Origin of the sequence: Caballeronia sp. S22 (assembly GCF_964261745.1) — a bacterium.
Classification (GTDB): Bacteria; Pseudomonadota; Gammaproteobacteria; order Burkholderiales; family Burkholderiaceae; genus Caballeronia; species Caballeronia jiangsuensis.
This window is the reverse complement of the sequence record NZ_OZ180035.1, coordinates 3,022,419-3,133,324: the sequence shown is the minus strand read 5'-3', so window position 1 is coordinate 3,133,324 and position 110,906 is coordinate 3,022,419. Positions and strand designations below refer to the sequence as shown.

The window sequence follows — 110,906 nt, the reverse complement described above, 5'->3', positions numbered from 1 at the left end:
TCCGCCTTGCGCGAGATCAGGAAGAAGCGCACGGCGTCGCGGCCGCGGCGGATGGTGTCTTCGTCGATCTGGTCGGGCGCGGTCTCATGGCCCGGCGTGAGGCCGCCCGACCATTCGATCAGATCGCGCACGGTCACGTAGCTGCCCGCGCGCTTGGAAATCTTCACTTCCTGGCCGTCGCGCATGACGGTCACCATCTTGTGCAGCACGTAGTCCGGATAGCCCTTCGGAATGCCGACGCCGAGTCCTTGCAGGCCGGCGCGCACGCGCGCGATCGTGCCGTGATGGTCCGAGCCCTGGATGTTGATGACCTTCGTGTAGCCGCGCTCCCACTTGGTCACGTGATACGCGACGTCCGGCACGAAGTACGTGTACGTGCCGTCGGACTTCTTCATGACGCGGTCCTTGTCGTCGCCGTCGTCGGTGGTGCGCAGCCACAGCGCGCCGTCTTGCTCGTAGGTCTTGCCTGCATCGACGAGCGCCGCCACCGTCTTCTCGACGCGGCCTTCCTTGTACAGCGACGACTCCAGATAGAACTGGTCGAACTTCACGCCGAACGCGGTCAGATCCATGTCCTGTTCGTGACGCAGATACGCGACCGCGAAATGACGGATGGCTTCGATATCCTCGACGTCGCCCTTGCCCTTGACCGGCTCGCCGTCTTTCGCGGCGACCGTTTCGCCCGCCATGTAGTCGCGCGCGATGTCGGCGATGTACTCGCCGTTGTACGCGGCTTCCGGCCACTCGGCATCGCCCGGCTTGAGGCCGCGCGCGCGCAACTGAGTCGAGGCCGCGAGGTTGGCGATCTGCACGCCCGCGTCGTTGTAGTAGAACTCGCGATGCACGTCGTAGCCCTGCGTTTCGAGCAGGTTCGAGAGCGCATCGCCGAGCGCGGCCTGACGGCCGTGGCCGACGTGCAGCGGACCCGTCGGATTCGCCGACACGAACTCGACGAGCACGTGCCTGCCCGCGTCGCGCGTCGAGCGGCCGAAGCTTGCGCCGTCGCCCAGCACGGCCGGGATCACCGCTTGCTTCGCGGTGGCTGCAAGACGCAGATTGATGAAGCCGGGACCCGCCACTTCGGCGCTCTCGACGAGACCTTTCGCGGCCGGAAGGCCGAGCACCGCATCGACGATCTGCTGCGCGAGCTGGCGCGGATTCGCGCGTAGCGGCTTGGCGAGTTGCATCGCGACATTCGATGCCACGTCGCCGTGCGCCGCGACCTTCGGTCGTTCGAGGACGATCGTGGGCGTGACGAAGGCCGCTTCGCTGGCGCCTTGAGTGGCTTGCGCGACCTGCTGGACCGCGTCGGTGAGGAGCGTTTCGAGAGTGTGTTTGTGTGCGGGCAGCATGCTGAATGTGATCCAGTGGAGCGGGAGCCGACGCGGCGCTTACCGGCGTCTGCATCGACTCGGACGGGCGACTTTGCGGCGCGTCGGCCCCGGTATGTGATGTTCGCAGCCGAACAGAATCGGCTACCACATAAAGTGGGGATTTTAGCAGGTGCTAATATGTCGAATCAGGGTGTCGTCATGTTGTCAGGGAGACCGGCTCGTCTGCGCGTTTCGTTTGCAAACCGCCAATGACCCAACATAAACAAAAGGACCATGCCATGCTCATCACATTCAAAACCTCGGCCGCACCGGATGTCATGATGCTCGAAGACCTCGCGGAGTACTTGCTCGGCATCATCGGCAAGCAGCTCAACGAGCGCGGCGTCATCACCCACGAAGAACTGCCTTCGGCCATCCAGAAACTCGAATCCGCCATCGTCACCGACAAGAAGGTGCGGGCCGAGCACGACGGCCATTTCCACGAAGGCGAGGAAGGGCACGAGCCGCACGAGATTCCCATCGGGCTCGCGCAGCGCGCCTATCCGTTCCTGGACATGCTGCGCCTCGCGCAAAAGCACAACACGAACATTCTCTGGGGCGTCTGATTCGCGCTATTCGCAGTGCTCGCAAACAAAAAACCCGCATCGTCGCCGATGCGGGTTTTTTTCTTCCGATGAAACGTCTGACGGCTTCGGTCGCGGTGCTGCGAATTACTGCGACTGACCGCTTTCCGCGCCGGCGGGTTTCGCAGGCGTATGCGGCTTTTTCGGCTTCTTCGGCTTCTTCTTGTGCTCCGACTGCGGCGGCGAGTAGGAAGACGCCTGAGTGCTGCTCGCTTGCGCGAAAGCAGCGGAGCTCGATGCTGCGAGCAAAGCCGCGGCGATCGCTACGGTTACGGCGGACGTCATCTTCTTCATGCGACTTTCTCCGTTGACGAAAGGATTGCGTGGGCCGTCGTGGCGACGGCCTTTCGCGCTGACAAGTCTACGGAAACCAAAATTTTCCCGCCGGTTCCGTGCATATTTCCGCCATCACGCGCGGCATATGTTGTCTCGCCTTCAGCGCTGCGGCGCGAGCGCGCGTTCGGCATCCGCGATCGACAGTGCCATGCGTTCGGCATAGCTCGCGAGCTGATCGTCGCCGATCTTGCCCACCGAGAAGTACGTGCTGTCGGGATGCGCGATGTAGAAGCCCGACACGCTCGCGGCCGGCAGCATTGCGAGCGATTCGGTCACGCTCATGCCGATTTCTTCCGCCTGAAGCACTTCGAACATATCGCGTTTCACGAGGTGGTCCGGGCAGGCCGGATAGCCCGGCGCAGGACGAATGCCGACGTACTTCTCCGCGATCATCGCGTCGTTGTCGAGTGTCTCGTTCGACGCATAGCCCCACAGTTCGCGGCGCACGCGCGCGTGCAGCGCTTCGGCGAACGCTTCCGCGAAACGGTCGGCCAGCGCCTTGAGCATGATCGCGCTGTAGTCGTCGTGATCGGCTTCGAACTGTTGTTCCTTTTTGTCGACGCCCAGGCCCGCCGTCACCGCGAAGAGGCCGATGTAATCCTTCACGCCCGAGTCCTTAGGTGCGATGAAATCGGCGAGCGAGCGGTTCGGGCGCATCACGCCATCGACGACCGGACGCACGCTCTGCTGACGCAGATTGCGCCAGGTCATCGCGACCTGCGAGCGCGATTCGTCCGTGTAGATCTCGATGTCGTCGTCGTTCACGGTGTTCGCGGGCATCAGCATGATTACGCCGTTCGCCGTGAGCCAGCGGCCCTGAATCAGGCGCGAGAGCATCGACTTGCCGTCGGAGAACACGCGCCGCGCCGATTCGCCGACGATCTCGTCGTTGAGAATCGCAGGATAGGGGCCCGCGAGATCCCACGTCTGGAAGAACGGACCCCAGTCGATGTAGTTCGCCAGTTCCGCGAGGTCATAGTTCTTGAATATGCGCCGGCCGATGAAGGTCGGCTTCTTCGGCGTGTACGCGCTCCAGTCGATCTTCGTCTTGTTGGCGCGCGCCGCGTCGTACGTGACCATCGGCTGCGCTTTCCGGTTGGCGTGCTGCGTGCGGATGCGATCGTAGTCGCTCTTCAGGTCATCGAGATACTTCGCCGCGCCTTCGTCCGACAACAGGCTCGACGCAACCGACACCGAACGCGACGCGTCCGGCACGTACACGACCGGCCCCTCGTAATGCGGCGCGATCTTCACGGCGGTATGCACGCGCGAAGTCGTCGCGCCGCCGATGAGCAATGGCGTCTGCTTGCCGCGGAAATAGTCGTCGCGCTGCATTTCCGATGCGACGTAAGCCATCTCTTCGAGACTCGGCGTGATGAGGCCGGAAAGCCCGATGATGTCCGCGCCTTCTTCCTTCGCCTTCTGCAAAATGGTCGCGCAGGGCACCATCACGCCCATGTTGACCACTTCGAAGTTATTGCACTGGAGCACGACCGACACGATGTTCTTGCCGATATCGTGCACATCGCCCTTCACGGTCGCGATGACGATCTTGCCCTTCGGCCGCACGTCCGCGCCGGCATCGGCGAGACGCTTCTTCTCTTCTTCGATGAACGGAATCAGATGCGCGACCGCCTGCTTCATCACGCGCGCCGATTTCACGACTTGCGGCAGGAACATCTTGCCCGCGCCGAACAGGTCGCCGACGATGTTCATCCCGTCCATCAGCGGCCCTTCGATCACGTTGATCGGACGTCCGCCGGCGGCGTCGATCTTCTGACGCACTTCCTCCGTATCCTCGACGATGAAATTCGTGATGCCGTGCACGAGCGCGTGCGACAGACGCGCCTCGACCGGCTGATTGCGCCATTCGAGGTTCTCTTCCTTCTTCGCGGCGCCGGTCTTGAACTTGTCGGCGACTTCGAGCAGACGGTCCGTGCCGTCATCGCGGCGATTCAGCACGACGTCTTCGACTTTTTCGCGCAACTCGGCGTCGAGATCGGCATACACGCCGAGCTGGCCCGCGTTCACGATGCCCATGTCCATGCCGGCTTGGATCGCGTGATACAGGAACACGGTGTGAATGGCCTCGCGCACGGGATCGTTGCCGCGGAACGAGAACGACACGTTCGACACGCCGCCGCTTACCTTCGCGTGCGGCAGGTTCTGCTTGATCCAGCGCGTCGCGTTGATGAAATCGACGGCGTAGTTGTTGTGCTCTTCGATGCCCGTCGCGATCGCGAAGATGTTCGGATCGAAGATGATGTCCTCGGGCTCGAAGCCCACTTCGTTCACGAGGATGTCGTAGGAGCGCTTGCAGATTTCGGTCTTGCGCTGGAACGTGTCCGCCTGGCCTTTCTCGTCGAACGCCATCACGACCGATGCCGCGCCGTATCGGCGGATCAGCTTCGCGTGATGCCTGAACGCGTCCTCGCCTTCTTTCAGCGAGATCGAGTTGACGATCGCCTTGCCTTGCACGCACTTCAGGCCCGCTTCGATCACTTCCCATTTCGACGAGTCGATCATGATCGGCACGCGCGCGATGTCGGGCTCCGACGCGATCAGATTCAGAAAGCGCACCATCGCGGCTTTCGAATCGAGCATGGCTTCGTCCATGTTGATGTCGATGACCTGCGCGCCGTTCTCGACCTGCTGCCGCGCGACGGCGAGCGCTTCGTCGAACTGGCCGTTCAGGATCATGCGCGCGAACGCCTTCGAGCCGGTCACGTTCGTGCGCTCGCCGACGTTGATGAAAAGCGAGCCGTCGTTGACGTTGAACGGCTCGAGGCCGGAGAGACGCATCGTGTGATCGGTCATGGTTCTTGTTTCAGTGGTAGTCGACATGCAGGTTTCGATCAAAGGGGCGGCAATGCAAGCAGTCGGTCGTACCACTGGCCGAAGTGGGGACATTGCTCGCAGATGGTCGCAAGCCCGATTCGAAGCGCGATGTCAGGGCCGTGTTGCGTTTTCCGGTAACGCGGACTCAATCTGTCAAGCCGCTTCGATGGCGCCGTGTATGGTGAATCGTTGATCCATTCCGGGCCGCCGGCCTGAGCACACGCAACTGCAAACTCTTCGTGATGGGCGAGCCACTCGGGTTCGCTCGAACAAAGCTGATCGATATCTGAGAATAGCAGAGCCTCGAATTCATGCGGCTGGATATGAGGAACGAAGCGTTCAGCCCTGCACGCCGCGAGGCCGACGATATGCTCGTGCAATTCCCGTTCGACTTGTGTCGCGCGTTTAGAAGGCTCTTGCCCTCGAGACTGCAGGACGCCACCGAAAGACGCATCCAGGCCATACAAATCAAAGAATGTCGAAACGTACGTATCTGCTCGTTGCATCAAGGTATCCCGAATGAAACGAGAGACGCGGTCGAGATTCAACGCGCCACCACGCTGTGACGAAGAGGTATTGATCAGGCGCGCACTGACGAATACCCCGGCTAGGGCCAGAGGTTCTTGTAAGACCGCACGTACGAACGTTTCTTCGGTCTGACCTTCGCAGACGATTGTGACCTCGACCATCACGCAGGTCTTCCGCCGAGCACGTTCATATTCCACAATTGGCCGAGGGAGTAGTCATCCAGCCAGTGTTCAAGCGAAGCAGAGTCAAGGCGCTGAAATGTAGACGCGTTGTCACGTCTGTCGACGACGACTATGTCCTCCGGCGCCATAAGGTTGATCAACTCTACGGACTGCGTCGAAACGACGAGTTGTTTGCGCTCTGCTGCACGTTTGATCAAATCGGCCAAAAGGGCAATCGCATAAGGGTGGAGTCCAAGCTCCGGCTCGTCGATGAGTATCGTCTCCGGCATCAGATTCCAAGGTTGGAGCAAGAGCGTGCACAAACAGATGAAGCGCAAAGTTCCATCCGAGAGCGCGTGCGCATTGAAGGGCGTATCAGGGTCACCCTTTTCGAGCCATTCGAGTTGAACGCGCGTTGACGCGTGCGGCCGGTCGACGAAGTCGTCGAAGAACGGAGCCGCCAACCGAATGGTGCGGACGATTGTTTCGTACTGAGCGGGGTGGCCCACGCGGAGCATTTGTAAGTACGCCGCAAGATTCGATCCGTCGTTCTTCAGTCGAAGCGTATCATCGCGCGAGTGCAGTTGCTTTACCTTCGCCGTGGCACTCGTGTCATGAAAATGATAGACGCGGGTGCTCGCAAAAGCGGCGTCCACCAGCGATTTGAGCGTGCCGTTCAGGCGTGCCGCCTGGGATTCATCGCTGGTTCGCGTGTAGTGAAGGCGGGCGGGCGTCGCGTGATTTTGAGATCCCAGAAACTCTTCGTCGAATACGAGACGATTGTCTTTGGTGGGCGCCAGATTGACGCAGTACATATCTACATCGCCGAAATAGAACTCGGCAACGATTCGATCCGTGACTTGACGCGAGTAATGCAGCAGGGCGTCCGGGCCGCCTTCACGCTGGACGAAGGACTGGAAGCGGCCTCCGAGCAGCTCCGCCAGCATGCGAAATACTCCGATGAAGTTAGACTTTCCGGCGCCATTCGCTCCGATCAACACGTTGAGATTACGCAATTCGAAGTCACGCAACTCGCGTATGGATTTGTAGCCAGTAATGGTTAGCTTCTGAACGGCGGGCATTGTGGCAGTCCTTGGCAGCGGTCACGCGTTGAGAAGCAGATCAGACTGCTTGAGCGTCGGCCTCACGGTAGTTTTTCCAGGCGCGCGGCTTCACTTCCGCGAGCGCCTTCGCGATTTCCGCGATGTGCTCCGGCGTCGTGCCGCAGCAGCCGCCCGCGATGTTCACGAGGCCCGCCGTCGCGAATTCCTTCAGCAATCCCGACGTGACGTCCGGTGTTTCGTCGAAGCCGGTGTCGCTCATCGGATTTGGCAGGCCCGCGTTCGGGTAGCAGGACACGTAGGTGTCGCAGAGTTTCGACAGTTCGGCGATGTACGGGCGCATCAGCGCCGCGCCGAGCGCGCAGTTCAGGCCAAACGTGAGCGGCTTCGCGTGACGCAGCGAGTTCCAGAACGCTTCCACCGTTTGCCCGGACAGAATGCGGCCCGATGCATCGGTGACGGTGCCCGAGATCATGATGGGCAGGAGCTCGCCGGTATCGTCGAAGAGTTGATCGAGCGCGAATAGGGCGGCCTTCGCGTTCAGCGTGTCGAAGATCGTTTCGACGAGAAACAGGTCGCAGCCTGCGTCGAGCAGCGCCTTCGCCTGTTCGTAGTACGCCTCGCGCAGTTCGTCGAACGTGACGTTGCGCGCGCCCGGATCGTTCACGTCGGGCGAAATGCTCGCGGTCTTCGGCGTGGGTCCAATCGCGCCCGCGACGAAGCGCGGCTTGTCCGGTGTCGAATATTTGTCGCAGGCTTCGCGCGCGAGCTTTACCGACTCGATGTTCATTTCCGCGGCGAGGTCTTCCATCCCGTAATCGGCCTGCGCGACGCGCGTGGCGCCGAACGTGTTCGTTTCGAGAATGTCGGCGCCCGCCGCCAGATACTGCTCGTGAATCTCGCGGATGACCTGCGGCTGCGTGATCGACAGCAACTCGTTGTTGCCCTTGATGTCGCGGCCGTAGTCCTTGAAGCGCTCGCCGCGATACGCGGCTTCGTCCAGCTTGTAGCGCTGGATCATCGTGCCCATCGCGCCATCGAGGATCAGGATGCGTTTCTGCAGCAGCGCGGGCAGCGCGGCGCCGCGCGTGTAGGCGCGCGCGAGGGATTTCGGAAGGGCGTTCTGGGTCATGACGGACGAGGCCTGCACCAAAGGTGAAATAGCCTGACATTGTAGCCGCAGCGCGGGGCGCTCGCCTTTGGCGGGCGGGCGCGCATGGCGTTCGATGCCGGCAAAAAAGAACCCCGCCATTGCGGGGCGGGGTCTTTGGGAAACGGCGAGTGTCGCCTGGGCCGCGGGTCCGCGCGGCGGAGGGCGCGGACGGCGACGAGCCGCCCGCGCGCGTGCATGCATCAGTGGAGCACGACGGGTTGATTCATCAAGATATCGAACTGTCCGAGGAACTCATCGACATCCTCTAGCGACGGCTCTTCCGAGATTAGCTGCTGCACGTGCTCGCGAAACTTCGCGGCAAGCGCGCCGTCGATGAAAATCTCCCGCTGCGTGTTCTTGTCGACGATCTCGTAACCGCCCGCCTTCATGGCGAGATGGTTGTCTTGCGGTGGAAATTCGACGACGCAATAGTTGGGGCTGTTGTAGATCATTTGCATGGCGACACTCCTTATTCCTCGTTTGCTCCGTGGCAATCCTGACGCTTAGTTGGAGCGACTGGGTTGGAATTCAAGGGGTGGCCTCGATGTGATGCCGGTTGTATCGAGGCTTTCTTCTGCAACAAAAACAGGAGAATCAGGGGGAATCGCGTAAAAAGGCCGCTAGTAATGCGGAAAAGCGTTGCGATTCCTCCACCGGTGAAAGGTGCGCCGCGTTGAGTAATTCGAATTGCGCGCCCGGCACCGTGTCTGCAACCACCCGAGAAGCAGCACGCGGCGTGCCAACATCGTGCTCGCCCGCGACAACCAGCGTGCGCTTCTTCACAGAGGCCAGTTTGTCTCGCGCATCGAAACGGCTGACCGCCTCCGCTGCGCGCGCGAACCCCTCGGCGGGTGTGCGCGCGATCGTATCCCCGATTTGCTCGACCACTTCGGGATGCGCCTTGCGGAATTCGGGCGTGAGCCAGCGTTCGAGCGTCGCTTCCACGATACTCGCTGTCCCGTGTTCGCGCACGGACGCTGCCCGTTGCGCGAATGTCGGACGCGCGTCCTCGGGAATAAAGGCCGGCGCGCCCACAACGGTCAGCGATTCCACTTTGTCCGCATGGTTGATCGCGAGCTTCTGCGCGACCATTCCGCCGATCGACAGTCCGACCACATGCGCCGACGGCGCGCCCAGCTTGTCGAGCAACTGCGCGAGATCGTCGGCGAGATCGTCGATCGTGAACGAATCCGTCGACACCGCCGTTTCACCGTGGCCGCGCAAGTCGTAGCGCAGGACGGTGAACTCATGGCGGAAGTAGCCGGCCATCTGATCCCAGACAGAAAGATCGCCGGCAAGCTGATGGACGAAGACGAGCCAGGGGCCGCCGCCTTCGTTGTCGAGAACATAGCGTGTATCGATGCGATTGATCGTCAACTGCATATCGGCTCCGGAAAGACTGCGGTTTGCGATTGACTGCGCCTTCGTCGTGCCCGGTGTCACGGAGTGTGACGGCCGCGTTACGGTCTGTCCGACTCGGGCGTTTCGGCCGATTCGGGCGCAGCGGGCGCGGAATCCTCAGACGCATCTTGCGTGCCCGGCGTGACAGCTTGTCCTGTCGCCTGCGATGGCGGCGTGAGATTGCCGGCCCAGAGCAGTTCGATTTGCATGCCGTTCGGTTCGGTTTGCAGAATCCGCACGGGCAGCCAGCCGATCGACGGCGCGAGCCAGATGTCGAGCTTGCGGCGGTCGCCTTCCTTGCGCGGCAGGCGCGTGAAATGGCGCGCGGTCGTGAAGCCGCCGCGCGCCTGCACGGTTTCATCGCCGACGGTTTCGATCGGCCAGACCTCGTTGCTGTCGTTGTCCGCGACGTTGAATTGCCGCGTGACGCCCGGCTTGTACTTGTCCGGCGCGCCGCGCACGAGGCTCGCCAGCTGCATGACGACGCTGAAGCGGTCCTGCGCGCCGTCCGCGAGCGGCTGACTCTGCGGCGTCTTCGTATAGACGATCTGCTTCGTCTCGCGATTGAAGATGGCGATGTCGGCGGCGCGGCGGCCGCGCTGTTCAGAATACTGTTCGGGCGCTATGCCGAAGCCGTCGATATGCCCCTTGCTCGAATACACATACGGACCGACGAAAGGCAACGGGATCGAAACGACCATTTCGTAATGCTGGCTGTCGTTGATCCAGTGGATCGTGCCGGTCTGGTTCATCACGCCGTTCACGAGCGTGTCGTAACGTAACTCGCCCGAGGGCGGAACACTGAACTTGTCGCCCGATGCGGCAGCGGATTGCGCCGCGGGCGCTGGCGCTTGTGTTTGCGGTTGCGTTTGTGCTGGCGCGGATGCCGCCACGCCCGACGCGGCGGCGGGCGCTTCCGGCTGCGGTGTCGCCGCGGTCAATACCGGAGCGGGCGCGGGCGTTGCTTTCGTTGCGGGGGCGGGCGCGGCGGCCTTCGGCGGCGCCGGCACGGGAGCGGCCGGTTTGGGCGGCGTCGGCGCGGGCGGTGCGATCGGCTTGGGCGTCAGCAATTCCACTTGCACGGGCGGAGCCTCCGGCGGCGCGTTCGTCGGCTGCCGATTGTGTTCGATCCACCGCATCGCGCTCCAGTGCAGGCCCGCGACGATCAGCACGGCAAGCACCCAGCGCGGCCAGCGTCGCGGCGTGGCGGATTCGGGAGCGGGATCGGGCGACTCGCCCGACGCAGGACGAGGACGGCGGAACTGAAACAGTGGCATCGTGCGGGGGTGAAGAGCGTGAGTTGCGGGTCAGGCGAAACGCATAAGACACGCGCGATGGAAGCGATGTTCCTCGCCCGTATCGACGAGCGCCGTCAACGCTCTCCGGCCTTGTACCCCAGTTCGTACGACAACCCGCGCGCGCATTCGCGCAGAGCCGAATCGATTTCACCGTCCCAGCGCGTATCGAACGTACCTTCGTGACCGAGCGCGATGAGCCCCAGCGCCAGTTCGCCCGTCGAGTCGAAAACGGGCGTGCAGAACGCGTGGATCGTCGGCAGCAGCATGCCTTCGACGCGCGCCGCGCCATGCTCGCGCACTTCGGCGAGCAGCGGCTCGACATCGGCCATTGTCTGCTTCATAGCGGCGAGTTCGCGGTCGAGCATCGCCTGCGTCTTGCTGCGCGGGAGATACGCGGCGAAGAGCAGCCCTGTCGCGGACGAGAGGAGCGGCATCACGTCGCCCAGCTTGAGCGATGCCTTCGCCGGATGACTCGATTCCATCCAGTGCACGACGGTCGGCCCCTGATTGCCCCACACGGCGATGCCGACCGTCTGATCGAGCCGGTCGCGCATTTCTGCGAGCGCGATACGCGCGAGCCTCACGCCATCGACGCGCGCGAGCCGCGCCAGCCCCATCTGCAACGCGAAGCCGCCGAGCTCGTAGCGCCCCGACACCGGATCCTGCGACGCGACGCCGAGCCGCAAAAAACTCACGAGATAGCGATGCGCCTTCGCCGGGCTCATGCCGGCGCGCTGCGCGAGATCGCGCAGCATCATCGCGCGCGGCTCGTTGGTGAGCACGTCGAGCAGCCGGAAGCCGACTTCGATCGACTGAATGCCGGAGCGCGTTTTTTCCTCGGCGGCGTCGCTGGCGTCGAGGTTGTCTTCGTCGTCGGGAAGAGCGGATTGGGTCGATTGCATGAAACGCGAAAGCACAGCCAGGGGATTCACCATCGTAAAATAGATTTCCCTTAACGTCATCCCACGTCACCCACAACCGCTCTATGAAACTTGCCACGCTGAAGGACGGCACGCGCGACGGCCAACTGATCGTCGTTTCGCGCGATCTGCGCACAGCGGCCATCGCCGATGGAATCGTATCGACGCTGCAACGCGCGCTCGACGACTGGACCTTCTACGCGCCGCAACTCATGGACGTCTACGAAGCGCTGAACCTCGGCCGCGCGCGCAACACGTTCCAGTTCGATTCGAAGGCCTGCATGGCGCCGCTGCCGCGCGCGTTCCAGTGGGCGGACGGCTCGTCGTATGTGAATCACGTCGAACTCGTGCGTAAGGCGCGCAAGGCGGACATGCCGCCCGAATTCTGGACCGATCCGCTCATGTATCAGGGCGGCAGCGACGACTTCATCGGCCCGACCGACGACATCGTGTGCGCGACGGAATCGTATGGCATCGACTTCGAGGCGGAAGTCGCCGTCATCACGTCCGATGTCCACATGGCCGCGATGCCCGACGAAGCGCTGCGCAGCGTGCGTTTGCTGATGCTCGTGAACGACGTGTCGCTGCGCAATCTCATTCCCGCCGAACTCGCGAAGGGCTTCGGCTTCTTCCAGAGCAAACCCGCGACCGCGTTCTCGCCCGTCGCCGTCACGCCCGATGAACTCGACGACGCGTGGCGCGAAGGCCGCGTGCATCGGCCGATGATCGTGCACTGGAACGGCAAGAAGGTCGGCCAGCCGGATTGCGGCACGGACATGGTGTTCCACTTCGGCCAACTGATCGCGCATGCCGCGAAGACGCGCAACCTGCGCGCGGGTTCGATCGTCGGCTCGGGCACGATCTCGAACAAGGACACGAAGCGCGGCTACTGCTGCATCGCCGAGAAGCGGTGTCTGGAGACCATCGAGCACGGCGCGCCGCAGACGGAGTTCATGAAATTCGGCGACAGCGTGAAGATCGAGATGTTCGACGAAGAGGGCAAGTCGATCTTCGGCGCGATCGATCAGGCGGTCGTCCAGCCGGAGCACTGAACGGGTTTCGCCCGATGCGGCATGCGCAAGGCTCGCCTTACACTTTGCCGGGCTGCTTCGCGCAGCAATAAAACGATCAAAAGAAAAGGAGACATCGATGGCGGCAGGCAAGTGGACATTTCTGGCGGGCGCGGTGCTCACGCTCGCCGCGACGACAGCGGCTTTCGCGCAGACGGCGCAGCACGTGAAGATCGGGCTCGTGCTGTCGCTCACGGGACCGGCCGCGTCGCTCGGCATTCCCGCACGTGACACCGTGGCGCTGCTGCCGAAGGAGATGGGTGGCAAGCCCGTCGATTACATCGTGCTCGACGATGCATCCGACACCACGCAAGCCGTTCAGTCGACGAAGAAGCTCATCAGCGAGGATCAGGTCGATGCGATCATCGGCTCGTCGATCACGCCGAACTCGCTCGCGATGATCGATGTCGTCGCTCAAGGGCAGACGCCGATGATCTCGCTCGCGTCGTCGTCGAAGATCATCGAACCGGTCGACGACAAGCGCCGCTGGGTCTTCAAGACACCGCAAACCGATGCGATGATGGCCTCCGCGATCGCCGAGCACGCGAGCAATCACGGCGTGAAGACGCTCGCGTATATCGGCCAGGCGGACGCGCTCGGCGAGACCTTCTATGCCGAAGTCGCGAAGTTCGCGCAGCTGCACAAGATCGAAGTCGTCGCGAACGAACGCTTCAACCGTACCGATCCGAGCGTGACCGGGCAGATCCTCAAGATTCTCGCGGCGAAGCCGGATGCGGTGGTCGTCGGCGCGGCCGGCACGCCCGCCGCGTTGCCGCCGAAGACGCTCGCGCAACGTGGCTACAAGGGCAAGGTCTATCACAACCACGGCGTGGGCAACCGCGACTTCCTGCGCGTGTGCGGCGCTGACTGCAACGGCACGTTCCTGCCAGCGAGCCCGGTGCTCGTCGCCGCGCAGTTGCCCGACGATCATCCGGCCAAGCGCCTCGCGCTCGAATACATCAAACTGTACGAAGCGAAGCAGGGCGCGGGCACTGTATCCGCGTTCGGCTCGTATGCGTGGGACGCGGGCATGCTGCTCAATCGCGCGGTGCCGATCGCGATGAAGGCGGGCGCGCCCGGCACGCCGGCATTTCGCGCCGCGCTGCGCGATGCGCTCGAAGGCACGAAGAATTTTTCCGACACCAACGGGCAGGTCAACATGACGCCCAACGATCACATTGGCCTCGACCAGCGCGCGCGCGTGATGGTCGAGATCCGCGACGGCAAGTGGCTCTATCAGCCGCGCTAACTCTCGATTGAACCGGATCATGAGCGATCTCTCCCTCTACGCGAGCTACAAGTCGCTGGAGTTGCGGCGCCATCCGCACGGCGTGCTCGAAGTGGTGATGCCCGGCGCGGGCGCGAACAAGAGCAACCTCTCCACCGCCGACGCCAACATGCATCGCGAACTGGCGGATATCTGGCGCGACATCGACCGCGATCCCGATACGCGCGTCGCGCTGATTCGCGGCGAAGGCAAGGGCTTTTCGGCGGGCGGCGATCTCGGGCTCGTCGAGGAGATGGCGAACGACTTCGATGTGCGCTCGCGCGTATGGCGCGAGGCGCGCGATCTCGTCTATAACGTGATCAACTGCGGCAAGCCGATCGTCTCCGCGATGCACGGCCCCGCGGTCGGCGCGGGACTGGTCGCGGGTTTGCTCGCGGATATATCGATCGCGACGAAGTCGGCGCGCATCATCGACGGGCACACGCGGCTCGGCGTCGCGGCGGGCGATCACGCGGCGATCGTGTGGCCGCTGCTGTGCGGCATGGCGAAGGCCAAGTACTATCTGCTGCTGTGCGAGCCGGTCAGCGGCGAGGAGGCGGAGCGCATCGGCCTGGTGTCGCTCGCCGTCGACGAGAACGAACTCATGCCGAAGGCGATCGAAGTGGCGAATCGTCTCGCGCAAGGCTCGCAAACCGCGATCCGCTGGACCAAGTACGCGCTGAACAACTGGCTGCGCTCGGCGGGGCCGACTTTCGATACCTCGCTCGCGCTCGAATTCATGGGTTTCGCCGGGCCGGACGTGCACGAAGGCATGCGCTCGCTGCGCGAGCGGCGCGCGCCGGACTTTCCGGGCGGCGCGCCGTTCTGAGCCACGCGAATCTCACACGCAAGAAAACAAGGAGAGTCGAATGACCGATAACGCCGGCGGCACGCCGCCCTACACGATTCCCGGTTTTCCCGGATTCGGCCAGGCCGACATGATGGGCAAGATGTGGGAGCTGATGCGCCTGAATCCATTCGCCGCCGCGATGCCGGGCGGCGGGCAGGGCATGGGTCCCTCTCTCTCGATGATGTCCGACATGCTCGCTCCGCTCACCAACATCGAAGAACTCGACAAGCGCGTGACGGACATGCGCGCCGTCGAGCACTGGCTGAAGCTCAATCTCAACATGCTGCAATCGGCGATTCAGGCGCTCGAAGTGCAACGCGCGACGCTCGCGACGCTGCGGGCGTTCGGCGCGTATGCGCAATCGTCGGTCGAGAGTGCGCAGGGCGCGGCGGCGGAAAACAAGAAGACCGTTGCCGCCGGCTGGCCGATGGGCGGCGCGGCGAAAGCGGACGCGCCGAAGCAGGAGCCCGCGCGTGAAGCGCCGGCGAGCGCGACATCGGCTGAAGGCGAGGGCGCGGCAGGCGACGCCGCAACGCCGCCCGGCTTCGATCCGACCGGCTGGTGGAACGTGCTGCAATCGCAGTTCAATCAACTCGCGCATCTCGCCATGCTCCAGCCCGGCATGACCGGCCCGCTCAACACGATGGGCGGGGAAGGCGAGCAACCCGCCGCCGATGAAACCGACGCCGGGCAGGCGGCGAACGACGCCACGGACAAGTCCGAGGCTGCCGCGAAGAAAGCGCCCGCGCGCAAGGCCGCGCCGCGCAAGAAACCCGTCTGATTTTTATGCCCGGCGGCGTGCAACGCGCCGTCGGGCACGCCCTTCGTTTCCTTCGATGCGTAAATTTGCATCGGACCGCGTCTCGCGTCATCCGCATCCACAGTGGTGCGGAAATGTATCTCAGCACCGACGTCCGTTTCGAATTTGTCTATGATGAAACATCGACGGCGTATAAATTTGTCCACCATGCGGGTCGGGCACGTAACCTGCATCGAGTGAAGCGCGTGTCTTCAAATCGATCTGTCTATGACAAATACATCAGAACAGGACTTCGACTCTGACTCGGCTTCCGATGGCGCCGAACTGCCGGAACCCGTCCCGCCGCGCGCTGCGCCGTCAGGCACCACGGGAATCGGCATTGGCGCGATCGCTCAGGAGATTGGTCTGACGAAGGACACACTGCGTGTCTGGGAGCGCCGATACGGCTTCCCGCAGCCGATGCGTTCGCCCGGCGGCGAGCGGCTCTATCCGCAGGAGCAGGTCACAAAGCTGCGGCTCGTGAAGCGCCTGCTCGACGCGGGCCACCGGCCGAGCAAGGTGCTTGGACAATCGATCGAGTTGTTGCAGCAACTGGCTGAGAGTTCGGGCGTCGGTCAGGACGCGCCGGATGCGGAGTTCGATCATCTGATCTCGTTGTTGCGCGCGAGCGCCTACGACGAGTTCCGCTTCGGACTGCTCAAGCGCGCGACGCGCGACGGGCTCGAGCGCTTCGTGCTGGACGTGGCGGCGCCGCTGTCGGCGCGGGTCGGCAATGCGTGGGCGGCGGGCACGCTGCAGGTCTATCACGAACATTTGTTCAGCGAGGCGATCCAGTCCGCGATGCGCACGCTGATGCGCCCGCTTTCCGACGCCGTTCGTGGGCGCGGCGGCCGTCCGCGCGTGCTGCTCACGACGCTCTCGGGCGAAGGCCACGGCCTCGGCATCCTGATGGCCGAGGCGATGTTCACGCTCTCCGACTGCGATTGCGTCCAGCTCGGCCTGCAGACGCCGCTGCACGATATCGTCGATGCCGTGGCGGCGCATAAGGTCGATATCGTCGCGCTGTCGTTCACGGCGGTGCTGCCGGCGCAGTCCATCGCGAACGGCCTGACCGATCTGCGCAACCTGCTGCCCCCGCACGTGCGCATCTGGGTCGGTGGAAGCAGCCCCGCGCTGCGCCGCAAGTTCAACGACGGCGTGCATTACGTCGCAGGGTTGACCCCGATCGATGAAACTGTCGCGGATTGGCGCCAATCGGCCATGCTATGATGAAAAACGCTCGCTGCGGCGAGCATTGGCGCGGAATTCGCGTGGCATGCGCATCGCTGTCATGTGAGTCCGTCATACTGCACGGCCGGCGCAGTTCCGGCGGCAGGATCGGCGCCACTCGACCATACCTCAGGCACAGGTTTCGCTCCTCACCCACGGTAGAACAAGACGCACAACAGCAACATTTGCACAAGGAAGTGCAGTGTTTTCGCGGCGCGACGCGTCGCCGCAGCGCCGAATTTGAGCGCTCGTTGTCGCTTTTAGTCTTAGGCCGACCGAATCCCGCGTAAAATTGAAAGCTTGGCTGCTTGCGTGCAGGTTTTCCGCGCGTCTCGGCCGAAGTCATTAGATATAACGTCGCATACGTGGCATCAGGGGTGGACAATGAACACCATGCTTTATCCGGAACTTTATAAATCGCTGGAATCCGTCCGCTGGGATATGGAGAAGGACATTCCCTGGGACAAATTCGATGCGTCCCTGCTCACCGACGAGCAGGCCAGGACGATCAAGATGAACGCGATCACCGAATGGTCCGCTCTTCCCGCAACCGAAATGTTCCTGCGTGACAACCACCATGACAGCGACTTCTCCGCTTTCATGAGCGTGTGGTTCTTCGAAGAACAGAAGCATTCGTTGGTGCTGATGGAATATCTGCGGCGCTTCAAGCCGGACATGGTCCCGAGCGAAGAAGAGCTGCACGCGGTGCGCTTCGAATTCGATCCGGCGCCGCCGCTCGAAACGCTGATGCTGCATTTCTGCGGCGAAATCCGTCTGAATCACTGGTATCGACGCGCGGCCGAGTGGCACACGGAACCAGTCATCAAGCACATCTACGAAACCATCTCGCGCGACGAAGCCCGCCACGGCGGCGCTTATCTGCGCTACATGAAGAAGGCGCTCGCGAATGCGGGCGACACCGCGCGCGCGGCGTTCGCGAAGATCGGCGTGCTGATGGCGTCGGCGCGTCGCACGGAAAAGCCGCTGCATCCGACCAACCTGCATGTGAATCAGGCGCTCTTCCCGCGCGACACCGTGCAGTCCCGCCTGCCCGATCCGGAATGGCTCGAACGCTGGCTGGACGACCAGATCCGCTTCGACGACAGCTGGGAGAAGAAGGTCGTCGAGCGCATTCTGCACAACCTGTCCATTTTGTTCGAGCGTTCGTTCGTGACCGCGCAGGAATTGAATCGCTATCGCAAGGAAGTGACGCTGCGTCTGCAAGCCGCGCCGGGCGGCGGGGCCGAGCAACCGGCCTGAGCGTTCAGTCCTTCACGCCTTGACGATGAAACGGCCCGCCGGGTAGAACCGGCGGGCCGTTTGCATTTCTGCCCGCATCGATTAGATTCGATTCGCGGCGAAAGCGCCGTGGCACAATGCGCGCTTTCAGCACATCGCAACGAGCGCCGACATGTCCGCCATTTTCGAACGCAAGATCATCACGCGCGAAGCGCTCGCCGCGCGCCGTCCGGCCCTTGCCGGTCCCATCGTGTTTACCAACGGCGTCTTCGACATTCTTCATCGCGGTCACGTGAGCTATCTCGCCGATGCGAAAGCGCTCGGCGCGACGCTCATCGTCGGCGTGAACAGCGATGCGTCCGTGCGCACGCTCGGCAAGGGCGACGATCGCCCGATCAATCGCGAAGACGATCGCATGGCGCTGCTCGCGGCGCTGGAAAGCGTCGACTGGGTCGTGAAGTTCGAGGAACCGACGCCGCTCGAGCTGATCGATGCGTTGCGCCCCGACGTGCTCGTGAAGGGCGGCGACTACGACATGGACAAGCTGGCCGAATCGGCGCTGGTGCGCGGCTGGGGCGGCAAGGCGCTCGCCATCGCGTTCGAGCACGATCGATCGACGACCGCGCTGCTCAAAAAGGTCCGCGCGCAGTCCTGATTCGCGTTCGCGGGATCACTGCCCGAGCGGCGCGGACTGCACGTTGGCGGCAGGCGCCGGTCCGCCGACGCGCGGCTGATCGAACGCTTCTTCGGGGCTCAGCGGTCGCGTAGCGAGCGCTTCGGGATGAACCTGCTGCAACAGATGATGCGGCTCGCGCGCGCCCGCGGCGGGAAGCGGGCCGAACATGCCGCGCATGACCGCGAACATCAGCAGGTTGCCGAGAATCAGAAGGGCGATCAGCCAGCGCAGCATTCTTTTGCTCCGTCCATCAATCGAATCGGTCAGTCAGACGACTGGCGCGCTGTCGCGTCCCGCGCGATGAGCGCGAGGCCGGACAGCACGAGGGAATCATGTCGCGTGTACGGCACGTCGAGTGCCCCCGCGATTTCATTTGCCGCGCCGCCGCCGAGCACGAGCCGGACGTCGGCGTGCCAGTCTTCTTTCAGGTCACGCCACGCGCGTTCGATCAGCGCCGCCTGCGAGAGCAGGCATCCGGACGAGAGCGCGGCGGCGGTGTCGGTGGCGAAGAGACTGCGTGTCTGATTCAGCGCCTCGCGCGCCGATGCGGCGTCGAGCGTCGGCAATTGCGCGGTATGGCTGCCGAGCGATTCCATCATCAGCGACCAGCCGGGCGCGATCAGGCCGCCCGTGAAGACGCCGTCGGCGCGCAATGCTTCGAGCGTCGTCGCCGTGCCGAAAGTCGCGACCAGCAGATGCTCGCCCGGATAGGCCGCCCGCGCGGCGATCATGCCGGCCCAGCGATCGCTGCCGAGGCGCGTCGGGTCCGCGTAAGTGTTGATCACGCCGCACTGCCCGGCGCGCGCACGCACGACGGTGCGCGGGAGCGTCGGCCAGCGCGCGTCGATCAGACGCTGGATGCGGTTCTGCACCGGCATGCCCGCGACGTTCGAAATCCATGCGCTCGAAGGCGTGGGCAACCCGGACCAGGCATCGAGCGCGGCGTCATCGGCGGCGGTCGAATGATGCGCATGCTCGAACGCGCCGTTCGACAGCGACGCGCCGGTGTCATCGACGAGCGCCCACTTGATGCGGCTGTTGCCCGCATCGATGAGCAGATACGGCGCTTCGCTCACGGACGCTCCCGCGCGAGCCGCAGCGTGAGTTCGCCGGTCGTGACCGTGCGCGGGCCCTCGGGCGCGTCGATCAGCAACTGGCCGCTTTCGTCGACACCCGATGCGATCCCGCGCGTCACTTCCATGCCTTGATCCATCAGCACGACTTCGCGTCCGGCCCAAGCGTGCGCGTCGAGCCAGCGCTGGCGGAACGGCCGGAAGCCTTCAGTCTCGAAACGCGGCAGCGCAGCGTCGAGTGCGTTGAGGAGCGCGGCGAGGGTGTCGGTGAGATTGGCGTCGGGCCATGCGCGCGCGAGCGCCGCGGGCGTGGTGCCGGGCGCGGACGGCGTGGCCTGGCGGTTGGCATCGTCGACCTGAGCGGCTAACTGCTCCGCGCCATGCAGATTCACGCCGATGCCGATGACAACCGCCGTCGCGCCCGGCGTATTCCACGCGGTTTCGATCAGGATGCCGGCGAGCTTCCCGTCGTCGAGCAGGACGTCGTTCGGCCATTTCAGCGCGGGTCGCGCGGATGGCGAGAGCGGCAGATGCGCAAGCGCGTCGAGCACGGCGGTGCCGACAGCGAGACTCAGACCCGACAGCCCTTCGATCGGCCGCTTCAGCACGCAGCCGACCGACATCAACAGCGCATTGCCCGGTTCGGCGAGCCACGCGCGGCCGCGCCGTCCGCGCCCCGCGGTCTGCGAATACGCGACGCGGGCGAGCGGCGCGGGCGTGGTGCCGCGACGCGAGGCGCGCAACTGCTCCATCACGTCGGCGTTCGTCGAGCCCGTTTCGTCGACGATATCGATGGTCCAGTCGCGGGCGGGCCGCTCGGCGAGCGTCGCGAGCCGGGTTCGGTCGATGCGCCAGGGCGCGTCGGGGGCGAAGGGAGTTGAGTTCATGGCGGATATTGTAGCGGCGCAATGCCGGTTTTTCGCTTGCTGAAACCTCGCCTTGTAAGGTGTGGCGCCGATTTCGGACTTTCGCGGCGTGAGATCATCCCCTCGCCCCCGCGACACACTTCGCTACAATGTCCTCTCCCGTTTAACCGCGTCTCACCGCGCCATCGATCCTTGGACTTCGACACGCCGCCGCGCCTACGAGTGGAAGCCGGTCAGCAGGGCAAGGTGGTCCGGCTCTCGGGCCAGTGGACCGCGCTCGCGCTCGCCCGCGACCGCGCGAAGAGCGGCGTCACGCGGCGGCTGCGCGCCATCGGGCGCGAGGCGATCGGCCAGTGGGATCTGTTGTCGATCGAGCGGCTCGATCACGTCGGCGGTCAGGCACTGTGGCGCGTGTGGGGCCGCAAGATGCCGGCGACCATCGCGCTGTCCGATACCCAGCGCGAAATCTTCGAGCGCGTCGCGCTGCTCGATGCCGAGCGCGAGGAACCCGAGCCCGTCGATCGCGTCGATCCCGTCACACGCCTCGGCCAGCTCATCTTCGATTTCTTCGATCACCTCTACGGCGGTCTCGCGATGTTCGGCGCCTTCGTGCTCGATCTCGTCGGGCTCGTGCGCCGTCCGCAGCGCATTCCGTGGACGGAAATCTCCGCCAATATCTACAGCGCCGGCGCGCAGGCTCTCGCGATCACCGCGCTCGTCGCGTTTCTGATCGGCATCGTGCTGAGCTATCTGTCCGCGCAGCAGTTGCAGGCGTTCGGCGCGAACCAGTACATCGTCAACATTCTCGGGCTTTCGGTGATCCGCGAGCTCGGACCGGTGCTCTCCGCGATTCTCGTCGCCGGGCGTTCGGGTTCAGCGATCACCGCGCAGATCGGCGTGATGCGCGTCACGGAAGAACTGGACGCGATGCAGGTCATGGGCATCCCGCACGGCCTGCGGCTCGTGCTGCCGCGCGTGATCGCGCTCGGTATCGCGATGCCGCTGCTCGTCATGTGGACCAACATCATCGCGTTGACGGGCGGCGCGCTGGCGGCGAAGCTCGTGCTGTCGATCGACATGAACTTCTTCATCCGCTCGCTGCCGTCGGTCGTGCCGATCGCGAATCTGTGGATCGGGCTCGGCAAGGGCGTCGTGTTCGGCATGCTGATCGCGCTCGCCGCGTGTCACTTCGGTTTCCGCATCAAGGCGAATTCGCAGAGTCTCGGCGAAGGCACGACGACATCCGTCGTGACATCGATCACCATCGTGATTCTCGCGGACGCCGTGTTCGCGATCCTGTTTCAGAACGTCGGACTCTGACCGCCATGTCGACCACGCTCGCCACAGCCGTTCGCCATCAGCCGCCGCCCGTCATCGCGGAACCGGTGATCGAGGTGCGCGATCTCACCAAGCGCTACGGGCGCACGGTGATCCACGAGCATCTGAATCTTGATGTGCGGCGCGGCGAGATCGTCGCGCTGCTCGGCGGATCGGGCTCGGGCAAGACCACGCTCGTGCGGCAGATGCTCGGGCTGGAATCGCCGACATCGGGCACCATTCGCGTGCTCGGCGAGGAATGGGCGCAGATGGACGAGGAAACGGCGAAAATGCTGCGCACGCGCTCGGGCATGATGTTCCAGCAAGGCGCGCTGTTCTCGTCGCTGACCGTGTACGACAACATCGCGCAGCCGTTTCGCGAGCTCGGCAAGATTCCCGAGGACCTGATCCGCGAATTCGTGATGTTGAAGCTTGAGATGGTCGGGCTGTCGTGCAAGCACGCGAGCAAGATGCCGTCGGCGCTGTCGGGCGGGATGGTGAAGCGCGTGGGCATCGCGCGGGCGATCGCGCTCGAGCCCGAACTGCTCTTTCTCGACGAACCGACCGCCGGCCTCGATCCGAAGGCGTCGGACGAGTTCGTCGATCTGATCGCTACGCTGCATCGCGCGCTCGGGCTGACCGTCGTTCTCGTCACGCACGATCTCGATACGATGGTCGCGCTCTCGACGCGCGTCGCCGTGCTCGCGGAACGGCGCGTGCTCGTCGCGGCGCCGGTGGAGGAAGCGTGCGCGGTGGATCATCCGTTCATCCGCGAGTATTTTCTCGGACGGCGCGGGCGTCGCGCGCTGCAGGCGCTGCCGCTCGAGCGCCGCGCGAAACTGCCGCCGGCCGCGCTCGAGGACGCGCCGATCGCCGTCAACAAATAGCCGAACGACGCCTCACCGACGCCGCCGCGAAGTCAAAGGAACCTGCCGATGGAAAACAAATCACACGCGTTCTGGACCGGGCTCTTCACGATCGTCCTCGTGCTGGCCATCGCGTTCGCCGTGTTCTTCTTCAACGTGGATCGCACCGTGCGCGTGCCTTACGACCTGATCGCGCGGACCAACGTGACCGGCCTCTTCACGGACGCGGCCGTGCGTTATCGCGGCCTGGGCGTCGGCAAGGTGCAATCGATCCGATTCGACAAGGAGCATCCCGGCCAGATCCGTATCCGCATTCTCGTCGACAAGAACGCGCCGATGACCCACTCCACCTTCGCGACGCTCGGCTTTCAGGGCGTGACGGGCATCGCGTTCGTGCAGCTCGACGACACGGGCAAGGACACCTCGCCGCTCGATTCGTCGCCGCAAAATGTTGCCGAAGTGCCGATGCGCGCGGGCCTCTTCGAACAGTTGCAGCAGCGCGGAGACGTGATCCTGAAGAAGTTCGAGCGCCTGTCCGAGGACGCCGACAAATTCCTTTCCGACGACGTGCGCGATCAGCTCATGGCCACGACGAAAAGCCTGCAGGGCGCGGCGGACAGCATCACGGCGCTCGCGGGTCAGGTCCAGCCCGCCGTGGCCCAGTTGCCGCAGACGCTCAAGCAGCTCAACACCACGCTCGCCTCGACCAACCAGTTCGTGCAGAACCTGAATCGTCCGGATGGCCCGTTCGTCGCCAATCTGAACAAGGCGGGCAAGGCTGCCGAGGAAGCGGGCGCGGCGCTCGCGGACATGAACGAGTCGCTGCGCTTCGTGACGGCGCGCGTCGGCTTCGAGGCGTTGCCGCGCTTCTATTCGTTCGGCGACGACGTGAGCGCGGCGGCGCGTTCGGTCGATCGCGCCGCCGACGCCTTCAGCACCAATCCGCGCAGCGTGCTCTTCGGCGCGCCGCAAAAGGAGCCGGGACCGGGCGAGCCGGGCTTCACGTGGCCCGCGAAAGCAGCGCATTGATCGAGAAAACGACATGGCAGACATCGACATGAAAGGAGCAGTCGCGGCGTTCGCGCTCGCTTGCGTCACGCTGCTCGCGGCTTGCGGATCGACGCCGACCGCGATGCCGAACGCGCATTACGACCTCGGCGCGGCGCCGGCCTTCGACGCGACGGCCAACAGCCTGCCGATGCCGCCGGTGAAGGTGCTCGCGGTGGGCGCGCCGCGCAGTCTGGAAACCGACTCTTTCGCGTATCGGCTGAGCTACGTCGATGCGCAGCGCACCGGCAACTATTCGGACAGCCACTGGACGATGCCGCCCGGGCAGCTTCTCACGCAGCGGCTGCGCGATGCGCTCGCGGCGCGCGGCCCGATCCTGTCGGGCGCCGATCCGGTGCGCGCCGTGCCGCTGCTCGAAGTCGAGCTGACGAGCTTCGAGCAGGTCTTCGACGCGCCCGAACAAAGCCACGGCCTCGTGTCCGTGCGCGCGACGCTCACGCAGCAAGGCCGCGTGATCGGCCAGCGCAGTTTCGCCGCGAGCGCGCCCGCGCCGAGCGCCGACGCATCCGGCGGCGCGCGGGCGCTCGCGGCCGCATCGGACGATGTGATCGCGCAACTTTCCGCGTGGCTTGCCGCGCAACCCCTTTCCGCTTCGCGATGACCTTCGGTCGTTCCACCATCCGCCCAGCACGGAGGCGTCCGGGCGGCTCATGACGATCAAGCAATGGCAGCGCCGCCCGTCGGCGTTTTCCCGGCAGGCGCTCGCCGCGTACGCGGTGCTGGTGGTCTACGGTTCGCTCTATCCTTTTTCCGGCTGGCGCTCGCTGGGCCTGAGCCCGCTCGCGTATCTCGCCGATCCGCTGCCGCGGTATCTGACCGTCTTCGATGTCGTCACGAACGTGCTCGGCTACATGCCGCTCGGTTCGCTGATCGTGCTCGCGCTGTATCCGCGTGTGCGCGGCACGCTTGCGGTGGGCGCGGCGCTCGTCGGCGGCGCGTTGCTGTCCGGCACGATGGAAGCCATCCAGACGTATCTGCCGACGCGCGTCGCCTCGAATCTCGATCTCGCCGCCAACGCGTTCGGTGCGCTGGTCGGCGGCGTGCTGATCGCGCCCGCGACGAGCGCGCTGCTCGACCGCGGCCTCCTGCGACGCATCCGCTTCACGTGGTTCGAGCGCGACGCGGCGTATGTCATCGGACTGTCGGCGCTGTGGCCGTTCGCGGCGATGTTCCCCGCGCCGTATCTCTTCGGCGGCGGCGATCTGCCGCGCGTGCTATGGGACGAGCTCGACCCGGCGATGCAGGACGCGATCCTCGCGTGGACGCCCGCCGCATGGGACGTCGAAAGCTGGCCGGACCGGATCGGCGCACTGCTGCCCGACGACGCGTGGGAAGCGCTGATCACATCGACGAGCCTGTTCGCGGCGCTCGTGCTCGTGACGCTTCTCACACGCCATCGCGCGCCGCGTATCCGGCTGATGCTCGGCCTCGTCGCGATCACGCTCTTTGCGAAAGCGGGCGCGACGTTCCTGCAATCGCGCGCGGGCCTGACCTTCGACTGGGCGACGGACGGCGCACTCGAAGGCATCGGCATCGCGATCACGGCGGGCGTGCTGTCGGTATCGCTGCCGCGCGGACTGCGGGCGGCGCTCGCGGGCGCGGCGCTCGTCGTTTCGCTCGCGATCGTCAATCTGCTGCCGGTGAATCCGTATTTCGACATCGTGCTCGCCGACTGGCGGCAGGGACGCTATCTGCATTTCAACGGACTCGCGCACTGGCTCGCGTGGGTATGGCCGTATGCGGCGCTCGGCTGGCTCGCGTCCGCGGCGGAGCGCGCGTGGCTCGCGCGGCGTCGCGCGCGCAAGGCAAACCGCCCGGTGTGACGCGGCGGGCACGAACATCGCTGGCTATAATCGACCGACACTCTTATCGCCCACGCTCATGGATTCCTTCTATAAGTACCACGTGTTCTTTTGCCTGAACCAGCGCGATGCCGATGCGCCGCGCCCGAGCTGCGCGAACTGCAACGCGCAGGCCATGCAGGAGCACGCGAAAAAGCGCGTGAAGCAACTCGGCCTCGCGGGCGAAGGCAAGGTGCGCATCAACAAGGCCGGGTGTCTGGACCGCTGCGAACTCGGTCCGGTCGTGGTCGTGTATCCGGAAGGCACGTGGTACACGTACGTCGATGAAACCGACATCGACGAAATCGTGGAGTCGCATCTGGCCAACGGCAAGATCGTCGAACGTCTTCTCATCGATCAACCCGCATAACGGCAGCCATGAACGCGCAAACCGAAAAATTCCTGATCGACGGGCCGGTCGGCAAGATCGAATGTGCGCTCGATCGCACCGATGCCAATAGCCAGCCCGCGCGCGGCATCGCGCTCGTCGCGCATCCGCATCCGCTCTTCGGCGGCACGATGGACAACAAGGTTGCGCAGACGCTCGCGCGCACCATGGTCCAGCTCGGCTACGTGACGTATCGCTCGAATTTTCGCGGCGTCGGCGCGACGGCCGGCGAGCATGACAACGGCATCGGCGAGCAGGACGATCTGCTCGCGCTGATCGACCACATGCGCGCGCAACCCGGCCAGGCCGACGTGCCGATCGTGCTCGCAGGCTTTTCATTCGGCACGTTCGTGCTGTCGCATGTCGCGAGGCGCATGCTCGAAGCGGGGAAGGAAATCGAGCGCATGGTGTTCGTCGGCACGGCGGCGAGCCGCTGGGAAGTCGCGCCCGTGCCCGACACCACGCTCGTGATTCACGGCGAAGTCGATGAAACCGTGCCGATTCAATCCGTCTACGACTGGGCGCGGCCGCAGGAATTGCCCGTCGTCGTGATTCCGGGCGGCGAGCACTTCTTTCACCGGAAGCTGCATATCCTCAAGCGCGTGATCGTCGACGCGTGGCGCTGAGGATTCTCTCCTCGAACGAGTGTCGCAAGGTGCCTGAAGGGCATTGGGCGCGCATCGTTTCGTGACCGGCAAAAGCGGCTAGGCGCAGCCTGAAAAACGTTAAAACCCGCAGCAACAGCGCAGATTCGAAGGAAAACGGAAGCGGGCCGCGCGTATAATGGCGCAGAATTTTTTCGCTGTTTCCGGCCGTGCGATGCCGCCGAATTTCTCGCAGTCATCGAAACGCCGGCTTCCGAGAACCGTTTTCGCGTCCGTCTGTCGAACGAGCGCTTTTCGCCGCGGCGCCGCGCGTGCCGCTGTCCTGGCGATAAGCCCGATCAACAGCGACGGTCAGCCTGTTCAACCCGTGCTTCGCCGATCATCCGATCCCCGATCGTCCTCGTCGCAGCCTGCTTTTTCCGCCGATCGATCCTATGCGCTTTGTCCCTGCCGGCCTGTCTTTTCCTTCTGTTTCCATCGTTCATCATCGAACCATCAAAGCCGCACTCGTGCTGCCCGCCGTGCTGGCCGCCGCAAGCGCCTTCGCGCAAGTCGCGCCGCCCGAGGTGACCGCGCGCTCGTGGGTGCTCGTCGATGCCACCAGCAATCAGGTGCTCGCATCGGGCAATCCCGATGAGCGCGTCGAGCCTGCATCGCTCACGAAGCTGATGACCGCGTATCTCGTTTTCGATGCGCTGAAGGCGAAGAAGATCAACATGGATCAGACCGTCATGCCGAGCGAGGCCGTGCGCCGCGTGCGCACGGACGAGTCGCGCATGTTCATCGAAGCGAACAAGCCGGTCACCGTGCACGATCTCGTCTACGGCATGATCGTGCAGTCGGGCAACGACGCGGCCATCGCGCTCGCGGAACTCGTCGGCGGCAGCGAAACCAACTTCGTGCAGCTGATGAACGCGGCGGCGAAGCGCATCGGCATGAAGAACACGAATTTCGCCGATGTGAACGGCATGCCCGATCCGCAGCACTACACGACCGCCGGCGATCTCGCCGTGCTGTCCACGCGCCTCGTGCGCGACTTCCCCGAGTACTACAGCATCTTCTCGGTGAAGGAATTCACGTACAACAAGATCAAGCAGCCGAACCGCAACCGCCTGCTGTGGCTCGATCCGACCGTCGATGGCCTCAAGACCGGCCACACGAAGGCCGCGGGCTACTGCCTGATCGCGACCGCGAAGCGCTCGCTCGTCGGCGTGCCCGATGCGAGCCGCCGCCTCGTCGCCGTGATGATGGGCGAGCCGAAAGAGCACAACCGCGTGCAGGACAGCCTGAAGATGCTGAACTACGGCTACACCGCGTACGACGCGCTGCGCCTGTACAAGGCGAATCAGGTGATCGACTCGCCGCGCGTGTACAAGGGCGCCGCCGACAGCGTGCAGGCTGGCGTCATGACGGACCAGTACATCACCGTGCCGAAGGGTCTGGGCGAGAAGGTCAAGCCGACCGTCACGCACAACGACCTGCTCGTCGCGCCGATCAAGAAGGGCCAGCAAATCGGCTCCGTCAAGATGATGGCCGACGGCAAGGAAGTCGCGCAGTTCCCGCTCGTCGCGTTGCAGGACGTGCCGGAAGCGGGCATCTTCGGCCGCCTGTGGGATTCGGCGCTGCTCTGGTGGCAAAAGCGGAAGTAATCGACGTAAGCGAAGTTGAACGACAGGTTGAGAAAGGAGCGGTCCCGATGAGCCAAGCCGAAGTCTTCGATCCCACGGTTTATCTGAACGGCGAGTGGGGGCCGCTCTCCGAAGCGCGGATTCCCGTGCTCGATCGCGGGTTCATTTTCGGCGACGGCGTGTATGAAGTCGTGCCGCTCTACGCGCAAGCCGATGGCGCGCGCCTGCCGTTCCGGCTCAAACAGCATCTCGCGCGACTGAATCGCAGTCTCGGCAAGATTCGCATCGACAATCCTTTCGACGACGCCGGCTGGCGCGCGTTGATCGATCGCGCCATTAGCGAAAACGCCGGCACCGGCGACGCGCTCGTCTACATTCAGGTCACGCGCGGTGTCGCGAAGCGGCGCGGGCACGCATTTCCGGCGGGCATCACGCCGACCGTGTTCGTCATGCTCGGCCAGCTCGTGTTTCCGAGCATGGCGGATCGTGCGCGCGGCGCGGTGGCCGTGACCGCCGAAGACAAGCGCTGGCTGCATTGCGACATCAAATCGGTATCGCTGCTCGGCAACGTGCTGATGGCGCAACACGCCGCCGAAAACGACGCGCTCGAAACCATCCAGTTGCGCGACGGCTTGCTTACCGAAGGTTCGTCCTCAAATGTGTGGATTGTGAAGGGCGGCACCTTGCTGGGCGCGCCGCGCGGACCGCGTATTCTCGAAGGCATCCGCTACGGGCTCATCGAGGAACTGGCGCGCGAGGCGGGCATTCCGTTCGAGGAGCGCGACATCACCGAAGCCGAGTTGCGTTCGGCCGACGAAGTCATGATCAGCTCCGCGACCAAGGAAGTCATGCCGATCACCACGCTCGACGGAAAAAGCGTCGGCGACGGCCGGCCCGGTCCGATCTATGCTGCACTCTACGACGCCTACCAGCGGGCCAAGGCGCGCGAGTTCGCGGAAGAGGCCGCGCGGGCCAAATGAAGCGCGAAGTGAAGGAGAAAGCCATGTCCGACAAGCAACAATCCACCGATCCGACCGATTCCGCCGCGCACAGCGCCGACGAGTTGTTCGACTTTCCCTGCGATTTCCCGATCAAGGTGATGGGCAAGACGCATCCGGAATTCCACGACACGATCGTCAGCCTGCTCAAGGAGTTCGACAAGGACTTCGACGCATCGCGTGTCGAGGCGCGTCCGTCTTCCGGCGGCAACTACACGGGGCTCACCTGCACCGTGCGCGCGCAGAATCGCCCGCATCTCGACGACATCTATCGCGCGCTCACCGGCCATCCGATGGTCAAGGTAGTGCTTTGATCTTGCCCGCCGGCGCGTCGCACACCGCCGGCGTGCGCTCGTAGAGCAGCCTGAACTGCTCGGCCTCCTCGAAAACCCATTCCCTGAATGCCTGCACGCGCTTCGTCTGAAGCAGCGCCGTCGGGCACACGAAGTAGTACTTCCACGGGCTCGGGCCGTCGATATTGAACAGCCGCACGAGCCGTCCCGCACCGATTTCCTGCATCGAGAGCGAGCGGCGCACGAGCGCGATGCCCTGACCGTCGATGGCCGCCTGCAGAAGATTCGACGAATCCTCATATAGAACGCCGCGCCTGGGTTCCTCGATGTCGTTGAGCCCGGCCGCGTCGAACCACGGACGCCAACGCTCATCTTCCGAGCGCAATAGCGGCAGGTTCGCGAGATCGCGCGGTGTCCGCGGCAACTCGCCGCCGCGAAAATTCGGCGCACAGGCGGGGAAGAACACCTCGTCGAGCAGTTCCTCCGAGTGCAGGCCCGCGTACTTGCCAAAACCGAAGCGGATGGCGACATCCACGTCGTCGCGGTTGAAGTCGGTGAGCGCGTTCGTCGACAGCAATTCGAGGTCGATTTCCGGATGCTTTTCAATGAACCGGCCCACGCGCGTCGTCAACCACCGCGCTGAAAACGACGACAGCATCGAGACGATCAGCCGGCGGTCGCGATCGCCCGAACGGATGCGCCTCGTCGATTCAGCCAGTGCGACGAGCGCCGCACGTACCTCCGCCGCGTATTGCCTGCCGCGGTCGGTGAGACGCACGCGTTTGCCGTCGCGCGCGAAGAGCGACACGCCGAGTTCGGCCTCCAGCGCGCGGATCTGATGACTGACCGCGCCGTGCGTGACGAAAAGCTCGTCGGCGGCGCGGGAAAAGCTCTCGTGTCGGGCGGCGGCTTCGAAGGCGCGCAGCGCGTTCAGGGCGGGAAGCTGTCGGAGGTCCATGTGGATTGTCGGCGTTGTCGTTGTCAATACAGCTCACATAGCAGTGAAAATTGATCGTTTTGCCTGATGCCTTGCCACGCCTAGGATTGTAGTCATCGAAACGTTCCCTTGGCGGAGTCGATCATGCGAGAAATATCAACAAGCGTCACCTTCGAAATCAAGCCCGGCGAAACCGTGCCGATGCGCATTGCGCGCGGTACGCGTCTCACAGTCCACGGCAGCGCCGTCTGGGCGACGCGCAGCAACGACATCGAAGATTACTGGCTCGTCCCCGGCGATAACCTCAAGCTGCGCGAACGCGAGCGGCTCTGGCTTTCCGTCGAAGGCGACCGTCCGGCTTATGTCGTTTTCACGATCCTGCCGCGCTGCGACGAACGTGCGATGCATTGGGTTTCGACCAGCGTCGAGCGCCTCGCGCAACGGTTCCGCGCCGGATGGCGCACCGTCTGAGCCAACTATTCGCATTTGCCATCGAAGGCATGCGAATTCACCATCGGCGGGCATGGGGCTATTTCGGTAAACTACCGGCACCATGTCCGCCACACCGCTCGCAGTCCCACAAGAATTCGACGACGCGCCCGACACCGTGCTCAGTTCCGGTGAGTTTCCGGTCGCGTTGCGCTGGCGCGGCCTCGAGCCGTACGGCCAGAGCTTCGACGCGATGCGCGCCTTCACCGACGCCCGCACGCCCGAAACGCAGGACGAAATCTGGCTCGTCGAGCATCCGCCGGTCTTCACGCTCGGTCTCGCGGGCGATCCCGCACATCTTCTGCTCGCTCAAAGCGGCATTCCGCTCGTCAAGGTGGATCGCGGCGGACAAATCACGTATCACGGGCCGGGGCAGATCGTCGCTTATCTGCTGATCGATCTGCGTCGCCGAAAACTGATGGTGCGCGAGCTGGTGCGGCGCATCGAAGAGGCCGTGATCGAAACACTCGCGACGTATAATCTCGCGACCGACCGCAAGGCCGGCGCGCCGGGCATTTATGTGGCGCGGCCATCGGCGCGGCAGGCCGAACGAGGCGCGAACGTTCGTTCGCACGAGCTCCATGAAGGCGCGAAGATCGCCGCGCTCGGACTCAAGATTCGCAACGGCTGCAGCTATCACGGCGTGAGCCTCAATGTGAGCATGGACTTGCAGCCGTTCCTCGCAATCAACCCGTGCGGCTACGCGGGACTCGAAACGGTCGACATGGCGACGCTCGGCGTCGCGGCCGACTGGCGCGACGTAGCTCTCGTGCTCGCCGAACGGCTGGCACTTCAAATCGGCGGCCTCCCCGCAACTTCCGCCGCAACAACCGGATCGACCGAATGACTGACGCAACCGCAAACCTGGCCGGCGATAGCGCCGCTTCTGCTTCGTCGCCCACCGCCTACGACGCCACTGCGAAGCAGAAGGCACAAGCGAAGACGTCGCGCATTCCGATCAAGGTCATCCCGATCGAGAAGCTGAAGAAGCCGGACTGGATCCGCGTGCGCACGGCAACGGGCAACTCGCGCTTCAACGAAATCAAGCACATCCTGCGTGAGCACAACCTGCATACGGTGTGCGAGGAAGCGAGCTGCCCGAACATCGGCGAATGCTTCGGCAAAGGCACCGCGACGTTCATGATCATGGGCGACAAGTGCACGCGCCGCTGCCCGTTCTGCGACGTCGGCCACGGACGCCCCGATCCGCTCGACGCGGACGAGCCGCTGAATCTCGCGCGCACCATCGGCGCGCTGAAGCTGAAGTACGTGGTGATCACGTCCGTCGATCGCGATGATCTGCGCGATGGCGGCGCGGGGCACTTCGTCGAGTGCATCAGGCAGGTTCGCGAGCATTCGCCGGAAACGCGCATCGAAATTCTGACGCCTGACTTCCGCGGCCGTCTGGATCGTGCGATCGGCATTCTGACCGCCGCGCCGCCCGACGTGATGAATCACAATCTCGAAACGGTGCCGCGTCTCTACAAGGAAGCGCGTCCGGGCTCGGACTATCACCATTCGCTGAAGCTTCTGAAGGACTTCAAGGCGCTGCATCCGGAAGTCGCGACGAAATCGGGCCTGATGGTCGGTCTGGGTGAAACGGAAGAAGAAATCCTTCAAGTGATGCGCGATCTGCGCGCGCACGATGTGGATATGCTGACGATCGGTCAATATCTGCAACCGTCGGAGCACCATCTGCCGGTGCGGGCTTATGTACATCCGGATACGTTCAAGATGTACGAGGAAGAGGCGTACAAGATGGGCTTCACGCACGCGGCCGTCGGCGCGATGGTGCGTTCGAGCTATCACGCGGATCTGCAGGCGCATGGCGCGGGCGTGGTTTGAGCGCTTTTGGCTCTGCCTGAAAAGAAAAACCCACGGACCTCCGTGGGTTTTTTTATGATTGAACGAACGTTGCAGCCGTCCAGATCATCGGACACCCGTATTCCGGATTTCCAGAATCCCGGATTACGCATGCTCATGCGTTAAGAAATACCCTATAAAATCAACGGCTTAAAAAGAGTAAAGCCTGGCATCGCCCTTGCAATATAAACGGCACGGCCCATGAGCCGCCCATAAAAGTCAAGGAGACAAGCAGATGAACCCTCTCGCATCCAAACGTCCCTGAGTCCGTCGACGAAGCGGCTTTTCGCTTACGCGGCGCGATTCGGCGTGCGCATCCCACAGATTCATCCGCGCACCCAGAAAGCTTCTCCACGTCCAAGCTCGCCGCTGGCTATCCCTCCGCCAATCGCTTGTTATTGCCTGGAACCATCGTGAAAAAACCTATCCATAAAGTCCTGTACGTGCAGGTGATCGTGGCCATCATCATCGGCATCGCGCTCGGGCACTTCTATCCCGCTCTCGCCACCGACATGAAGCCGCTCGGCGACGCCTTCATCAAGCTCATCAAGATGGTGATCGGGCCGATCATCTTCTGTACCGTCGTCACTGGCATCGCGGGCATGGAAGACATGAAGAAGGTCGGGCGCGTCGGCGGCAAGGCGCTTCTGTACTTCGAAATCGTGTCGACGTTCGCGCTGATCCTCGGCCTCGCCGCGACGCACATCCTGAAGCCCGGCGTCGGCTTCAACGTCGATCCGGCCACGCTCGACCACAAGGCCGTCGACTCCTTCGCGACGAAGGCGCACGGCCAGAGCACGGTCGACTTCTTCATGCACATCATCCCGGACACGCTGGTGTCGGCGTTCGCGCAGGGCGAAATCCTCCAGATCCTGCTGATCGCGCTCCTGTTCGGCTCGGTGCTCGCGCACATCGGCGAGCGCGGCAAGGTCGTGACGAATTTCATCGAAGGGCTGTCGAGCATCCTGTTCGGCATGGTCGGCATCATCACGAAGCTCGCGCCGATCGGTGCGTTCGGCGCGATGGCGTTCACCATCGGCAAGTACGGCATCGGCTCGCTGCTGCCGATGCTCAAGCTCGTCGGCACGTTCTATCTGACGTCGATCATCTTCGTCGTCTTCGTGCTCGGCGCGATCGCGCGCATGGTCGGCTTCAGCATCCTGAAGTTCGTCGCGTACATCAAGGAAGAGATGCTGATCGTGCTGGGCACGTCGTCGTCGGAAGCGGCGCTCCCGCAACTGATGCTCAAGCTCGAAAAGCTCGGCTGCTCGCGCTCGGTCGTGGGTCTCGTCGTGCCGACCGGTTATTCGTTCAACCTCGACGGCACCAACATCTACATGACGATGGCCGTGCTGTTCATCGCCCAGGCGACCAACACCGATCTCACGTGGGGCCAGCAACTGACGCTGCTCGCGGTGACGATGCTCACGTCGAAGGGCGCGAGCGGCGTGACCGGCGCGGGCTTCATCACGCTGGCGGCGACGCTCGCTGTCGTGCCGACCATTCCGCTCGCGGGCATGGTGCTGATTCTCGGCATCGACCGCTTCATGTCGGAATGCCGCGCGCTGACGAACATCGTCGGTAACGGCGTGGCGACGGTCGTCGTGTCGGCGTGGGAGAAGGAACTCGACCGCAGCAAGCTGAAGGCGGCGCTGTCACGCGAAGTCGACGTGACCGACCGCAACGAAGCCGAAACGGTCTGAGCGCGAGCTCATCATGAACGCGGCGAAGCCTCGATCCACGAGCGCTTCGCCGCGTTCGCTTGCCGGCTCGTTCTCGAAGCCTTATCCAGAAGGCGCGTATGCCACAATGACAGATCCTCATTCGCGGGATTCTGCTCACGTGACGCGTCGCATCCTCGTGTTTTTCGCGCTGTGCGCCGCGCTCGTGGCGTGCTGCGCGCTCACGTGGCATCTCGCGTGGCAGAGCGGCATCGATGAACTGAGGCTCAATGCCGCCGCGCGCGTCGATCGCACGACGAACACGCTCAAGAGCACGCTCGACCGCTACGAATATCTGCCGTATCTGCTGTCGCGGCATCCTGTCGTCCAGAACGCACTCGATCATCCCGATAAAGCCAACGTCGAGCGCGCGAACCGCTATCTCGAAGATCTCAACGCACGCGCGCATGCCACGGTCACGTATCTGATCCGCTCGAACGGCATCAGCGTCGCCGCGAGCAACTGGAACGCGGCGGACAGCTTTGTCGGCGTGGACTATAACTTCCGGCCGTATTTCATCGATGCGATGAAAGGCGGCGTCGGCCGGTTCTTCGGCATCGGGACGATCTCGATCGAACCGGGCTATTACATCTCGCAGCCGGTCTATCGCGAAGGCACGCGCGAGATCATCGGCGTCGCGGTGGTCAAGCTCAATCTCGAATGGCTGCAAGGCGCCGATGCGTCCGAGCCGCTCATCGTCACGGACGATCACGGCGTGATCTTTCTCTCGTCGGTGCCGGCGTGGAAATATCACACGGTGCGGCCGCTGCCGCAGAACATCGAGGCTTCGGTCTATGCGACGCGCCAGTACGCGCAGCAAGCCATCACGCCGCTGCCGATGACCGTTGTGAAGACGCTCGAAGGCGGCGCGCAGATCGTGCGTGTCGGCGGCGGGCGCAAGGCGCCGGCGTATCTCGCGACGCATCGTTCGATCGGCGAGCCCGACTGGCAACTGATCACGATGGCCGCGCTCGATCCCGTCGAAAGCGCCGCGCAGAACGCGGTCATCGTCACGGCGCTCGTGTTCGTGTCGCTGTGCCTGCTCGCGTTCTACTGGCGCATGCGCCGCGCGCGCGTGCGCGAAATGATCCGTAGCCGCGAGTTGCTGCAGACCGCGTATGCCGAGTTGAATCAGCGCGTCGCGGAGCGCACGGCGGATTTGTCCGAAGCGAATGCGCAGCTGACGAAAGAGGTCAACGAGCGCACGCGCGCGGAGCAGGATTTGCGCGCCGCGCACGATGAGCTCATTCAGGCCAGCAAGCTCGCGGCGCTCGGGCAGATGGCGGCGGGCATCACGCACGAACTCAATCAGCCGCTCGCCGCGTTGCGCAGTTTCTCCGACAACACGCGCGTGCTGATCGATCGTGGCGATCAGGCAGCGGCGCGCGAGAATCTCGAAGCGATCGCATCGCTGACCGAGCGCATGGGCAACATCACGAATCAGTTGAAGCTCTTCGTCACGAAGGCGCGCCCGAAGAACGCGCGCGCGGACGTCGCGCGGGCATTGCGCCAAGTGTTCTCGATGCTGCGGCCGCGCATGAAGAATGTCGTCACCGATATCGCGCCCGAACTTGTGGAAGGCAGCGCGCCCGTGTTCGTGCGTTGCGAGGATTTGCGGCTCGAACAAGTGTTCATCAATCTGATCGGCAACGCGCTCGATGCGGTCGCGTCGTGCGACAAGCCGCGCATCGTCATCGAACTGAATGCGCTCGCGGACACGATCGAACTCGTCGTGCGCGACAACGGCCCCGGCATTCCCGCCGAAGCGTTGCCGCGTCTTTTCGAGCCGTTCTTCACGACGAAGGAAATGGGGCAGGGCCTGGGCCTCGGGCTCGCGATTTCATCGGCGATCGCGCGCGATTACGGCGGCACGCTGCTCGCGCGCAATCGCGAGGCGCCCATCGTCGCGGACGGACCCGAAGGCGGCACACAGGCCGACGCGGACGGATCGTACGGCGCAGAATTCGTACTGACGCTGCGTCGCGCGTAGCATTCGAAACATTGAATCGAGACAAGACAATGAGCACCGGTTTGCAGGTGATCTTCATCGAAGACGACGAACTCGTGCGCCGCGCGAGCGTGCAGACCCTGCAACTCGCGGGTTTCGACGTGACCGGCCACGGCAGCGTCGAATCCGCCGCGCGCTCGATCGACGCTAGTTTCCCCGGCGTGATCGTGAGCGATATTCGCTTGCCCGGCGCGAGCGGCCTCGATCTGCTCGCGCAATGCCGCGAGCGCGCGCCCGAAGTGCCGGTGATCCTCGTCACCGGTCACGGCGATATCTCGATGGCCGTGCAGGCGATGCGCGACGGTGCATATGACTTCATCGAAAAGCCGTTCGCGTCCGAGCGTTTGATCGAAGCCGTGCGCCGCGCGCTGGAGCGCCGATCGCTGGTGCTCGAAAACCAGGCGTTGCGGCGTGAGCTGGCTGGCCAAAGCCGCATCATCGGGCGCAGTCCGGCGATCGAGCAGGTGCGGCGGCTGATCGCGAATATCGCGCCGACGGATGCTTCCGTGCTCATCAACGGCGATACGGGCGCGGGCAAGGAGCTGATCGCGCGCAGCCTGCACGAAATGTCGCCGCGTCGCGACAAGCCGTTCATCGCGGTGAATTGCGGGGCGCTGCCGGAGCAGATGTTCGAATCGGAGATGTTCGGCTACGAGGCGGGCGCGTTTACCGGCGCGCAGAAGCGGCGCGTCGGCAAGCTGGAGCATGCTTCCGGCGGCACGCTTTTTCTCGATGAAATCGAGAGCATGCCGCTCTCGTTGCAAGTGAAACTGCTGCGCGTGTTGCAGGATGGCGTGCTGGAGCGGCTCGGCTCGAATCAGCCGGTGCGCGCGAATCTGCGCGTGGTCGCGGCCGCGAAGGGCGACATGAACGAACACGTCGCCGATGGCACGTTCCGCCGCGACCTGTTGTATCGGCTGAACGTCGTGACGATCACGCTGCCGCCGCTCAACGAACGCCGCGAAGACATCGTTCCGCTCTTCGAACATTTTCTGCTCGATGCAGCCGTGCGCTACGAGCGGCCCGCGCCGCTCATCACGGATCGTCAGCGCGCGGACTTGATGCAGCGCGACTGGCCCGGCAACGTGCGCGAGCTGCGCAACGCGGCGGATCGCATGGTGCTCGGCATTCTCGACGACGGCGGCGCGGCCTTGCTCGATATCTCGACGCAATCGCTCAAGGAACGCACCGAGCAGTTCGAGCGCGCGGTGATCGCGGAAGCGCTGGAGCACTGCGGCGGCGCGGTCGCGGTGGCGGCGGACCGGCTGCAGCTCGGCAAGGCGACGCTGTACGAGAAGATCAAACGATATGGAATCGTCGTGAAAGGCGATTCGTCGGAGCGATAAAAAAGGCCCGCTGGTTGCAGCCAGCGGGCCTTTATCTTTCGTGTTGTGTCGAGCGTGTTTAAGCCGAACCCAGCGCCTTGTCGAGCAGTTGATCCAGCTCCGCGAACGTCGGCTCGCCGACATAGCGCTTCAGGATCTTGCCGTTCTTGTCGATGACGAAGGTCGTCGGCGTCAGTTGCACGTTGCCGAACTGCTTGGCGGCGCTGCCGTCGTCCATCGCGACCTTGAACGGCAGGTTGCGCGTCTGCGCGTAGTTGCTGACGTACATCGGCGCGTCGTAGTTCATCGCGACCGCGACGAATTCCAGGCCACGGCCCTTGAACTTGTTGTACGTGTCGATCATCTGCGGCATTTCCTTCATGCAGGTCTCGCAGCTCGTCGCCCAGAAGTTGACGAGATAGACCTTGCCCTTGAGATCGCCGGATGTGGAAATCTTCTGTCCCGAAAGCAGCGTGAAGGTCGCGTCCGGCACCTTTTGCTGGCCGCCGAAGGCGAAATACCCGGTGCAGGCGATCACGCCCGCGACGAGCGCCATCACGATGTAGCGCAGCGGGCTCTTGGCGCGCGTGGATGTGTCTTGCGTGGATTGGGACATGTCGAACCTCGTGTTGCTCTCCCGCAAACGGCGGACACCGCCGCGATGGAGACTGCTGCGTATTTTAGCGCCAATTTCGGGATGGCTTCATGACACGCCGATAAGCCCGGCATTGCAGCGCGATAATGATGGTTTTCACGCAGCGGTTCCTCATGAAACGAGTTTTCTCCGTGTTTCCGTCCCTCTTGCATCGCGCGACTGTGCGCTTTCTTCCGAACGTTGCTTCCACGAGCAAACTGGTGTGCGCATCTGTCGCATGCGGCGCGCTGCTCGCCTGCACGCCTTCTTACGACTGGCGCACCGTGATGAACAACGACGATGGCTACGAAGTGACGTTGCCGGCAAAGCCGCGTTCGGATGAGCGCAAGATCGAAATCGCCGGCCAGCCGATGACGATGCGCATGCAAACCGCCGAAGCCGGCGATGCCGTGTTCGCGGTCGGCACGGTGGTGCTGCCGAGCGCCGATCCGCAATTGCAGCGCGCCACACTCGATTTCCTTCAGCAAGGGCTCGCGCGCAACGTCAACGCGCAGCCCGCCGCGCGCGCGACGCAGATCGAGCTCGCCGCCGGTGGGCGCGTGCTGGGAAGCGAGATGGAAGTGAAGGGCGAAGGCGGGGAGAGGCGCGAATCGCGGACGATCCAGGCGCGATTCGTCGCGCGCGGCGCGCATGTCTATCAACTGGCGATCGTGTCGGACAAGGCGCCGCCACGGGAGCAGGCGGATCAGTTCTTCACGTCCTTCAAACTCTTTTAGAGGAAGGCCTCGAAATTCTGCAGGTACTGATTTAAGAGTGCCTTAGTTCGGCGGAAAGAAGCTAAGTTCCTTCGTAAGTTTACGCGCTAATTCACGGATTCGTATGGACTTTTTCCGCTATCCACAATGTCTGTGGATAACATTGTGGAAAAGAGTGTGCGGTGGCGCGCAAAAGCCCAGTTCATACGGTTTACCTTACTTTGCCTTTGTTCGTGGCAAGCTAAATAATTCAATAAAATCAATGGTCTGCAAAATCAACTGAAAACGGGGGTTTGATCGGATGAAAAAGTGCCCCGGATCGCCTCAGTGTGCATAAGTCAAGTCTTGACAAGCGCTTTTCCACTAGCAGGGCGTGGGCCAGGGGCCGCCCGTGCTGGCATCACGCGACCGACAGCAGGCGCCGATACTGAACCGCTTCGGCGACATGCGACGCATCAGGCATATCGGCGCGGGCGAGATCGGCGATCGTCCGCACGACTTTGAGCACGCGGTAGTACGCCCGCGCCGACCAGCCGAAACGCTCGCCTGCCGCGCGCAGCAACGCTTCGCCCGCGGAATCGGGGCGGCAGACTTCGTCGGCTTCGCGGCCATCGAGATCGCGGTTGATCTTGCCCTGACGCTGCATCTGGATGTCGCGCGCTGCCGCGACACGCGCCGCGACGCTGCGGCTCGACTCGCCGCGCTCCACCACACGCGCCGACAATTCCGCGGGCGAAAGCGCCGGCAGTTCGATCTGAATATCGATGCGGTCCATCAGCGGACCCGACAATTTGCGCAGATAACGCGCGGCAACATCGGGCGAGCAGCGGCAACGTCCGCTCGGATCGCCGCGCCAGCCGCACGGGCACGGGTTCATCGCGGCGACGAGCTGGCAGGCGGCCGGAAAATCCGCCTGCTGCGCGGCGCGCGAAATCGTGATCTGCCCGACTTCGAGCGGCTCGCGCAGGGTTTCCAGCACCTTGCGATCGAACTCGGGAAATTCGTCAAGAAACAAAACGCCGAGATGCGCGAGCGTGATCTCGCCCGGCTGCGGCGGATTGCGCCCGCCGACGAGCGCGGCCGCGCTCGACGAGTGATGCGGCGCGCGAAATGGCCGCCGCCGCCACTGCTGTGGCGTGAAGCCGATCGAACTCGCCGACAGGATTGCCGCGGAGGTGAGCGCTTCGTCGTCGTTCATCGGCGGAAGCAGGCCCGGCAGGCGCGCGGCGAGCATCGATTTGCCCGCGCCGGGCGGCCCGACCATCAACAGGTGATGCCCGCCAGCCGCCGCTACTTCGAGTGCGCGGCGCGCAGCGGGATGGCCGATCACGTCGGCGAGATCGGCGGCTGGCGTACTTGTCGGGGAAAGCGGTGCGGCGCGAATCGGTCTGAGCCGCGCATCGGGGACATCGTTCAGATGCGCGCAGAGCGTCGGCAAGTCCGCCGCGCCGAAGACTTCGATGCCCGGCACCAGCGCCGCCTCCGCCGCGCTCGCGAGCGGCACGTAGATTTCCGGGATGCGCGTGTCCGGAGCGCGCATCGATGCGTAATGACGCGCCGCGCCGCAGACCATCGCGAACGCGCCGCGCATCGGACGCAGCGCGCCGGTCAGCGACAGCTCGCCGGCGAACTCGCGATGCTCCAGCGATTGCGCCGGAATCTGACCGCTCGCGGCAAGTATGCCGAGCGCGATCGGCAGATCGAAGCGACCGCTTTCCTTCGGCAGATCGGCGGGGGCGAGATTGACGGTGATTCTGCGGACGGGAAAGTCGAAGCCGCAGTTCTGAAGCGCGGCGCGCACGCGCTCGCGACTTTCACGGACTTCGAGATCGGGCAGTCCGACGATTGAAAACGACGGCAACCCGTTGGCGAGATGGACTTCGACGACAACTTCGGGCGCGCGCCCAGGAGCGGGCGCGCGGCTGCGTACCACGGCAAGCGACATGATTTCACCTGAAACGGCGCTTCAACCGCGCCGGCAATAAAACTGGAAACGCACGGCTCGCCAGCCGAGGTATGCGATAAGGCTGGCGCTCAGTCCTGCGCGGTGCTCGCGCTTCCGCCTGCGAGACGCTGCTCCAGTTGCGCGACGCGCTTTTCGAGTTCCTCCAGGCGCGCGCGCGTGCGCACGAGCACTTGCGTCTGAGTGTCGAATTCCTCGCGCGTCACGAGATCCAGCTTCGAGAACCCCTGCGAGAGCATCGCCTTCATGTTTTTTTCGACGTCTTTCGCGGGCGAATTCTTGAACAGATCGCTCATCTTCTGCTGCAGATCATTGAAAACGTCGTTGGGCTGCTTCATCGTTTCTCCCTTCTTGCACTAAAAAAGTGCATTCATTGTTAGGTCAGTGCCCCGAATTATCGAATGTTCGATCTTGGTGCGCGCCGTCGAGTGTGCCGGCGTGCCCGGAGCACCGTTGAGGCGCCGCGATTTTAGCGCTGCCGCTCACTCGCGTTGTCCGCCCATGCCCCTTTTTGCGGGACCTCGAGACCACTCTAGCAACGAACACACCCCGGCGCCAGCACGTGCGGCGCACGTTGGCCGTTCGGCATACCCCGCGACGGAAGGTTTCCGTAAACCGCCGGAATCCCCCATGAACACTCGCTTGGCATACGAGTTGCATAACTGGCGCGGACCTTTTCTGCACGCTTCTCTGAGCGGCCCGGCAGGGCAGACGTCGCGGTAGCACCCAGCGCATCCCGCTTTAGAAGGCATCGAAGGATCAGCACACCACAGCGAGGGACACATGAAGCTCATTACCGCAATCATCAAGCCGTTCAAGCTGGACGAAGCGCGTGAAGCGTTGTCGGCCATCGGCGTCTCGGGTATCACGGTGACCGAGGTGAAAGGCTTCGGCCGACAGAAAGGGCACACCGAGCTCTATCGGGGCGCGGAGTATGTCGTCGACTTCCTGCCGAAAGTGAAGATCGAGGCGGCCGTTTCGGACGACATCGTCGATCAGGCGATCGAAGCCGTCGAACGCGCCGCGCGCACGGGAAAGATCGGTGACGGAAAGATCTTCGTCACCGCGATTGAACAGGTCATTCGCATCCGCACCGGCGAGACCGGCGCCGACGCGCTCTAACAAGAAATTGGCGATAAGAGGAACCAGAAGAATGCGTAACTTTTTGATGTCACTGTTGGTGGCGGGCGCGCTGGTCGGCGCGAATGTCGGCACCGCTCTCGCCCAGGATGCGTCCGCTCCGGCCGCTGCCTCGGCACCCGCGTCGTCCGATACCGCCGCAAGTGCACCGGCCTCCGCCAACACGGCGATGGCGTCGTCCGCCGATGCCGCGTCGGCTGCGGCGCCAGCATCGGGCGCATCCGATGCCGCGCCCGCCGCGCCGACCGAACCGGTCATGGTCGACTCCTCCAAGATCAGCTCGGGCGACACCGCCTGGATGCTGACCTCGGTCGCCCTCGTGCTGTTCATGACGGTCCCGGGTCTCGCGCTCTTCTACGCGGGCATGGTGCGCAAGAAGAACGTGCTCGCCACGGCGATGCAGAGCTTCGCGATTTGCTGTCTCGTGACGATTCTCTGGACCGTCGTCGGGTACAGCATCGCGTTCACGCCGGGCGGATCGTTCCTCGGCGGCTTCTCGCGCGTGTTCCTGCACGGCATGGCCTACATCAAGGGCGACAAGGCGACCACGCTCACCGTGAGCCACCTCGCCACGACTATTCCGGAGTCGGTCTACTTCGCGTTCCAGCTGACCTTCGCGATCATCACCCCGGCGCTCATCACCGGCGCATTCGCTGACCGCATGAAGTTCTCGGCGATGCTCGTGTTCATGGCGCTGTGGTCGCTGATCGTCTACTCGCCGGTCGCGCACATGGTCTGGGAACCGACCGGCTGGCTCGCAACGGCTGGCGTGCTCGACTTCGCGGGCGGCACGGTGGTTCACATCAACGCCGGTATCGCGGGCCTGATGTGCTGTCTGGTGCTCGGCAAGCGCGTCGGTTACGGCCGTGAAGTGATGGCCCCGCACAACCTCGTGCTCTCGCTGATCGGCGCATCGATGCTGTGGGTGGGCTGGTTCGGCTTCAACGCGGGTTCGGCAGTCGCGGCTGACGGCCGTGCCGGCTTCGCGATGCTCACGACGCAGATCGCCACCGCCTTCGCCGCTTTCGGCTGGATGTTCGCGGAGTGGATCACGAAGGGCAAGCCGTCGGTGCTCGGCATCATCTCGGGCGCGGTCGCGGGTCTGGTGGCAGTGACGCCGGCTTCGGGCTTCGTCGGCGTGACGGGCGCGATCGTGATCGGCATCGTCGCGGGCGTGGTCTGCTTCTGGTCGGCGACGTGGCTCAAGCACAAGTTCAACTACGACGATTCGCTCGACGCGTTCGGCGTGCACGGCGTGGGCGGGATCATCGGCGCGTTGCTGACGGGCGTATTCGCTGTGAAGGACATCGGCGGTTTCGACGGCAGCGTGCTGGTGCAGGCGAAGGGCGTGCTCGTCACGCTGGTCTACAGCGGCGTCGTCAGCTTCGTGTTGCTGAAGATCATCGACATGACCATGGGTCTGCGCGTCACGGAAGAACAGGAACGCGAAGGTCTCGACGTCACGCTGCACGGCGAGCACGTCGAATAAGGCATTCGTCGCCAGGCGGACGTCGCGGGAGGACGTCCGCTTCGACGCAAAGAACGAGCGCAGCGACTTCGCCCGCCTTCATGGCGGGCATTTTTTTGGTGCGCCGAGCATGCACAACAGCTTGGGGGTGCGAGTCCCCTGTCCAACCTGATGGTGGTGAAGGACTAGCGAAACGCAAGGGCGTCGTCGTGAGGCGGGGTCTGAAGGAAGCGTGTAGCAAAGCCACGACCTGACGAACAGAAACCAGATGGGAGGCCTACCCGGACGGACGAGCGAGCCAATGATCGCGAAGTCCATAGCCATCAAGGTCCGGGGTGGTAGATCTGGCGGGTGTGTGGCGAAGGCGGTTGGGCTTACCTCGGGAGGCCTGCGCGGTGTCCTGGACTCAGGACTGAACGGCTCGCAAGGGTTGTTGACCACCGCGCAGGAGTCAGCAGCGGGCATAGTAGGGCAGCGATGCCTGAAGGCCCAAACGGAGAGGAGCGGCGAGTAAGCCGGAGAACTCGACATGGGAGCGCAGCAGAAAACGCATCGCGTCCTCGATAGCGGAGGCAGGGGTGAAGCCCCGAGGGCTGCTGATCGAGGGGCTGAACCTATGGCGGCGAACCCCGAGTCTGAAAGCCCGTCGGCTAGTGACCGACTGATGGAGGAAGTCTGCGAACGGGAGAACCTGAAGCAGGCGTTGAAACGTGTGAGAGCAAACAAAGGCGCACCGGGCGTGGACGGCATGACGGTTCAGGCACTACCGACGTACCTGCGTGAGCACTGGCCGACGATACGGTCCATGCTGCTGGAAGGCACGTACAAGCCACACCCTGTCAGACGAGTCGAGATACCCAAGCCGGATGGAGGTGGCGTGCGCAAGCTTGGCATTCCGTGCGCGCTTGATCGATTCGTTCAGCAGGCGGTATTGCAGGTGCTGCAACAGCGGTGGGACCCGACGTTCTCGGATTCCAGTTATGGTTTCCGTCCGGGACGCTCGGCGCATCAGGCCGTGGCAAAGGCGCAAAGCTACATCCAGTCGGGGCATCGATGGATTGTAGATTTGGACCTCGAGAAATTCTTCGATCGCGTAAGCCACGATATCCTGATGAGCAGGGTGGCAAAGCGTGTCAGCGACAGGCGAGTGCTGAAGCTGATCCGCTCCTTTCTGACGGCGGGCGTGCTGGAAGACGGGCTGGTTGGCGCAACGGACGAAGGGACGCCCCAGGGCGGTCCGCTGTCACCGTTGTTATCCAATCTGATGCTCGACGACCTCGACCGGGAACTTGAGCGACGCGGACTGCGATTTGCGAGGTACGCCGACGACTGTAACGTCTATGTACGCAGCGAACGCGCGGGCCAACGGGTGATGGCGGGGCTGAAAGCCTTCCTCACCAGCAAGCTCAAGTTGACGGTCAACGAGACGAAGAGCGCAGTGGCCGAGCCTCACACGCGGAAGTTTCTGGGATTCACCTTCGGGACCCGGGATCACGTCAAACGGCGCATCGCGCCCAAGGCACTGAGCCGGTTCAAGGAGCGAATCCGGGAAATGACCCAGCGCTCGCACGGGGTCAGCGTTGACCAACTGATCGGCATGCTGAACCGTTACCTGACTGGATGGCGCGGCTACTTTGGATTCTGCGAAACGCCGAGCGTCCTTCAGCGTCTGGACGAATGGGTACGCCGCCGGGTTCGCTGCTTCTTCTGGAAGCAGTGGCGACGCGGGAACACCCGCTTCCGGGAACTGACGGCGCGAGGGGTGGACCGGTCCCTTGCTGCCCAGACAGCCGGGTCACCCCATAATGCATGGCGGCTGAGTAATAGCCCTGCACTGCAACGGGCGTTGACCAATCGCTTTCTGCGATCCCTCGGTCTTCCATCACTGCGTCCCTAGCCGATCAACCGATCCGAACCGCCGTGTACGGACCCGTACGCACGGTGGTGTGGGAGGGGTCGGGCCGCGAGGCCTGCCCCTATCCCGATCGTGACCGTTTTTCGTCGGGTTTTCGTCAAGGCACGCGCGGGCGGCAATTGCCGGGAAACCTTGTCAATTGGCGGTTCATACCCAATTAGGCAAAGCAATTGCTCTACAATCTTTCGTCTTCCGTCCGCGAGTAATCAATGGTTCCGCACCTAGTTACGGCGTTAAGTGGCCCGCTGCTCGACCTCGAGCGGAAAATTCTCGAGGCCATGCCTGCTATCGAGCGGTGGTTCCGCCTCGAATGGCAAGAGCACACGCCGCCGTTTTACTGCTCGGTCGATCTGCGCAACGCGGGGTTCAAGCTTGCGCCCGTCGACACCAATCTCTTTCCCGGCGGATTCAACAATCTGCCGCAGGAAGTGCTGCCGCTCGCGGTGCAGGCGGCGATGGCGTCCATCGAAAAAATCTGCCCCGACGCGAAGAATCTGCTCGTCATCCCCGAGCGCCATACGCGCAACGCGTTCTATCTCGAGAACGTCGCGCGCCTTGCGCTGATCATGCGGCAGGCCGGACTCAATATCCGCTTCGGGACGCTCGACGAGAACATCCACGGTCCGGTGACCATCGCGCTCGCGGATGGTCAGAAAATCGTGCTGGAGCCGCTCGAGCGGACGCCGCGGCGTCTGGGCCTGAAGAACTTCGATCCCTGCTCGATCCTGCTCAACAACGATCTCTCCGCCGGCATTCCGCATGTGCTGGAGAATCTGCACGAGCAATATCTGCTGCCGCCGCTGCACGCAGGCTGGGCCGTGCGCCGCAAATCGACGCACTTCTCCTGCTATGACGACGTCGCGAAGAAGTTTTCGAAGCTCGTCGAGATCGATCCGTGGATGGTGAACCCGTATTTCGCGCACGTGGAAGGCGTCGATTACGAAGCGCGCACCGGCGAGGAAGCGCTCGCCGAAGCCATCGACGGCGTGCTCAAGAAGATCGCGAAGAAGTATCGTGAGTACGGTATCAGCGAGCGTCCTTATGTCGTGATCAAGGCGGACGCCGGCACGTACGGAAAGGGCGTGATGACCGTTCACGACGCAAGCGAGGTTGCCGCACTGACCAAGCGCGAGCGCACGAAGATGAACGACGCGAAGGAAGGGCTGCAAGTCCACGACGTGATCGTGCAGGAAGGCGTGCATACGTTCGAGCGCGTGGAGAATGCGGTCGCCGAGCCGGTGGTGTACATGATCGACCGGTACGTGGTCGGCGGTTTCTATCGCGTGCACGACTCGCGCGAACGCGATCAGAACCTCAATGCGCCGGGCATGCACTTCGTGCCGCTCGGTTTCGAGCACTCGGCGCTGCCCGACACGCACGCCAAACCCGGCGCCGCGCCACCGAATCGCTTCTACATGTATGGCGTCGTCGCGCGGCTCGGGCTGCTGGCGGCATCGCTCGAACTCGAGAAGACCGATCCGGAAGCCATTCAGGTGTGATGTGACGGCTTGCGGTAAGCTCGCAGGCCGCGCACCGAACTAGCGAATTCTCATGAACATCCTCTTTATCGCCGACCCGCTCGATCGTTTCAAGATCTACAAGGACACGACCTACGCGATGATGGCCGAAGCCGCGCGGCGCGGCCACGTGCTCTACGCGTGCGAGCCGCAGCATCTCGCGTGGACGGGCGTCAAGGTCGAGGCGAGCGTGCGGCGCATCGCGATCGTCGGCGACGAGGCGAACAGCGACCGCTGGCCGTGGTACGCGGCCGAGCAGGCGGAGCATCTGCCGCTCACGCATTTCGATGCCGTGCTGATGCGCAAGGACCCGCCGTTCGACCTCGAATACGTCAACGCTACCTGGCTGCTGGAGATCGCCGAGCGCAACGGCGCGCGCGTTTTCAACAAGCCGCAGGCGATCCGCGATCACTCGGAGAAGCTCGCGATCGCGGAGTGGCCGCAGTTCGTCACGCCGACGCTCGTCACGCGCGATGCGGCGCGTCTGCGCGCATTTCACGCCGAGCATGGCGACGTGATCCTCAAGCCGCTCGACGGCATGGGCGGCATGGGCGTGTTCCGCGTGAAGGCGGACGGCATGAATCTCGGGTCGATCGTCGAGATGTTGTCGGAGGACGGGGCGCGCACGGTGATGGCGCAGCGCTTCATCCCTGAAATCACGGACGGCGACAAGCGCATTCTCGTTATCGGCGGCCAGCCTGTACCGTACTCGCTCGCGCGCATTCCGCAGGGCAGCGAAGTGCGCGGCAATCTCGCGGCGGGCGGTCTCGGCCGTGCGCAGCCGCTGTCGGCGCGCGATCGTGAAATCGCCGAAACGCTCGGGCCGGTGCTACAAGCGCGCGGCTTGCTGCTGGCCGGGCTGGACGCGATCGGCGACTACCTCACCGAAGTCAACGTCACGAGCCCGACGTGCTTCCGCGAGATCATGGATCAGACCGGCTTCGATGTTGCCGGAATGTTCATCGACGCGCTGGAGCGCGCGGTCCACTGAGTCCGCCGACGCACGGAACGCGCGCGGACACCGCGTCAAACTCATCCCGGCGACACTGTTACAATTGATTTACCGGCGCCCGCTGTTTGGGGCGCCATCGCGTCTTAAAGCGTGGTTAAGCATCGAGGCGCAGGATGGGTAATCGAGTGGGACGCTGTTGATTTATGCCTGACCGGCGCCCACGTACGTGTTGTGTTTCGCGTCGCTCGCGCGTTTTCGAGCGAAATCTGACGTTATCGTCTGACTTTTGTCGATAATTTGTCGCTGGGGCAATATCCTGACATGGCTGGCATCCTGATCATCGCGCATGCACCTTTCGCAACCGCGCTACGCGAGTGCGTGGCTCATATCTACGGCGGCCTGCCGGCGCGCATCGGCGTCATCGATGTATCGCCGGATTGCGATCCGGTCGAAGTTCGCGCGTTCGCGCGCTCCGAAATCGATCGTCTGAAGGAAGACAACGGCGCCATCGTGCTGACCGATGTGTTCGGCGCGACGCCCGCGAACATCGCGGCGAGCCTGCACGATACCGACGTGCGCGTGCTCGCCGGCTGTAATCTGCCGATGCTGGTGCGCGCTGTCTGCTATCGCGCGACGCCGCTCGACACGCTGACCGAAAAAATCCTGCAGGGCGGCTCGAAGGGCATCCAGGAACTGGATTCGTCCACGCCGCTCAATCCCTGCGCCCTCGCCACGAAAGCAGCCGGCTCGCCCGATCCGGCGTGCTCGGCGAGCGCGGATCTCGTCAGCGCGAAGGCCGCAAGCCACTGACGCCGCTCAATTCATCCATCTAGCGCTCGGAGCATCATGCTGCAACAAGAAACAACAATCGTGAACAAGCTGGGGCTCCACGCGCGCGCTTCGGCCAAGCTCACACAACTTGCGGGCAACTTTCAATGCGAAATCTGGATGAGCCGCAATGGCCGCCGGATCAACGCGAAGAGCATCATGGGCGTGATGATGCTGGCGGCGGGTATCGGCAGTACGGTGACGATCGAAACCGAAGGCGCCGACGAAGCCGAAGCGATGCAGGCGATTCTCTCGCTGATCGCCGACAAATTCGGGGAAGGCCAGTAAGCGCTTGTATGCCGTATCGATTCAATGAAAAGCCGCGCATCGACGCGGCTTTTTCGTATCCGCGTCACGCGTTCACGTAATTCCGTGCAACCGTCGCGGCCCTGATGCCGCAGTGTGTTCAGGGACTTACCACGTCAATCGAACTTATAATGGACGCGCGGTTTGCGCCCGCCGAGGGGGCTCCTTGGCAGACCGCGACAATCAAAATTAGAGGAGGTGCGCGTGTCCTTCACGCTGCATGGAATTCCCGTCTCGCGCGGCATCGCCATTGGGCGCGCGTACCTGATCGCGCCCGCAGCGCTCGACGTAGACCATTATCTGATCGAACCGGATCAGATCGACGCTGAAATCGCTCGTTTTTACGCGGCGCAGGCGGGCGTGCTCGCCGAGCTCGAAACACTGCGCGAAGATCTTTCCGCCGACGCACCCAGCGAAATGAGCGCGTTCATCAATGTTCACACGATGATCCTGAACGACGCCATGCTCGTGCAGGAAACCATCGATCTCATCCGCACGCGCCGTTACAACGTCGAGTGGGCGCTCACCGAACAACTGGAAATCCTCGGAGGCTATTTCGATGAAATCGAGGACGAATACCTGCGCGAGCGCAAGGCGGATGTCGAGCAGGTCGTCGAACGTCTGCTGAAGGCGCTCGCGGGCGCGCCGACGGCCGCGTCGCTCGTCGTGCATACGGCCGCGAGCAACGGCCATAACGAGATGATCGTCGTTGCGCACGATATCGCGCCGGCGGACATGCTCCAGTTCAAGACGCAGGCGTTCAAGGGTTTCGTCACCGATCTGGGCGGCCGCACGTCGCACACGGCGATCGTCGCGCGCAGCCTCGGCATTCCGGCGTCCGTCGGCGTGCAGCAGGCGAGCGCGCTGATTCGCCAGAACGATCTCATCATCGTGGACGGCGACCACGGTATCGTCATCGTCGATCCTGCGCCGATCGTCCTCGAAGAGTATTCATACCGGCAAAGCGAGAAGGTGCTCGAGCAGCGCAAGCTGCAGCGCCTGAAGTTCTCGCCGACGCAAACGCTTTGCGGCACGAAGATCGAGCTGTGCGCGAATATCGAACTGCCGGAAGATGCGCAAGTCGCGGTCGAAGCGGGCGCGATGGGCGTGGGCCTGTTCCGCACTGAGTTCCTCTTCATGAATCACAAGGACCAGTTGCCGGAGGAAGAGGAGCAGTTCGAGGCGTACAAGCGCGCGGTCGAGCTGATGAACGGCAAGCCGGTGACGATCCGCACGATCGACGTCGGCGCGGACAAGCCGCTCGATTCGATGAGCGGCGGCGACGGTTACGAGACCGCGCCGAACCCGGCACTCGGCCTGCGCGCGATCCGCTGGAGCTTGTCCGAGCCGCAGATGTTCATCACGCAGTTGCGGGCGATCCTGCGAGCGTCGGCGTTCGGTCCGACCAAGATTCTGATTCCAATGCTCGCGCATGCGCAGGAAATCGACCAGACGCTCGATCTGATCCGCGAGGCGAAGCGTCAGCTCGATGAAGAAGGCGTCGCGTATGACCGCCAGGTACAGGTCGGCGCGATGATCGAGATCCCCGCTGCGGCTATCGCGGTGAGGCTGTTTCTGAGCCGGCTCGATTTTCTGTCGATTGGCACGAACGACCTGATCCAGTACACGCTCGCGATCGATCGCGCCGACAACTCGGTCGCGCATCTCTACGATCCGTTGCATCCGGCGGTGCTGAATCTGATCGCGTTCACCTTGCGCGAAGCGAAGCGAGCGGGCGTGCCGGTGTCGGTGTGTGGGGAAATGGCCGGCGATCCCGCCGTCACGCGCTTGCTGCTCGGGCTTGGACTGACCGAGTTCTCGATGCATCCGAGCCAGTTGCTTGTCGTGAAGCAGGAAATCTTGCGCTCGAATCTGAAGGCGTTTGAGAAGCCGGTCGCGGATGTGATGGCGGCGTATGAGCCTGCGGAGTTGCAGGCGGCGCTCACCGCATTGCAGAAGATTTAGCGTTTTCGCCGGATCCCGTATTCGTGTCGGTTTATTAGCACTGCCCCTCCCCGGGGCGGGGGTCACTTTCTTTGCTGCTGCAAAGAAAGTAACCAAAGAAAGCAGCTCGTTCAGGCCCGCGGTCACACGCACGTTGGCCATGCTTGCCAGCCGCCTGTGGTCCTCGCCTAAGTGTCGTCCTCATAGGCCCAATCGGGTTTGGCTCGCGCACGGTCTGACGAGCCAGAAGTTATAGCGCGCTGGTTCAGCACCAAATAGCTTCGGCACAGCGCTACGCGCTGCCGTTGGGGATGCGAGGGAAACCGACTAAAGACGAAGGCAGTGAGATGGCAGCGTTAGCGAGAAAACACGCGCGGACCCGATTGACCGGTCGGCCGCGAAGCGGGCCGGAGCTATTTGGTGCTGAACCAGTTTCTTGTGTGGCGCGATGAGTCAGACCGTGCGCGGTCCAAGCCCTTATCTGCTTGCGGGGGCACTCGCTACTGCCGGGCCATTAGGCCAATCGCCTGTGCCGCGGCCGGCGTGAAGTGCTTAGGCTGGGGATAGCTGTTTCTTTGGTTACTTTCTTTGCAGCAGCAAAGAAAGTGACCCCCGCCCCGGGGAGGGGCAGAGCTAATAGACCGACACGCTATCGGGATCCAGCGAAAACCAGATCCATCGCGCAAGCATTTTCCTTAGCGAAAATACCAAACACGCTCTAAACCAGCCCGTGATCAACGATCACCCGTTCCACCTGCGCGATAACCTGCTCGGGTGAGATCGCCGTGCTGCATTGAAAGCGCCCGGGTGTGTCGCGACGGCGCGGACACCACAGAAAGTCCCGATTATCGAAATCGCAGTTCGTGTCGTTGAAGCAACTGTTGCATGCGTGAAAGTTGATCACACGATACGGCGTGTGGAACTCGGTATGCGGATGACTAAACCCACTGACCATCACCACCGGCGTGCCCACCGCCCACGCAAGCCACGACAGGCCGCTGCTCAATCCAACGAAAAAATCCGCGTGTTTGAGCAGACTCGCGCGCTCCTCGAGCGGATGATTCCCCGTAAAGTCCTCGCAGCCTTCCGGCATCGTGTTGATGACGCCATCGACGCCGAACTCGCGATGCTGATCGATGCAGAGCACGCGATATCCCCGCGCTTTCAGATGAGCGATCAGCACCGGCCAGCCACGCGGGTTGTTCCAGTACTTGCACTGTGCCGTCGATTGCGTCGCGATGCAGACGTAGCGCTCGGCAACGCGCCGCGCCGACTCCGCAACAACGATGTTTGGCCGCCGCTCCTCGCATGGCACGCCGAGCAGATAAGCGGCCGCGTCCTGCAGGCTGCTCATCCGCGGGTCGGTCGGCTGATGATCGCGATCGGTGTACGGAGAGAAAAAGCCGAGATGGTAGGTGGCGTAGAACGGTTCGTCGAGCGAATCAGCGGATTCAGACGACACGAAGCGGATCGCCGGGTAGCCCTTCACGAATAGCGCTTGCAGATGCGCGGGCAGCACGACATGAACTTCACACTGCTCCTGTAGCCGGAAGGCTTCCACGGCCGGCATCCACGCGAGCGTGTCGCCGAGCGCCGTGCCGGAAGGATGGATCAGGACGCGGCGGCCGCGCGCGTCGTAGGCGTGATGAAAAACGAGGCGTTCGCCGTCGAACACCTGGAGTTCGAAGCGCAAAAAATACTTGCGCCGGCTCGTGACGATCGAATTCGCTTCGACGCGCTCGTCGAAAACCTGGCTGAAGGTGTCCAGATCGACCATGCGGACTCGCCATCCGTCGACCGGAAGCTGCACGCGGCAACCGTAATTGAAATCGTAAAGGATGCCTTCCGGTCCGGCGAGTTTAGGAAGCGATGGCCGGACGAACGCGCTGTGCGTGAGTCCGCGCTGCGTGCTTGGCGCTGAAGTGACGATGCTCAAGTGACGGTCCGGTCTGTGACGGATCGGACAGCTTAAGTGGATCGTCCAAAAAGCGGCTTAGGACTCGACCTAATCAGCGCGCCGCTTCCCGCATCTTCGCGTTTCCGCAAACCGGGCAATCCGGCTGCCGCGCGATCTTCATCGTGTTCCATTCCATGCGCAGCGAGTCGAGCATCATGAGGCGTCCCGCGAGCGTCTTGCCGAAGCCGCCGATCACGCGCAGCGCCTCGGCCGCCTGCATCGCGCCGATGATGCCGACCGTCGGCGCGAACACGCCCATCGTCGAGCACGCGACTTCCTCGAACGTCTGATCCGGCGGGAACACGCACGCGTAGCACGGCGAATCCGGCGAGCGGAAGTCGAAGGTGCTGATCTGTCCGTCGAATCGCAACGCCGCGCCCGACACAAGCGGCACGCGATGCGCGACGCAGGCCGCGTTGATCGCGTGGCGCGTCGCGAAGTTGTCGCTGCAATCGAGCACGACCGAAGCGCCGGGCATGTTGGCGTCGAGCCAAGCGGCGTCCGCGCGCGCGGCCACCGCGATGACTTCGACGCCAGGATTCAACGCGTTCAGCGTCTCGCGCGCCGACTCCACCTTGAGCGTTCCGACCGATCGCGTCATGTGCACGATCTGCCGCTGCAGATTCGTGAGATCGACGGTATCGGCATCGACCAGCGTGATCTTTCCGACACCCGACGCCGCGAGATACATCGCCGCGGGCGCGCCCAGGCCGCCAGCGCCGATGATGATCGCGTGCGCGTCGAGAAAACGCTCCTGCGCCTCGATACCGATTTCATCGACGAGGATATGGCGGGAGTAGCGAAGGAGTTGATCGTCGTTCATTGCGGAAAGAATCGGCTTGCTCGAACGAAGCATTCTAAGCGCGCAAAAGAGAAAAGGCTTCGCAACATCATGCTGCGAAGCCTTTTGCAGGACTACAGGAAAATTACTTCGATTGCTGCGCGGTCGGCGACGAAGCCGGTTGCGCGCCCGACGCCGGCGCGGAGCCCGGCGTGGCCGGCAGCGCCGGAGGCGCCACGACAGGCGCGGAGGCCGAGCGCGGCGGCTTGTTCTGCGCGAGCTTGCGTTCGCTGTACGACTTCGACTCCACGACCTGCTTCCCTTCGAGCTTGTTCAGCCCCTGCTGGAGCATAAAGTCGTCCGAACTGCCGAACTCGACCGGCTTGCGCTCGCGATCCTTGCGGCGCTGCTCTGGCGTCTTCTTGTCGTTCTGCTCTTCGAGAATGCGCAGTTGCTCCAGGCGATCCGCCTCGCGCTGTTCCTGCTCCTTCTTCTCGTTCGGATCCTGCGTGTTGGCGAGGTGGTTCGAGTAATCGACTTCGCGCGTGACGAGCGCGTCATCCGGATCGCCGTCCGCGTATTGATCGACCGGAACGTCAGGGCGCACGCCCTGGTTCTGGATCGACTTGCCGCTCGGCGTGTAGTAGTAGGCGGTCGTCAGGCGCAGCGCGGAGTCGGCGGTCATCGGGCGAACCGTCTGCACGGAACCCTTGCCGAACGTCGTCTTGCCCACGATCAGCGCGCGGTGATGATCCTGCAGCGCGCCCGCGACGATCTCCGAAGCCGAAGCCGAGTATGCGTTGGTCAGCACGACCATCGGCACCTTCTTGAAGATTTCCGGCACGCTCTTCAGCGGATCGGAATCGAAGGAAGGCAGACGGTAGTTGTCGTAGGTGTCGCGGAAGGTCTGCTTCGCGTCCGCGATTTGTCCATTGGTCGACACGACCACCGCGTTGTCCGGCAGGAACGCGCCCGCAACGCCGACCGCGCTTTGCAGGAGGCCGCCGCCGTTGTTCCGCAGGTCGAGCACGAGACCCTTCAGATTCGGCTGCTGACGCGCGAGATCCTGCAGCTTCGCGGCGAGATCAGGCACCGTGCGCTCCTGGAAGCTCGTGATGCGGATATAGCCGTAGCCCGGCTCCGGCACTTTCATCTTCACCGACTGCACGCGGATCACGGCGCGCGTCACGGTGAGCGGGAAGGTGCGGTCGTCGCTCTTGCGGAAGATCGTGAGCGTGACCTTCGTGCCCGGTTCGCCGCGCATCTGCTTCACGGCTTTATCCAGCGTCATGCCGCGCACCGGCTTGTCGTTGATGCGCGTGATGAGGTCGCCCGGACGAATGCCGGCGCGGAACGCGGGCGTGTCCTCGATCGGCGAGATCACCTTGATGAGCCCGTCTTCCGAAGAGATCTCGATGCCGAGGCCCGCGAAGCGACCCTTGGTCTGCTCCTGCAGTTCTTCGTAATCGGTCTTGTCGAGATAGGACGAGTGCGGGTCGAGACTCGACACCATGCCCTTGATGGCGGCGGTGAGGAGCTTTTTATCGTCGACCGGTTCGACGTATTCGTGCTTGATTTGCCCGAAGACTTCGGCGAAAAGCCGCAATTGTTCGAGCGGCAGCGGCGAGGAGGCGGATTGCTGTGCGGATGCGGAAATCTGCAGCGTCGCGAGTGCGCCGGCAGCAATGCCTGCGGCGATCAGGCCGAAATTTTTCAGGTTCATTCGCATAGAGAGTGCGGTCGGACTCGAATGAGCAGCATCGTAGGTGACGGGCCAGTATACCCGGTCGTCTCAATTAACGACTTAAACGCAACTTAAATGCCCGAGGCTTCGACGCCTCGCAGCGTAGGGTTGCGCACGTTTCAACGCGAATATGTCGATGCCGCCGGCAGGCCGTCAGCCGCGCGTCATATGCGTCGAGGGCGCTTTTTGCAGCACGCTCGACGCGCGGATTGCATCGCGGGATCAGGACACTGCGGCCCGCGACACGACGTCAGCCCGCCTTGCCCTGCTTGGCGACAGCGGCCTGCGCGGCCGCGATGGCTTCCGGATCGCCCAGATAGTAATGCTTGATGGGCTTCAGGTTTTCGTCGAGTTCATAGACGAGCGGCACGCCGTTCGGGATGTTCAGCCCGACGATGTCGTCATCGGAGATATTGTCCAGATACTTGACCAGCGCGCGGATCGAGTTGCCGTGCGCCGAGATCACGACCTGCTTGCCCGACTTGATGGCCGGCGCGATCGACTCGTTCCAGACCGGCAGCACGCGCGCGACGGTGTCTTTCAGGCACTCGGTGAGCGGCAACTGCTCGCGCGGCACCTTGGCGTAACGCGGATCGTTGAACGACGCGCGCTCGTCGCCCGGTTCGAGCGCGGGCGGCGGCGTGTCGTAGCTGCGGCGCCATACGAGCACCTGATCGTCGCCGTACTTCTTCGCCGTTTCGGCCTTGTTGAGGCCCGCGAGCGCGCCGTAGTGCCGCTCGTTCAGACGCCACGAATGCACGACCGGGATATACATCTGGTCCATCTCGTCCTGCACGTGCCACAGCGTGCGGATCGCGCGCTTGAGCACCGACGTGTAGGCGATATCGAACGTATAGCCAGCTTCCTTCAACAGCACGCCGGCCTGGCGCGCTTCCCGGTTGCCCTGCTCGGTCAGGTCGACGTCGACCCAGCCCGTGAAGCGGTTTTCCTTGTTCCACGTCGATTCGCCGTGGCGGATGAGCACTAGCTTGTACATGATTTCGGTCGGTCAGTTGAAAAAGCGGGTGCGCCGATCGCACCCCGTCATCCTGCACGCACGGACGGGGTGTCGCCATCGGCCGGACGGCGGAGGCCATCGCGGGAAACGGTTATTTTATAATGCTCCGATTGCGCCTATTTCCCTTTCTTCCTTTCCTACTAAATTTCGGCGGCCCTGACGTGAAGTTTTTCACCAATTACACGAATATCGCACTCATCGTCGTCGCGCTCGTTTCCGGCGCGCTGCTCCTCTGGCCCGCCATCATGCGGCGCGGGCGCGGCGGCATTTCCCCCGCCGAAGCCACCACGCTCATCAACCGGCGCAACGCCGTGATCGTCGATCTGCGGCCCGCCGCGGAGTTCGCCAAGGGACATCTGCCGCAGGCACGAAACGTCGAATTGACGGAGCTTCAAGCAAAAATCGGCCAGATCGCAAAGAATAAGAGCAATCCGGTCGTGCTCGTTTGCCAAACCGGTCAGGAATCGCAGCGCGCGAGCCGCGCCGTGTCCGAGGCGGGTTACGCCGAGGTCCACGTTTTGCAAGGCGGAGTCGACGCCTGGCAAAAGGCCGGCATGCCGGTGGTGAAACAAGGAGCAGTCAAGTGAAGAAAGTGGTGATGTACAGCACGGTCGTGTGCCCGTATTGCCAGATGGCCGAACGTCTTTTAAAGTCCCGCGGGGTCGAAACAATCGAGAAGATCCTGATCGACCGTGAACCGGGCCGGCGCGAGGAAATGATGACGCGCACGGGCCGGCGCACCGTGCCGCAGGTTTATATCGGCGAAACGCATGTCGGCGGCTACGACGACCTGTCCGCGCTCGACCGCAAAGGCGGTCTCGTGCCGCTGCTCGAATCCGCGTGAAGACACACTCGCGGCGCGCTTCTACGTGAAAACGCGCGCCGCATACCGATTTACCTAGGAAATCACTATGTCCGACGAGAACAATCAGCCGTTTTTCAACATCCAGCGCATCTATCTGAAGGACATGTCGCTCGAGCAGCCGAATTCGCCGGCCATTTTCCTCGAGCAGGAAATGCCGTCGGTCGAAGTCGAAGTCGACGTCAAGGCAGACCGCCTCGCCGAAAGCGTCTTCGAAGTGCTGGTCACGGGCACCGTGACGGCGAAGGTCGCGGGCAAGGTCGCGTTCCTGATCGAGGCGAAGCAGGCAGGCATCTTCGATATCCGCAACATTCCGGCCGATCAGATCGATCCGCTCGTCGGCATCGCATGCCCGACCATCCTGTTCCCGTACCTGCGCTCGAATATCGCCGATGCGATCACGCGCGCCGGTTTCCCGCCGATCCACCTCGCGGAAATCAACTTCCAGGCGTTGTACGAGCAACGCATCGCCCAGCTCGCGAGCGCGCAGGAAGGCGCGGCGAACGGCGCGACGCATTGACGCCAACGCTGCCGAACCGGAGCCGAGCATGAAAGTAGCCGTTCTCGGCGCCGGCGCGTGGGGCACCGCTCTTGCGGGCCACCTCGCAACCCGGCACGACACGAAGCTCTGGGCGCGCGACGCCGCGCTCATCGAATCCCTCTCCCGCACGCACGAAAACACGCGCTATCTCGAAGGCGTGGCGTTGCCGCACGCGCTCGATTTCGAGGCGGACTTCAACGCGGCGCTCGCACATGCGTCGGCGGACGACGCGCTGTGTGTCGTCGCGACACCCGTTGCCGGCTTGCGCGCGCTGTGCCGCGCGATGCGGCAGGCGGGCGTCGTGCCGGCGCATATCGTCTGGCTGTGCAAAGGCTTCGAGGCGGATACGCAGTGTCTGCCCAATGAAGTCGTCGCCGCTGAACTGCCCGGGCATCGCAGCAACGGCACGCTGTCCGGCCCGAGCTTCGCGCGCGAAGTGGGGCAGGGCTTGCCGGTCGCGCTGACGGTGGCGAGCACATCGGCGCAACTCGGCGCGCGCACGGTCGCGGCGTTCCATCACGGCGCGATGCGCATCTATACCGGCGACGACGTGATCGGCGTCGAAGTGGGTGGCGCCGTGAAAAACGTGCTCGCAATCGCGACAGGCATTTCGGATGGCCTCGGCCTCGGCCTGAATGCGCGCGCGGCGCTCATCACGCGCGGGCTCGCGGAGATGTCGCGTCTGGGCGTCGCGCTCGGCGGCCGCGCGGAGACATTCAACGGTCTGACCGGGCTGGGCGATCTCATCCTCACCGCAACGGGCGATCTGTCGCGCAATCGGACGGTCGGCAAGCAACTCGCGAGCGGACGCACGCTCGACGAGATCCTCGCGGCGCTCGGCCACGTCGCCGAAGGCGTGCGATGCGCGCGCGCCGTGCTCGGGCTCGCGCAATCGCGTGGCATCGACATGCCGATCACGCAGGCGGTATGCCGCGTGCTCTTCGATAACGTGGCGCCGCGCGATGCGGTGCAGGCATTGCTCAGCCGGGACGCGAAGGCCGAGTAGCTCCGCGTTCATCCGCGAGGAGGTTGCGATGGTCAGGCTGGAAGCACAGGTCGTCGACATCACCACGCTGAAAGTGGACGCCATCGTCAACGCGGCGAACAAGTCGTTGCTCGGTGGCGGAGGCGTCGACGGCGCGATCCATCGAAAGGCGGGGAAAGGGTTGCTGCGTGAGTGCGAGACGCTCGGCGGCTGCGAAACCGGCGACGCGAAAATCACCGGCGGCCACGATCTCCCCGCGAAGCACGTGATTCACGCGGTCGGTCCGCGCTGGAGCGGCGGCCACAAAAAAGAGCCGGAATTGCTCGCGAGCTGCTACCGCCGCTCGCTCGAACTCGCTCAGGAGGCCGGCTGCACGTCGATCGCGTTTCCCGCGATCAGTTGCGGCATCTATCACTTCCCGCCGGAGCAGGCCGTGCAGATCGCGGTGCGCACGGTCATCGAGACCCTGCCTTCCGCGCCGGCCGTGCAGCACGTCATCTTCGCGTGTTTTCAGGACGACATGCTTGCGCTCTATCGGGCCGAGCTGGCTGCTCAGGCGCCGCCTTCGAAACCCGCCTGACGCCACGCTTCGAACGTCACGATCGCCACCGTATTCGACAGATTCAGGCTGCGATTGCCGGGCCGCATCGGCAGGCGCACGCGCTGCTCGGTCGGAAAGCGTTCCAGCAATGCGGGCGCGAGGCCGCGCGTCTCTGCGCCGAACACGAACCAGTCGCCCGTTTTGAACGCGTGATCGAAGAACGGCGTCGAACCGCGCGTCGTGAAAGCGAACATGCGCGTGAGATCCGGTGCTTCCCTGGCGATGAAAGCATCCCAGTTCGCATGGACGTTCATTTCGGCGTACTCGTGATAGTCGAGGCCGGCGCGGCGCATCTTCGCATCGTCGAGCGGGAAGCCGAGCGGCTCGATCAGATGCAGGCGCGCGCCCGTGTTCGCACACAGGCGGATCACGTTGCCGGTGTTCGGCGGAATTTCGGGTTCGACGAGTACGACGTTGAACATGGATTGCTATGGGTGAAGGTGGTTAATCTTTTGGCGTACGGAGCGCCACGAAATTGCTGACGCGTCGCGCGCCGGCAAGCTTGAGCGTGCGGGCGAGGGCGTCGAGCGTTGCGCCGGAAGTCATCACGTCATCGACGACGCCGACGTGCCTGCCGCGCACATCGCTCGAAACGGCGAACGCGCTCGCGACGTTGCGGCGGCGCGTTTCCTGATCCAGCCGCGATTGTGCCGACGTATGCCGGACCCGCGTGACGAGCGACGCATCGGCTCGCACGCCCATCATGCGCGCAAGCGGACGCGCGATGGCCCACGCCTGGTTATAACCGCGCGCGACGAGCCGCGTATGCGACAACGGCACCGGCACGATCAGGTCCGGCCTGGGCAGATCGCTGTCCTCGAAAACCGCGCGCAGATTCCGCGCAAATGCTTCGCCCGCCGCAAGCCGCGTACGAAACTTCAGTTCGACGGCGAGTGTATCGAGCGGCGCGCGATAGTCGGCCAGCGCGAGCGTGTCGTTGAACGCGGGCGGCGATTCGAGGCACGCGGCGCAGTGCAGGCGCGCGTTCTCGCGTTCACGTCGGATGGCCGACGCCGCCATCGGCAACGCGCAGGTCGCGCAGCGCAGACGCGGTTCGTTCCAGTACTGCGCATCGCAACCGTCGCACAGCAGTCTTTGCGACAAATTGCCGCATAACGTGCATTGGCTCGGCAACGCGCGGGCGGCGAGTCGAAGCGCGGCAGACGCGAATCCGCGAAGGCGCGCTGCTGTGGGCGTCTGGAATGGAAGGCGGATGCTGTCGGCTTTCATGACGGCGAGATCGGAAAAATCACGGCTCGAAGCGCTAAACACGCGCATTCTTTGCGCTTCAGGAAGCGTTTATGCCTCGTATCAGCACTTCGCATGGGTTGTTTTCGAGACGACCGAGTATACTTCGCACTCTCCGCGAAAAGATCGACATGTCCCCGACACCCCCTGAAACCAGCCGTTCGGCCTATGATCCGCGTCGTTTGCGCGCGATCTTCGATGGTCGCGCCGCCACCTTCGACGAGGTCGCGTTCCTGCCACGCGAAATCGCGGAGCGCATGCGCGAGCGGCTCGAATACATCAAGGTCGCGCCGATGCGCGTCCTCGATGCGGCGTGCGGCGTCGGAGCGGACCTGGGCGGTCTGCGGGAACGTTTTGTAGAGGCGTCGGTGACCGGCGTCGATATTTCGTCCGCGATGCTCGCGCGCGCGCGCGTCGCCGAAGCCGCGGACCTCGACAATGGCGCGGGCTGGCGCCGCTTTCTTCCATCGACGCTCGCGAAGGCGTTCGGTGCACGTGGCCCGCAACTCGCGCAAGCCGATTTTTCCGAGTTGCCGTTCGCTCCGGGCGCATTCGAGTTGCTGTGGTCGAACCTCGCATTGCACTGGCATCCGCGTCCGGACCTCGTTTTCCCTGAATGGCAGCGCGTGCTCAAGGTGAACGGCCTGCTGATGTTCAGCACCTTCGGCCCGGACACGCTGCGCGAGCTCAGAGCCGCATATCGCGAAGCCGAGCGCACGCTCGGGCTCGAACCCGAACCGCACACGATCGATTTCGTCGACATGCACGATCTCGGCGACATGCTCGTGGAAAGCGGCTTCGAAATTCCGGTGATGGATCAGGAAGTGCTGACCATCACGTACAAGTCGCCCGAATCGCTCTTCGCCGACGTGACGCGCTGGGGAGAGTATCCGTTCGCGCGCGCGTCCGGCGCCGGCCGCGCGGATGCGAAGGTCGTGCGCGGCGCGGTGCATCAGGCGCTCGAAGCGCTTCGCCACGACGACGGCACGATCCCGCTCACATTCGAAGTGATCTACGGTCACGCATGGAAAGCAGTGCCGCGCACGACGGCGCAAGGGCACGGCATCGTGCGTCTGGAAGATATTGGACGAGGCTCGAAACCGAAACGCTGAATCGGTAAAGAGCGCGGTTGTTATGTCTGAAATTTGCGCAAAAAAAGCGCGCAAAAAGGTGCGTCAAAAAGGCGCAGAAGCTTGTGGCGCTTGGCTTTGCGAGGTTACGACCCTTGCTTGTGGATGCCACTTAAGACGCCTATAATGCGTCAGTTTGTCGCCTGGTCTGTCACAAATTTGGGCGAAATCCGAGCGAAAGTATGCGATTGCGTGCGGATTGATGGAGGCAGCGATGCAAGCCAGCCAGACGCTGACGGAGTCCGAGCCGGTCATCAAAGACTGGCTGATGAAGCGAAACTGCTCGGTGTCGCCGCGCCAGTTCGTGGGCTTCTATTTGTCGCTTGCGCTGTTTTCGCTGGCAATCGCAACGCCGCTGTTCCTGAATGGCGCCTGGCTGGTGCTGCCGTTCACCGGAGTCGAGTTGACGGTCGTGGGCATCGCGTTCCTGATTTACGCGCGCCATGCGGTCGACTACGAACGAATCCGGTTGTATCAAAACCGGTTGTTGATCGAACAGATGAACGCCGAAGAGCTGACGCAGTTCGAGTTCAACCCGCGCTGGGTGCGGGTGGAAACGGGCGCGACACCGAGGGAGCCGCTCACGATCGTATCGCGCGGTCAATCGGTGAAAATCGGACAACACCTTGCACAGCATCGTCGCAAACAATTTGCTGCCGAGTTGCAGGCGTCGCTGAGACGCCTTTGAGAGGAGCCGGCAGGCGCGCGATGTCACGGGGGTCGAGGGTTTGAATGGAAAATTTGGGTAAGGATGCTATGAAAACAATCAAGCGAGCCCTCTCGGGCGTGCTGGCGGCAGGCACACTGCTCACCGCCGGCGCGGCCCTGGCGGTCGAAAACAGTCCAGGCGGTCCTGCTGTCAACGAGATCAACTTCCAGCAGCCTGTGACGAAGATCGCCGAGGAGCTCTACGGCCTCCATATCTTCATGCTCATCATCTGTACCGTCATTTTCCTTGGCGTGTTCGGAGTGATGTTCTATTCGCTGATCGTCCATCGCAAGTCGAAGGGGTTCAAACCGGCCAATTTCCACGAAAGCACCACCGTCGAAATCATCTGGACGATCGTGCCGTTCGTCATCGTCATCCTGATGGCGTTGCCTGCAACGAAGGCCGTCGTCGCGATGAAGGACACCTCCAACGCCGACCTCACGGTGAAGGTCACCGGCTACCAGTGGAAGTGGGGCTACGACTACGTGAAGGGGCCGGGCGAGGGCATCAATTTCCTCTCGACGCTCTCCACGCCGCGCAGCGAGACGAACGGCCAGAAGCCCATTTCGACGCTGTATCTGCAGGAAGTCGACAACCCGCTCGTGGTGCCGGTCGACAAGAAGATCCGCATCATCACCACGGCGAACGACGTCGTGCACTCGTGGTATGTCCCGGCGTTCGGCGTGAAGCAGGATGCGATTCCGGGCTTCGTGCGCGACACCTGGTTCAAGGCCGAGAAGGTGGGCACCTACCGCGGCTTCTGTACGGAACTGTGCGGCAAGGAGCACGCGTACATGCCGGTGGTGGTCGAAGTGCTGTCGGCTGACGACTACGCGAAGTGGGTCGATGCGCAAAAGAAGAAGATGGCCGCAGGCGCCGACGATCCCCTCAAGACCTACACTAAAGATGAACTGATGGCGCGCGGCCAGCAGGTCTACACGTCGAACTGCGCGGTCTGCCACCAGCCTACCGGCAAGGGCGCGGGCCAGTTCCCGGCGCTCGACGGCTCGAAGATCGCGAATGGCTCGATCGCCGACCATCTGAATATCGTGCTGCACGGCAAGGGCGCTATGCCGCCGTGGCAAGGCGTGCTGAACGATGTCGAGATCGCATCGGTCGTCACGTTCGAGCGCAACAGTTGGGGCAACCACACCGGCGACCTTCTCCAGCCGAAGCAGGTGATCGACGCCAAGGCGGGCAAGATGCCGCAAGGCGGCGGCAACGCGGCGGCGGCATCGGCGCCTGAAGCGGCGAGCGCCGCGCCTGCGGCAGCCGAGGCGAGCGCGCCGGCGGCATCCGGCGCGGAAGCTACGCAAGCCGCCGGCCTGCCCGCGAGCATTTACTTCGAGACGGGCAAGGACGCGCTGCCCGCCGACGCGAAAAGCGCGGTGGACGCCGCAGCGGCCTACGCAAAGGCGCATCCTGACGCGAAGATCGCGCTGTCCGGCTTCACGGATGCGACCGGCAACGCCGATCTGAACGCCGATCTCGCCAAGCGCCGCGCGCAAGCCGTGCGTGACGCGCTGAAGGCCGCGGGCGTGTCGGAAGACCGTATCGTGTTGAAGAAACCGGAAACCATCACCGGCGGCGCCGATAACAAGGAAGCCCGTCGCGTGGAAATCAGTCCGGCTGCTTGACGTGCCGAGCGTGTAGCTTTCCTTCGCCCAACAGCAACGGAAAGCCACGCGTCATTGCCAAGTGCCCCGAGTATTCGCTTTAGGAGATGATTGTCATGTCTAGCATCGGACACGATGTAGGCGCAGGTCACGACCACGCGCACGACCATGCGCACGAGACGCCCCATGGCTGGCGCCGGTGGCTCTTCGCTACCAACCACAAGGACATCGGTACGCTGTACCTGCTGTTCTCCTTCATCATGTTCCTTTCGGGGGGCGTGATGGCGCTCGGCATCCGTGCCGAGTTGTTCGAGCCGGGCCTGCAGATCATGCGCCCCGAGTTCTTCAATCAGCTGACCACCATGCACGGCCTCATCATGGTGTTCGGCGCGATCATGCCGGCGTTCGTCGGTTTCGCGAACTGGATGGTGCCGCTGCAGATCGGCGCATCGGACATGGCGTTCGCGCGGATGAACAACTTCAGCTTCTGGCTGCTGCCGGCCGCTGCGGTGCTGCTCGTCGGCTCGTTCTTCGTGCCGGGCGGCGCAACCGCCGCGGGCTGGACGCTGTACGCGCCGCTCTCCACGCAGATGGGCCCGGGCATGGACTTCGCGATTTTCGCGGTCCACATCATGGGTGCGTCGTCGATCATGGGCGGCATCAACATCGTCGTGACGATCTTGAACATGCGCGCGCCCGGCATGACGCTCATGAAGATGCCGATGTTCGCGTGGACGTGGCTCATCACCGCGTACCTGCTGATCGCCGTGATGCCGGTTCTGGCTGGCGCGATCACGATGGTGCTGTTCGATCGTCACTTCGGCACGTCGTTCTTCAACGCGGCGGGCGGCGGCGATCCGGTCATGTACCAGCACATCTTCTGGTTCTTCGGTCACCCCGAGGTGTACATCATGATCTTGCCGGCGTTCGGGATCGTGTCGCAGGTGATCCCGGCGTTCTCGCGCAAGCCGCTGTTTGGCTATAGCTCGATGGTGTACGCAACGGCATCGATCGCGATCCTGTCGTTCATGGTGTGGGCGCACCACATGTTCGCGACCGGCATGCCGGTGACGGGCCAGTTGTTCTTCATGTACGCGACGATGCTGATCGCGGTCCCGACGGGCGTGAAGGTGTTCAACTGGGTGGCGACGATGTGGCGCGGCGCGCTCTCCTTCGAAACGCCGATGCTCTTCGCGATCGGCTTCCTGTTCGTGTTCACGATGGGCGGCTTCACGGGCCTGATCCTGTCGATGGCGCCGCTCGACATCCAGATGCACGGCACTTACTACGTGGTGGCGCACTTCCACTACGTGCTGGTGGCGGGTTCGCTCTTCGCGCTGTTCTCGGGCTGGTACTACTGGGCGCCGAAGTGGACCGGCTGGATGTACAACGAAATGCGCGGGAAGATCCACTTCTGGGCGTCGATGATCTTCTTCAACATCACGTTCTTCCCGATGCACTTCCTGGGTCTCGCAGGCATGCCGCGCCGCTATGCGGATTACCCGGCGCAGTTCACGGACTTCAACCAGGTCGCAACGATCGGCGCATTCGGCTTCGGCCTCGCGCAGGTGTACTTCCTGTTCGCGGTCGCGCTGCCCACGTATCGTGGCGGCGGTGAACTCGAGAAGGCGAGCGACAAGCCGTGGGATGGCGCGGAAGGCCTCGAATGGACCGTGCCGAGCCCGGCGCCGTTCCATACGTTCGAGCATCCGCCGACGGTCGAATAAATAGTTTGTTGTCTGGTTCGCGGGGCCGCGTCGAGCGTGCCCCGCGAATGAAAAATCAGGAAAGCATGCCCCCGAATCCACAAAAAAGACGCACGCCCGAGGAAATTCGCGCGGGCAACAAGCGGCTCGGAATCATCATGATGTTGATTGCCGCCGTCTTCTTTCTGGGTATCGTCGTCAGGCAATACCTGTTGTCGCGAGGGTAGGAAAGCAACGTGTCCACTCAGCAGGAAAATTCGCATGTCGATCGGTCCTTCAACCGGTCGATGCTGGTGAAGCTCTTCGTCGTGGCGGCGTTGATGTTCGGCTTCGGCTTCGCGCTCGTGCCGATGTATCGCGCGATCTGCCAGATCACGGGCATCAATAACCTCGTGCAGAAGGATGTGGGCGCGCGCGAGGCGAAGAATACGCAGGTCGACATGACGCGCACGATCTCGATCGAGTTCGACGCGAACGCGCGCGGCCCGCTGCGGTTCAAGCCCGAGCAGAACTCGCTGGATATTCACCCCGGCGAAGTGATGACGGTGATGTACGACGTGACCAACGAGCAGGGTCGCACGGTGAACGCGCAGGCGATCCCGAGCTACGCGCCGAAGCAGGCCACCGAGTATTTCAAGAAGATCGAATGCTTCTGTTTCACGCAGCAGACGCTCGCGCCGAACGAGACCAAGCGCATGCCGGTCGTGTTCGTCGTCGATCCGAAGCTGCCCAAGGATGTAAAGACGATCACGCTGTCGTACACGTTCTTCGAGTTGAACGCGCCGAAGTCGGTCACGAAGGGTTCATGACAGCCATGAGCGCGGACACGCCGAAAAAGGCCGGTTTCCTCAAGCTCTTGAAGGCGGTGTTCTGGTCGTTCTTCGGCGTGCGCCGCCGGGCAGACCTGGAAAGCGATGCCGCGCAGTTGAATCCGCTGCATCTGATCGCGGCGGGCGTCATCGGAGCGGTGCTGTTCATCGTCGTGTTGCTGCTGATCGTGCGCGCGGTAGTGGGATAGACGGATAACGCCGGGCAGCCGGCGGCAAAAGAAAATTCAAGCAACTGGATCGAAGTGGAGAATCAATAATGAGCGGTCAAAACGAGAGCCCGTACTATTTCGTGCCGCATCCGTCGCGGCATCCGGTGATGGCTGCAAGCGGCTTGCTGATCATGCTGGCCTCGCTGGCGTCGTGGGTGAACGGCCATAGCTTCGGGCCGGTCGGCACGTTCATCGGCCTGCTGTTCGTGTTGTTCGTGCTGTGGCACTGGTTCGGCGACGCGATCTCCGAATCCGAAGGCGGCATGTACGGAAAGCGCGTCGACGTGTCGTACCGCTGGAGCATGAGCTGGTTCATCTTCTCCGAAGTGATGTTCTTCGCGGCGTTCTTCGGCGCGCTGTTCTATGCGCGCGCAATCGCGATGCATCAACTCGGCAGCCTCGACTACAAGCTCATTTGGCCCGACTTCACCGCCGTATGGCCGAACAACGGCCCCGCCGCGCTCGTGCCGCATTTCCGCGCGATGGTGCCGTGGCCCCTGCCGACCATCAACACGGCGCTGCTGCTGTCCTCCGGCGCGACGCTGACGGTGGCTCACCACGCGCTGCGTGAAGACCATCGCAAGAAAGCGATCATCTGGCTGGGCGCGACCGTCCTGCTCGGCCTGATCTTCCTGTTCTGCCAGGGCTACGAATATTTCCACGCCTACAACGAACTGAACCTGACGCTCAATTCCGGCGTGTATGGCTCGACGTTCTTCCTGCTGACCGGCTTCCACGGTTTCCACGTGTTCCTCGGCGGCACGATGCTGGCCGTGGTGATGTTCCGTCTGATCCGCGGCCACTTCACGGCGGAGCATCACTTCGCATTCGAGGGCGCCGCGTGGTACTGGCACTTCGTGGACGTCGTGTGGCTGGGGCTGTACATCGTCGTCTACTGGCTGTAAGCGATTATCGAAGCGGGCGCGCGCGATGCGCCGTCCGCGATGCAAGGCCGGCGGCGACGCCGGTCCGAGAGCAAAGAAGCAGTGATCAACACGCCGCCCTCGATGTCTCAAGGGGCGGCGTTGTCGTTTCGGGGAGCGTCGAATCGGGCGCCGCGGCGCGACAATCCGTCCCGTAGGGCAGTGCCGGCGCGGTGGGTTATCGTCCGATGGGAATGCCCGACGATTGAATCCAGCCCATCCAGTGCGCGAAGAGGATGAAGAGGAAGAGCGAGATGGACAGCCCGACGCGAGCGGCGAGCGACCAGACCATCCGCTTCGTCTTGCCCCGGTCGGTCATCATGAAGTAGAGCGCCGAAGCCAGGCTGCCGATGATAAGGATGAATGCGATAGCAACGATGATGTGCATGAAACCGGCTAGCGTTTTTGCTCAGAAACCACAGCGAGCAGTATGAATTTGGATCATCTCATTATCTCACTCGACAGATCTCGCCGTGCAGCGCCCGACCGGATTCCGGCGGTAAGGCTCGCAGCATGAAGATTCGATTCTGGCCCGCGCTCGTGATTCTGATCGTCGTCGCGGTGACCGTGCGCCTCGGCTTCTGGCAGCGCGACCGCGCGCATCAGAAAGAAGCGCTCAACGCGCAGATCGTCGCGTTCGAGAACGCGCCCGTGCGGGAAGTTGGCGTCGAGCCGCTGCCGCTCAAGTCGATCGAATTCCATCGCGTCGAGGCGCGCGGCGAGTTCATGCCGGAGCATGTCGTGTATCTGGACAATCGTCCGTATAACGACCAGCCAGGCTTTTATGTCGTGATGCCGCTTAAACTCGAGGGCGGCGGCCATGTGCTCGTCAATCGCGGATGGCTGCCGCGCAACATGGCGGACCGCACGGGCATCGAGTCGTATGAAACGCCGAAGGGCGTCGTCGAGGTGCGGGGCATCGCGCGCGCGAATGCGTCGCAGGCGTTCGAACTGGGCAGCGGCGGATCGGCTGCGCATAAGGAAATTCGCCAGAACCTGGACATCAGGTCGTACGCGGTCGAAACCGGGCTTGCCTTCCAGCCGTTCGTGATACAGCAGACGAACAATGCCGGCGACAAGCTCGTGCGCGACTGGCCCGCGCCGACGCTCGGCGTCGAGCGCAATTACGGCTACATGTTGCAGTGGTGGGGCATGGCGGCCGCGGCCATCGCGTTCGGCCTGTATGCCGCGCGCCGCGCCGCGAGGAAAGGCGACCAGCCCGACGAGCCCGAAGAGCGCGACGACGAAGCCGAGCACCACGCCTGACAACCGACCGAACAGAGACACACTTTCACTGATGCAATCACAACGTCACCCCGCCGCCGCGCAGCAACGAACCGCGAAGAAAGGCTCCTGGATCAGCGGCCGCTGGATGCTCCTGCTGCTCGCGCTGGTGTGCGCCGCGCCGGTGATCGCTTCGTATCTGATGTACTACGTGTTCAAGCCGGCGGGCGGCACGTCGAGCTACGGCGCGCTGATCGATCCGCAGCGGCCGATACCGGCGCAACTCGTCGTCACCGACGAGAAAGGGCAGAGCGTGCCGTTCAAGTCGCTCGAAGGCAAATGGCTGATGATCACGGTCAACGGCAGCGATTGCGACGAGCAATGCGCGACGCGCCTCTATTTCATGCGCCAGGTACGCGCGCTGCAATCGGGCGAGCGCGAGCGCGTCGTGAATGTCTGGCTGCGCACCGATGACAAACCGGTCTCCAACGTCATCAAGACCGCGTATCCGCAGCCGGACACGCGCATGCTGGTCGCCAACGAAAAGTCGATCGCCGCGTGGCTGCCCGTCGACGACGGCACGAAACTCTCGGATCACATTTTTCTCGTCGATCCGAATGGCAATCTGATGATGCGCTTCCCGAAGAATCCCGATCCGAAGAAGATCAACGCGGATCTGGCGAAGCTTTTGAAGTGGTCGCGTATCGGTTGAAGGTCAGGTAGAAACACATGTTCGTATTGCAACTCGCTCTGATCGGCTTGTGCATCGCGCTGCTGCCGCTTTCGTTTGTCTGGGTGAAGGCCGATGACAACAAGTTCAGGAAACTCGTCTGGCTGACGACATTCCTGACGCTCGATCTCATCATGTTCGGCGGCTTCACGCGCCTGACCGATTCCGGCCTCGGTTGCCCCGATTGGCCCGGCTGCTACGGAACGTCGTCGCCGTTCATTGCGCATGCGCAGATTTCGGCCGCGTATCAGGCGATGCCGACCGGTCCCGTCAGCATGGTGAAGGCGTGGATCGAGATGCTGCATCGATACTTCGCGATGGCGATCGGCGTGCTGATCATCGCGCAGGTGATCATCGCGTGGACCGCGCGCATCAAGAGGCGTCCGCTGCATGTGTCGCCGTGGTGGCCCACCGGCATTCTGCTGCTCATCCTGCTGCAAGGCGCGTTCGGCGCGTGGACCGTCACGCTCAAGCTGCAACCGGTGATCGTCACGACGCATTTGCTGCTCGGCCTCGCGCTGCTCGGCGTGCTCGGCTGGCTCGCGGCACGCATGACGCCGATTCCGTCGCTCGATTCGGCCGCCGCGCGCTGGATGCCCGCCGCGGCGTTCGGGTTGCTGCTGCTCGTCGTGCAGATCGCGCTCGGCGGCTGGGTCAGCACGAACTACGCGGTGCTGGCGTGCACGGACTTCCCGCTGTGCAACGGCCAATGGGTTCCGCCGATGAACTTCGAGCACGGCTTTCACCTGTGGCGCGCCCTCGGCATGACCGGCGACGGCGACGTGATCTCGCAGGACGCGCTCGTCGCGATTCACTGGACGCATCGCACGTTCGCAGTGGTCGTCGTGCTGTATCTGCTCTGGCTCGCATCGAGACTGCGACGTTTCGAATCTCTGCGAAAACCCGCAAACGGCGTATTGTTGCTGATCGTTGTCCAGTTCCTCACGGGCATGTCGAACATCGTGCTGCAGTGGCCGTTGCCGGTTGCGGTGGCGCACAACGGCGGCGCCGCGATCCTGTTGCTGCTACTCGTTATGCTAAACTTTCGAATCTCTTCCAGCCGTCCCGGCCGCGCCGCAGTTCCCGCGCGCGACGTCGTTTCAGCGTGACTCCACATCATGGATAGCACGACACTACATTCCCCCCTCGGCAGCCGCGCTTCGCAATATCTCGCGCTGACAAAGCCGCGCGTCACGCAGCTCGCCGTGTTTTGCGCCGTCATCGGCATGTTCCTGTCCACGCCCGGCATGGTGCCGTGGGACAAGCTGATCGGCGGCGCCGTCGGTATCTGGTTGCTGGCCGGCGCGGCATTTGCAATCAACTGTCTCGTCGAGCAAAAAGTCGACGCGAAGATGCGCCGCACCGCATGGCGTCCCTCGGCACGCGGACAGATCACGTCGGCGCAGATTCTGACTTTCTCCGCAGTGCTCGGCGGCATCGGCATGTGGACGCTCTATAAGTTCACCAATCCGCTCACGATGTGGCTCACCATTGCCACGTTCGTCGGTTACGCGGTCATCTACACGCTGTTGCTCAAGCCTTATACGCCGCAGAACATCGTGATCGGCGGCGCGTCCGGCGCAATGCCGCCCGCGCTCGGCTGGGCCGCGGTGACGGGCACGGTGCCCGGCGACGCGTGGATTCTCGTGCTGATCATCTTCGTGTGGACGCCGCCGCATTTCTGGGCGCTCGCGCTGTATCGCCGCAAGGACTACGAGAACGCCGGCCTGCCGATGCTCCCGATCACGCACGGCGAAAAATACACGCTGCTCAACATCTTCCTTTACACGCTCGTGCTGTTCGCGGTCACGCTGATGCCCTATATCTCCGGCATGAGCGGCGTCGTTTATCTGGCGTGCGCGATTGCGCTCGGCGCGGGTTTCATCGGCTATGCGTGGAAGATGTATCGCGGCTATTCGGACATGCTCGCGCGCAAGACCTTCCGTTACTCGATCGTGTATCTGTCGCTGCTGTTCGGCGCGTTGCTCGTCGATCATTACGTGCGCACGGTGATCGGCGCATGATGGTCGTTCTTCGTCGTCTATTCGCGCTGGTCTTTTTCGCGGCGCTGCTTTCGGCGTGCGAGAAAGCGCCCGATTTCAAGAACCTCGATATCACCGGCAACAAGCAATTCGGCAGCGATTTCTCCTTGCCCGACACGCACGGCAAGACGCGCACGCTCGCCGATTTCAAAGGCAAGGCTGTCGTATTGTTCTTCGGCTATACGCATTGCCCGGACGTATGCCCGACGACGCTCGCCGAACTTTCCCAAGCGATGCAGCAACTCGGCGACAAATCGAAGGACGTGCAGGTGCTGATGGTCACCGTCGATCCGGCGCGCGACACGCCCGATCTGCTCGGCCAGTATGTGGCGGCGTTCAACTCGTCGTATATCGGTTTGCGTCCGGCGAACGATGCGCAACTCGCACAGATCGCGAAGGACTTCCGCGTGTACTACGCGAAGTCGCAGGGCAAGACCCCCGACGATTACACGATGGATCACACCGCCGCGAGCTACGTGTTCGACAAGGACGGCAAGCTCCGTCTCTTCGCGCGCGACGGGCAGGGCGTCGAGCCGTGGGTTCACGACCTGAAGCTGTTGGTCGACTGATCGCGAAAGTGGCCCGTTCGGGCCACTTTTCATTTCAAGCGTCCGAAGATGGTTCGGGCAGATTCAAGCCGGGCGCAAGCCGCGTTGCCTTGAATTCGGTGATCTCATAATGCGCGAGTCCCTGCTGCGCGAATGGATCTTCCGCGATGATCGCATCGAGCCGATTGCGTTCGATGCCCGAGGCCAGAATGATGCCGCCGTCACGCGGCACCTTCGGCCCTGCGACGACGAAGACGCCCGCCGCGAAATAGCGTTCGAGATAAACGCGATGCGCGTCGAGGGCATCGTCGATTTCGGCGAGTGCGCCCGTATATCGCAGATTGATCACGTACATGATGATGTTTGCCTCCAGCGCGAGAGTTCGTGGTGCTTTGTGGCGATTCTATCCGCCCACCGCCGACGGTGATATTCACATGAGCATTCTGTATTTCACGTCGCACCGATGCTGTGCGAACATCCGTCACCCGGTTTGAATCGCTCGCCGGGGCGAATCAGGCAATCCCAGCAAGATCGCATCATCGAAACAGGAACACCATGCAGCGCAGAAATTTGCTCAAAGCCATTACCGCCGTCGCGGCGTCCGCCGCGTTGTTCACGAGCCTCGCCGCTCACGCAGATGACAAGGTGATCAAGGTCGGCACCATCAGTGGCCCCGACGCGCAGATCTGGCAAGTCGTGCAGAAGGTCGCAAAGCGCGAAGGACTCAACGTGAAGGTGATCGAGTTCAACGACTACATTCAGCCGAACGCAGCGCTCGACGCCGGCGATCTCGATGCGAACAGCTTTCAGCATCAGCCGTATCTCGACAGCCAGGTCAAGCAGCGTGGCTACAAGATCGTGAATGCGGGGCTGACGTATATCTCGCCGCTCGGCGTCTATTCGAAGAAGCTGAAGTCGCTGAAGGACTTGCCGCAGGGCGCGAAGGTCGCGGTGCCGAATGACCCGTCGAACGAGAATCGCGCGCTTCTGCTTTTGCAATCGCAAGGTGTCGTCAAGTTGAAGGCGGGCGCCGGCACGAACGGCAACAACGCGACCGCGCTCGACGTGGCGGAGAATCCGAAGAAGATCAAGCTCTTGGAACTCGATGCCGCGCAACTGCCGCGCACGCTCGCCGACGTCGATGCCGCCGCGATCAACACGAACTTCGCGCTCGCGGCAGGTCTGCAGCCGACGAAGGATGCGATCGCGCTAGAAGATGTGCATAGCCCGTACGCGAACCTGATTGCGGTGCGCGCGAAAGACAAGGACCAGCCGTGGGTGAAGAAGCTGGTCGCGGCGTATCAGTCCGACGACGTGCGCCAGTTCCTCAAGAGCGAGTTCAAAGGCTCGGTCGTGCCATCGTTCTGAACGCGATCGCGCACGGATCTGCAACGGCGTCCCACGGGACGCCGTTTTTACTCGTGCAGCCCAGTTCAGTCGACGAAGACCGGCTGTAGTTCCCGTTGCCACACGATGCCCGTAGCGCCTTCCTGCACGGGCGTGAAACCCGTCCGCAGGAACAGCGCGCAAAGCTCTTCGTGCGGTTCATCCAGGCGGCAGATCACCTGATCGTAGCGAGCGCCGTGCGCGAAGTTCGTGCATGCCGCGACGAGCCGCTCGCCGAGCCCGCGCCGCCGCGCGCCCGGCTCGACGAACAATAACTCGATGCGCGCCTGACGTTCGGACTCCGCACTAAGCAGAGCCGCACCCACGCGCATGGCGTTGCCTTGTTCGGCCACCCAGCAGGCGATGCGCGGCGTGCTCACCTGCATCTCGGAGAGAAAGCGCGCCACCGTCTTCGCCGCGCGCGCCTCGCTGAAAAGCTTTGGCCGATCACCCGAATAGAGGTGAGCCTGACGCTCGATCATCCAGCCGAAGTCTCCGGCGCGCGGCACGCGCAGCCGGGTTTCTCCCTCGACGCATGCAGGCGAAAGCAGCCGCTCGACGTCCGCCATCGCATTGCATAGCTGATCGATCTCGGCGGTGGTCAGCCGCTTGAGCAGCGTGGCCGTTTCCGCCGACACATGCAGGTCGATCTCATCGACCCTGGCTTTCGCCTCGGGCGTGATGCGCAACAAGTGCGCGCGGCCATCGAGTTCGTTCTTTCGTCGGACCACGAGGCCGAGCTTCTGGAAGTTGTTGATCAGCCTGCTCAGATAGCCCGTATCCAGCCCGAGGTTGCGCGACAAGTCGGCGGCCGTGGTGGCTCGCGCTTGCGCCAGTTCATGCAGGATTCGTACTTCGGTCAGGGAAAAGCTGCTTTTATGCAGCCGTTCGTGGAGGGCGCCGGTATGGCGCGCATAAAAGCGGTTGAAGCGGCGCACGGCGTCAACGGCACGGCTCGGATCAATACTGCCCATCGCGTCAGTCTCTCATCAATATTGTTGGAATTAGTTGTGAATCCGAACTAATACGAGCATTGTGCCAAAGAAAGAACGACCGTGCGAATACGAAAATGCCCGAAAAGCAAGTCATTTGACAATAAGGGACCAGTTGAGCAATTGGACTGCCTGTAGGGGTAAGTCCCGATGGAAGAAGTGTTTCCATCTGACGGGCTAAACAATTTTAACTCATTGATTTATATGCGATTTATGCGGTCGTCCTGAGGCGGGGCTTTAGCGTTGACTGGTATTATGTTGGTTATATAATGGGCTCCACTTCAGCACGTGAGAGCGCTCGATGGAGCATCGCTGGGATGATTTGACGCCGGACGCGCAGAGCGATACGCCGCTTTATCTACAGTTGGCTTCTCGTCTCGCCAAGGCAATCCACGCTGGAAACTGGGCGGCCGGCGAGGCGCTGCCTTCGGAGCGCACATTGTCCGAAGGTGTCGGTGTCTCGCGCATCACGGCGAGAAAGGCCATCGCGCTGCTCGTCGAGCAAGGTCTGATCCGGCGCGTGCGCGGGGCGGGCAGTTTCATCACGCCGCGCGTCGAAGATCCGCTTTCCCGGCTCACCGGTTTCACCAGAAAGATGGAACAGCGCGGCTTCACGCCGGACTCGATCTGGCTCGATCGCGGACTGCGCGCAGCGAATCGTGACGAAACCGTGCGTTTGGGTCTGTCGCCGGGCGCGGCCGTTGCGAGCCTCAGGCGGCTGCGGCGCGCGGACGGCATCGTGATGGCGGTCGAGCATTCGACCTTGCCCGTCGCCGTGGTGCCGGACCCGCTCGCGATCGGCGCGTCGCTGTATCGGTATCTGGAAGGGCGCAATTTGTCGGTGGTGCGCGCATTGCAGCATTTCCGCGCGGTGAATGCCGGCGCGGACATCGCGCGGCTGATGGGCGTCGCGCCGCGCGCCGCGTTGCTCGTGATTACGCGCATCGGCTATTGCGCGGATCAGCGCGCGATCGAATTGACGGATACCTACTGTCGCGACGACTACTACGACTTCGTCGCGGAACTGCATCGATAAGCGTCGGCACAGACGCGCATGACCCGAAACGCTTCGAGAGAGCAAACAAGAGAACGAGAGGACCCAAGGAAGCCGTTCGCTTCTTTCGCGACGAAAGCCTGCTCGCAGCATGGCGCGGACGGCACTGAACCTCATTCATGCATCGCGTACTTCCAGAGAACTTCATGCTGAAAGGAAACATACTCACGACCGACGGCTGGATCCACGGCTCGGTCCGCTTCGAGAACGGCCGCGTGACGGCGCTCGAAGGCCATATCGCCGATCCGCTCGCCAACGACGCGCCATACATCCTGCCCGGCTTCATCGATCTGCACGTGCACGGCGGCGGCGGGCGCGACATCATGGAAGGCGGCGATGCGGCGGACACCGTCGCGCGCCAGCACGCGCAGCACGGCACGACGAGCCTGCTCGCCACCACGATGACCGCGCCGCGCGACGAACTCATGGAAGTCGTCGCGGGGCTCGGCGAACAGGCGAAACATCGCGCAGCGGGCGGCGCGCGCATGCTGGGCGTGCATCTGGAAGGCCCGTACATCAATCCGGGCAAGCTCGGCGCGCAGCCGGACGCCGCCGCCGTCGCGGTGCGCGACGAAGTGCTCAAATATCTCGAGCTCGCGCCGATCCGCGTCGTCACGATCGCGCCGGAAATCTCGGGCCATCTCGACATCATTTCCGAAATGGCCGCGCGCGGCGTGCGCGTGCAGCTCGGCCATTCGCTCGGCACCTACGACGACGCCGTCAACGCGCTCAAGCACGGCGCGCGCGGCTTCACGCATCTGTTCAACGCGATGTCGCCGCTGCATCACCGCGATCCCGGCATGGTCGGCGCGGCGCTCGCGCATGCCGAGTACGCCGAGCTCATCCCCGATTTGCTGCACGTGCATCCGGGCGCCATCCGCGCGGCGATGCGCGCGATCCCGCGTCTCTATGTCGTGACCGACAGCACGTCGGCGGCCGGCATGCCCGACGGCGAATATCGTCTCGGCAGCCAGCACGTCACCAAGTGCATGGGCGGCGTGCGTCTCGCGGACGGCACGCTCGCCGGCAGCACCCTGACGATGGATCAGGCGCTGCGCAATCTCGTCTCGCTGGGCATTCCGCTCGCGGACGTCTCGAATCGCCTGTCGCGTTTCCCCGCCGACTATCTCGGACTCGAAGACCGCGGCCGCATCGCGCGCGGCGCCTGGGCCGATCTCGTCGTGCTCGACCGGGAACACGCGCTGACCGCCACGTATGTCGAAGGAGAATCAATTGTCGAATATGCTTAATGAGGCGCTGGAGTCCGCCGACGTCGTCGCGGCCCAGCTCGCCGATACCTCGCGCATCGAAGAGCTCGCGGTCAAGCTCGCCGAGCAGCCGCGCCATGTCGCGCTGACGGTCGCGCGCGGCAGTTCCGACCACGCCGCCAGTTATTTCGCAAGCCTGACGATGAGTCGCATCGGCGTGCCGGTCGCGTCGCTGCCGATGTCGGTCGCCACGCTCCAGCAGGCGCCGCTGCGTGTCTCCGGACAACTCGCCGTCGCGTTCTCGCAATCGGGCAAGAGCCCCGATCTCGTCGGCACGATGCAGGCGCTGCGCGACGCGGGCGCGTTCACCGTCGCGGCGGTCAACGTCACCGGTTCGCCGCTCGAAAGCGCGTGCGAATATTTTCTGCCGCTGCTCGCGGGCCCCGAGCTTTCGGTCGCCGCGACCAAGAGCTATATCGCGATGCTGTCGCTGTCGGCCATCGTCATCGCGCACGTTCAGCGCGACGTCGAATTGCTCAACGCGCTGAAATCGCTGCCGGACGCGCTGCGCGCCGCAGGCAAGCTCGACTGGACGCGCGCCGTCGGCGAGCTTACGAACGTCGATCGCATGATCGTGATCGGCCGTGGCCTCGGCCTCGCGATCGCGCAGGAAGCCGCGCTCAAGCTGAAGGAGACCTCGGGCATCCAGGCCGAAGCGTTCTCCAGCGCGGAAGTGCGCCACGGACCGATGGAAATCATCGACCGCGACTATCCGCTGCTCGTGTTCGCGCCGCGCGGGCCGGAGCAGGCGGGTCTCATCCAGCTTGCCGCCGATATGCGCGCTCGCGGCGCGCGCGTGCTGCTCGCCGCGCCGGAGGATGTCGCCGAAGCGGAACTGCCGCTCGTCGCGACCGATCACCCGGCGCTCGATCCGATCGCCGCGATCCTTTCGTTCTATGTAATGGCCGCGGGTCTGGCCGCCGCGCGCGGGCGCAATCCCGACGCGCCGCGCCACCTGAACAAGGTCACCGAAACCCATTGAGTGAGATAGCCGATGCGCCGTGCCGAGGAGTCACTGTTGAACCATTCCATCGATAACCCGAACGACGTCGTGCTGCTCTCGCCGTTCACCGGTCCCGTCGTGCCGCTCGCCGATGTGCCGGACCCCGTGTTCGCCGAGGGCATGTTCGGCGACGGCATCGGCATCGATCCGCTCGATAACGTGCTCGTCTCACCCTGCGACGGCACGATCACGCATCTCGCGCGCACGCATCACGCGGTGACGCTGCGCACCAAGGAGGGCGCGGAGATTCTCGTGCATATCGGCATCGATACGGTCGAGCTGAGCGGCAAGGGCTTCACGCCGAAAGTCGGGCAGGGCGCGACGGTGCGCGCGGGCGATCCGCTCATCGAGTTCGATGCGGACTTCGTCGCGCAACACGCGCCGAGCCTCGTCTCGGTGATCGCGGTCGCGAACGGCGATGCCTTCGACGTCATCGATCGCGCCGGCCGCGGCGTGCTCAAGGCCGGCTCGCGCATGCTGGTGTTGCGCGCGAAACAAGGCGAGAAAGCCGAGACCGCGCGCACGGGCGTCAACGTGCTGGAAGAAGCACGCCGCACCCTGACGCTGGCGCACGCGGGCGGTCTGCACGCGCGTCCGGCGGCGCGGGCGCGCGAAGCGGCGCGCGGTTTCGACGCGAAGGTCGAAGTGCGCTACGAAGGCAGAAAGGCGCCCGTGGAAAGCGTGGTCGGGCTGCTCGGGCTCGGTGCGGGCGAGGGCGCGACCATCGAACTGGTGGCTATCGGCGGGCAGGCGCAACAGGCGATCGAAGCCGTCGCCGCCGAATTGCTGCGCGCGGCGCTGGGCGAAGTCGAAGAGACGCCCGCGCGCGCGAAGTCGCCCGCGCCGGTCGCGAAGCCGGCCGGATCGGGCGAGCCGCTGCCGCCCAATACGCTCGCCGGCGTATGCGCGGCGCCGGGCATCGCGGTCGGCAAGCTCGTGCGCTGGGACGATCAGGAAATCGTGCCGCCCGAACAGCCGAGCGGTTCATCGGCGACGGAAAGCCGCGCGCTGGACAAAGCCATCGCTCAGGTCGATGCCGAACTCGGCGAAACCGTGCGCACGGCGTCGCAGCGTGGGGCCGTCGGCGAAGCGGGCATTTTCGCGGTGCATCGCGTGCTGCTCGAAGATCCGACACTCCTCGATGCCGCGCGCGATCTGATCAGTCTCGGCAAGAGCGCGGGCTTTGCGTGGCGCGAGGCGATCCGCGCGCAGATCGCGCTGCTTTCGAACGTGCAGGACGACCTGCTCGCCGAGCGCGCCGCCGATCTGCGGGATATCGAAAAGCGCGTGCTGCGCGCGCTCGGTCTGAGCAACACGGCGGCGCGCGAGCTGCCCGAAGAGACCGTGCTCGCGGCCACGGAATTCACGCCGTCCGATCTGTCCTCGATCGACCGCACGCGCGTCACCGCGCTCGTGATGGCGCGCGGCGGCGCAACCTCGCACGCGGCGATCATCGCGCGGCAGATCGGCATTCCGGCGCTCGTCGCCATCGGCGATGCGCTGCACGCGATTCCCGAAGGCACGCAAGTGGTCGTGGATGCATCGGCGGGACGCGTCGAGCATGCGCCGACCGCGCTCGACGTCGAACGCGCGCGCAACGAACGCGAACGTCTCGCGGGCGTGCGCGAGGCGAATCGCAAGCTCTCGCAGCAAACCGCATCGACGAAGGATGGCCGGCATATTGAAGTCGCCGCGAATATCGCGACGCTCGACGACGCGAAGGCCGCCGTCGAAAACGGCGCGGATGCGGTCGGCCTGTTGCGCACCGAACTGCTGTTCATCCATCGCCAGTCGGCGCCGACGGTCGCGGAGCACGCGGAAAGCTATCAGGGCATCGTCGACGCGCTGCAGGGTCGCACCGCGATCATCCGCACGCTCGATGTCGGCGCGGACAAGGAAGTCGACTATCTGACGCTGCCGCCCGAAGAAAACCCGGCGCTCGGTCTGCGCGGCATCCGCCTCGCGCAAGTGCGCCCCGATCTGCTCGACGACCAGTTGCGCGGCCTGCTCGCCGTCAAGCCGCTGGGCACGGTGCGCATCCTTCTGCCGATGGTGACGGATGCAGGCGAGCTGCAGCGCCTGCGTGCGCGCATCGACGAACTGGCGCGCGAAGCCGGCCGCACCGAGCCGGTCGAAGTGGGCGTGATGATCGAAGTGCCGTCGGCGGCGCTGCTCGCGGATCAACTCGCGAAGTACGCCGATTTCCTCTCGATCGGCACCAACGATCTCACGCAGTACACGCTCGCGATGGACCGTTGCCAGCCCGATCTCGCCGCGCAGTCCGACGGCCTGCATCCCGCCGTGCTGCGCCTCATCAAGGCGGCGGTGCAGGGCGCGGAAAAGCACGGCAAATGGGTCGGCGTGTGCGGCGCGCTCGGCGGCGATCCGGTCGCGGCGCCTTTGCTCGTCGGTCTCGGCGTGACCGAATTGTCGGTCGATCCGGGCTCCGTGCCCGGCATCAAGGCGCGCGTGCGCAATCTCGATTACCAACTGTGCCGTCAGCGCGCCGAGGACTGCCTCGCGCTCGAATCGGCGCAGGCAGTAAGAGCGGCAAGCCGCGAAATCTGGCCGCAGGACTAGTTCGCGGATGTCTTTTCAGCAATCCCCGAAGCAGTAACGACAAGACCTATATTTTTGGAGAACCCGATGGACGCCAACCCGTTTGCAAAGATGCAGCGACTAGGTCGCGCGCTGATGCTGCCAATCGCCGTATTACCGGTGGCCGGCCTGCTTCTGCGTCTCGGCCAGCCCGACGTCTTCAACATCAAGATGATCGCCGACGCCGGCGATGCGATCTTCACCAATCTGCCGCTGCTGTTCGCGATCGGCGTGGCGGTGGGCTTCGCGAAGGACAACAACGGCACGGCGGGTCTCGCCGGCGCGATCGGCTATCTCATCGAAGTGGCCGTGATGAAGGACATTAACGACAAGCTCAACATGGGCGTGCTGTCGGGGATCATCGCCGGTATGGTGGCGGGTTACATGTACAACCGGTACAAGGACATCAAGCTGCCCGAGTATCTGGCGTTCTTCGGCGGCAAGCGCTTCGTGCCGATCGTCACAGGCGTCGCGTGTCTGATACTCGGCATCGTGCTGGGCTACATATGGCAGCCGGTGCAGGCGGCCATCGACACGGCGGGCAACTGGCTGACGACGGCCGGCGCGCTCGGCACCTTCGTGTTCGGCGTGCTGAACCGGATTCTGCTCGTGACGGGCCTTCACCACATCATCAACTCGCTCGCGTGGTTCGTGTTCGGCTCGTTCACACCGCCCGGCGGCGGCGCGGTGGTGCACGGCGACCTGCATCGCTTCTTCGCGGGCGATCCGACCGCGGGCGGCTTCATGACTGGCTTCTTCCCGATCATGATGTTCGGCCTTCCGGCCGCGTGTCTCGCGATGTTCCATGAAGCGCCGAAGGACCGCCGCGCGGTCGTCGGCGGCCTGCTGTTCTCGATGGCGCTGACCGCGTTCCTGACGGGCGTGACCGAGCCGATCGAGTACAGCTTCATGTTCCTCGCGCCGGTTCTCTACGCGATCCACGCGGTGCTGACGGGCCTGTCGCTCGCGATCTGCTCGGCGCTCGGCATCCATCTGGGCTTCACGTTCTCGGCGGGCGCGATCGACTATGTGCTGAACTACGGTCTGTCGCAGCGCGGCTGGCTGGCGCTCGTGATCGGTGTCGTGTACTTCGTCATCTACTACGGTCTGTTCCGCTTCTTCATCCGCAAGTTCAACATGGCGACGCCGGGCCGCGAGCCGGCCACGACCGATGCGCAAACCGATGTCGATACCACGGTCGCCGGCGGCCTGATTCCGCCGGTTCCTGGCGCGGCGGTGGCGGCATCGAACACGCGCGCCGCAAGGTACATCGCGGCGCTCGGCGGCGCGTCCAACCTGACGCTCGTCGATGCCTGCACGACGCGTCTGCGTCTGTCGGTGGTGGATACGGAGAAGGTGTCGGAACCGCAGTTGAAGACCGTCGGCGCGCGTGGCGTGCTCAAGCGCGGCGCGACCAACGTGCAGGTGATCATCGGACCGGAAGCGGACCTGATCGCCGATGAAATCCGCAGCGAACTCGAGCATTCGTCGACGCGCGGCGCGACGCCCGCTTCATCGACGCCGGCGCAACCAGCGGCAGCGGCGACGAGCGTCGATCAGACGCCCGGCCCGCTCGATCCGGACCCGTTCCGCTGGCTCGCGGTGTTCGGCGGCGCGACCAATGTCGCATCGCTCGACGCGGTTGCGCAGACGCGCCTGCGCGTGGTCGTGCGCGATCCGTCGTCGGTGGATCGTCAGCGTTTGTCGTCGCTGGATGTCGCGTGGGTCTCGGCCGATACGTTCCACATCGTCGTGGGCGCGGCGGCGCAACGTTATGCGACGCAACTGTCCGCGCGCCTGTCGGGCAGTGGCGGCGGCGCAGCGCCGATGCCGGCCTGATGCGGTAATCGATGGTTGAAAGCAAACGGCACCTTCGGGTGCCGTTTGCTTTTCCAGCGCAGGGCAAAAGAAAAAGCCCGCTGTCTTATCGACAGCGGGCTTCGCAAGTTTTGCTACGGCACAGTCAGGCGTTACGCGAACTCGTGCAGCGCCGAGCGCATCTTCTTCATTGCGCTCGCCTCGATCTGGCGAATGCGTTCCGCCGATACACCGAACTCGTCGGCCAGTTCATGCAGCGTCTTGCCGCCCGATCCGTCGTCCTGCACGTCGAGCCAACGCGCCTTGATGATGCGGCGGCTGCGCTCATCCAGCGATTCGAGCGCTTCGGCAAGGCCGTCGCTCTGCAGCTTGTCGAACTGGCGCGCGGCAATCACGTTCGTCGGCTCGTTGTGCGAGTCCGCCAGATAGGCGATGGGCGCGAACGCTTCCTCGCCGTCATCGACCTGGCCTTCGAGCGCGATATCGCCGCCCGACAAACGGGTTTCCATTTCCGCGACTTCCTCGCGCTTCACATTCAGCTCGCTCGCGAGACCTTCGATCTCGTCCGGCGTAAACGCCGAGTGGCTGGTCTTGTGACTGCGCAGGTTGAAGAACAGCTTGCGCTGCGCCTTGGTCGTCGCGACCTTCACCATGCGCCAGTTGCGCAGGATGTACTCGTGGATCTCGGCCTTGATCCAGTGCATGGCGTACGAAACCAGGCGCACGTTTTGCTCGGGGTCGAAGCGCTTCACGGCCTTCATCAGACCGATGTTGCCTTCCTGGATCAGGTCCGCGTGCGGCAGGCCGTAACCGAGATAGTTACGGGCGATCGACACGACGAGCCGCAAGTGCGAAAGCACGAGCTGGCGCGCGGCGTTCAGGTTGCCCTGCTCGCGAAACTCGGTGGCGTACTGACGTTCCTCCGCCTGCGAGAGCATCGGAATACGGTTCACTGCTTGTATGTAGGAATCGATGTTGCCGATCTGGCCGGTCAGCATCGACGACTGTGCGTACGTCAGCGCGCCTGCCGAAGATGCCTTGGCAGGTGCCGAGTTCACGACATTCGGAAGGGTCATCGCATTGGTCACGCTCATAAGCTCCTTATCAACAATTCACTCGCCGCTTAACAACAGCGACAGTCAGACACGATATTAGCACTCCGGTTCATCGAGTGCTAAGTGTTAGAGCGGAGGGGAATGTGGGAGTTCCCACAAAAACTATCGAATTAGCAAGGTCAATAGGACAGACCGTTGCATGATAAGCGGAAGAAAGTACCGGTGATAAAGCTGCTTTCGAATCCGTTACCGCTTTTGTGCGCTGCGGCGAAAGAAAATTCAACAAACGGAGACGGTGGTTGCGATTCCTGCAAATTCTGAAAAACGTCTCTAGAATCGCGAGACAACGCTCTTAATGAAACACGCCCGTCATCGGAGTAATTGGGGTGCTCATGCATAAAAACAAGAGTTCGTGGCAACGTCCGCTTTCTCGCGTGGCGGTTCTTGCCGCATTCGGCCTTGCGTCGGCGGCAGCTCACGCCGATCGATTCGGCCTTCAGATCGCCGGCGGCGTCGCCGACCGCGACATCAAGAAAGCCGATCTCGGCGTGGCCTGGGATCCGGGCCTCAACTGGTGGGAGATCGGCGGATTCCACTTCACGCTCATCGGCGAAGGGCACGTGTCCTACTGGCACACGACCGAGGATAACGCCGTCCACCCGAACATCTGGGAGGTCGGCATTACGCCGGTGGTGCGCTTCGTGAAGAGCTCCGGCTACTTCCGGCCGTTCATTGAGGCGGGCGTCGGCGTGCGGCTGCTTTCGCATACGCGCATCACGGAGAATTTCTCGGTGGGGTCGGCGTTCCAGTTCGCGGACATGGTGGGCGTCGGCATGATCTTCGGCGCGCAGCAGAACTATCAGGCGGGCTTTCGTTTCCAGCATCTGTCGAACGGCGGTATCAAAGAGCCGAATCCTGGTATAAATTTCAGCCAGCTATATCTGCAATACAACTTCTGACGAGGCACCGGCGCATCGGTTCCTCGACGCAAGAGGACTCGACAGATGCCGGCAAAAACCATTGAGGCGATCCGCGGCCTCGAGCGTGACCGTTTCCGTGCGATGGTCGAGGGCGACGGCCCGGCGCTGGACGCGCTGCTGGCCGAAAACGTCAGCTACGTCCACACGAACGGCAAGCGGGAGACGAAGCGCCAGTTCATCGACGCGATCACCGCAGGCCGCCGCCGCTATCGTCAGATCGAGATCCAGTCGCAGGACGTGCTGCCCGCCGGCCGCGACACGTGCCTCGTGTCGGGCCGCGCGCTGATCGAGATGGAATCGAAGAACGGCGCGCTGCTGTTTCCGATCGCCTATACCGCCGTTCACGTGCAGACCGAGGGTCAATGGCAGCTGCTCGCGCTGCAGGCGACGCGCGTGGCGCTCGAATAGCCACGCGCGCCGTTCGTCAGGCTTCGACGGCTTCGTCCTGCCGCACGTTGTCCACGACGCGCCCGGAACGGTTCACCGCGCTCACGACCGCATCGGCGACAGCGAGCGCCGGATTTGCATGCACCGCGACGCCGAAGCGCGTCTGGCCGTCGCCGACGCGGCAGCCGACGAACGCCGCCGTATCGCCGCCCGCCGTCACGGCTGTTTCGAACCAGTTCACGTTTGCGTCCACGCCGAGCGCCGCGGCGACCGTCTGCGCGTAAGCGTCGCCGCTCGTCGTGCCGGCTGGCGGCGTCACCGCGACGCGCTTGCCGAATACCGACAGCGTCGATACGTCGACGCGCGAAACCGGCCCGCCCGCGTCGAAATACTCGCGCTTGAAGAGTTCGCAGATTGCGTCGCCGCCGATTTCCGCGCCGGATGCATCGGTAACCCGTTGCACGGCGTGGCTGAACTCGATCTGCACGCGCCGCGGCGGCGTGAAGCCTAAGCCGCGTTCCAGCAGGAAAGTGGAGCCGCCCTTGCCGGACTGGCTGTTCACGCGGATCACGGCATCATAGCTGCGGCCGAGATCGGCGGGATCGATCGGCAAATAGGGCACTTCCCACACCGTGCCCGGCACGCGCTGCGCGAAGCCCTTGCGGATCGCGTCCTGATGCGAACCCGAAAACGCGGTGAACACGAGGTCGCCAGCATACGGGTGACGCGGGTGCACCGGAATCTGGTTGCAGCGCTCGACGACGCGGCGCACGGCGTCGATATCGGAGAAATCGAGTCCCGGATCGATGCCTTGCGTATAGAGATTCATCGCGAGCGTGACGAGATCGACATTGCCGGTGCGCTCGCCATTGCCGAAGAGACAGCCTTCGATGCGGTCCGCGCCCGCGAGCACCGCCATTTCCGCCGCAGCCACCGCCGTCCCGCGATCGTTATGCGGATGCACCGAGAGCACGATGCTGTCGCGATAGCCCATGTTGCGGTCCATCCACTCGACCTGATCGGCGAACACGTTGGGCATCGCGGCTTCGACCGTCGCGGGCAGGTTCACGATCATCTTGTGATCGGGCGTCGGACGCCACATTTGCGCGACGGCGTCGCAGACTTCCCGCGCGAACGAGAGCTCTGTCATGCTGAAAGTCTCGGGCGAGTACTGATAGGTCCAGTGCGTTTCAGGCCGAGCCGCCGCGCATTCCTTGATGAGGCGCGTGCCTTCGACGGCGAGCGCCTTCACTTCTTCCTTCGACTGATTGAACACGATCTTGCGGAACGACGGCGCGATCGCGTTATAGAGGTGCACGATCACCTTGCTCGCGCCCGCGACCGCTTCGAACGTGCGCTCGATCAGTTCGCGGCGCGACTGCACGAGCACTTCGATGGTCACGTCGTCCGGGATGCGCTTCTCGTCGATCAACTTGCGCACAAAGTCGAAATCGGTCTGCGATGCCGACGGGAATCCCACCTCAATTTCCTTGAACCCGATTTTCACCAGCATCTCGAAGAACTCGAGCTTCGCGGCGATGCTCATCGGCTCGATGAGCGACTGGTTGCCGTCGCGCAGATCGGTGCTCATCCAGATCGGCGCCTTCTCGATCGTGCGGGTCGGCCAGCGGCGGCCATTCAGACGGACTTGCGGAAACGGGCGGTATTTCTCGGCGGGGTTCGGCATCATGATCGTCGATCTCTCTTCGGACGGTTTGCGTAGCGCCTGCGAGAGAGGCCGTGTCCGGCGGCTGGCCGGGCGTGGCGGGATGCACATGAGGCGGTGCGGCGCGCGCGTGTCGTGGAATCACCAGCGATGGTGACGCCTGTGACCAACGTGAACGTTCGCGGAGCAACGTGCATTTGACCCTCGCGTTTCCGTTTCGCGGGATGCGCGAACGAAAAGCTGACGACTACAGGTGGTAAGAAAAGGAACTACAGAGACTGCTGGCAGGACCGGGCGCCTTGCGACGCGCGGCGCTACGTCTGGCGACTTACGCTAGACGTAGCGATAGGGGCCGCGCTAGGCGGCCCGGGATAATTCGGAGGGAGGAAGGCTGGGTGAAGCTCATGCGATCGACTTTAAACCAGCGTTGAATACCGTGTCAAATGGGATTTGCCTGATCGACGACAGGTTTGCGCACCACATCGACGATCACTTCGACCTGCCGCACGACCGCGGGCGGCACTGGCACGTCGCCGCGCAGCACGCATTCGATCCATCGCGCGGTGGTTGCGGCGTCGAGCGTCTCGGGCAGTTCGATGGGAGGCGCGTGCGGCTGCGAGTGCTCGGGCGAGATCAGCGTATCGACGTGGCCGTCGTGGAACCAGTCGACCTGCACCTGGCGGCGCGTGTCCGCGACGGCTTCGCCTTCGGTGCCGCGCGCGAGCAGTGCGCCACCCGCCGCCGCATCGGGATGCTCGGTGAAAAGTCCTGTGAGACTCTCGCGATACTCCGGATGCGTGTAGTTGACGAGCCTCAGGCCCGGATCGGCGAACGGCTGAAGGATCTTCACGAGCGTGTGCGTCGAATTGCGCACGCCCATGCGGCGTCTGAGCGCCAGGAGCCGGGCGAGCTTCGGCGCGAGCACGGCGATCGGCGCGAATGCGAGTCGGCGCGATGCGAGGCTGTCTTCGATTTCATCGTGCGAAGCCGCGTGCGCGATACCGAGCTCTGCGAAAATCGCGGCGCTCGTCACGCGGCCAGGATCGTCGGTGACGCCGTGCACCAGCACCGGCACGCCTTCGCGCGCGAGCAAAAGCGATAGGAGCGGCACGAGATTCGGCGTCTTGCGCGCGCCGTTGTAGCTCGGAATCGACACGGGGCGCGCGTGCTCGCGGCCATCCTGAACATGCAGCGGCTCGAACGAGCGATGCGCGGCGGAAAGCATGGCGGCGAGCTCGGCGGCGGTTTCGCCCTTGACGCGATAGGCGAGCAGCACCGCGCCCAGTTCGAGTTCGGAGACGCGATCTTCGAGGATCGCTTCGTAGAGCGCGTAGGTGTCCTCGTGCGAGAGGGCGCGCGCGCCGTTCGGCCCGCGGCCGATTTCCTTGATATAGCGCGCGCAGGCGAAAGTGGGGGGAGCGGAGTCGGTCATCGGATAGTTGTGGCGGATCGGGTGCTCAATTCCGTACTGTGAGCGATGCCGTCGCGCGTTTTAAGGTGCAGGAAGCTTATTGAGTACCGTATTTGACGAGCGCTGGCAAGCTGCACCGAGCGAGCGTTTCGCCCGTATTTCCTCCGATGCTTACGAATAACGCCGCGCCCGCCGACCCGGCGATGGCTCGCCGAAAGCTCGCAAAGCCGCGCCCGACAAGCTTCGCCACGATTTGCGCGCGCACGTTACACTCCCTTTTCTCGCCGGCCGTTCGCGCTGGCGCATTCGTCCATGAATCTGCACATCAAAACAGCAACAGGAGAGCGGGATGAGTTATGTGTTTCCTCCGGCGCCGGCCGCAGCGGTGCCCGTCGATGGTTCGAATGAGCAGTTTCCGGTGCGCCGCATCTACTGCGTCGGCCGCAACTACGAAGCCCACGCGCGCGAAATGGGCCACGATCCGGATCGCGAGCCGCCGTTTTTCTTCAGCAAGCCCGCGGATGCCGTGCTGTACGTCGCGCCCGGTTCGACGGGCGAATTCCCGTATCCGTCGCAGACGAAGAATCTGCATTTCGAAATGGAGCTCGTGGCCGCGATCGGCAAGCAGGGCAAGGACATTCCCGCCGATAAAGGGCTCGACTACATCTACGGCTACGCGCTCGGCCTCGACATGACGCGCCGCGATCTGCAAGCCGAAGCGAAGAAGCTCGGCCGTCCGTGGGACACGGCGAAAGGCTTCGACCGCTCGGCGCCGATCGGCCCGATTCATCCGGTGTCGAAGGTCGGGCATCTGGAAAAGAGCGCGATCTGGCTGACCGTCAATGGCGAGGAAAAGCAGCGTTCGGACATCTCGCAACTGATCTGGTCGGTAGGTGAAACCGTCGCGTATCTGTCGACGCTCTTCGAGCTCTTTCCCGGCGATCTCATTTTCACCGGCACGCCCGAGGGCGTCGGCGCGGTCGTGAAGGGCGATCTGCTGAAGGGCGGCGTCGACGGTATCGGTGAATTTTCGGTGCGCGTCGTATGAAGCTTTACAGCTATTTCCGCAGCTCGGCGGCGTATCGCGTGCGCATCGCGCTGAATCTGAAGGGGCTCGATTACGATTACGTCGGCGTGCATTTGCTGCGCGATGGCGGGCAGCAGCTCAAGCCCGAATATCGCGCGGTGAATCCGGACGGCATCGTGCCGGCTCTCGTCGATGGCGACGACGTGCTCACGCAGTCCCTCGCGATCATCGAATATCTCGAGGAAACGCATCCCGAGCCCGCGCTTCTGCCGAAAAGCCCGTCCGATCGCGCGTTCGTGCGTTCCGTCGCGATGCAGGTCGCATGTGAAATCCATCCGCTCGACAACCTGCGCGTGCTGAAGTACCTGAAGCATCAGGTCAAGGTGCCGGACGAAGCGAAGGACGCGTGGTACCGGCACTGGGTCGAAATCGGCTTCGAGTCGCTCGAAAAGCGGCTCGCCGCGGACAAACGCGTCGGCGCGCTGACTTTCGGCGACACGCCGACCGTCGCCGATTTGTGCATCGTGCCGCAGGTATTCAACGCGCGGCGCTTCGGCATCGACGTGAGTCCCTATCCGACGATCGCGCGCATCGCCGATCACGCCTGCACGATCGACGCCTTCGCACGGGCCGCTCCGGCGCAGCAGCCGGACGCCGAATGACGGCGGCGGATTCTGCCGGAGCGCTGTCGGGTTATCTGTCGGGTGCGGGTCTGGGAGCGAGCCTGATCGTCGCGATCGGGGCGCAGAATGCGTTCGTGTTGCGGCAGGGGTTGAAGCGCCGTCACGTGGGCATCGTCGTGTCGATCTGCGCGTTCATCGACGTGCTGTTGATCGCGCTCGGCGTCGGCGGAATGGGCGCGCTCATCGCGCGTGCGCCTGTTCTGCTCGACGTGATTCGCTGGGCAGGCGCGATCTTCGTGTTTCTGTATGGCGTGCGCGCGTTTCTCGCGGCGTGGCGCGGGCCGGGGCATCTGAACGCATCGGACGACGATTCGCAGACGGCGATCGGCGCGGCGTCCACCGTGCTCGCGCTGTCGCTGCTCAATCCGCATGTCTATCTCGATACGGTGGTGTTGCTCGGCGGCATCGGCGCGCAGCGCGGCTGGCCGGGCAATGCGTGGTTCGCGGCGGGCGCGATGTGCGCGTCGGTCATCTGGTTCACGGCGCTCGGCTATGGGGCGCGTCTGCTGGAACCGTGGTTCGAGAAGGACGTATCGTGGCGCGTGCTCGATGTGATCGTCGGCTGCGTGATGTGGTGGATCGCGGCCTCGCTGATACTCGCGCGATGAAAAAGGGCGCCCAACTGGGCGCCCTTTTCAGGTTCAGCCGAGCAGCGCGTCCGCGAACTCTTCGGCGCTGAACGGCTGCAAATCCTCGACCTTCTCGCCCACGCCGATGAAGTACACCGGAACCGGCCGCTGACGCGCGATCGCGGCGAGAATGCCGCCTTTCGCGGTGCCATCGAGCTTCGTCACGACGAGGCCGGTCAGACCCAAAGCATCGTCGAACGCCTTGACCTGCGCGAGCGCATTCTGGCCCGTGTTCGCGTCGATCACGAGCAGGACTTCGTGCGGCGCGTCGGGCATCGCTTTGGCGATCACGCGGCGCACCTTGCGCAGTTCTTCCATCAGATGCAGTTGCGTCGGCAGACGGCCGGCGGTGTCGGCCATCATCACGTCGATCTTGCGCGCACGCGCCGCACCGACGGCGTCGTAGATCACGGCGGCGGCGTCGCCGCTTTCCTGCGCGATCACCATCACGTTGTTGCGCTCGCCCCAGACCGTCAGTTGCTCGCGCGCGGCCGCGCGGAACGTATCGCCCGCGGCGAGCAACACGGACTGGTTGAAGCGCTGCAGATGCTTCGCGAGCTTCCCGATGCTGGTCGTCTTGCCGACGCCATTCACGCCCGCGATCATCATCACGAGAGGTTGCGCGCGTCCGAGCATCAACGATTTTTCGAGCGGACGCAGCAGATCGACGAGCAATTCGCGCAGCGCGGCCTTCACTTGCGACGCGTCGGTCAGACGCTCCGCGCGCACTTTCTCACGCAGCGATTCGAGCAGAAACTCGGTTGCATCGACGCCGGCATCGGACATCAGCAGCGCGGTTTCGAGTTCTTCGTACAGGTCTTCGTCGATCTTCGCGCTGACGAAAATCCCGGTCAGATTGGAGCTCGTCTTGGAGAGACCGTGACGCAGACGCGAGATCCACGATTTTTTCGCGGCCGGATCGGCCTCGGGCGGCGGCACGATTTCCTCGTTCGCCTGATCCGTTTCCGGACCGCGCGCCCATTGCGACTGGGTGCGGCCTTGCCAGTATTCCTTCGATTCTTCCGTCCGAGGCTCGACGGGCGGTGTGTGCACAACGGGAGCAGCGGGTTTCGGGGGCGCTTCGGGCTGCACTTCTTCCGATGGCGCTTCGACGCCAAGCGCCTGCCGTTCGAGCTCGGCGTCGGAGATTTCTTCGTCCTCGGCCGCCTCGACGGATTCGTCCTGAGGAGCGTCGGGCGGCGCGTCAGCCGGCTTTTTAAATTTCTTGAAGAAGCTGAACATGGATTTTGACGATGATGCGCGCGTGAACCGATGGCCTCTTGCGCGCGTTCGAGTCGCTCCGCGCGAGGCCCGCGCGATGGGATAGTAGCCGCATATTTTATCAGGCGCCGCCGTCCGCGCCCGTGCGGCGCCCGGCATGGCGTGCGCGTGTGGTAACGTTGCCTTCATTGCCCGGGCCGGCTGATCTTCAGGCAAAAATGCCCGGCGCGCTCCACTCCAACAATCTGTTTATGCCCCGCACGTCCGCTACCCGATCCACCTTGCCGAGCCATACGCCATCGCGCGGAGGCAAACCGCACACGATCCGCATCATCGGCGGAGAGTGGAAACGCACGCCGCTGCCCGTGCTCGATCTCGATGGACTCAGGCCCACGCCGGATCGCGTGCGCGAGACGCTCTTCAACTGGCTCGGACAGGATCTGAGCGGTCAGCGTTGTCTCGACATGTTCGCGGGCAGCGGCGCGCTCGGTTTCGAGGCGGCGTCGCGCGGCGCGGCGCGTGTGGTGATGGTCGAAAGAAGCGGGAAGGCAGCGGCGCAGATCAGGGCGAATCAGACGAAGCTCGGCGCGCGCAACATCGAGGTTGCGGAAGCGGATGCGCTGAGGCTCGTCGCGAGCCTCGCGCGCGACTCGTTCGACGTGATCTTTCTCGACCCACCGTTCGGCGATCAGGCGTTGCTTCTGCGCGCGCTGGAACTGGCGGCGCCGCTCGTCACGCCCGACGGGGCGATTTACGTCGAATGCGGCGATGCGCTGGACCTGACAGGCATCGATGCGCTCGCCGGCTGGGCAGTCGTGCGTGAAGGCAAGGCGGGCGCGGTCCGCTATCATTTGCTGCGTCGCGAAAATGAGGAATAATGCGCGTTCCCGATTTTGGTACAGCCAATCTCGCGGGGAATGAGGGAGAGTTGGTCGTCGCAGCCACGCGGCCCAATGTAAATAGAAGAGGAGAAGCTCATGGTTGTCGCCGTGTATCCGGGTACGTTCGACCCGCTCACTCGTGGGCATGAAGACATCGTCCGGCGCGCATCGAGCATTTTTGATCAGCTCGTCGTGGGCGTCGCGCACAGCCAGGCAAAGAAGCCGTTTTTCTCGCTGCAGGAGCGGCTGGATATCGCGCACGACGTGCTCGGGCATTATCCGAACGTGCAGGTGAGCAGTTTCACCGGGCTACTGAAGGATTTTGTCCGCAAGAACAACGCGCGCGTGATCGTGCGCGGACTGCGCGCCGTGTCCGATTTTGAGTACGAGTTCCAGATGGCCGGGATGAATCGCTATCTGCTGCCCGACGTCGAGACGATGTTCATGACGCCATCGGACCAGTATCAGTTCATCTCCGGCACCATCGTGCGCGAGATTGCGCAGCTCGGCGGCGACGTGAGCAAGTTCGTGTTCCCGTCGGTGGAAAAGCGGCTGATCGACAAAGTCGGTATTCTGTCGCAGAAGGACCCCGCGGCGCCCTGAGCGCCAAGCCCGTGCGCTTCGTCGTTATTGAACGTCGCGCGCGGGCGTCATGCCGGACTCGAAACCGGCGCAAGAGAGTGAAGCATGTCTTTGATCATTACCGACGAGTGCATCAACTGCGACGTTTGCGAGCCCGAGTGCCCGAACGACGCCATTTCGATGGGTCCCGACATCTACGTGATCGACCCGAACAAATGCACGGAATGCGTCGGCCATTTCGATGAGCCGCAGTGCCAGCAGGTGTGCCCCGTGGAATGCATTCCGCGCGACCCGGCGCACGTCGAGACGCCTGAGCAGTTGATGACCAAGTACCACGCGCTGATGGCGGCGAAGGGCCAGTAAGCCCTTCGCGTTTTATCCGATCAGCCCGGTCAGGGCGGCGACGAGCGCATCGCATTCGGCGGGCGTGCCGATCGAGATGCGTAGATGCTGATCGATGCGCGGCAACTTGAAGTGACGCACGAAAATCTCTTTCGCCTTGAGCGCGGCGGCGAGCGCCGCGGCATCGTGTGCCGGATGCTTCGCGAACACGAAGTTGGCGGCGGACGGCACCACGTCGAAGCCGAGCGTCTGCAGTTGCGCACTCAGTTTCTCGCGGCTCGCGACGACCTTCGCGCAGCCTTCTTCGAACCACGCCTGATCCTCGTACGATGCGAGCGCCGCGACCTGCGCGAGGCGATCGAGCGGATACGAGTTGAAGCTGTCCTTCACGCGCGTGAGCGCTTCGATCAGCGCCGGATCGCCGAATGCGAAGCCGACGCGCATGCCGGCCAGCGAGCGCGCTTTCGAAGTCGTCTGCACGACGAGCAGGTTCGGATACGCGTCGATCAGATTCACGGCCGATTCCGCGCCGAAATCGACATACGCTTCATCGATGATCACAGGCGCGTCCGGATTCGCCTTCAGCAGGACTTCGATTTCCGAAAGCGGCAGCGCGCGGCCCGTCGGCGCGTTCGGATTCGGTAGCAGCACGCCGCCGCTCGGCGCACGGTAATCATCGACATCGATTGCGAAATCCGCGTTCAAAGGCACGGTCTGGTAGGCGACGCCGTAAAGCTGCGCGTAGACCGGATAGAAGCTGTAGGTGATGTCGGGGAAAGAAATCGGCTTGTCGTGCTTCAGCAGCGCCTGGAACGCGTGCGCGAGCACTTCGTCGGAACCGTTGCCGGCGAACACCTGCTCGATGCGCAACCCATGATGCTTTGCGACCGTTTCGCGCAACGCACGCGCGGTCGGATCGGGATATTTGCGCAGCGACGCGCCATCCTCGCCGAGTTCGCGCCGAATCGCTTCGACGACACGCGGCGACGGCGGGTACGGGTTCTCGTTCGTGTTGAGCTTGACGGGATGTGCCAGCGCGGGTTGCTCGCCCGGCACATAAGGCGTCAGACGATGGACGATATCGCTCCAGAAACGGCTCAAGGTCGGCTCCAAATCAAGAGTTGCGGTGCAGGTTCATCATCGCACGCTCGGTTTCGCCTGCGACGACAAAGGGCATCACGGCGAGCGCGCGCTCGATGGACTGATCGATCACATCCTGTTCCTCGCGGCGCGGCGGCTTGAGCACGAAGTTCGCGACATCGGGTTTCGCACCCGCGCGCGCGCCTTCGGGAATGAGATCGCGCGGATGGCCGATGCCGATGCGCAACCGCCAGTATTGCTGCGAAGAAAGGTGCGCGGAAATATCCTTCAGTCCGTTATGTCCGCCGCTGCCGCCGCCGAGTTTCATCTTGACGGTTCCGGGCGGCAGATCGAGTTCATCGTGCGCGACGAGAATCTCGTCGGGCAGAATCTTGAAGAACTGCGCGAGCGCGACCACCGATTGTCCCGAGCGGTTCATGAACGTCTGCGGTTCGAGCAGATGCACTTCGTGGCCGTGCAGACGCCCCTTGCCGTAGAAACCGTGAAAGCGGCGCTCGTCGCGCAGCGTCGCGCCGGCGTCGCGCGCAAACTGGTCGACGAACCAGAAGCCCGCGTTATGCCGCGTCGCGGTGTATTCGGCGCCCGGATTGCCCAGGCCGACGATCAGCTTGATCATGTCGAATCTTGTAGAACGAAAAAAAACCCGCCGGGGCTTGCGCGCCGGCGGGTCACGTCGACCGTTCTTGCGAACGGATCGAGAGGATAGCGGTGTCCCGCGTGCTTACTCGGCCGCCGGCTTTTCGCCTTCAGCAACTTCGCCAGCCCCTTCCGACACGACAGCGGCCGGAACGGTAGCCGAGGCCACCACCGGGTTTTCCGCTTCGACGGAAACCGTCAGGCTCACGCCCTTCGGCAACGGGATGTCCTTCGCGTGCATCGTCTGACCGGCTTCGATCTTCGCCAGATCGATTTCCAGGAACTCAGGCAGGTCTGCCGGCAGGCATTCCACTTCCAGTTCCGTCACGACGTGCGAGATCACCGCGCCCGCCAGCTTCACGGCCGGGTTGGTTTCCTGGTTCATGAAGTGCAGCGGCACCTTGGTGTGCAGCTTCTTCTTCGCGTCGACGCGCTGGAAGTCCACGTGCAGCACGAGTTGCTTGAACGGGTGGTATTGCACGTCGCGCAGCAGAACCTGTTGCGACTTTCCGGCCACTTCCAGATCGAGAATCGACGAGTGGAAAACTTCCTTCTTCAGGGCGTGCCACAGGGCGTTGTGGTCGAGTTCGACCAGTTGAACGTCCGTTTCACCACCGTACACGATACCCGGGGTCTTGCCCGAGTTACGCAGGCGGCGGCTCGCACCCGTACCTTGCTTGCTACGCTCGAAAGCGACGACTTTCATGTGTTTCACTCCTATATCTGCCCGCGACCAGGCAGGGAAACCGGGATCATCGAAAATGTGTGATCCCACAACAAGCGACGCGAACCTTCGTTCGTTCGCGCCGATCATGCAAAAACGCGAAGCATGCGCCTCGCGTTCCTTGCTCAATTCTGTTTAACCTTCGGCGAAGAGCGACATCACCGAGTCGCCGCGCCGGATTCTGGAGAATGTCTCGGCGAGCAGACCCGCGCTCGACAGCAGACGAATCTTCGGGCACGCGAGCGATTCGGACGACAGCGGAATGGTGTCCGTGACGACCAGTTCGTCCAGTTGCGACGCCGCGATGCGTTCGCCCGCGCCACCCGACAGCACCGGGTGCGTGGCATACGCGAAGACCTGCTTCGCGCCGCGATCCTTCAGCACTTGCGCGGCCTTGCACAGCGTGCCGGCGGTATCGACCATGTCGTCCATGATCACGCAGGTGCGTCCTTCCACTTCACCGATGATGTTCATCACTTCGGCGACATTCGCCTTCGGACGACGCTTGTCGATGATCGCGAGGTCGGTGTTCAACTGCTTGGCGAGCGCACGCGCGCGCACCACGCCGCCCACGTCCGGCGACACGACCAGCAGATGATCATGGTTCTGCTTGCGCAGATCGCCGAGCAGGACGGGCGTAGCGTAGATGTTGTCGACGGGGATGTCGAAGAAGCCTTGAATCTGGTCGGCGTGAAGGTCCATGGTGATCACGCGATCGACGCCGGCAATTTCCAGCATGTTCGCGACGACCTTCGCCGAGATGGCCACGCGCGCGGAACGCGGACGGCGGTCCTGGCGCGCATAGCCGAAGTAGGGGATGGCTGCGGTGATCCGGCCAGCGGATGCGCGTTTGAGCGCATCGACCATGATCATCAGTTCCATCAGGTTGTCGTTCGTGGGAGCGCAGGTGGACTGCAGAACGAATACGTCTTTGCCCCGAACGTTTTCCTGAATCTCGACCATGATCTCGCCGTCCGAGAAACGGCTGACCATCGCTTTACCGAGAGGAATTCCAAGGATTTTGACGACTTCCTGAGCAAGCGCGGGATTTGCGTTGCCAGTAAAAACCATCAGGCCGTCACTGCTCATCGTGCACCTGTCTGCGGCTGGAGGCGAGAGGAAAAACGCGAGAAAAAGAATGGCAGGGGAGGAAGGACTCGAACCCTCGCATGCCGGAATCAAAATCCGGTGCCTTGACCAACTTGGCGACTCCCCTACACTAACTTTGAGTCTTGCCGGGAAGTGTAGGACATGCCCGACAAAACAAAACCTATGACGCGAAAGCGAAGAGAGGATGAGAATCCAGACTTGCCGTTACCACGCTCTTCCAGCTTGCCGGCAGTTTGACTTGCGCCATTTCTGCTTCGGCTTGGCTGGGGAAAGCGGCAAACACGCTTGCTCCCGATCCGGTCATTCGCGCCGGTGCGAGATTGGAAAACCACTCGAGCACCTGTGCAACTTCCGCGTACTTTTCTGCAACTACAGCCTGCATGTCATTTCGACCGAAGCTGTCCGGCCAGTTTGTGTCTGACCTTTGCGCTGCAAGAAAGTCCATCATTTTGGCGACTTTCGTATCCCTTGTCAAGGCTTTTTCCGAAAAAATCGCCGCGGTCGGGACGTGAACATTGGGTGTGACTACCAGGAAGAAGCGTTTGGGCAGATCGACTGCCTGAAGCGCCTCGCCTACACCCTCTGCGAATGCATTTTGCCCGAAGACAAAAAACGGCACGTCCGCGCCGAGTTGCAGGCCGAGATTCTGCAGAATCTCACGCGAAAGATCAACACCCCAGAGTCGATTTAACGCCAAAAGAGTGGTGGCCGCGTCGGAACTGCCTCCGCCGAGGCCTGCGCCCATCGGCAGACGCTTGTCGATCTCGATCTCCACGCCGTGCTTCGTGCCCGTGTGCCGTTGCAGCAGCCGCGCGGCCCGCACGACGAGATCGTCGGCTTCGGGCACGCCCGGTATGTCGGTCTTGCGCGTGATCGCGCCGTCGTCGCGTCGCTTGAAATGCAGGCGATCGCCCCAGTCGAGCAACTGGAAGACGGTCTGCAGCAAGTGATATCCATCCGGACGGCGGCCCGTGATGTGCAGGAAAAGGTTCAGCTTCGCGGGCGCGAGGCAGTCACGGAGCGAATCGTTGGATGAGGACATGCGTGATGCGACTACGAAGTTATTGATCGAGCACGAGCTTGATGTCGAGCGGCGGTTCGTTGCGCGAGAGATTCACGCGCTTCACGCCCGTCGCGGGCGCATCGGCGTAGGCCAGATAGTCGATCGTCCATCCGTCCTGCCTGATTTCCTTCGGACGGCCGTTGTTCGATTCCGGATCCAGCGTTGTCTGCGCGCGCGAACTCGGCGCGGCCGACGGCTGCAGCCAGTAGCGCAGGCCTTCGACTGGCAGCGCGAAACCGAGCGTGTTCTGCATCAGCAGGGAGACGTTGTCGGCGCTCACCGGCTGCCGGTTGGGCAATTCGAGCGTGGCGAGCGAGGGCGAGGACGTCACGATCGCCATCGTCTGGCCGAGCGGATTGCGCAACTGCAGCGTGACCGTATCGCCCGTTTCCTGCCAGTCGAAATTGCCGTACGCGTTGCGCTGCGTGCCGTTCTGATCGTTGTACTGCACGGCGAAGCGTCCGTGGTATTCACGGCTCGTCTGCGTCGCGAGCGAAGTGGATGCGTTCGTTGTCGTGGGGACGCGCGGCTGTAGCGCGCAACCCGACATCACCAGCGCGGCGGCTGCCGCGATGCCGAGCGCGCCGCGTCGAAGCGATGCGCCGGCGAGAAAATCGAATGCCATCAAAGGTCGTTTACCTGGAGTCGTTTTAGCGTTTTGACGAGCGTATCGTTGTCAGGTTCGAGCTTTTGCGCCTGCCGCCATGTCGCGCGCGCCTGATCCTGCTGCCCGGATTTCCATTGGACTTCGCCGAGATGCGCGCCGATTTCGGCATTCGGCTGCAGGTTGTACGCGTTCTTGAGAATCTTCTCCGCTTCGGCCGCATTGCCCTGACGGAAACGCGCCCAGCCGAGGCTGTCCATGATGAACGCGTCGTTCGGCGCGAGCGAAACCGCCTTCTCGATCAGTTTCACCGCTTCGTCGAGCCGCTGATTGCGATCGACGAGCGAATAGCCGAGCGCGTTGTAGGCCTGCGGATTGGTCGGCTGCGTGCGCATCAGGGTGCGCAACTGCGTCTCCATCACGTCGTAATGGCCGTTCTTTTCGGCGGCCATCGCGTAGTCGTAGACGAGATCGGGATCGTCGGGGAATGCGGCCACCGCCTTCGCGAGATTTTCCTCCGCTTCCTTGTAGCGATGCGCCTCGAAGAGAATGGCCGAATCGGTGCGCGCGAGCAGCGCGAGATCGCGCGGATCGGAGCTTTGCAGGCTGCCGAGCAGCGCACGCGCGTCGTCCACCTTGCCTTGCTTCGCGAGCAGTTGCGCGCGCGTGATCTGCGCCGGCAAATACTGCTGGCTCGTGCGCGGAATCTTGTCGAGCCACTGGCTCGCAGCCGCCTCGTCTTTTTGCTCGAGCGCCAGTTGCGCGAGATAGATGTACGCCTGGCCAGGGTCCGCGCCCGGCGTGCTTTCGGCCGTCTTCGCGTAGAGATTCAGAAAGTCCTGCGCCTTGTCGAATTGTTTCTTCTGAATGTTGATGAGCGCGAGCGCCATCAGCGGCGTCAGGTCCTTCGGGTCGTTCTTGCGCATGATCTCGAACTGCTTCTGCGCGTCGTCGAGCCTGTCGGAAGACAGGTACAACTGCGCGAGCGCGAGCCGTGCATCATGCGATTTCGGATTCTTGTCGAGATATTTCTCGAACGAAGCGATGCCTTCCTTGCGTTCTTCCGGACCCATGCGCGCGAGCGTCAGCGCGGCGGGCAGATAGTCCGGCTTGAGTTGCAGGGCTTTTTCGAGCGATGCCTTCGCGCCGGGCTGATCGTCCGCGATCAGTTGCTGGCGCGCGAGCGCGAGTTGCGCCTCGGGCCGGTTCTGATCGTTTTGCGTCAGATCCTTCAGCACGTTAAGCCCGCCGATGCGATTCGGTCCACGCGCGAGCAGGCTCTGCAACGAAATGATGGCTTCGCCGCGCTGATCGGGCGAGACCTTCGCGAGCTCGCGTTCGAGCGTGGGCTTCGCGTCTTCCGGCTTGCCGCTCACGATCAGAAGCGATGCGCTCAATTGCGCCGCGCGATCCGAATGCGGCGCGAACTGCTGCCAGAGTTGCGCCGACGTCAGCGCGTCGTTCGGGCTTTGCGCCGCGATCGCGATTTCGGTCGCGCGCTGCGCGAAACGCGGATCGTGCGTGTCACGGGCAAGCGAGAGATAGGTCTGGAATGCAGGCGCCGGCTGGCCGCGCTGTAGCGCGACTTCAGCCGCCAGCACCTGAAACACGATCTGACTGGACATTGCCACGTTCGGCAAATCCTGTGTCTCCGCGCCGCTGACCGGCGCGGTCAGCAGATCCGCGGCGTTTTGCGCGTCGGATTGATCGTCGGCGCTTGGAACGGGCGTCGCGTTCGGATCCTGAGCGTGCGCGGGGACGCACGCGAGCGCAGCCATCGCGAGCGCAATGGCGCCGGCGATGCGTGACATTGGCACGGCGAGCGAATGCGTCGAGCCGGCCAGACGCTTCGCAAACAGCTTCATGACGAACGAGTTCATGGAATTCCAGACGATGTTTCAGTCGATTGTAACGCGGTCGCTAAAATACCGGCACACTCGTCCCAGCAAGTCTCTCTCCAGAAAAATGCCCGAACTGCCGGAAGTCGAAGTCACCCGCCGGGGAATCGAACCGTATGTCGCCGGACGGCGCGTCGAGCACGTCGATGTCCGCACGCCCGCGCTGCGCTGGCCGATCCCGCAGCATCTTCCGAAGACGCTCGATCATCTGAAGATCGAGAAGGTCGAGCGGCGCGGCAAGTATCTGCTGTTCGAAACTGCCGAAGGATGGCTGATCGTTCATCTCGGCATGACGGGCACATTGCGCGTGTTGCGTCACGTGCCGAAGCCGCCCGAAGCGGCGAAGCACGATCACGTCGATATCGTGTTCGACGAATTCATCCTTCGTTTTCGCGATCCGCGCCGCTTCGGCGCGATCCTCTGGCATCCGCGCGCGGACGGCGACGTGCTCGATCATCCGCTGCTCGCGACGCTCGGCGTCGAGCCGTTTTCGCCGGAATTCTCCGGCGCGCTGCTGTTTCGCGCGACGCGCGGGCGCAAGGTGTCGGTGAAGCAGGCGCTGCTCGCGGGCGGGATCGTCGTGGGCGTGGGGAATATCTATGCGTCGGAGAGCCTTTTTCGCGCGGGCATCCGGCCGACGACCGCGGCGGGCCGAATCTCGCTCGTGCGCTACGATCTGCTGGCGGATGCGGTGCGCGTGACGCTCGCGGCCGCAATCGAGAAGGGCGGCAGCACGCTGCGCGATTTCGTCGGCAGCAACGGGGAGTCCGGCTACTTTCAGCTCGACTATTTCGTCTATGATCGCGCGGGCTTGCCGTGCCACGTCTGTGGAACGGCGATCAAACAAATCGTCCAGGGACAGCGCTCGACCTACTTCTGCCCGCGCTGCCAACGCTAATTTCCGATGCTCGCTCTCACCGATTTTTCGTCGCGCCTCATCGCGTGGCAACGCATTCACGGCCGCCACGAACTGCCGTGGCAGAACACGCGCGATGCGTATCGCATCTGGCTGTCGGAGATCATGCTGCAGCAGACGCAGGTTTCGACGGTCATCCCGTATTACGCGCGGTTCCTCGAACGCTTTCCGACGGTGACGGCGCTCGCCGACGCGCCCATCGACGACGTCATGGCGCGCTGGGCCGGGCTCGGCTACTACTCGCGCGCGCGCAATCTCCATCGCTGCGCGCAGGTCGTCGCGCACGAGCACGGCGGCGCGTTTCCGCAGACCGTCGATGCGCTCGCGATGCTGCCGGGCATCGGACGCTCGACGGCGGCGGCGATCGCGTCGTTCGCGTTTGGCGCGCGCGCGACGATTCTCGACGGCAACGTGAAGCGCGTGCTCGCGCGTGTCTTCGGCGTCGAGGGATTTCCGGGGGAAAAGCGCGTGGAGAATGCGATGTGGGCGCTCGCCGAATCGCTGCTGCCGGACGCGGCGAACAAGGACGAAGTGACCGCCTACACGCAAGGCCTGATGGACCTCGGCGCAACGCTGTGCGTGCGCGGCAAGCCGGATTGCGCGCGCTGTCCGTTCGCATCGGATTGTGTGGCGAAAGTCGAGGGACGCCAGCGCGAGCTCCCCGCCGCGCGTCCGAAGAAGGCCGTGCCGACGCGCAAGACATGGATGCTCATCCTGCAGTACGGCGATTCGATTCTTTTGCAAAAGCGTCCGTCGATGGGCATCTGGGGCGGGCTGTGGAGTCTGCCCGAGGCCGCGGACGAAGCCGCGCTGGCGGAAGTCGCGCGCGATCTCGGCGCCGACGAACAGCTTCAGCGTCTCGCGCCGCTCTCTCACACCTTCACGCACTTCAAGCTGGATATCGAGCCGCGTCTCGGCGAAGCGCGCAACGCGCCGCGCGAGTTGATGAGCGCGGAAAGCGTCTGGGCGCCGCTCGCGAAGATCGACGCCTACGGCGTGCCCGCACCCGTGCGCAAGCTGATCGACGCGCTGAGCGGCTCGCTCATCTAAAGCAGTTGATGATGCTGCATGTAGTGATGCACCACGTCGATACGCGCGCCGGCGTCCGTCAGTTCCATGAGCTTCTGGCGGGCGCGCATCGGGATCGGCAGGATTTCGGCGAGACGGTTGGATACCCAGGTGGGATCGTCGAATAGATATGGCTCGACGAACGGCAGGTTCTGCGGCTCACGCTCCCTGATCGTATCGATGATGCGCTCCAGCACTTCCGCGCACGCGCCGAACTTCGCGAGCGCTTCCACGCCGCGCAGCGGCTGATCGTCGCCCAGCAACTCCGCCGTGCCGACGAGCAGATTGCTCGGCTCCACACGATGATCCGTCAGCCTGAAGCGCTCGGTGCCGCGCGCCTGAACGAGCAAAAGGCCAAAGGTATCGACATCGCATTCCGAAATCTCGGCAAGACAGCCGATGTTCTCCGGCACCGACGGATCGCCCGGCGACGCGACCTCGTGCCCGCTCTTCAGCAGGCACACGCCGAACGGCGTTTTCTCGCGCAGACACTCGCGCGCCATGTCGAGATAGCGTGCTTCGAAAATCTTGAGCGGCAGCAGGCCGCCGGGAAACAGCACGGTGTGAAGCGGAAACAGCGGCAAGTCAGCCAGAATGGGATTCGAAGACATCGCGCCCCTCCAGGGTGGACCGCCGGCGCGGCGATCGGGTTCGCGTGTGAGGCGCGCTGTCACCCAGCCGGGATGGGCGCGTCACGATGCCGCACGATCACGTTTGCCGTCTCGCAAAAGCGCGCGGCGAGCGCCTCCGCGATGAACACCGAGCGATGCTGCCCGCCCGTGCAGCCGATCGCGACGGTGAGATAGCTGCGGTTGTCGTCGCGAAAACGCGGCAGCCATTTGCCGACGAAAGCGCCAATGTCGTCGATCATCTCGCCCACGAGCGGCTGCGCGGAAAGGAAATCGATGATCGGCTTGTCGAGGCCCGTGAACGGGCGCAACTCGCGGTCGTAATACGGGTTGGGCAACGTGCGCACGTCGAACACGAGATCGGCGTCGAGCGGCACGCCGCGCTTGAAACCGAACGATTCGAACATCAGCGTGAGATCGGCGGCGTCCGTCTCGACGAAGCGCTTGACCCATGCGCGCAGCACGTTCGCGCGCAGGTTGCTCGTGTCGATCTGATGGCCGTACTCGGCGAGGCCCGCGACCAGTTCGCGCTCACGCTCGATCGCCTCGGCAAGCGAGTTCAGCACGCCGACATCGGCTTCGCGCATCGGCGGGCCGGACAGCGGGTGACGCCGGCGTGTCTCGGAGAAGCGCTGAATCAGCGACTGCGTGCTCGCGTTGAGGAACAGCACGCGCAGGTCGTAATCGTCCGAAAGCTTGCGGATGATGGCAGGTACGTCGTCGAGCGAGTGGCTCGAACGCGCGTCGATGGCGACGGCGAGACGCGTCTGGCCTTCTTTCGCCAGATAGCCGGCGAGTTCGGGAAGAAAGCGCGGCGGCAGGTTGTCGACGCAATAATATCCGCCGTCTTCCAGGGCGTTCAGCGCAACGGACTTGCCGGAACCGGAAATGCCGGTGATCAGGATGATACGCATGGGTCTCGAGGGATTCGCTTTCTCTTAGCTTAGCACCTGCGCCCGATTCGTTTCGGCACGCGCGACGTTCCGCGGTCAGATCAGCTTGCCGGGAAACTGGCTGTCGGGGTCCTGCATCGCGAGGCGCTGACGGTCCATGAAGTCGCGCAAGGTATCGATGCCGCGCAGTTGCAGGATCGTGTTGCGCACCGCCGCCTCGACCAGCACGGCGAGGTTGCGGCCCGCAGCTACTTGAATCGTCACCTTGCTGATCGGCAGGCCGAGAACATCGACGGTCTGGCTTTCGAGCGGCAGGCGCTGGAATTCGCCATCCGGCCGGCGCACGAGCTGCACGATCAGTTTGAGCTTCATCTTCCGGCGCACGGCGGTTTCACCGAAGATCGTCTTGATGTCGAGAAGGCCCAGGCCGCGCACTTCGAGCAGGTTCTGCAAGAGAGGCGGGCAGCGCCCTTCGACGAAATCGGGGCCGAGGCGCACGAAATCGACGGCGTCATCCGCCACGAGACCGTGGCCGCGGCTGATGAGTTCCAGCCCGAGCTCGCTCTTGCCGAGACCGGAGTCGCCGGTGAGCAGCACGCCCATGCCGAGGATGTCGATGAACACGCCATGCAGCGTCGCGCGCGGCGCGAGAATGCGCGACATGTACGCGCGCAGGCTGTCGATCACGGCCGCCGCGGACATGCGCGTCGTGAAAAGCGGCGTCGACGAACGCGTGCAGCGCAGAACGAGTTCCGGCGGCGCGCCGACTTCGCCCGCGACGACGAGAAACGGCGGTTCGAGCGCGATCAGTTCGGCCATATGGCGCGAACGGTCTTCGTCGGACTGGCGCTGGTAGTAGTTGATCTCGGCGTCGCCGAGCACCTGGATACGGTTCGGGTGAATCAGGTTCAGGTGGCCGACGAGATCGGCACTCGACGTCGCGTTTGCGACCGTCTCGCTCGAAAAGCCGCGTTCCCAGCCTTCGTGCCCGGTGAGCCAACTGAGCTTCAGAGCGGCGGCGTTGTCGTCAAAAATGCTTTGAGCGTTGATGCTGGACGTATCCATGAGACCGGAACTCCGTTGGAAGCCGGGAGCAGCCTTTGCGTAACGACGAAGCGGGTCGCTTCAGTACGCCGCATGGCGCCGCGTTTGACCGATTGTGCCCCAGAAGCTTCACGTAAGCGAGGCGCGCCCGGCGCGAAAGCTGCACGGACGCGCCTCGGACGCGTATCGCTAGATTCGGGTGGCTGTTACGGTTGCCATTGCGTGAGCACTTGATAAAGCGCCTCACGATTTTCTTCCTTGTGCAGGCGCTCGCGCGCCTCGCTGTCGGAGAGCAGTTGCGCGATCTCCGAGAGAATTTCAAGATGCTGCTGCGTTGCCTGCTCGGGCACGAGCAGGAAGATGAGCAGAGAGACCGGCTGGCCGTCGGGCGATTCGAACGCGACGGGTTCGGCGAGGCGCACGAAGGCGGCGAGCGGTTGCTTCAGCCCCTTGATGCGGCCGTGCGGGATCGCGACGCCTTCGCCGAGGCCGGTCGAGCCGAGACGCTCACGCGCGAAGAGATTGTCGGTGACGGTACTGCGTGCGATGCCGTTCTGGTTCTCGAAAATCAGGCCCGCTTGCTCGAATACGCGTTTCTTGCTGGTAACGGACAATCCGAGAACCACGTTCTCGAGGGGAAGAAATTTGGCTAAACGATTCATGTTGGCAGGCTGATGCGTGGCCTGATAGCTCCTCATCGTGGCCGCTGTCTGAAAGCGCTCACGGCGATGGTGATACGGAAAGTGCGCTGGCGGCGTTCCCTGCAGCGTGCCTGTCGTGCGACCCCGAAAATAACCGGATCATTATAGAACAGGGTACTGCCCGATGGTGCGCCGCGCAATTGCACCGATTTGCGATCCAATGTGCAGGATAAAGCCCTGAAAATCAATGTCTTGCGGCTCTCTACGGCGAAAATCCAACAAAAAAGCCGCCAGTCGGGGGCGGCTTCGGTTTGGTGCATGCCCGGAACGATCGTTTCCGGATTGTCGAGGACTTCCTCGAATCATGCCCGCCGTCCTGGGGCGGCGGGTGTCGCTGTCATCCGCGGATCAACCGGCGAGCGTGCGTGCGCTCAGGGCGACGGTGCTTCCAGTTCCTGCGGCTCGCCACGGTACTTTACCGACTCGTGGGCGTGGCCTTGAATCTTGTCCTTGTGCTTGATGACCTGCCGATCCAGCTTGTCGACCATCAGATCGATGGCGGCGTACATATCAGCGTCACAACTCTCGATAAAAATGTCCTTGCCCTTCAGATGCAGGTTGATTTCCGCCTTCTGCCTCTTTTCCTTTTCCCTATGATTGTCGACCGAGAGGACAACGTTGCCGTCGATCACTTGATCGAAATGACGGAGCACCCTGTCCAGTTTCGTGATCACGTACTCGCGCAACGCAGGCGTCAATTCGAGGTGGTGTCCACTGATCTTCAGATTCATAGTTGCTCTCCAAGCTAATGGCCGTGAGATCACGTCGGCTCGTCCGAAACCGGGCGGCGATGCGTCCCGTCAGCGCGTCATCCTGGCGCGACTGAAAAACGGGATGCATCGGCCGGCACGTCCGCGCTCTCGCGATGCGGCCGGTAAACGCCCATCACAACACGCGATGGACTACAGAGACGGGTCATAGAGACTTGCGCAGATTCACTGCCGGGATCTTGAGGGCTTCGCGGTACTTGGCGACGGTGCGCCGCGCGACCACGAATCCTTGTTCCGCCAGCAGTTCGGCGATGCGGCTGTCTGAAAGAGGAGTTTTGGGGTCTTCCGCTCCTATCAGTTGCTTGATGAGGGCCCGGATCGCCGTTGACGATGCCGCGCCTCCTGTGTCGGTCGAAACGTGCGATCCAAAGAAGTACTTAAATTCAAGCGTCCCGAATGGGGTGAGCATGTACTTGCCTGTGGTCACACGAGAAACCGTCGATTCGTGTAATCCCAGCGTATCAGCAATCTCCCGCAAAACCAAGGGCCGCATGGCGATTTCGCCATGTGCAAAAAAGTTCTTCTGACGCTCCACGATCGCCTGCGCGACACGCAGAATCGTCTCAAACCTCTGCTGAATATTCTTGATGAGCCAGCGCGCTTCCTGGAGTTGCTGACGCAGCGAGCCGCTGCCCGGATCGCCGCGATTGTTGCGCAGGATGTTCGCGTACAGATGGTTGATGCGCAGCTTCGGCACGATCTCCGGATTCAGCTCCGCCGTCCATCCGCTCGCCGCCTTTCGCACGAGAATATCCGGCACGACATAGTCCGCTTCGCTCTTGCCGTACGCGGCGCCGGGGAAAGGCTCCAGCGATCTGATCAGCACATGCGCGTCGCGCAGCGCGTCGTCGTTGGCCTTCAGTTGCTTGCGCAGACGCGTGAAGTCGCGCGCCGCGAGCAGTTCCAGATGATTCGTGACGATATCGAGCGCGAGCGTGCGCGTGGGCGAGCCGTCGAGCCGCAGCAACTGCAGCTTCAGGCATTCCGATGCCGAACGTCCGCCCACGCCGGGCGGATCGAAGCTTTGCAGCAGGGCGAGCGCCGCGCTCAACTCGTCGAGATCGACTTCGAGCTCTTCGGGAAGATCGGTCTGAACTTCATCGAGCGATGATGTCAGATACCCGTCCTCGTCCAGCGATTCGATCAGAAACGTGACGAGCGCACGATCGCGCTGATTCGCCGCGGTCATGCGCAACTGCGAGGTCAGATGGTCGCGCAGCGTCGTGGTCGATTCGTGGATTTGCAGCGGCGGGAGATCGTCGTCGTCGGACGCGTTGTTCGAACGGCCGTAGTCCTCGAGGTTCCACGAACTGGAATCCTGAGCGCTGTCCGAACCCATCCCGTTGTATTCGTCGACGCCTTGCGGTTCGCTATTTTCCGAACGTTCGGAACTGGAACTGCTCGATGACGAGCCGTTGCTCATCATCGAATCGGGCGGCGTGCTCGGCGTGTTCGGCGCCGCTATCAGCGAGCCGTCCGCGGCGACGCGCAGCGGGCTCGTGATCCAGTCGTCGTCATTCTCGAGCAGCGGATTCTGAGCGACGGCCATCGCGACTTCCTGCTGCAGTTCGAGCGTCGACAACTGCAGCAGCCGGATGGACTGCTGAAGTTGCGGGGTCAGCGCAAGATGCTGCGAGAGGCGAAGTTGGAGGCTGGCTTTCATGGCAAGGTTTTATTTCATTGTAGAGAGTTTGCCACGCGCGCGAAACCTCGCGGGGATTCCAAAAAAGCGCATGCCGCCCGAAGGGGCGGCACGTAAGTTTTGCTGCTGTCGCATGATGCGGCGCACGATACTCGCCGTTTTTGCGAGCGTGTTTCACATGCGGAAATGCTCGCCGAGATAGACGCGGCGCACGCTCTCGTTTTCGATAATTTCGCCCGGCGCGCCTGCCGCGAGCACGCTGCCGTCGCTGATGATGTACGCGTGATCGCAGATGCCGAGCGTCTCGCGCACGTTGTGATCGGTGATCAAAACGCCGATGTTGCGCTGCTTCAGAAACTTCACGATCTTCTGAATTTCCAGCACGGCGATCGGATCGACGCCCGCGAACGGTTCGTCGAGCAGAATGAAGCTCGGATTGGTCGCGAGCGCGCGTGCAATCTCGACGCGACGGCGCTCGCCGCCCGACAATGACAGCGCCGGATTCTCGCGCAGATGCGCGATCTGCAACTCGTCGAGCAAGGCTTCTGCGCGCTGTGTTATGGCGTCTTTTGACAGGCGTTTGCCCGCTTCGTCGCTCTGCAGTTCGAGCACCGCGCGAATGTTCTGCTCGACGGTGAGCTTGCGAAACACCGAGGCTTCCTGCGGCAGATACGACAAGCCGAGGTGCGCGCGCTGATGGATCGGCAAAAGGCTGATCGAGTTGCCGTCGAGGTCGATTTCTCCGGCATCGAGCGGCACGAGACCGACGATCATATAGAACGACGTGGTCTTCCCCGCGCCGTTCGGTCCGAGCAGGCCGACCACCTCGCCGCTCTTTACATCGAGCGAAACGTCCTTCACCACGGTGCGCGACCCGTATCGCTTCTTCAGATTGCGGACGACGAGCGAACTCGATTGGCCTTCCGGCTTGCGGTGGGGCATGGAGGTCGAATTCACTGCTGCGGGTTTCCTTGAATGGTGTTCGACGGAGAAAGCGTGGCCGGCGATCCGTTCAGCGGCGCGGCGCCGCCCGAGCGCGGCGCGAGCATTGCGCGCACCCGACCGTTCGGATTACCGGGACCGGCCTGGTCCTTGCCCGCGGTCGCCGTATAGAAGTCCTTCTGGCCGTCGTAGGTGATCACGCTGCCGTGCACTTCGTCCTGAACTTTGGTCAGGCCTTGCAGGCGGCGCACGACAGCGCGTGTCGTGAGCTTCGTGAAGTCGTTCTTGCCGTCGTAGTCGATGCGGACCGCGTTGCCGTCGATGTACTCGTCGAGGCCGTCACGCTTCTGGCGGAAGTACGAGAGGTTGTTGCCGCTCGACGTGCCGGTCGCGTACTGATAGCCCTGCGGATCCTGCGTGACTTCCACGCGGTCCGCCTTGATGACGATCGTGCCTTTGGTTGCGACGACGTGGCCGGTGAAGATGTTCTTCTGGCCGAGATCGTCGTAGGACATGTTGTCCGCTTCGATGTTGAGCGGTTTGTCGCGGTCGGCCTTTTCGGCGTGCGCGGGCAGCGCGGCCAGCGCGGCGGCGATGGTCAGCGCGGCGGCGAGCCCGGCCCGCGAGGCGTGCACGGCGCGGCGCGCGGGCGTTGCGCGCGCATGGCCGCCATCGGGACGAGGGTACCTTTCGTTCATGCAGTCACAATTCGGATGGGAGTGCCGGGATTACTTGGACGAGCCGCCGTTGATATCCGTGGCGGCGATTGCACCGCGCACGTTACCGAAGAGCTTCATTACCCGGGTCACGTTGTTGTAGTTCATGCCAGAGGCGGTCATCACGGACGGGCCGCGCTGAAGTCTAACCGGTTTTTCCGTTTCGATGACATCGTCGTTCACTAGCACGCGAAAATGCTGCGAATCGGCCTGCATCTGCGGATCTCCGTAGCCGGCCGCGCGCACGATGCGCGCGTCGTCGTAAAGATCGACGATCGAGACGTCGCCGTTGACCGTGCCGCGCAGGGCCGTCGCCGTGACGGTCGGCTTCAGCGGCTGGAACATGCGCATTGCGGGCAGCGTGAGGTCGCTGTTCTCGTCGTCTTCGTAATGCACCATCGATTTCGCCGTCAGACGATATTGCGTCGTGCCGGTGGCGTCGAGCTCGGAAACGGAAAAGTTGTTGGCGAAGTAGTCGGGCGTGTGGCGCTTCTCCGGTGCGGGCGCCTGCTGCGCGGGAGGCAGCGTGGCTTGCAGCAGCCAGTAGGTGATGCCGGCCAGCGCCGCCATCGCGACGAGCGGCAGGAGCGAGGCGAGCTTTCCGGGGCG

General features: G+C 63.4%; 114 protein-coding genes and 1 tRNA gene (2 of these 115 cut by a window edge). 67 read left to right on the top strand and 48 right to left on the bottom strand.

The genetic code is table 11. The features are described from left to right. On the bottom strand, positions 1-1,352 hold the 5' portion of the coding sequence (gene argS, locus ACEN42_RS14700) for an arginine--tRNA ligase (RefSeq protein WP_371880301.1). Its footprint begins 433 nt before the window's first position; only the first 1,352 of its 1,785 coding nucleotides appear in the window; it begins with the start codon at positions 1,350-1,352; its stop codon lies beyond the left edge, outside the window. Between the two features lie 260 nt (positions 1,353-1,612). Here argS and ACEN42_RS14695 point away from each other — a divergent pair, with 260 nt between their 5' ends. Further along, a complete protein-coding gene (locus ACEN42_RS14695; protein WP_371880300.1) occupies positions 1,613-1,939 on the top strand; it encodes a DUF1840 domain-containing protein in 327 nt (108 codons plus the stop codon). Positions 1,940-2,044: 105 nt separating this feature from the next. Here the strand turns inward: ACEN42_RS14695 and ACEN42_RS14690 are convergent, their stop codons facing one another. The 9 genes from ACEN42_RS14690 to ACEN42_RS14650 all read right to left on the bottom strand — a co-directional run bounded on the left by ACEN42_RS14690 (position 2,045) and on the right by ACEN42_RS14650 (position 11,635). Further along, entirely contained in the window at positions 2,045-2,251 is a 207-nt protein-coding gene (locus ACEN42_RS14690) for a hypothetical protein (RefSeq protein WP_035497479.1), read from the bottom strand. A gap of 141 nt (positions 2,252-2,392) precedes the next feature. Then, complete coding sequence (metH, locus tag ACEN42_RS14685) at positions 2,393-5,110, bottom strand: methionine synthase (RefSeq protein WP_371880299.1); 2,718 nt, start codon at positions 5,108-5,110, stop codon at positions 2,393-2,395. A 38-nt stretch (positions 5,111-5,148) separates the two neighbouring features. Next, on the bottom strand, positions 5,149-5,820 hold the full coding sequence (locus ACEN42_RS14680) for a DUF4276 family protein (RefSeq protein ID WP_371881133.1): 672 nt from the start codon (positions 5,818-5,820) through the stop codon (positions 5,149-5,151). Continuing rightward, entirely contained in the window at positions 5,820-6,902 is a 1,083-nt protein-coding gene (locus ACEN42_RS14675; protein WP_371880298.1) for an AAA family ATPase, read from the bottom strand. Before ACEN42_RS14675 ends, ACEN42_RS14680 begins: the two co-directional genes overlap by 1 nt. Before the next feature lie 40 nt (positions 6,903-6,942). Continuing rightward, positions 6,943-8,013 (bottom strand): homocysteine S-methyltransferase family protein, encoded by a 1,071-nt coding sequence (locus tag ACEN42_RS14670; protein WP_371880297.1) that lies wholly within the window; start codon positions 8,011-8,013, stop codon positions 6,943-6,945. Positions 8,014-8,234: 221 nt separating this feature from the next. Further along, positions 8,235-8,492, bottom strand: a complete 258-nt coding sequence (locus ACEN42_RS14665; protein WP_035497483.1) for a DUF3567 domain-containing protein — start codon at positions 8,490-8,492, stop codon at positions 8,235-8,237. 136 nt (positions 8,493-8,628) lie between these two features. Continuing rightward, the gene (locus ACEN42_RS14660) at positions 8,629-9,417 is read right to left on the bottom strand and encodes an alpha/beta fold hydrolase (protein WP_187608703.1); all 789 of its coding nucleotides are present in this window, start codon (positions 9,415-9,417) and stop codon (positions 8,629-8,631) included. Positions 9,418-9,494: 77 nt separating this feature from the next. Then, a complete protein-coding gene (locus tag ACEN42_RS14655; RefSeq protein WP_371880296.1) occupies positions 9,495-10,712 on the bottom strand; it encodes a DUF3108 domain-containing protein in 1,218 nt (405 codons plus the stop codon). A 95-nt stretch (positions 10,713-10,807) separates the two neighbouring features. Further along, positions 10,808-11,635: an IclR family transcriptional regulator gene (locus tag ACEN42_RS14650; RefSeq protein ID WP_371880295.1), complete on the bottom strand. Its 828-nt coding sequence runs from the start codon at positions 11,633-11,635 to the stop codon at positions 10,808-10,810. Between the two features lie 83 nt (positions 11,636-11,718). Between ACEN42_RS14650 and ACEN42_RS14645 the strand changes: the two genes are divergently transcribed. The 7 genes from ACEN42_RS14645 to rfaE2 all read left to right on the top strand — a co-directional run bounded on the left by ACEN42_RS14645 (position 11,719) and on the right by rfaE2 (position 18,763). Continuing rightward, positions 11,719-12,705: a fumarylacetoacetate hydrolase family protein gene (locus tag ACEN42_RS14645; protein WP_371880294.1), complete on the top strand. Its 987-nt coding sequence runs from the start codon at positions 11,719-11,721 to the stop codon at positions 12,703-12,705. A 97-nt stretch (positions 12,706-12,802) separates the two neighbouring features. After that, complete coding sequence (locus ACEN42_RS14640) at positions 12,803-13,972, top strand: ABC transporter substrate-binding protein (protein WP_035497488.1); 1,170 nt, start codon at positions 12,803-12,805, stop codon at positions 13,970-13,972. A 19-nt stretch (positions 13,973-13,991) separates the two neighbouring features. Then, the gene (locus tag ACEN42_RS14635) at positions 13,992-14,819 is read left to right on the top strand and encodes an enoyl-CoA hydratase/isomerase family protein (protein WP_371880293.1); all 828 of its coding nucleotides are present in this window, start codon (positions 13,992-13,994) and stop codon (positions 14,817-14,819) included. A gap of 40 nt (positions 14,820-14,859) precedes the next feature. Next, entirely contained in the window at positions 14,860-15,621 is a 762-nt protein-coding gene (locus tag ACEN42_RS14630) for a PhaM family polyhydroxyalkanoate granule multifunctional regulatory protein (RefSeq protein WP_250482954.1), read from the top strand. Between the two features lie 246 nt (positions 15,622-15,867). Further along, positions 15,868-16,869 carry a MerR family transcriptional regulator gene (locus ACEN42_RS14625; RefSeq protein ID WP_371880292.1) on the top strand — a complete coding sequence of 334 codons (1,002 nt, stop codon included), beginning with the start codon at positions 15,868-15,870 and terminating at the stop codon, positions 16,867-16,869. 384 nt (positions 16,870-17,253) lie between these two features. Continuing rightward, positions 17,254-18,129, top strand: coding sequence for a ferritin-like domain-containing protein (locus ACEN42_RS14620; RefSeq protein ID WP_371880291.1), 876 nt, complete (start codon positions 17,254-17,256; stop codon positions 18,127-18,129). A 151-nt stretch (positions 18,130-18,280) separates the two neighbouring features. After that, entirely contained in the window at positions 18,281-18,763 is a 483-nt protein-coding gene (rfaE2, locus tag ACEN42_RS14615) for a D-glycero-beta-D-manno-heptose 1-phosphate adenylyltransferase (RefSeq protein ID WP_371880290.1), read from the top strand. Between the two features lie 15 nt (positions 18,764-18,778). Here the strand turns inward: rfaE2 and ACEN42_RS14610 are convergent, their stop codons facing one another. Genes ACEN42_RS14610 through ACEN42_RS14600 form a run of 3 tightly spaced genes read right to left on the bottom strand, consistent with a single transcriptional unit; the run spans position 18,779 to position 20,744 of the window. Beyond that, entirely contained in the window at positions 18,779-19,018 is a 240-nt protein-coding gene (locus ACEN42_RS14610; RefSeq protein WP_035497494.1) for a hypothetical protein, read from the bottom strand. Between the two features lie 29 nt (positions 19,019-19,047). Continuing rightward, positions 19,048-19,860: a type III pantothenate kinase gene (locus ACEN42_RS14605; RefSeq protein ID WP_371880289.1), complete on the bottom strand. Its 813-nt coding sequence runs from the start codon at positions 19,858-19,860 to the stop codon at positions 19,048-19,050. Then, positions 19,857-20,744 (bottom strand): biotin--[acetyl-CoA-carboxylase] ligase, encoded by an 888-nt coding sequence (locus ACEN42_RS14600; RefSeq protein ID WP_371880288.1) that lies wholly within the window; start codon positions 20,742-20,744, stop codon positions 19,857-19,859. Before ACEN42_RS14600 ends, ACEN42_RS14605 begins: the two co-directional genes overlap by 4 nt. 171 nt (positions 20,745-20,915) lie before the next feature. Here ACEN42_RS14600 and ACEN42_RS14595 point away from each other — a divergent pair, with 171 nt between their 5' ends. From ACEN42_RS14595 to ACEN42_RS14550, 10 genes are all read left to right on the top strand, one after another. Beyond that, entirely contained in the window at positions 20,916-22,043 is a 1,128-nt protein-coding gene (locus tag ACEN42_RS14595) for an ABC transporter permease (RefSeq protein WP_035497497.1), read from the top strand. A 5-nt stretch (positions 22,044-22,048) separates the two neighbouring features. Next, the gene (locus ACEN42_RS14590; protein WP_238209609.1) at positions 22,049-22,927 is read left to right on the top strand and encodes an ABC transporter ATP-binding protein; all 879 of its coding nucleotides are present in this window, start codon (positions 22,049-22,051) and stop codon (positions 22,925-22,927) included. Between the two features lie 48 nt (positions 22,928-22,975). After that, positions 22,976-23,935: an MlaD family protein gene (locus ACEN42_RS14585; RefSeq protein WP_309879450.1), complete on the top strand. Its 960-nt coding sequence runs from the start codon at positions 22,976-22,978 to the stop codon at positions 23,933-23,935. Between the two features lie 13 nt (positions 23,936-23,948). Beyond that, positions 23,949-24,575 (top strand): ABC-type transport auxiliary lipoprotein family protein, encoded by a 627-nt coding sequence (locus ACEN42_RS14580; RefSeq protein ID WP_371880287.1) that lies wholly within the window; start codon positions 23,949-23,951, stop codon positions 24,573-24,575. Positions 24,576-24,624: 49 nt separating this feature from the next. Next, positions 24,625-25,797, top strand: coding sequence for a VanZ family protein (locus tag ACEN42_RS14575; RefSeq protein ID WP_187608693.1), 1,173 nt, complete (start codon positions 24,625-24,627; stop codon positions 25,795-25,797). Between the two features lie 58 nt (positions 25,798-25,855). Continuing rightward, positions 25,856-26,185, top strand: coding sequence for a ferredoxin (locus ACEN42_RS14570; protein WP_035497506.1), 330 nt, complete (start codon positions 25,856-25,858; stop codon positions 26,183-26,185). A gap of 8 nt (positions 26,186-26,193) precedes the next feature. Beyond that, on the top strand, positions 26,194-26,829 hold the full coding sequence (locus ACEN42_RS14565; protein WP_187608692.1) for an alpha/beta hydrolase: 636 nt from the start codon (positions 26,194-26,196) through the stop codon (positions 26,827-26,829). A gap of 413 nt (positions 26,830-27,242) precedes the next feature. Next, on the top strand, positions 27,243-28,457 hold the full coding sequence (locus ACEN42_RS14560) for a D-alanyl-D-alanine carboxypeptidase family protein (RefSeq protein WP_371880286.1): 1,215 nt from the start codon (positions 27,243-27,245) through the stop codon (positions 28,455-28,457). Between the two features lie 47 nt (positions 28,458-28,504). Next, positions 28,505-29,416 (top strand): D-amino acid aminotransferase, encoded by a 912-nt coding sequence (locus ACEN42_RS14555; protein ID WP_371880285.1) that lies wholly within the window; start codon positions 28,505-28,507, stop codon positions 29,414-29,416. A gap of 23 nt (positions 29,417-29,439) precedes the next feature. Beyond that, the gene (locus ACEN42_RS14550) at positions 29,440-29,748 is read left to right on the top strand and encodes a DUF493 family protein (RefSeq protein ID WP_035497926.1); all 309 of its coding nucleotides are present in this window, start codon (positions 29,440-29,442) and stop codon (positions 29,746-29,748) included. On the opposite strand, the gene ACEN42_RS14545 is transcribed toward ACEN42_RS14550, so the two are convergent. Beyond that, positions 29,732-30,685: a transcriptional regulator GcvA gene (locus ACEN42_RS14545; RefSeq protein ID WP_238209613.1), complete on the bottom strand. Its 954-nt coding sequence runs from the start codon at positions 30,683-30,685 to the stop codon at positions 29,732-29,734. The two genes, ACEN42_RS14550 and ACEN42_RS14545, sit on opposite strands and share 17 nt — an antisense overlap. Positions 30,686-30,808: 123 nt before the next feature. Here ACEN42_RS14545 and ACEN42_RS14540 point away from each other — a divergent pair, with 123 nt between their 5' ends. The 6 genes from ACEN42_RS14540 to ACEN42_RS14515 all read left to right on the top strand — a co-directional run bounded on the left by ACEN42_RS14540 (position 30,809) and on the right by ACEN42_RS14515 (position 38,091). Beyond that, on the top strand, positions 30,809-31,135 hold the full coding sequence (locus tag ACEN42_RS14540) for a DUF2917 domain-containing protein (RefSeq protein WP_371880284.1): 327 nt from the start codon (positions 30,809-30,811) through the stop codon (positions 31,133-31,135). Positions 31,136-31,217: 82 nt separating this feature from the next. Next, positions 31,218-32,000, top strand: coding sequence for a lipoyl(octanoyl) transferase LipB (gene lipB, locus ACEN42_RS14535; protein WP_371880283.1), 783 nt, complete (start codon positions 31,218-31,220; stop codon positions 31,998-32,000). Then, positions 31,997-32,998, top strand: a complete 1,002-nt coding sequence (gene lipA, locus ACEN42_RS14530) for a lipoyl synthase (protein ID WP_371880282.1) — start codon at positions 31,997-31,999, stop codon at positions 32,996-32,998. The genes lipB and lipA overlap by 4 nt, the downstream gene beginning before the upstream one ends. Before the next feature lie 431 nt (positions 32,999-33,429). After that, positions 33,430-34,719 carry a dicarboxylate/amino acid:cation symporter gene (locus ACEN42_RS14525; protein WP_187608685.1) on the top strand — a complete coding sequence of 430 codons (1,290 nt, stop codon included), beginning with the start codon at positions 33,430-33,432 and terminating at the stop codon, positions 34,717-34,719. 13 nt (positions 34,720-34,732) lie between these two features. Continuing rightward, positions 34,733-36,727: an ATP-binding protein gene (locus ACEN42_RS14520; protein ID WP_371880281.1), complete on the top strand. Its 1,995-nt coding sequence runs from the start codon at positions 34,733-34,735 to the stop codon at positions 36,725-36,727. Positions 36,728-36,756: 29 nt separating this feature from the next. Further along, complete coding sequence (locus ACEN42_RS14515; RefSeq protein ID WP_371880280.1) at positions 36,757-38,091, top strand: sigma-54-dependent transcriptional regulator; 1,335 nt, start codon at positions 36,757-36,759, stop codon at positions 38,089-38,091. 58 nt (positions 38,092-38,149) lie between these two features. Here ACEN42_RS14515 and ACEN42_RS14510 read toward each other — a convergent pair whose 3' ends face one another. Then, the gene (locus ACEN42_RS14510; RefSeq protein ID WP_061116845.1) at positions 38,150-38,686 is read right to left on the bottom strand and encodes a peroxiredoxin; all 537 of its coding nucleotides are present in this window, start codon (positions 38,684-38,686) and stop codon (positions 38,150-38,152) included. 128 nt (positions 38,687-38,814) lie between these two features. On the opposite strand from ACEN42_RS14510, the gene ACEN42_RS14505 reads away from it, so the two are divergent. Then, on the top strand, positions 38,815-39,441 hold the full coding sequence (locus ACEN42_RS14505) for a hypothetical protein (protein ID WP_187608781.1): 627 nt from the start codon (positions 38,815-38,817) through the stop codon (positions 39,439-39,441). A gap of 379 nt (positions 39,442-39,820) precedes the next feature. Here the strand turns inward: ACEN42_RS14505 and ACEN42_RS14500 are convergent, their stop codons facing one another. Both ACEN42_RS14500 and ACEN42_RS14495 read right to left on the bottom strand, forming a co-directional pair. Next, positions 39,821-41,365, bottom strand: coding sequence for a YifB family Mg chelatase-like AAA ATPase (locus tag ACEN42_RS14500; RefSeq protein WP_371880279.1), 1,545 nt, complete (start codon positions 41,363-41,365; stop codon positions 39,821-39,823). An 89-nt stretch (positions 41,366-41,454) separates the two neighbouring features. After that, complete coding sequence (locus tag ACEN42_RS14495) at positions 41,455-41,721, bottom strand: accessory factor UbiK family protein (protein ID WP_187608680.1); 267 nt, start codon at positions 41,719-41,721, stop codon at positions 41,455-41,457. Positions 41,722-42,166: 445 nt separating this feature from the next. On the opposite strand from ACEN42_RS14495, the gene ACEN42_RS14490 reads away from it, so the two are divergent. The 8 genes from ACEN42_RS14490 (at position 42,167) to ptsP (ACEN42_RS14455) (ending at position 51,474) form a co-directional block, all read left to right on the top strand. Next, a complete protein-coding gene (locus tag ACEN42_RS14490) occupies positions 42,167-42,505 on the top strand; it encodes a P-II family nitrogen regulator (protein ID WP_014190273.1) in 339 nt (112 codons plus the stop codon). 31 nt (positions 42,506-42,536) lie between these two features. Continuing rightward, entirely contained in the window at positions 42,537-44,012 is a 1,476-nt protein-coding gene (locus ACEN42_RS14485; RefSeq protein ID WP_187608679.1) for an ammonium transporter, read from the top strand. Between the two features lie 508 nt (positions 44,013-44,520). Continuing rightward, positions 44,521-45,888 (top strand): group II intron reverse transcriptase/maturase, encoded by a 1,368-nt coding sequence (gene ltrA / locus ACEN42_RS14480; RefSeq protein ID WP_371880278.1) that lies wholly within the window; start codon positions 44,521-44,523, stop codon positions 45,886-45,888. A gap of 227 nt (positions 45,889-46,115) precedes the next feature. After that, the gene (gshA, locus tag ACEN42_RS14475) at positions 46,116-47,405 is read left to right on the top strand and encodes a glutamate--cysteine ligase (protein WP_187607398.1); all 1,290 of its coding nucleotides are present in this window, start codon (positions 46,116-46,118) and stop codon (positions 47,403-47,405) included. A 52-nt stretch (positions 47,406-47,457) separates the two neighbouring features. Continuing rightward, on the top strand, positions 47,458-48,414 hold the full coding sequence (gshB, locus tag ACEN42_RS14470; RefSeq protein ID WP_238209625.1) for a glutathione synthase: 957 nt from the start codon (positions 47,458-47,460) through the stop codon (positions 48,412-48,414). A gap of 282 nt (positions 48,415-48,696) precedes the next feature. Then, complete coding sequence (locus ACEN42_RS14465) at positions 48,697-49,185, top strand: PTS sugar transporter subunit IIA (protein ID WP_035497527.1); 489 nt, start codon at positions 48,697-48,699, stop codon at positions 49,183-49,185. A gap of 36 nt (positions 49,186-49,221) precedes the next feature. Then, positions 49,222-49,491, top strand: coding sequence for an HPr family phosphocarrier protein (locus ACEN42_RS14460; RefSeq protein ID WP_187607400.1), 270 nt, complete (start codon positions 49,222-49,224; stop codon positions 49,489-49,491). 222 nt (positions 49,492-49,713) lie between these two features. After that, positions 49,714-51,474: a phosphoenolpyruvate--protein phosphotransferase gene (ptsP, locus tag ACEN42_RS14455; RefSeq protein ID WP_187607401.1), complete on the top strand. Its 1,761-nt coding sequence runs from the start codon at positions 49,714-49,716 to the stop codon at positions 51,472-51,474. A gap of 697 nt (positions 51,475-52,171) precedes the next feature. Here ptsP (ACEN42_RS14455) and ACEN42_RS14450 read toward each other — a convergent pair. The 4 genes from ACEN42_RS14450 to gpmA form a co-directional block, all read right to left on the bottom strand. Then, positions 52,172-53,389, bottom strand: a complete 1,218-nt coding sequence (locus ACEN42_RS14450) for an autotransporter strand-loop-strand O-heptosyltransferase (RefSeq protein ID WP_371880277.1) — start codon at positions 53,387-53,389, stop codon at positions 52,172-52,174. A gap of 73 nt (positions 53,390-53,462) precedes the next feature. Next, on the bottom strand, positions 53,463-54,233 hold the full coding sequence (locus ACEN42_RS14445; RefSeq protein ID WP_371880276.1) for a ThiF family adenylyltransferase: 771 nt from the start codon (positions 54,231-54,233) through the stop codon (positions 53,463-53,465). A 103-nt stretch (positions 54,234-54,336) separates the two neighbouring features. Further along, on the bottom strand, positions 54,337-55,920 hold the full coding sequence (locus ACEN42_RS14440) for a S41 family peptidase (RefSeq protein ID WP_035497529.1): 1,584 nt from the start codon (positions 55,918-55,920) through the stop codon (positions 54,337-54,339). A gap of 265 nt (positions 55,921-56,185) precedes the next feature. Further along, complete coding sequence (gene gpmA / locus ACEN42_RS14435) at positions 56,186-56,932, bottom strand: 2,3-diphosphoglycerate-dependent phosphoglycerate mutase (protein WP_035497532.1); 747 nt, start codon at positions 56,930-56,932, stop codon at positions 56,186-56,188. Positions 56,933-57,114: 182 nt separating this feature from the next. Here gpmA and ACEN42_RS14430 point away from each other — a divergent pair, with 182 nt between their 5' ends. The 5 genes from ACEN42_RS14430 to ACEN42_RS14410 all read left to right on the top strand — a co-directional run bounded on the left by ACEN42_RS14430 (position 57,115) and on the right by ACEN42_RS14410 (position 59,921). Then, entirely contained in the window at positions 57,115-57,540 is a 426-nt protein-coding gene (locus ACEN42_RS14430; RefSeq protein ID WP_035497534.1) for a rhodanese-like domain-containing protein, read from the top strand. Then, positions 57,537-57,797 (top strand): glutaredoxin 3, encoded by a 261-nt coding sequence (grxC, locus tag ACEN42_RS14425; RefSeq protein WP_008351780.1) that lies wholly within the window; start codon positions 57,537-57,539, stop codon positions 57,795-57,797. The genes ACEN42_RS14430 and grxC overlap by 4 nt, the downstream gene beginning before the upstream one ends. 67 nt (positions 57,798-57,864) lie before the next feature. Further along, complete coding sequence (secB, locus tag ACEN42_RS14420) at positions 57,865-58,335, top strand: protein-export chaperone SecB (RefSeq protein ID WP_035497535.1); 471 nt, start codon at positions 57,865-57,867, stop codon at positions 58,333-58,335. Between the two features lie 28 nt (positions 58,336-58,363). Beyond that, positions 58,364-59,362 carry an NAD(P)H-dependent glycerol-3-phosphate dehydrogenase gene (locus tag ACEN42_RS14415; protein ID WP_371880275.1) on the top strand — a complete coding sequence of 333 codons (999 nt, stop codon included), beginning with the start codon at positions 58,364-58,366 and terminating at the stop codon, positions 59,360-59,362. A gap of 28 nt (positions 59,363-59,390) precedes the next feature. Beyond that, positions 59,391-59,921, top strand: a complete 531-nt coding sequence (locus tag ACEN42_RS14410; protein WP_371880274.1) for an O-acetyl-ADP-ribose deacetylase — start codon at positions 59,391-59,393, stop codon at positions 59,919-59,921. On the opposite strand, the gene trmL is transcribed toward ACEN42_RS14410, so the two are convergent. Continuing rightward, positions 59,894-60,364: a tRNA (uridine(34)/cytosine(34)/5-carboxymethylaminomethyluridine(34)-2'-O)-methyltransferase TrmL gene (trmL, locus tag ACEN42_RS14405; protein WP_035497540.1), complete on the bottom strand. Its 471-nt coding sequence runs from the start codon at positions 60,362-60,364 to the stop codon at positions 59,894-59,896. The two genes, ACEN42_RS14410 and trmL, sit on opposite strands and share 28 nt — an antisense overlap. A gap of 22 nt (positions 60,365-60,386) precedes the next feature. Further along, a complete protein-coding gene (locus tag ACEN42_RS14400; RefSeq protein ID WP_371880273.1) occupies positions 60,387-61,172 on the bottom strand; it encodes a ComF family protein in 786 nt (261 codons plus the stop codon). 149 nt (positions 61,173-61,321) lie between these two features. Between ACEN42_RS14400 and ACEN42_RS14395 the strand changes: the two genes are divergently transcribed. The 8 genes from ACEN42_RS14395 to ACEN42_RS14360 all read left to right on the top strand — a co-directional run bounded on the left by ACEN42_RS14395 (position 61,322) and on the right by ACEN42_RS14360 (position 68,295). After that, the gene (locus ACEN42_RS14395) at positions 61,322-62,302 is read left to right on the top strand and encodes a methyltransferase domain-containing protein (RefSeq protein WP_371880272.1); all 981 of its coding nucleotides are present in this window, start codon (positions 61,322-61,324) and stop codon (positions 62,300-62,302) included. Between the two features lie 232 nt (positions 62,303-62,534). Continuing rightward, on the top strand, positions 62,535-63,008 hold the full coding sequence (locus tag ACEN42_RS14390) for a DUF2244 domain-containing protein (RefSeq protein WP_035497931.1): 474 nt from the start codon (positions 62,535-62,537) through the stop codon (positions 63,006-63,008). A 44-nt stretch (positions 63,009-63,052) separates the two neighbouring features. Then, complete coding sequence (gene coxB, locus ACEN42_RS14385) at positions 63,053-64,666, top strand: cytochrome c oxidase subunit II (protein ID WP_371880271.1); 1,614 nt, start codon at positions 63,053-63,055, stop codon at positions 64,664-64,666. A gap of 95 nt (positions 64,667-64,761) precedes the next feature. Beyond that, positions 64,762-66,372: a cytochrome c oxidase subunit I gene (gene ctaD, locus ACEN42_RS14380; protein WP_035497932.1), complete on the top strand. Its 1,611-nt coding sequence runs from the start codon at positions 64,762-64,764 to the stop codon at positions 66,370-66,372. 65 nt (positions 66,373-66,437) lie between these two features. Further along, positions 66,438-66,578: a cytochrome oxidase small assembly protein gene (locus ACEN42_RS14375; RefSeq protein WP_371881132.1), complete on the top strand. Its 141-nt coding sequence runs from the start codon at positions 66,438-66,440 to the stop codon at positions 66,576-66,578. 60 nt (positions 66,579-66,638) lie between these two features. Next, positions 66,639-67,160, top strand: coding sequence for a cytochrome c oxidase assembly protein (locus tag ACEN42_RS14370; RefSeq protein ID WP_222946657.1), 522 nt, complete (start codon positions 66,639-66,641; stop codon positions 67,158-67,160). Beyond that, positions 67,157-67,369 carry a DUF2970 domain-containing protein gene (locus tag ACEN42_RS14365; RefSeq protein WP_035497546.1) on the top strand — a complete coding sequence of 71 codons (213 nt, stop codon included), beginning with the start codon at positions 67,157-67,159 and terminating at the stop codon, positions 67,367-67,369. The genes ACEN42_RS14370 and ACEN42_RS14365 overlap by 4 nt, the downstream gene beginning before the upstream one ends. Before the next feature lie 68 nt (positions 67,370-67,437). Further along, entirely contained in the window at positions 67,438-68,295 is an 858-nt protein-coding gene (locus tag ACEN42_RS14360; RefSeq protein WP_035497547.1) for a cytochrome c oxidase subunit 3, read from the top strand. A 196-nt stretch (positions 68,296-68,491) separates the two neighbouring features. Here the strand turns inward: ACEN42_RS14360 and ACEN42_RS14355 are convergent, their stop codons facing one another. Then, positions 68,492-68,701 carry a twin transmembrane helix small protein gene (locus tag ACEN42_RS14355; protein WP_371880270.1) on the bottom strand — a complete coding sequence of 70 codons (210 nt, stop codon included), beginning with the start codon at positions 68,699-68,701 and terminating at the stop codon, positions 68,492-68,494. 125 nt (positions 68,702-68,826) lie between these two features. Here ACEN42_RS14355 and ACEN42_RS14350 point away from each other — a divergent pair, with 125 nt between their 5' ends. Genes ACEN42_RS14350 through ACEN42_RS14330 form a run of 5 tightly spaced genes read left to right on the top strand, consistent with a single transcriptional unit; the run spans position 68,827 to position 72,878 of the window. Continuing rightward, entirely contained in the window at positions 68,827-69,579 is a 753-nt protein-coding gene (locus ACEN42_RS14350; protein WP_371880269.1) for an SURF1 family protein, read from the top strand. Positions 69,580-69,610: 31 nt separating this feature from the next. Beyond that, a complete protein-coding gene (locus ACEN42_RS14345) occupies positions 69,611-70,249 on the top strand; it encodes an SCO family protein (protein ID WP_371880268.1) in 639 nt (212 codons plus the stop codon). A 17-nt stretch (positions 70,250-70,266) separates the two neighbouring features. Further along, positions 70,267-71,376: a heme A synthase gene (locus ACEN42_RS14340; RefSeq protein WP_371880267.1), complete on the top strand. Its 1,110-nt coding sequence runs from the start codon at positions 70,267-70,269 to the stop codon at positions 71,374-71,376. A 9-nt stretch (positions 71,377-71,385) separates the two neighbouring features. Continuing rightward, a complete protein-coding gene (cyoE, locus tag ACEN42_RS14335; RefSeq protein WP_371880266.1) occupies positions 71,386-72,291 on the top strand; it encodes a heme o synthase in 906 nt (301 codons plus the stop codon). Beyond that, complete coding sequence (locus tag ACEN42_RS14330) at positions 72,288-72,878, top strand: SCO family protein (protein ID WP_371880265.1); 591 nt, start codon at positions 72,288-72,290, stop codon at positions 72,876-72,878. Before cyoE ends, ACEN42_RS14330 begins: the two co-directional genes overlap by 4 nt. A gap of 34 nt (positions 72,879-72,912) precedes the next feature. On the opposite strand, the gene ACEN42_RS14325 is transcribed toward ACEN42_RS14330, so the two are convergent. Further along, positions 72,913-73,212: a YciI family protein gene (locus tag ACEN42_RS14325; RefSeq protein WP_187607414.1), complete on the bottom strand. Its 300-nt coding sequence runs from the start codon at positions 73,210-73,212 to the stop codon at positions 72,913-72,915. Between the two features lie 200 nt (positions 73,213-73,412). Between ACEN42_RS14325 and ACEN42_RS14320 the strand changes: the two genes are divergently transcribed. Beyond that, positions 73,413-74,225 (top strand): MetQ/NlpA family ABC transporter substrate-binding protein, encoded by an 813-nt coding sequence (locus ACEN42_RS14320; RefSeq protein ID WP_371880264.1) that lies wholly within the window; start codon positions 73,413-73,415, stop codon positions 74,223-74,225. A gap of 65 nt (positions 74,226-74,290) precedes the next feature. Here the strand turns inward: ACEN42_RS14320 and ACEN42_RS14315 are convergent, their stop codons facing one another. Beyond that, positions 74,291-75,217 (bottom strand): bifunctional helix-turn-helix transcriptional regulator/GNAT family N-acetyltransferase, encoded by a 927-nt coding sequence (locus tag ACEN42_RS14315; protein WP_187607416.1) that lies wholly within the window; start codon positions 75,215-75,217, stop codon positions 74,291-74,293. A gap of 319 nt (positions 75,218-75,536) precedes the next feature. On the opposite strand from ACEN42_RS14315, the gene ACEN42_RS14310 reads away from it, so the two are divergent. From ACEN42_RS14310 to nagE, 5 genes are all read left to right on the top strand, one after another. Further along, positions 75,537-76,271, top strand: coding sequence for a GntR family transcriptional regulator (locus tag ACEN42_RS14310; RefSeq protein ID WP_187607417.1), 735 nt, complete (start codon positions 75,537-75,539; stop codon positions 76,269-76,271). A gap of 164 nt (positions 76,272-76,435) precedes the next feature. Continuing rightward, complete coding sequence (nagA, locus tag ACEN42_RS14305; protein WP_035497562.1) at positions 76,436-77,539, top strand: N-acetylglucosamine-6-phosphate deacetylase; 1,104 nt, start codon at positions 76,436-76,438, stop codon at positions 77,537-77,539. Continuing rightward, on the top strand, positions 77,532-78,539 hold the full coding sequence (locus ACEN42_RS14300) for an SIS domain-containing protein (RefSeq protein ID WP_238210508.1): 1,008 nt from the start codon (positions 77,532-77,534) through the stop codon (positions 78,537-78,539). Before nagA ends, ACEN42_RS14300 begins: the two co-directional genes overlap by 8 nt. A 12-nt stretch (positions 78,540-78,551) precedes the next feature. Then, a complete protein-coding gene (gene ptsP, locus ACEN42_RS14295; RefSeq protein WP_371880263.1) occupies positions 78,552-81,140 on the top strand; it encodes a phosphoenolpyruvate--protein phosphotransferase in 2,589 nt (862 codons plus the stop codon). Between the two features lie 66 nt (positions 81,141-81,206). Next, complete coding sequence (gene nagE / locus ACEN42_RS14290; protein WP_371880262.1) at positions 81,207-82,997, top strand: N-acetylglucosamine-specific PTS transporter subunit IIBC; 1,791 nt, start codon at positions 81,207-81,209, stop codon at positions 82,995-82,997. A 131-nt stretch (positions 82,998-83,128) separates the two neighbouring features. Here nagE and rpoH read toward each other — a convergent pair whose 3' ends face one another. Continuing rightward, complete coding sequence (gene rpoH, locus ACEN42_RS14285; protein WP_238210510.1) at positions 83,129-84,064, bottom strand: RNA polymerase sigma factor RpoH; 936 nt, start codon at positions 84,062-84,064, stop codon at positions 83,129-83,131. A gap of 359 nt (positions 84,065-84,423) precedes the next feature. Here rpoH and ACEN42_RS14280 point away from each other — a divergent pair, with 359 nt between their 5' ends. Both ACEN42_RS14280 and ACEN42_RS14275 read left to right on the top strand, forming a co-directional pair. Then, complete coding sequence (locus ACEN42_RS14280; RefSeq protein ID WP_187607420.1) at positions 84,424-84,990, top strand: acyloxyacyl hydrolase; 567 nt, start codon at positions 84,424-84,426, stop codon at positions 84,988-84,990. Positions 84,991-85,035: 45 nt separating this feature from the next. After that, positions 85,036-85,419 carry a nuclear transport factor 2 family protein gene (locus ACEN42_RS14275; RefSeq protein ID WP_008351729.1) on the top strand — a complete coding sequence of 128 codons (384 nt, stop codon included), beginning with the start codon at positions 85,036-85,038 and terminating at the stop codon, positions 85,417-85,419. 16 nt (positions 85,420-85,435) lie between these two features. On the opposite strand, the gene leuA is transcribed toward ACEN42_RS14275, so the two are convergent. Further along, a complete protein-coding gene (gene leuA / locus ACEN42_RS14270; protein WP_371880261.1) occupies positions 85,436-87,088 on the bottom strand; it encodes a 2-isopropylmalate synthase in 1,653 nt (550 codons plus the stop codon). A gap of 415 nt (positions 87,089-87,503) precedes the next feature. Further along, the gene (ybiB, locus tag ACEN42_RS14265; protein WP_250482987.1) at positions 87,504-88,496 is read right to left on the bottom strand and encodes a DNA-binding protein YbiB; all 993 of its coding nucleotides are present in this window, start codon (positions 88,494-88,496) and stop codon (positions 87,504-87,506) included. A 328-nt stretch (positions 88,497-88,824) separates the two neighbouring features. Here ybiB and ACEN42_RS14260 point away from each other — a divergent pair, with 328 nt between their 5' ends. The 3 genes from ACEN42_RS14260 to ACEN42_RS14250 are packed head-to-tail and all read left to right on the top strand — an operon-like array spanning position 88,825 to position 90,793. Then, the gene (locus tag ACEN42_RS14260; RefSeq protein ID WP_187607423.1) at positions 88,825-89,523 is read left to right on the top strand and encodes a fumarylacetoacetate hydrolase family protein; all 699 of its coding nucleotides are present in this window, start codon (positions 88,825-88,827) and stop codon (positions 89,521-89,523) included. Continuing rightward, positions 89,520-90,164, top strand: a complete 645-nt coding sequence (maiA, locus tag ACEN42_RS14255) for a maleylacetoacetate isomerase (protein WP_238209662.1) — start codon at positions 89,520-89,522, stop codon at positions 90,162-90,164. Before ACEN42_RS14260 ends, maiA begins: the two co-directional genes overlap by 4 nt. Continuing rightward, on the top strand, positions 90,161-90,793 hold the full coding sequence (locus tag ACEN42_RS14250; RefSeq protein ID WP_250482989.1) for a LysE/ArgO family amino acid transporter: 633 nt from the start codon (positions 90,161-90,163) through the stop codon (positions 90,791-90,793). Before maiA ends, ACEN42_RS14250 begins: the two co-directional genes overlap by 4 nt. Positions 90,794-90,826: 33 nt before the next feature. Here ACEN42_RS14250 and ftsY read toward each other — a convergent pair whose 3' ends face one another. Further along, the gene (gene ftsY / locus ACEN42_RS14245) at positions 90,827-92,056 is read right to left on the bottom strand and encodes a signal recognition particle-docking protein FtsY (protein WP_238285266.1); all 1,230 of its coding nucleotides are present in this window, start codon (positions 92,054-92,056) and stop codon (positions 90,827-90,829) included. Between the two features lie 230 nt (positions 92,057-92,286). Here ftsY and rsmD point away from each other — a divergent pair, with 230 nt between their 5' ends. The 3 genes from rsmD to ACEN42_RS14230 all read left to right on the top strand — a co-directional run bounded on the left by rsmD (position 92,287) and on the right by ACEN42_RS14230 (position 93,861). Beyond that, positions 92,287-92,913, top strand: a complete 627-nt coding sequence (gene rsmD / locus ACEN42_RS14240; RefSeq protein ID WP_371880260.1) for a 16S rRNA (guanine(966)-N(2))-methyltransferase RsmD — start codon at positions 92,287-92,289, stop codon at positions 92,911-92,913. Between the two features lie 99 nt (positions 92,914-93,012). Continuing rightward, complete coding sequence (gene coaD, locus ACEN42_RS14235) at positions 93,013-93,519, top strand: pantetheine-phosphate adenylyltransferase (RefSeq protein ID WP_035497575.1); 507 nt, start codon at positions 93,013-93,015, stop codon at positions 93,517-93,519. Between the two features lie 84 nt (positions 93,520-93,603). After that, on the top strand, positions 93,604-93,861 hold the full coding sequence (locus ACEN42_RS14230) for a YfhL family 4Fe-4S dicluster ferredoxin (protein ID WP_035497576.1): 258 nt from the start codon (positions 93,604-93,606) through the stop codon (positions 93,859-93,861). A gap of 12 nt (positions 93,862-93,873) precedes the next feature. On the opposite strand, the gene hisC is transcribed toward ACEN42_RS14230, so the two are convergent. The 8 genes from hisC to ACEN42_RS14190 form a co-directional block, all read right to left on the bottom strand. After that, entirely contained in the window at positions 93,874-94,941 is a 1,068-nt protein-coding gene (hisC, locus tag ACEN42_RS14225; protein WP_371880259.1) for a histidinol-phosphate transaminase, read from the bottom strand. Between the two features lie 13 nt (positions 94,942-94,954). Further along, complete coding sequence (gene pth, locus ACEN42_RS14220; RefSeq protein ID WP_035497577.1) at positions 94,955-95,557, bottom strand: aminoacyl-tRNA hydrolase; 603 nt, start codon at positions 95,555-95,557, stop codon at positions 94,955-94,957. A gap of 105 nt (positions 95,558-95,662) precedes the next feature. Beyond that, the gene (locus ACEN42_RS14215; RefSeq protein ID WP_238285256.1) at positions 95,663-96,283 is read right to left on the bottom strand and encodes a 50S ribosomal protein L25/general stress protein Ctc; all 621 of its coding nucleotides are present in this window, start codon (positions 96,281-96,283) and stop codon (positions 95,663-95,665) included. A 153-nt stretch (positions 96,284-96,436) separates the two neighbouring features. Continuing rightward, positions 96,437-97,390, bottom strand: coding sequence for a ribose-phosphate pyrophosphokinase (locus ACEN42_RS14210; RefSeq protein ID WP_035497580.1), 954 nt, complete (start codon positions 97,388-97,390; stop codon positions 96,437-96,439). A gap of 50 nt (positions 97,391-97,440) precedes the next feature. Next, positions 97,441-97,517: transfer RNA gene (locus tag ACEN42_RS14205), tRNA-Gln, on the bottom strand. Positions 97,518-97,571: 54 nt separating this feature from the next. Continuing rightward, on the bottom strand, positions 97,572-98,453 hold the full coding sequence (gene ispE / locus ACEN42_RS14200; protein WP_371880258.1) for a 4-(cytidine 5'-diphospho)-2-C-methyl-D-erythritol kinase: 882 nt from the start codon (positions 98,451-98,453) through the stop codon (positions 97,572-97,574). 19 nt (positions 98,454-98,472) lie between these two features. Then, complete coding sequence (gene lolB / locus ACEN42_RS14195) at positions 98,473-99,099, bottom strand: lipoprotein insertase outer membrane protein LolB (RefSeq protein ID WP_187607430.1); 627 nt, start codon at positions 99,097-99,099, stop codon at positions 98,473-98,475. Then, on the bottom strand, positions 99,099-100,958 hold the full coding sequence (locus ACEN42_RS14190) for a tetratricopeptide repeat protein (RefSeq protein ID WP_238209676.1): 1,860 nt from the start codon (positions 100,956-100,958) through the stop codon (positions 99,099-99,101). Before ACEN42_RS14190 ends, lolB begins: the two co-directional genes overlap by 1 nt. An 85-nt stretch (positions 100,959-101,043) precedes the next feature. Here ACEN42_RS14190 and mutM point away from each other — a divergent pair, with 85 nt between their 5' ends. Continuing rightward, positions 101,044-101,874, top strand: a complete 831-nt coding sequence (gene mutM, locus ACEN42_RS14185) for a bifunctional DNA-formamidopyrimidine glycosylase/DNA-(apurinic or apyrimidinic site) lyase (protein ID WP_250482994.1) — start codon at positions 101,044-101,046, stop codon at positions 101,872-101,874. 6 nt (positions 101,875-101,880) lie between these two features. Then, positions 101,881-102,942, top strand: a complete 1,062-nt coding sequence (gene mutY, locus ACEN42_RS14180) for an A/G-specific adenine glycosylase (RefSeq protein WP_371880257.1) — start codon at positions 101,881-101,883, stop codon at positions 102,940-102,942. Here mutY and ACEN42_RS14175 read toward each other — a convergent pair. From ACEN42_RS14175 to lptC, 10 genes are all read right to left on the bottom strand, one after another. Next, complete coding sequence (locus ACEN42_RS14175) at positions 102,939-103,571, bottom strand: LON peptidase substrate-binding domain-containing protein (RefSeq protein WP_187607432.1); 633 nt, start codon at positions 103,569-103,571, stop codon at positions 102,939-102,941. The two genes, mutY and ACEN42_RS14175, sit on opposite strands and share 4 nt — an antisense overlap. 59 nt (positions 103,572-103,630) lie before the next feature. Continuing rightward, a complete protein-coding gene (rapZ, locus tag ACEN42_RS14170) occupies positions 103,631-104,503 on the bottom strand; it encodes an RNase adapter RapZ (protein ID WP_187607433.1) in 873 nt (290 codons plus the stop codon). 75 nt (positions 104,504-104,578) lie between these two features. Beyond that, complete coding sequence (gene hprK, locus ACEN42_RS14165) at positions 104,579-105,547, bottom strand: HPr(Ser) kinase/phosphatase (protein WP_008351692.1); 969 nt, start codon at positions 105,545-105,547, stop codon at positions 104,579-104,581. A gap of 185 nt (positions 105,548-105,732) precedes the next feature. After that, on the bottom strand, positions 105,733-106,188 hold the full coding sequence (ptsN, locus tag ACEN42_RS14160; RefSeq protein WP_187607434.1) for a PTS IIA-like nitrogen regulatory protein PtsN: 456 nt from the start codon (positions 106,186-106,188) through the stop codon (positions 105,733-105,735). A 32-nt stretch (positions 106,189-106,220) separates the two neighbouring features. Beyond that, complete coding sequence (locus tag ACEN42_RS14155) at positions 106,221-106,487, bottom strand: hypothetical protein (RefSeq protein ID WP_187607435.1); 267 nt, start codon at positions 106,485-106,487, stop codon at positions 106,221-106,223. Between the two features lie 111 nt (positions 106,488-106,598). Continuing rightward, on the bottom strand, positions 106,599-106,958 hold the full coding sequence (gene hpf, locus ACEN42_RS14150) for a ribosome hibernation-promoting factor, HPF/YfiA family (protein WP_014190335.1): 360 nt from the start codon (positions 106,956-106,958) through the stop codon (positions 106,599-106,601). 184 nt (positions 106,959-107,142) lie between these two features. Beyond that, positions 107,143-108,660 (bottom strand): RNA polymerase factor sigma-54, encoded by a 1,518-nt coding sequence (locus ACEN42_RS14145; RefSeq protein ID WP_187607436.1) that lies wholly within the window; start codon positions 108,658-108,660, stop codon positions 107,143-107,145. 153 nt (positions 108,661-108,813) lie between these two features. Then, on the bottom strand, positions 108,814-109,581 hold the full coding sequence (gene lptB / locus ACEN42_RS14140; protein ID WP_187607615.1) for an LPS export ABC transporter ATP-binding protein: 768 nt from the start codon (positions 109,579-109,581) through the stop codon (positions 108,814-108,816). An 11-nt stretch (positions 109,582-109,592) separates the two neighbouring features. Next, entirely contained in the window at positions 109,593-110,279 is a 687-nt protein-coding gene (lptA, locus tag ACEN42_RS14135; protein ID WP_187607437.1) for a lipopolysaccharide transport periplasmic protein LptA, read from the bottom strand. Between the two features lie 30 nt (positions 110,280-110,309). Continuing rightward, positions 110,310-110,906: the 3' portion of an LPS export ABC transporter periplasmic protein LptC gene (gene lptC / locus ACEN42_RS14130; protein WP_187607438.1), read on the bottom strand. It continues 6 nt past the right edge of the window; 597 of the gene's 603 nt are visible here — the last part of the coding sequence; the start codon falls outside the window, past its right edge; the stop codon is at positions 110,310-110,312.

Excerpts from the sequence above, each read along its gene's own strand:
- ACEN42_RS14695 (WP_371880300.1), top strand. The coding sequence starts at position 1,613 with ATGCTCATCACATTCAAAACCTCGGCCGCACCGGATGTCATGATGCTC.
- ACEN42_RS14320 (WP_371880264.1), top strand. The coding sequence starts at position 73,413 with ATGCAGCGCAGAAATTTGCTCAAAGCCATTACCGCCGTCGCGGCGTCC.
- leuA (WP_371880261.1), bottom strand. The coding sequence starts at position 87,088 with ATGATGCCGAACCCCGCCGAGAAATACCGCCCGTTTCCGCAAGTCCGT.
- ACEN42_RS14375 (WP_371881132.1), top strand. The coding sequence starts at position 66,438 with ATGCCCCCGAATCCACAAAAAAGACGCACGCCCGAGGAAATTCGCGCG.
- rsmD (WP_371880260.1), top strand. The coding sequence starts at position 92,287 with ATGCCCCGCACGTCCGCTACCCGATCCACCTTGCCGAGCCATACGCCA.
- ACEN42_RS14635 (WP_371880293.1), top strand. The coding sequence starts at position 13,992 with ATGAGCGATCTCTCCCTCTACGCGAGCTACAAGTCGCTGGAGTTGCGG.
- ACEN42_RS14275 (WP_008351729.1), top strand. The coding sequence starts at position 85,036 with ATGCCGGCAAAAACCATTGAGGCGATCCGCGGCCTCGAGCGTGACCGT.
- mutY (WP_371880257.1), top strand. The coding sequence starts at position 101,881 with ATGCTCGCTCTCACCGATTTTTCGTCGCGCCTCATCGCGTGGCAACGC.
- ACEN42_RS14310 (WP_187607417.1), top strand. The coding sequence starts at position 75,537 with ATGGAGCATCGCTGGGATGATTTGACGCCGGACGCGCAGAGCGATACG.
- nagA (WP_035497562.1), top strand. The coding sequence starts at position 76,436 with ATGCTGAAAGGAAACATACTCACGACCGACGGCTGGATCCACGGCTCG.
- ptsN (WP_187607434.1), bottom strand. The coding sequence starts at position 106,188 with ATGAATCGTTTAGCCAAATTTCTTCCCCTCGAGAACGTGGTTCTCGGA.
- gpmA (WP_035497532.1), bottom strand. The coding sequence starts at position 56,932 with ATGTACAAGCTAGTGCTCATCCGCCACGGCGAATCGACGTGGAACAAG.
- ACEN42_RS14670 (WP_371880297.1), bottom strand. The coding sequence starts at position 8,013 with ATGACCCAGAACGCCCTTCCGAAATCCCTCGCGCGCGCCTACACGCGC.
- ACEN42_RS14575 (WP_187608693.1), top strand. The coding sequence starts at position 24,625 with ATGACGATCAAGCAATGGCAGCGCCGCCCGTCGGCGTTTTCCCGGCAG.
- ACEN42_RS14600 (WP_371880288.1), bottom strand. The coding sequence starts at position 20,744 with ATGAACTCAACTCCCTTCGCCCCCGACGCGCCCTGGCGCATCGACCGA.
- secB (WP_035497535.1), top strand. The coding sequence starts at position 57,865 with ATGTCCGACGAGAACAATCAGCCGTTTTTCAACATCCAGCGCATCTAT.
- ACEN42_RS14555 (WP_371880285.1), top strand. The coding sequence starts at position 28,505 with ATGAGCCAAGCCGAAGTCTTCGATCCCACGGTTTATCTGAACGGCGAG.
- lolB (WP_187607430.1), bottom strand. The coding sequence starts at position 99,099 with ATGGCATTCGATTTTCTCGCCGGCGCATCGCTTCGACGCGGCGCGCTC.
- ACEN42_RS14580 (WP_371880287.1), top strand. The coding sequence starts at position 23,949 with ATGGCAGACATCGACATGAAAGGAGCAGTCGCGGCGTTCGCGCTCGCT.
- ACEN42_RS14620 (WP_371880291.1), top strand. The coding sequence starts at position 17,254 with ATGAACACCATGCTTTATCCGGAACTTTATAAATCGCTGGAATCCGTC.
- ACEN42_RS14510 (WP_061116845.1), bottom strand. The coding sequence starts at position 38,686 with ATGTCCCAATCCACGCAAGACACATCCACGCGCGCCAAGAGCCCGCTG.
- nagE (WP_371880262.1), top strand. The coding sequence starts at position 81,207 with ATGGACGCCAACCCGTTTGCAAAGATGCAGCGACTAGGTCGCGCGCTG.
- ACEN42_RS14590 (WP_238209609.1), top strand. The coding sequence starts at position 22,049 with ATGTCGACCACGCTCGCCACAGCCGTTCGCCATCAGCCGCCGCCCGTC.
- gshB (WP_238209625.1), top strand. The coding sequence starts at position 47,458 with ATGAACATCCTCTTTATCGCCGACCCGCTCGATCGTTTCAAGATCTAC.
- ACEN42_RS14640 (WP_035497488.1), top strand. The coding sequence starts at position 12,803 with ATGGCGGCAGGCAAGTGGACATTTCTGGCGGGCGCGGTGCTCACGCTC.
- ACEN42_RS14350 (WP_371880269.1), top strand. The coding sequence starts at position 68,827 with ATGAAGATTCGATTCTGGCCCGCGCTCGTGATTCTGATCGTCGTCGCG.
- ACEN42_RS14500 (WP_371880279.1), bottom strand. The coding sequence starts at position 41,365 with ATGTCGCTTGCCGTGGTACGCAGCCGCGCGCCCGCTCCTGGGCGCGCG.
- ACEN42_RS14250 (WP_250482989.1), top strand. The coding sequence starts at position 90,161 with ATGACGGCGGCGGATTCTGCCGGAGCGCTGTCGGGTTATCTGTCGGGT.
- ACEN42_RS14145 (WP_187607436.1), bottom strand. The coding sequence starts at position 108,660 with ATGAAAGCCAGCCTCCAACTTCGCCTCTCGCAGCATCTTGCGCTGACC.
- ltrA (WP_371880278.1), top strand. The coding sequence starts at position 44,521 with ATGGGAGCGCAGCAGAAAACGCATCGCGTCCTCGATAGCGGAGGCAGG.
- coxB (WP_371880271.1), top strand. The coding sequence starts at position 63,053 with ATGGAAAATTTGGGTAAGGATGCTATGAAAACAATCAAGCGAGCCCTC.
- ACEN42_RS14370 (WP_222946657.1), top strand. The coding sequence starts at position 66,639 with ATGCTGGTGAAGCTCTTCGTCGTGGCGGCGTTGATGTTCGGCTTCGGC.
- ACEN42_RS14650 (WP_371880295.1), bottom strand. The coding sequence starts at position 11,635 with ATGCAATCGACCCAATCCGCTCTTCCCGACGACGAAGACAACCTCGAC.
- ACEN42_RS14570 (WP_035497506.1), top strand. The coding sequence starts at position 25,856 with ATGGATTCCTTCTATAAGTACCACGTGTTCTTTTGCCTGAACCAGCGC.
- mutM (WP_250482994.1), top strand. The coding sequence starts at position 101,044 with ATGCCCGAACTGCCGGAAGTCGAAGTCACCCGCCGGGGAATCGAACCG.
- lipA (WP_371880282.1), top strand. The coding sequence starts at position 31,997 with ATGACTGACGCAACCGCAAACCTGGCCGGCGATAGCGCCGCTTCTGCT.
- ACEN42_RS14560 (WP_371880286.1), top strand. The coding sequence starts at position 27,243 with ATGCGCTTTGTCCCTGCCGGCCTGTCTTTTCCTTCTGTTTCCATCGTT.
- ACEN42_RS14655 (WP_371880296.1), bottom strand. The coding sequence starts at position 10,712 with ATGCCACTGTTTCAGTTCCGCCGTCCTCGTCCTGCGTCGGGCGAGTCG.
- ACEN42_RS14230 (WP_035497576.1), top strand. The coding sequence starts at position 93,604 with ATGTCTTTGATCATTACCGACGAGTGCATCAACTGCGACGTTTGCGAG.
- ACEN42_RS14630 (WP_250482954.1), top strand. The coding sequence starts at position 14,860 with ATGACCGATAACGCCGGCGGCACGCCGCCCTACACGATTCCCGGTTTT.
- ACEN42_RS14325 (WP_187607414.1), bottom strand. The coding sequence starts at position 73,212 with ATGTACGTGATCAATCTGCGATATACGGGCGCACTCGCCGAAATCGAC.
- ACEN42_RS14550 (WP_035497926.1), top strand. The coding sequence starts at position 29,440 with ATGTCCGACAAGCAACAATCCACCGATCCGACCGATTCCGCCGCGCAC.
- ACEN42_RS14625 (WP_371880292.1), top strand. The coding sequence starts at position 15,868 with ATGACAAATACATCAGAACAGGACTTCGACTCTGACTCGGCTTCCGAT.
- ftsY (WP_238285266.1), bottom strand. The coding sequence starts at position 92,056 with ATGTTCAGCTTCTTCAAGAAATTTAAAAAGCCGGCTGACGCGCCGCCC.
- ACEN42_RS14260 (WP_187607423.1), top strand. The coding sequence starts at position 88,825 with ATGAGTTATGTGTTTCCTCCGGCGCCGGCCGCAGCGGTGCCCGTCGAT.
- ACEN42_RS14645 (WP_371880294.1), top strand. The coding sequence starts at position 11,719 with ATGAAACTTGCCACGCTGAAGGACGGCACGCGCGACGGCCAACTGATC.
- ACEN42_RS14215 (WP_238285256.1), bottom strand. The coding sequence starts at position 96,283 with ATGAAAGTCGTCGCTTTCGAGCGTAGCAAGCAAGGTACGGGTGCGAGC.
- maiA (WP_238209662.1), top strand. The coding sequence starts at position 89,520 with ATGAAGCTTTACAGCTATTTCCGCAGCTCGGCGGCGTATCGCGTGCGC.
- ACEN42_RS14460 (WP_187607400.1), top strand. The coding sequence starts at position 49,222 with ATGCTGCAACAAGAAACAACAATCGTGAACAAGCTGGGGCTCCACGCG.
- trmL (WP_035497540.1), bottom strand. The coding sequence starts at position 60,364 with ATGTTCAACGTCGTACTCGTCGAACCCGAAATTCCGCCGAACACCGGC.
- ACEN42_RS14445 (WP_371880276.1), bottom strand. The coding sequence starts at position 54,233 with ATGAACGACGATCAACTCCTTCGCTACTCCCGCCATATCCTCGTCGAT.
- ACEN42_RS14360 (WP_035497547.1), top strand. The coding sequence starts at position 67,438 with ATGAGCGGTCAAAACGAGAGCCCGTACTATTTCGTGCCGCATCCGTCG.
- ACEN42_RS14490 (WP_014190273.1), top strand. The coding sequence starts at position 42,167 with ATGAAGCTCATTACCGCAATCATCAAGCCGTTCAAGCTGGACGAAGCG.
- ACEN42_RS14660 (WP_187608703.1), bottom strand. The coding sequence starts at position 9,417 with ATGCAGTTGACGATCAATCGCATCGATACACGCTATGTTCTCGACAAC.
- ACEN42_RS14585 (WP_309879450.1), top strand. The coding sequence starts at position 22,976 with ATGGAAAACAAATCACACGCGTTCTGGACCGGGCTCTTCACGATCGTC.
- ACEN42_RS14495 (WP_187608680.1), bottom strand. The coding sequence starts at position 41,721 with ATGAAGCAGCCCAACGACGTTTTCAATGATCTGCAGCAGAAGATGAGC.
- ACEN42_RS14345 (WP_371880268.1), top strand. The coding sequence starts at position 69,611 with ATGCAATCACAACGTCACCCCGCCGCCGCGCAGCAACGAACCGCGAAG.
- ACEN42_RS14515 (WP_371880280.1), top strand. The coding sequence starts at position 36,757 with ATGAGCACCGGTTTGCAGGTGATCTTCATCGAAGACGACGAACTCGTG.
- ACEN42_RS14665 (WP_035497483.1), bottom strand. The coding sequence starts at position 8,492 with ATGCAAATGATCTACAACAGCCCCAACTATTGCGTCGTCGAATTTCCA.
- ACEN42_RS14485 (WP_187608679.1), top strand. The coding sequence starts at position 42,537 with ATGCGTAACTTTTTGATGTCACTGTTGGTGGCGGGCGCGCTGGTCGGC.
- hpf (WP_014190335.1), bottom strand. The coding sequence starts at position 106,958 with ATGAATCTGAAGATCAGTGGACACCACCTCGAATTGACGCCTGCGTTG.
- ACEN42_RS14415 (WP_371880275.1), top strand. The coding sequence starts at position 58,364 with ATGAAAGTAGCCGTTCTCGGCGCCGGCGCGTGGGGCACCGCTCTTGCG.
- ctaD (WP_035497932.1), top strand. The coding sequence starts at position 64,762 with ATGTCTAGCATCGGACACGATGTAGGCGCAGGTCACGACCACGCGCAC.
- ACEN42_RS14610 (WP_035497494.1), bottom strand. The coding sequence starts at position 19,018 with ATGCTGCGCTGGCTGATCGCCCTTCTGATTCTCGGCAACCTGCTGATG.
- ACEN42_RS14675 (WP_371880298.1), bottom strand. The coding sequence starts at position 6,902 with ATGCCCGCCGTTCAGAAGCTAACCATTACTGGCTACAAATCCATACGC.
- ACEN42_RS14175 (WP_187607432.1), bottom strand. The coding sequence starts at position 103,571 with ATGTCTTCGAATCCCATTCTGGCTGACTTGCCGCTGTTTCCGCTTCAC.
- ACEN42_RS14690 (WP_035497479.1), bottom strand. The coding sequence starts at position 2,251 with ATGAAGAAGATGACGTCCGCCGTAACCGTAGCGATCGCCGCGGCTTTG.
- ACEN42_RS14355 (WP_371880270.1), bottom strand. The coding sequence starts at position 68,701 with ATGCACATCATCGTTGCTATCGCATTCATCCTTATCATCGGCAGCCTG.
- ACEN42_RS14190 (WP_238209676.1), bottom strand. The coding sequence starts at position 100,958 with ATGAACTCGTTCGTCATGAAGCTGTTTGCGAAGCGTCTGGCCGGCTCG.
- cyoE (WP_371880266.1), top strand. The coding sequence starts at position 71,386 with ATGGATAGCACGACACTACATTCCCCCCTCGGCAGCCGCGCTTCGCAA.
- rfaE2 (WP_371880290.1), top strand. The coding sequence starts at position 18,281 with ATGTCCGCCATTTTCGAACGCAAGATCATCACGCGCGAAGCGCTCGCC.
- gshA (WP_187607398.1), top strand. The coding sequence starts at position 46,116 with ATGGTTCCGCACCTAGTTACGGCGTTAAGTGGCCCGCTGCTCGACCTC.
- ispE (WP_371880258.1), bottom strand. The coding sequence starts at position 98,453 with ATGTCCTCATCCAACGATTCGCTCCGTGACTGCCTCGCGCCCGCGAAG.
- lptB (WP_187607615.1), bottom strand. The coding sequence starts at position 109,581 with ATGCCCCACCGCAAGCCGGAAGGCCAATCGAGTTCGCTCGTCGTCCGC.
- coaD (WP_035497575.1), top strand. The coding sequence starts at position 93,013 with ATGGTTGTCGCCGTGTATCCGGGTACGTTCGACCCGCTCACTCGTGGG.
- ACEN42_RS14540 (WP_371880284.1), top strand. The coding sequence starts at position 30,809 with ATGCGAGAAATATCAACAAGCGTCACCTTCGAAATCAAGCCCGGCGAA.
- metH (WP_371880299.1), bottom strand. The coding sequence starts at position 5,110 with ATGACCGATCACACGATGCGTCTCTCCGGCCTCGAGCCGTTCAACGTC.
- ACEN42_RS14365 (WP_035497546.1), top strand. The coding sequence starts at position 67,157 with ATGACAGCCATGAGCGCGGACACGCCGAAAAAGGCCGGTTTCCTCAAG.
- lipB (WP_371880283.1), top strand. The coding sequence starts at position 31,218 with ATGTCCGCCACACCGCTCGCAGTCCCACAAGAATTCGACGACGCGCCC.
- ACEN42_RS14565 (WP_187608692.1), top strand. The coding sequence starts at position 26,194 with ATGAACGCGCAAACCGAAAAATTCCTGATCGACGGGCCGGTCGGCAAG.
- ptsP (WP_371880263.1), top strand. The coding sequence starts at position 78,552 with ATGCGCCGTGCCGAGGAGTCACTGTTGAACCATTCCATCGATAACCCG.
- ACEN42_RS14330 (WP_371880265.1), top strand. The coding sequence starts at position 72,288 with ATGATGGTCGTTCTTCGTCGTCTATTCGCGCTGGTCTTTTTCGCGGCG.
- ACEN42_RS14400 (WP_371880273.1), bottom strand. The coding sequence starts at position 61,172 with ATGAAAGCCGACAGCATCCGCCTTCCATTCCAGACGCCCACAGCAGCG.
- ACEN42_RS14340 (WP_371880267.1), top strand. The coding sequence starts at position 70,267 with ATGTTCGTATTGCAACTCGCTCTGATCGGCTTGTGCATCGCGCTGCTG.
- ACEN42_RS14210 (WP_035497580.1), bottom strand. The coding sequence starts at position 97,390 with ATGAGCAGTGACGGCCTGATGGTTTTTACTGGCAACGCAAATCCCGCG.
- rapZ (WP_187607433.1), bottom strand. The coding sequence starts at position 104,503 with ATGCGTATCATCCTGATCACCGGCATTTCCGGTTCCGGCAAGTCCGTT.
- ACEN42_RS14155 (WP_187607435.1), bottom strand. The coding sequence starts at position 106,487 with ATGCACCAAACCGAAGCCGCCCCCGACTGGCGGCTTTTTTGTTGGATT.
- ACEN42_RS14520 (WP_371880281.1), top strand. The coding sequence starts at position 34,733 with ATGAACGCGGCGAAGCCTCGATCCACGAGCGCTTCGCCGCGTTCGCTT.
- ACEN42_RS14390 (WP_035497931.1), top strand. The coding sequence starts at position 62,535 with ATGCAAGCCAGCCAGACGCTGACGGAGTCCGAGCCGGTCATCAAAGAC.
- lptA (WP_187607437.1), bottom strand. The coding sequence starts at position 110,279 with ATGAACGAAAGGTACCCTCGTCCCGATGGCGGCCATGCGCGCGCAACG.
- ACEN42_RS14505 (WP_187608781.1), top strand. The coding sequence starts at position 38,815 with ATGGTTTTCACGCAGCGGTTCCTCATGAAACGAGTTTTCTCCGTGTTT.
- ACEN42_RS14545 (WP_238209613.1), bottom strand. The coding sequence starts at position 30,685 with ATGGACCTCCGACAGCTTCCCGCCCTGAACGCGCTGCGCGCCTTCGAA.
- ACEN42_RS14440 (WP_035497529.1), bottom strand. The coding sequence starts at position 55,920 with ATGCGAATGAACCTGAAAAATTTCGGCCTGATCGCCGCAGGCATTGCT.
- ACEN42_RS14410 (WP_371880274.1), top strand. The coding sequence starts at position 59,391 with ATGGTCAGGCTGGAAGCACAGGTCGTCGACATCACCACGCTGAAAGTG.
- ACEN42_RS14280 (WP_187607420.1), top strand. The coding sequence starts at position 84,424 with ATGCATAAAAACAAGAGTTCGTGGCAACGTCCGCTTTCTCGCGTGGCG.
- ACEN42_RS14300 (WP_238210508.1), top strand. The coding sequence starts at position 77,532 with ATGCTTAATGAGGCGCTGGAGTCCGCCGACGTCGTCGCGGCCCAGCTC.
- ACEN42_RS14395 (WP_371880272.1), top strand. The coding sequence starts at position 61,322 with ATGTCCCCGACACCCCCTGAAACCAGCCGTTCGGCCTATGATCCGCGT.
- pth (WP_035497577.1), bottom strand. The coding sequence starts at position 95,557 with ATGATCAAGCTGATCGTCGGCCTGGGCAATCCGGGCGCCGAATACACC.
- ACEN42_RS14680 (WP_371881133.1), bottom strand. The coding sequence starts at position 5,820 with ATGGTCGAGGTCACAATCGTCTGCGAAGGTCAGACCGAAGAAACGTTC.
- ACEN42_RS14315 (WP_187607416.1), bottom strand. The coding sequence starts at position 75,217 with ATGGGCAGTATTGATCCGAGCCGTGCCGTTGACGCCGTGCGCCGCTTC.
- ybiB (WP_250482987.1), bottom strand. The coding sequence starts at position 88,496 with ATGACCGACTCCGCTCCCCCCACTTTCGCCTGCGCGCGCTATATCAAG.
- ACEN42_RS14465 (WP_035497527.1), top strand. The coding sequence starts at position 48,697 with ATGGCTGGCATCCTGATCATCGCGCATGCACCTTTCGCAACCGCGCTA.
- hprK (WP_008351692.1), bottom strand. The coding sequence starts at position 105,547 with ATGGATACGTCCAGCATCAACGCTCAAAGCATTTTTGACGACAACGCC.